The sequence below is a fragment of the Hallella absiana genome, assembly GCF_025457485.1.
Lineage (GTDB): Bacteria > Bacteroidota > Bacteroidia > Bacteroidales > Bacteroidaceae > Prevotella > Prevotella absiana.
Genome location: NZ_JAMXSP010000012.1, coordinates 1 through 89897 on the forward strand (window position 1 = coordinate 1; position 89897 = coordinate 89897).

Below are 89897 nucleotides of genomic sequence, written 5' to 3' on the forward strand. Positions count from 1 at the left end.
CCGCTACAAATGTAACAATAATAAATGAAATGACAAAACATAATAAGTTAAATATAAACTGATTTATAGATAATTGGCTTTGCAGCTTGCGTTATCGCTACAAATTAATCGAAAATTCAGATAAAAATATCTTGTATGTCATTTCCTTTTTCAAGACAACATGCAATCTTGTCAAGAATCAGTTAGAGTTAGGGAACTGACGAAAGTCATCTGCTATCATTTCCTTAGAGATAAAGACAAGAGTTACTCGTCTTTTGAGATATGTATGACAGTTTATGCCATATAAGATAAGAGCAGAGCGACAAATACTGTGCTCTGCTCCCTATATATCTGATTGAATGAAGTCGTTTACTTCTTCAGTTTGCTTTTGTAGGCTTTGTTCAGTCCGGCTACCACCTCGTTGGTGATGTCATAGGCTTTGTCGGCATAGAGCACGTTGTCGCCCTGCTTGGCAAAGATCATACCATACTTCTTATCCTTGTTGTAGATGGCCAGATAGTGCTGCAGTGAGTCATGCAGAGCCTTGTTGTATTTGTTGGTCTCCTCCTGGAACTCACCGCTCAGTCGCTGGTTGAGCTGCTGCAGGTCATTGCTCTGCTTCTGCAGTCCGGCCTGTATAGCCTCAGCCTGCTCGCGCGTGTAGGCGTTCTGCTGTACCTTTTGCTGGAAGTTGGCAGCGGCGGCCTGCAGTTGCTGCTGCTTGCCGGCGAGCGTCTTCTGGATGTTGTTGCCCTTCTGCTCGAGGATCTTGCTGTACTCCTTGCAGAACTGATACTGCGTCATGATGGAGTCTACCTCCACGAAAGCAATCTTGGAACTTGCGGCTTTCGTTGTTGTCTCAGGAGCCTTGTCGTCCATCTGAGGCTTGCTTTTGTCGCAGCTGACGAGCGTGAGAGCTGACATAGCCATCACGGCCAGCGTGCGTAATGCGTTTGTAGTTTTCATTGTCTTGTATTCTGTTTTGTTTTTAATTTCCGATAGCGTGCTGATCACATTGCCTGCGACTTCATGCGAGCCTCCCGGTCTTGGTCGATGACGCAATGAATGCCCTGCTTGCGAAGGGCGGCATTGTCGTGGATGTGCTGCGACTGAAACGAGCCGTTCTTCTTCAAGATGACGCGCACGCACAGCAGGATCATGGCAATAGCAATTATTAACACCGTGCAGAGTAATGTTTCTATCATTTTTTGTAATTTTGCAGTGCTTGCTTGCACAATTATAAGTGCAAAGATAGCACAATAAAGGCAAATGACAAAGAAAAAACACATAAACCTTATTAAAAAACGAACATCATGGCAGAATTGAAACCAGCTCGCGTGTTCGAGCAATTCGCAAAGATCAACCACATACCCCGCCCCTCGAAACACGAGGAACAAATGATCGCCTTCCTGAAGAAGTTTGGCGAGGATCACGGTTTGGAGACACTGGTCGACGAGACCGGCAACGTGCTGATCCGCAAACCGGCTACCAAAGGCTATGAGAACCGTCCTACCACGATACTGCAAAGCCACATGGATATGGTCTGCGACAAACTCGTGGATGTAGACTTCGACTTCCATAAAGACGCTATCCAGACTTACGTCGACGGAGAGTGGCTTCACGCCAAAGGCACTACCTTAGGCGCTGACGACGGTATCGGCGACGCTATCGAGTTGGCCATCCTCGACTCCGACGACATCGAGCACGGCCCGCTGGAGTGTGTGTTCACCGTCGACGAGGAGACAAGTCTCGGCGGTGCCATCGGCATGAAACCCGGTTTCATGACCGGTAAGTATCTCGTCAACCTCGACTCTGAGGAGGAAGGCCAGATCTTCATCTCCTGCGCCGGTGGTATGTCGACAAAGGCTACCTTCCGTTTCCAGCGCGAGGATGCACCTAAGGGCTACTTCTTCTTCGAAGGCAGTCTCAAAGGCCTCAAAGGCGGACACTCCGGCGACGACATCGAGAAGAAACGCGCCAATGCCATCAAGATCCTGGCCCGCTTCCTCTATATGGAGCAGAGCAAGACCGACCTCAGACTGGCACAGTGGAACTCCGGCAAGATGCACAATGCCATCCCGCGCGACGGCAAGATTGTCTTCGCCGTTCCCGCTGACAAGAAAGAAGAGGTAAAGGCCGACTGGAACATCTTCTCCAAGGATGTTGAGGACGAGTTCCACGTTACGGATGTCAACATGGTATGGAGCCTGCAGAGTGCAGAGGCGCAGAAGGTGCTGCCCAAAGAGGTCAGCCGCAAACTGATTGCCGGACTTCAGGCTCTGGACAATGGCGTCTTCGCCATCTGCCAGGATCCGGCCCTGAACGATATGGTAGAGACTTCCAGCAATGTTGCCAGTGTGCATACCACCGACGACAGCGTCGTCTTCGTTGCCAGCCATCGCTCCAATGTAACAAGCAACCTTCGCAACATGGCCAACACGGTGCGTGCCGCCTTTGAACTGGCCGGTGCGGAAGTGGAGCAGGGCAGCGGCTATCCCGCGTGGAAGATGAACCCCAACTCCAAGATGGTGAAAGTGGCTGTCGATGCTTACAAGAAACTCTTCCACAAGGATCCTGTGGTTCGTGGCATTCATGCCGGTCTGGAGTGCGGTTTGTTCTCAGAGAAATATCCTGAGCTCGACATGGTCAGCTTCGGTCCTACGCTCCGCCACGTCCATACGCCCGACGAGTGCCTCCACATCCCCACGGTACAGATGGTGTGGGATCATCTGCTCGAAATTCTGAAGAATATTCCCGAGGAATAATCTATGATCAGAACGTTGAAAACGACTTTGCTGCCTCTCGTGACACTGGCCTTCCTGCTTGCGGGCTGTGGCGAGCGTCACGAGGCGCGCAGTATGGCTCAGGACTTCATGGAGGAACACATGCCCATGCAGGACTATGAGGTCGTGCGCTGGTCACGTCTCGACTCCACGTTCTTTGTCACGCCCGTGGCTTTGAAGGCGATGCATGCCGAGGCAGAGCGTTCGAAGATCGTCAATCATCGGGTCAGCTATCAGGGCTATACGCCCAAGCTCCTGTTCATGCACGGCTGGTTTGCTCACGACCGCGACACTGTCTCCCGCACGTTCTACTTCGACGACAAGCTCCAGGGCATTGTGGGAGTGAAACGAAACTGATGACCTGCTGTCAAGACGGTATGTTTTTTTTATGCTCAATGCCCCGTCGCATCGTAACATACACGTGCCGATGCGTCGGGGCATTTGGCGTTTGATGGGTAAAAAAGGCTTGCAACCTTAGCGTATGAGAATGTGAGAGAAGCGAAAAACTGATGGCTCAAATGAAACAAATTGAAGCAGAAACTTGTAGAAATGATGTCTTTTTATTAAATTTGTACCTAAAATACTCAAAAAGATAATTTCTAACTTAAAATCGTATTGATTATGAACATGGTTTCCGCTTTCAAGAAAGTTGTTTTTCACAACTATTGCAATTTCAACGGCCGTGCGCGTCGTCCCGAGTACTGGTGGTTTGTTCTTGACTCTTTTATCATTGGTATTGTGCTTGCTGCCATTAACGAGTGGGCGGTGTCGTCAGGTGATTTCGTTACCATCTTGTTGACGAGTATCTTCTACTATGGCATCTCGTTGGCACTGTTTCTGCCGAGTTTCGGAGTAACTTGGCGTCGCCTCCACGACATAGGTAAGGGCGGACAGTGGTACTGGATCTGCCTCATCCCCATCATTGGCTTCATTTGGCTCATCGTGCTGCTTTGCCAACCGAGCGAGCCGCAGGAGAACCGCTTTGGCCCTGAGGTAGAAGAAGAATGAGCATAAGCAAAAAACACAGCCCCGGAATCACTTCCAAGGCTGTGCTATCTTAATTGTGAAAAATCTAAAGATAAATTGAGCGACTCTCCGCTCAAAGTGTTATCACAATCTTAAAACCTAATAACTAAAAACCTAAATCTATTACTAACCTAAACAATCTATTAACCTTTTGACACTGCAAAATTACTAAGTTCTCTGCATTCCCACAATTTATTTTCCTCATAAAAATCGAATTTTATTGTTTAATTGATTTGCGTCAATTGTTGTGTGCGATAACAAATATATGAAGTGTTATTTTTGTTTAACAGCCCATCAATTAGTCTCTCGAAGATTTGGAGATAACCACAAAAACTCCTAACTTTGTCTATAGAAAAGAAAGAAAAAGACACGTCATAGTATGACGTGTATCATAAGCAATAAGAAATTTTGATTTGTTTTAGTAGATTAGTTTTTAAGTAGTTTGTTTTTTGGGAATCGGTTGTCGTGAGACACCCGATTTTTTTTTGTCTATTTTGTCTGAGCTTTAATGAAATTTACTTCCTGTGTGAGGTATGGCGATCCGTCGGGTCGCAGGATGTCGTGGAACCACACGTCGGGTTCGCTACCGTCGGGGTGTGGATCGCCCCAGGCATAGCGTGTGTTGGTCTTACCGGTGACCAGTCCCCAGTTGATGGCAATCACACGGTGGCGTTTGAGCAGTGGCATGATGGTGCGGAAGAAACTGCCTTGCGTGCGCGCCATATACTCGGTGCAAGCCAAAGGACGACCAAGGGCTTGAAGCTTCTTGATCTCCTGCTCATGGCGGATGGAATCGTGGTAATCATGATACGAGATGATGTCGGAATTGCTCAACTGAAAGTCGTTGAGTGGCTTGAAATCATCGGTCTCGCGCCAGATGCCGGCGGTCAGCGGCTGCGAGGGTTGGCATTGGCGGGCCCAAATGAACACATTGCGCAGCAGGGATAGCGACGTAGTGCCATGATGGCTGTTGCCCGGCTCATTATAGAGGTCCCACATGAGCACACGGCTGTCGTGGCCGAAGGTCGTGAGAATATCCTGAACGTAGCGTTTCAGTTGTGGATAGAGCTTAGTGGTGTCTAACCGCAAATCGCAGGAGGGATCCTGTACCCACTGGCTGTTGTGAACGCCTGTGAGAGGCTGAGGCTGTGGGCCATAGGCAGAGATCGCATTCCAACAGTCGTCAAAGAAGACAAACATCGGCTTGATGCCATGAGAAGCGCAGACAGAGAGAAAGTCATCCATCCGTGTCTTTAATCCTTGAGAATCGTGGGCATAGACGATGCTGCTGAGAAACACGCGCAGGGTCTTGAAGCCCAACTGCTCGGCCCAGCCCAGTTCCTTGTCGATGGTGGCATGGTCGTAGGTTTCCTCGCTCCACATCTCTATCTGATTATCAGCGTTGGCGGGGATATAATCGCAACCAGCCATCCAAGGGTATTGCGCATACCACTTGTTGGCTTTCTCTGCCGTCCATCGTCCGGCAATCGTCTCAGCGAACATAGTTGGAAAACTAAGAAACAAACAAACGATAATCAGTAATAAACGTAGTCTTTTCATAATGTAGGGAGCCTTTGCTTTATTTGTTTTCCCCCTTCTGTACCATTTTCCCTCTATTCTTTCTTTATTCCATCTCAATCTCACCCGAGCCGAAACAGCGGTGGTGCTGCTCGTCGTAGACCACGCAGAACTGTCCGGGAGCCACACCATGGATCTTCTTGTCGGCATGGATGATGTAGCGACCTTCTCCGGCGTGCTCCACCGAGCCGGTGAGATATTCCGGTGTATGGCGGATCTTAAACGTCACGCGTGGCTGATCCACTTCGGTGGTAAGGAAATGGAAGTCGTGGATTGTGAAGTCTTGTTTGTAGGCTGTCTGCGGGTCATAGCCGTGGCTGACATAGAGGATATTCTTTGCCACGTCTTTCTTGACGACAAACCACGGTCCGCCACCGAGTCCCAGTCCTTTGCGCTGTCCGATGGTGTGGAACCACAGTCCGCGGTGCTCGCCGATGCGCTTTCCCGTCTCCCATTCGATGATGTCGCCGGGCTGCTCGCCGAGATAACGGCGGACATATTCGTTGTAGTCGATATTACCGAGGAAACAGATGCCCTGCGAGTCCTTGCGCTTGGCATTGATGAGATGCTCACGCTCAGCAATCTCGCGCACCTCGTCCTTGACGAAGTGGCCGATGGGGAAGATAGCCTTTTGCAGTTGCCAGTTGTAGATCTGTGCCAGGAAGTCGGTCTGATCCTTCACGGGGTCGGGACTGGTGGTGAGCCACTTGCGCCCGTCGATCCACTCGGTTTGCGCATAGTGGCCTGTGGCGATGAGGTCGTAGTCGTGGCCCATCTTCTCGTCGAAGGCCCCGAACTTGATGAGCCGGTTGCACATCACGTCGGGATTGGGCGTGAAGCCCGCCTTCACCTTTTCCATGGTGTAGCGTGTCACCTGGCTCCAGTATTCCTTATGGCAGTCCACCACTTGCAGGCGGCAGTGGAACCGGGCAGCCACAGCGGTAGCCATCTCCAAGTCCTCCTCGGAGTTGCAGTCCCACTCCTCCTTTTCCTCGGGACCAATCTTGATGTAGAAACAGTCGGGGTGCAGGCCCATCCGGGCGAGCTCGTAGACGACAACAGAGCTGTCTACGCCCCCGGAGAGCAGCACGGCGATGCGCTTATCACGAATATCTTCTATTTTCAGCATGATGGTTGTTGACGGTTATTTCGTCTCGCACTCGCAGAGATCGACGAACTTACCCTTGGCCTTGCGCTCCTCGATGAGCTGGTGGAGTTTGCGCTTGCGGTTGGGTGCGATCCACTTGCGGGCGAAGATGTTGGGGATGGCCACGCCCATGGCGATGACGATGATGACGAGTGAGCCGTTGATGGCGTTGTGTGTGGCAAAGGTCACCTCGCCCACGATACCCTGCATGTCGATGAGTCCGTAGAGGCCTCGATACATCAGCACACCGGGGATCATAGGAATGACAGCAGGAATGGTGATGACCTGATGAGGTGTATGGAGCTTGTGCACCATCTTGATGTTGATGACAGAGATGAGTGCAGAGCCCACCAGCGAACCAATCATCAGACCTTGTCCCAAACCTATGTTGTTGTTGGCAGGACCGAGGTTGACGAAGTTGCGCGAGCAGACAGCGATGATAGCTCCGCAGGCTATCCAGGGCATAAGACGTTTAGGGGTGTTGTAGATAGTGGCGAAGCCCATACCCGAGATGGCGGCGGCAATGGCGTAGGAGATAAAGCTGTTGTGCGGAATCATACTCAGATCCTTGACAAAGTTGTCCTGACCGCAGACTTTAATAGCCAGCGCAATACCGAAGCTCATCGCCATGACCATGAGCATAGTGTTTGTGGCTCGGATAAGGCCGTTCTCGATATGGTTGTCGAGCATGTCGTTGACAAAGTTGATCAGTGGCACTCCCGGCACGATATACAGCGCGCAGGCCATAAAGGGATGGTAAGGCGTGTCGGAGTGAAGCACTGTAGCGAGCCACTCAGGTAGATGCGCGGCAACGGCAGGGGTAGAGAGGAATGTGGTGAGCCAGGCGATGAGCGTGGAGACAAAGGCGGCCACACCAATATTGAAATAGCTGTTGGAGCCTTTCTTGTTGAGCCACATACGCAGGCGGTTGCCAAGGATGGCAGCAAGGGAAGCGTAGAAGAAAGCGGTCCAGTCGCAACCGAACTGCACGCAGAAGCCACCGCAGGCAAAACCGGCACAGATAGCGATCATCCACTCGCTGTAGTAGTGGGGACCGTGCGCAATCTTCTCCAGTTCCTCGCTGTACTTGTCGAGCGAGTAGTCTTCTTTGATGGCACGCCACGAGAGCTTGCTGATCTCCTGGATGGCGTAGAAGTTGATGGCGTGCTTGTCGCACCGGCGCATCTTGGAGTAAGAGTGTGTCTCGTCGCTGAGGTTCACCTGCAGCATGTAGTAGTCCATCTCGACATGCAGGTTCTCCTTTGGCAATCCGAGAAAAGCCGCCGTGCGCTCCATGTTGCGCTTGACACGGCTGGTGTCGGCACTGCTGTCCATCAAAATCTCACCGGTACGCAACAGCAAGTCGAGCTTGCGGGTTAACTCCTTTGTCGACGTACTGTTTTCTGTAGTGTTCCCTTCCATGAATACTGTCTTAATAAATGATTGGTAACCTATTGACTAAACAAAAATGTAATATCGAGTGCAAAGTTACTCATTTTTTATGAGATATTATCATTTTCTCTTGTTCGTCAACGTACTTTTTCATAACTTTGCTATAAAGTAAACCAATCATTGAGAATAATGGAGCAGATTAAGAATTCACAACTCACTGTGGAAATTGCTGATCACGGCGCAGAACTGGTCAGCGTGAAGGATGCGCAAGGTAAGGAATATCTGTGGCAGGCCGATCCCAAATACTGGGGTCGTCATTCGCCGATACTCTTCCCCATTGTGGGCAGCTTGTGGAATGGTGTCTATCATGTGTGCGGCAAGGATTATCCTTTGTCGCGCCACGGCTTTGCGCGCGACATGGATTTCCATCTGATTGCCAAGGGCGACGAGCAGGTGGTCTTTGCCCTGCACGACTCGGCAGAGACGCTGAAGAAGTATCCTTTCCATTTCAATCTTGCTGTGAGCTATCGGCTGAAGGACAATCAGCTGCATGTGGTGTGGCACGTGGAGAATACCGACGACAAGACCATCTGGTTTCAAGTGGGTGGGCATCCGGCCTTCAATGTGCCTGACATGAAGCAGGGAGAGGCGCTTCACGGTCGTCTGCGCTTCGACAATGCGGAGCCCATCCGTCGCTTCCTGGCAGAGCAAGGCTGCTTGGACCGCGCTCGCCACGAGGAGGTGAAGACCGAAAACGGTGTGTGGGCCTTTGACACGCAAAGCTTCGACAACGATGCCCTGGTGTTTGATCATAGTCAGATCAGAAAGATAGAACTGTTGGATGCTGAGGGTAAGGCTGCGGTGACCGTTCAGACCAAGGCTCCGGCACTCGGCATTTGGAGTCCGAGCGGTAAAGACGCGCCCTTCATCTGTATTGAGCCGTGGTATGGCGTGACCGATGTCGATGGCTTCGATGGAGAGTTGCGCGACAAGTATCTCGTCAACCAGCTGCTGCCGGGATCGAGCTTTATGAGCGAATATGTGATTACAATCGGATAGTTGCGTCAGCAGACCGACTTTCTATAATCAGGTGGGTTACATCAGCGGGCTGACAACTCGGAGGATGCTTTCCCACAGCCGGCTGAAAAAACTCTGATGTTCCACCTCTCTCACCTCATCGATCAGCAGACTGTTGGCTTGGTCGTTGAGAAATACCTCTTTCATGCGCAGTGCCATCTCGCGGTCATAGAAGAAGATGTTTGACTCGAAGTCGTGTTCAAAGCTTCGGAAGTCCACGTTGGTGCTGCCGCATGTGCAGAGGTTGTCGTCGCAGACCATGAGTTTGGAGTGGTTGAATCCGGCTTTGTAGAGATAGACTTTCACACTGGCTTCCAGCGTCTCCATGACATAGGAGATGGAGGATCGGTCGACGATGCGTGAGTCACTTTTCAAGGGGATCATCAGTCTGACGTCGACACCGGCGAGTGCCGCGGTGCGCATGGCAAAGAGAATGGGCTCTGTGGGGAGAAAGTAAGGACTCTCCATATAGACGTAGTGTTTAGCCTCGAGCAGCACGCGCACGTAGCCCTGCATGATGTCGGGCCAGGGAGAGATGGGACTGCTGGTGACCACTTGTGCGAGGCAATCGTTGGAGATACGCATGTCGAGTTCGGGATAGTATTTACGGTCCGTGACCAGCGTTCTGTCGACAAAATACCAGTCGACGAGAAAAGCGCGTTGAATGGCATAGACGGCACCGCCGGTCACCTTGAGGTGTGTGTCTCGCCAAGCGAGTTTGCCGGTGCCTTTGACATAGCGTGTGGCGAAGTTCATGCCACCGATGAATCCTACCTTCCCATCGATGATCACCAGTTTTCGGTGGTTGCGGTAGTTGACTTTAGAGGTGAAAGCGGGGAACTTCACGGGCATGAAAGCGTGGACGTCAATACCGGCGTTGCGCATGCGCTCATAGAAGCTGCCATGCACCTTCCAGCACGCTACGTCGTCGTAGATGACGCGCACTTCCACTCCTTCCTTGGCTTTGTCGATGAGAGCATCAGCGATGAGGTTGCCCAGAGCATCGTCGGCAAAGATGAAGATGTCGATATGTATATGGTCGCGGGCCTTGCTGATCTCGTGGAGCAGGGAAGGGAAAAACTCATAACCGCTGGTATAGATCTCCACCTCATTGTCTTTAAAAGGCAGAGCCATGCTCTGGTTTTTAAAGAGCGACATCAGCGGACGATAGGTTTCGGGGATGCGCAGGTCGCGCTGCTCGGCAAACTCCAGCATAGCGCGCTTGGTCAGTTGGTCAAGCGACCGCTGGCTGATCATCCTTTCCTTGCGCGTGTTTTGTCCAAAGAAGAAATAGAGGATGATGCCCAGCAGAGGGATGAACCATAGCACCAACAGCCATGCCATGGTCTTGGACGGCTGCCGGTTGTCCATCAACACCTTGAGCATGACGATCAACACGATCAAGGTGTAACCTACTACTCCTAACCAGTGAAGAATGAGCATTTATGAATGTTGAGTGTTGAATGTTGAGTGATGAATTATGCAATCCCCACCATCTTATGTGTTTGCAGTGATAGTTGCCAGCGAGGGTGCTGTTTGATATATTCAATGCACTGATGCACGATGCGCTGATTCTGCTCACGGTCTCCGGTATCGCAGGGCTGGAGATAATAGTACTGCGCTTTGATGCCGAAGCCACAGGGGGGCTCCTTGCCGTCAAAGACCACCTTCAACTCACTGCATTGCTCCACTATCGGTTGGATCTTGGGCGAGACTGTCAGCCAGTCCAATCCTGCAGGTGGTTGGTGGGTGCCATTGCTCTCCATGGCCACTCGATAGCCGAGTTGGTGGAGACGGCCGACAAGCTCATCGTCGGCTTGCAGTGAAGGCTCTCCACCCGTGAGGATGCACCACAGAGCCACGCCCGTGGACTTTGGCGAAGGAAAGTCGGCTAAATGCCGCACGATGTCGTCGAGCGTCATCAAGGTATATTCCGTGAAATCGGTGTCACAAAACGAGCAGTGGAGGTTGCAGCCGCTGAAACGGATGAAAACCGCCGCCTGCCCCGTGTTGCGTCCTTCGCCTTGCAGACTATAGAAGATCTCGTTGATCCGATACTCCTTCATATAATAGCTTCCTTAATCTTTTTCTCCTTATTATATTTATCTTTCCTCCTCATCTTTCTCGTACCACGCGATGTTGTTGTCGCTTTCCTGGACCACAGCTTTATAGCAGTTGGGCACTTCGTCGACAATCCATCGTGCAATATTCTCGGCGGTGGGGTTGAAGGGCAGCACCTTGTTGATGTCCTGATGGTCGAGACGGCCGTGGATGAGTTGCTTGATTTGTCCAAAATCAGCTACCATGCCATTCTCGTTGAGCTCCCGTGCTTTACAGTAGACGGTGACATGCCAGTTGTGGCCATGTGGCTGCGTGCATTTGCTGCTGTAAGTCAGTGTGAGATGATGGCTGGCTGAGATTTCAAAGCTCTTTTGTATATAGTACATATTGTCTTAATGATGTTGTGAGTCAGCAGGGTGGTCCTTGCTGTGTGTTGTCGTATGTTGTTTATTTACCTTTGTTTTTCTGTATGTAAGCCAACTCTTGCAGTGCGAAGTCGCTGCTGTCGGGCTCGTCGAGCATTTGCTTGAGGAGCTTTTCTGCGGCATCATAGTCTTTCATCTCCACGAGGAGATAAGCTTTACGGCGTTTGAGGAAGCTGATGAATGTTTTTTCGGATTGCTGTTCTTCAGTATAGTCCTCTTCGTCATCGCCATCTCTATTCACCATGGGGGGGACGATTTCCGATAGCAATCTGTCGATGAATCTCATTGCGTTGCCGTCGTGCGAGTTGACCAGGCAGTTGATATACATCTCTGTGTAGCTGATGCGACGCGTGCTGATCAATGGCTGCAAGTAGTATATTCCTTCTTTGTATCGTCCCAGGCATGTATAGCAAGTACCAAGGTAATAGCTGACCTCGAAATATTTGCCGAGCTCCTGAGGTGCCATGTCTCCGCTTGCTTTTGCCAATTCCTGATATACCGGCTCCAGCCTTCTAATGGCCTCGTAGTATCGTTTCTCGTTGATGAGATCCTTGCTTTCGAAGAGGAGCTGTCTGAGCTGTGGCGACTGCAAGTACAGAAGTAGTTTCTCGTCTTTGTCGAGTTGGTCCGTGCTTCCTTTCTGCTGTTTGGCCATTGCCTCTTTCCAGATGTAGTTGAATTTCTCCTGGATATTTTTCTTACCCTTTAGGTCATAGCCGAGCAGGAGACTTGTGGCCACTTTCTGGTGGTCGTTGCTTTCCACGGGGAGATCCGGCGTTAATGGGGTGGGGATGAGGCATAGCGTGACCCGGTAGTATATGGTGTCGGTCGACTGTCCTTCATCCTCTACGTCAATGATCAGCTGCTGACGGATAGAGGGCTCGGCAGGATTGACGAAGCTGAGCCGCAGCATGGCAAAAGAGTTGCTGACTTTTTCGTCTTTGATGACCGACTGATGAATGGGGTAGGAGAGAATCTCATCGGCGCTGTCGTGATGCTCGACTTGATCGCCCCGGTAAATATCCAGACTGACGGGTTGCAGGGAGGAGAGTCCCAGCGCGGCCGTGAGAAGGTGACCGAGGCTAAACTCTGAGCCTTCCTGCTCATGCCAGTTAGGGCCTTCGCTTTGGTGCATCATCTCCTGCTCGCGTATGAGGAAGAGCTCGTGTTGCCACTCTGCTCCCTGTTTCTCCACGTCATAGTTGCTGATATGCTTGGTGGAGGGCTTCAGCTCGCTGTATTGTTGGACAAACAGCGCCTGCCAATAGAAGATGTTGCTGAGCTCTTTGCGCAGGTTGTCGGTGGCATCGTCGTCGTGGAGAGTGAGTGTGTCGATGATATGCAGGTCCACTTTTCCCGTTTTCTCATTGACGGTGTAGACGATGCGGCAGCTCTCGGCATTGAGGTTGCATTGGTTGCAGAGGCTGCGCACGGGTTCGAGATAGCTGACCGGCGTGTCGAAGAAGTAGAAAAAGAAAAGTCGGATGCAGACAGAATCTTTCTCCAATCTCACGCGGAAGTGACCGCTCTGATAGTCAAAACGAGCCACCAAATCGTCGTGGTCTTTCTCCCAGAGAGCTTGTGTGTTGAGTGCTTTGAGTGCTTTGTCGAGACGCTTCTTGTTGAGCTCTTGCGCATGGTCGGGCTTCAACCTGGTCTTCTCACCTCTATGTTCCAAGAAGTTGATGAGCAGGGTGACTCCCGCAGTGATCGCGCATATTGCACAAAGCTCTAAAAGAAATATAATCCACGTCATTCAATTACTTTTTTGATTTTACAAATATAAGCAATATTTGTGAAACCCAAAAGGAAACGGTCATCTTTTTTATTTCCGCGTACTGTTTTCCTTATGATTTGTGCATTTCGTTGGCCTGTGAGGGTGAGGATCGTCTTCGCCCTTGTGTTTTCATCTTTTCTGCTGTCATTTCTTTTTCGCAGCTTCCACGGCGGGCTGATACTCTTCGATTCTCGACACGAGTGTGTCTTTATCTTTTGTCCACAGTGCAATGCGCACGATATTTCCTATGTCCGTCGATCCTGATCTCTTGATGTGTCTTGTGCGGCCCATCGTGAGTGTGTCGCGTCGGCTGGGATAGCTGATGAGTTGCAGACTCTTCTGATCAGTGGCCGGTCCCACATAGAAGATGTCGGCGCTGTCTTTGATATTTTTCATTTTGGCGGCCTGCTTGCGGTGCAGGGCTGCGGTGTCGATGGGCTCGAAGACCTTGGCGGCCACGGTGTCGCCGAGCTCTTCCTTGGGAGCCATACGGCAGGAGGTGGTCATCAGCGAGAAGGCGAAGACGGGCATGCAGAGGTAAAGGATCTTTCTCATAGGGCTTTGTCAGCGTTGTTGTTGATACTGAGTTTTGCCAGTCCGCCTTCAGAAGTCTCTTTGTAGAGCGAGGGCAGGTCGTGGCCGGTTTGTCGCATGGCCTCTACTACCTTGTCGAAGCTGACGCGATGCTTGCCGTCGCTGAACGAGGCATAGAGGTTGGCGTCGAGGGCGCGTGTGGCGGCGAAGGCGTTGCGCTCGATGCAGGGGATCTGCACCAGTCCGCAAACGGGATCACAGGTCATGCCCAGGTGATGTTCCAATCCCATTTCGGCGGCATACTCTATTTGTGCGGGACTGCCGCCAAAGAGCTGGCAGGCAGCTGCCGAGGCCATGGCGCAGGCTACGCCGACCTCGCCCTGGCAGCCCACGTCGGCACCGGAGATGCTGGCATTTTCCTTGACGATGTTTCCCACCAGTCCGGCTGTGGCGAGGGCGTGGAGGATGCGGTTCTCAGAAAAGTCGTGGCCTTGCCACAGATGGTAGAGCACGCCGGGGATGACACCGCAGGCGCCGCAGGTGGGAGCTGTGACAATGGTGCCGCCGCTGGCGTTTTCCTCGCTGGCGGCCAGTGCGTAGGCGTAGACCAGCGCCCGCGTCTGCAAGCTCTGCTTATAGCCCTGTGCCTTGACATAATAGGTAGGAGCCTTGCGCTGAAGGTTCAGCGGGCCGGGCAGTCGTCCGTCGTGTTTGATGCCGCGCTCCACGGCTGCTTTCATGGCCTCCCATACTTCATGGAGATAGTCCCAGATGCTGTCGTTCTCCCACTCCTTGACATATTCCCAGTAGGCGCGTCCTGTGTCGTCGCACCAGTGCTGGATGTCGACCAGATGGGTGAGTGGATAGATATTCTGTGAGTCGGGAAGGATGCCGGTGGGGTGGTCGCCCTCTGACAGTGCTCCGCCGCCGATGGAATAGACGATCCAAGGCGATGAGGCACGGCCGTCGTCAGATGACTTTTGCGGCTCCTGAGTGTCGAGCACTTCAAATTTCATGGCATTGGGGTGAAAGGGGAGGAAGACGTCGGGCTTCCAGATGATCTCCACCACGCCCTGCGCTTCGAGCACCTCTTTGATAGCCACGTCGGTCATGTGGCCTTTGCCGGTGGCGGCGAGCGAGCCGAAGAGCGTCACTCGGAAGGCCTCTGCCTCAGGGTGCTGTTTCAGATAGAGTTGTGCTGCTTTCTGCGGGCCCATGGTGTGGCTCGAAGAGGGTCCTTTGCCGATGCGGTATATCTCTCGTAATGATTTCATAAGCTCATAAATATGCCGCAAAGTTACACATAATATTTGAAAGAGAGCGACTTTTCGATGTTTTATCAGATAAAAGTAGTATCATGTTTGGGTAAAGGCGGGCAAAGTTATCTGTGAATCCACAAAAACAAAACCGCCGCATGGCTGTGCACTGGATGCAGCGGCCATGCGGCGGACATGATTATATAGATTTGTGGTCGAGCCAATGGCTCAACCTTATAGTTGCTCAAGCCATACGAAAAAGGCTCAACCACGAAACTGCTTGGTTCATGCTGATTACTCAGCCACGAAGTTGCTCAGGTCTTCGGCCTTGAAGTTCATGATGTAGGCATGACTGCCCACGCACTCTTCCTCAGCCATGCGCACGAAGACGTTGGCACTCTTGGCAAACTCCTCGGGCACGTTGGTTGCGTCGCGCAGGAGCAGCAGCGAGAGGATGATGTCACCGGTCATGTTGTACATGCGGCGTGCGAGGAAGTCGTGCTCATCCTGGTTCTCGTCGGCCTTGACCTTCTCGACAGCCTCCTCGTAGAGGTCCACGAGCTTGGCCACGCGGTCACGGAGCGGTTTCATGCAGTCGCAGACATCCTCGGCGAGCATCTCGCGCATGATGCCGAGATAGGTGCCGTTGGTGATGTAGCGCACGGCGGCGACCACCTGCAGCTGAGTAGTACCCTCATAGATGGAGAAGATGCGGGCATCGCGCAGCAGGCGCTGAGCCTTGTACTCCATGATGAATCCGGAACCACCGTGGACGCTGACGCAGTCGTAGGCGTTTTGGTTGGCATATTCCGATGTCATACCTTTGCCCAGCGGTGTGAAGGCATCGGCCAGGCGGCTGTATTTCTTCATCTCTTTGCGCTCATCGGGAGTGAGCTTACGCTCGCGCGAGATGTCCTCAAGCGTCTTGTAGATGTCGACGTAGCGTGCCGTCTGATAGAGCACGGCGCGTGAAGCGTCGATCTTGGCCTTCATGCGAGAGAGCATGTCGTAGACGGCGGGGAAGGTGATGATCTTCTTGCCGAACTGTGCGCGCTCCTTGGCGTATGCCAGTGCCTGGTCATAGGCTTCCTGCTCGAGTCCGACGCTCTGTGCGGCAATACCCAGTCGGGCACCGTTCATCAGGCTCATCACATATTTGATCAGACCCAGCTTGCGGTCGCCGCAAAGCTCAGCCTTGGCATTCTTGTAGACGAGCTCGCAGGTAGGAGAACCGTGGATGCCGAGCTTATTCTCGATGTGGCGCACGTCCACGCCGCCGTCACGCTTGTCGTAGATAAACATCGACAGACCTCGTCCGTCGCGTGTGCCTTCTTCAGAGCGAGCCAGTACCAAGTGGATGTCGGAGTCACCGTTGGTGATGAATCGCTTCACACCGTTAAGGCGCCATGTGCCGTCGGCATCTTGTGTAGCCTTGAGCATGACACGCTGCAGGTCAGAACCGGCGTCGGGCTCGGTGAGGTCCATGGACATGGTCTCGCCTTGGCAGATGCGGGGGATATACTTAGCCTGCTGCTCGGGTGTGCCGAACTCATAGAGCGTGTCGATGCAGCTCTGCAGGCTCCACACGTTTTGGAAGCCGGAGTCTGCGGCAGACACCATCTCAGAGAGCATGGAGAAGACCGTGATGGGCAGGTTCAGACCACCGAAGCGGCGCGGCATGGAGACGCCCCACAGGCCAGCCTTGCGGGTAGCGTCGAGGTTTTCGTAAGTCTTGCTGGCATAGACCATGCGGTTGTTTTCGAGGTGTGGTCCTTCCTGGTCCACGCTTTCCGAGTTGGGCTCGATGATGGTCTTGGCTACGTCGTCTGTGATGGCCAGGATGCGCTTATAGTTCTCGATGGCGTCGTCGTAGTTGACGGGAGCATCCTCGAACTGGTCTTTGTCGGCGAAGTTTCTTTCTTTCAGCTCAACGATTCTCTTCATGAGAGGATTGTTGAGGTAATATTCTAATTTCTTTACGTCTACCATGATTACTTGGTGTTCTGCTTGTAATACTTAATGAGTTTGGGAACCACCTCTTCCACCGTGCCTGTGATGACATAGTCAGCGATGGCGTTGATGGGGGCATCGGGATCGCTGTTGACCGAGATGATGATGCCGGCGTCCTGCATGCCGGCGATGTGCTGGATCTGACCGGAGATGCCGCAGGCGATGTAAACCTTTGGATGCACGGTGACACCAGTCTGGCCGATCTGTCGGTCGTGGTCTACCCATCCGGCATCGACGGCGGCGCGACTGGCACCTACCTCTCCGTGGAGTTCCTTGGCGAGTTCAAAGAGCATGTCGAAGCCTTCCTTTGAGCCCATGCCGTAGCCGCCGGCCACGACGATCGGAGCACTCTTGAGATTATTCTTGGCGGCCTCCACGTGGCGGTCGATGACCTGCACGGCGTATGAGGTGGGAGAGACGTAGTCCTTGGGATCGGGATAGACCACCTCGCCCTTTGCTTTACCCTCATACAGAGCCTTCTGCATTACGCCGGAGCGCACGGTAGCCATCTGTGGACGATGGTCGGGGTTGACAATGGTGGCCACGATGTTTCCACCGAAAGCGGGGCGGATGGCGTGGAGCATACCGGTGTAGTGCTTGCCGCTCTTCTTGTCGTCGTAGTCGCCGATCTCCAGCTGGGTGCAGTCGGCTGTCAGTCCGGAGGTCAGGGCTGCTGACACGCGGGGGCCGAGGTCGCGTCCGATGACGGTAGCACCCATGAGGGCGATCTGTGGCTTCTGCTCCTGGAAGAGCTTCACCACGATGTCGGTATGGGGAGCCGAGGTGTATGGGAAGAGTCCCTCACCGTCGAACACATAGAGCTTGTCCACGCCATAGGGCAGCAGCTGATCCTCGACCTTGCCCTTGATGCCGGTGCCGGCCACGATGGCCTCTAGGTCGACACCTAACTGATTGGCCAATTTACGACCTTTGGTAAGAAGTTCCTGAGAGACCTCCTGTACGGTGGTGCCCTCTACTTCGCAATATACAAATACGTTGTTCATATCCTGATTAGCCAATAATGTTTTTGTCCAACAATTCTTTCACGAGTCCCTCGATGTCAGCGTCGGAGCTGGTGAGGGTCTTGCTCTCCTTAGCCTGGAAGACGATGCTCTTCACGGCGCTCACCTTGGTGGGTGATCCGGCGAGTCCGCACTGCTCGTAGTCGGCACCGCAGTCGGCGATGCTCCACTGTCCGAGTGTCAGGTAGGGGCGTGTCTCGTAGAGGTTGCTCCAGGGCTCGTCGCCCTTGCGCTCCATGGGGCAGGTAGCGTATTTGTATTTCATCACGCGCTTGGCGTTGCAGGGGCGTGCGGGAGCGGCGGAGCCGTTGACGGTGATCACCACGGGCAGTGGGGCCACCACAGTCTCCACGCCACCGTCGATATGGCGGCGGATTGTAGCCTTGCCGTCCTCGATCTTGAGCACTTCCTCGGCGTAGGTCACCTGGTTGAGGCCGAGCTTCTGAGCGACCTGGGGACCCACCTGGGCTGTGTCGCCGTCGATGGCCTGGCGACCGCCGAGCACGATGTCGACGTGTCCGACTTCCTTGTCGATCTTCTCAATGGCCTTGGACAGGAAATAAGAGGTGGCGAGAGTATCGGCACCCGCACTCTTGCGGTCAGTGAGCAACCAGCCGCAGTCGGCGCCACGGTAGAGTCCCTGGCGGATGATCTCTCCGGCACGTGGAGGACCCATAGTGACGATGCCCACCTTGACGTTCTCCGGGTCAAGATCCTTGATGCGGAGAGCCTGCTCCAGGGCGTTCAAGTCTTCAGGATTGAAGATGGCGGGCAGGGCGGCGCGGTTGACCGTTCCTTCTGCGGTCATGGCATCCTTGCCCACGTTTCTTGTGTCTGGCACTTGCTTGGCAAGTACTACAATGTTCAATTTCATATTTATAACTAAATTTGTAATGTTTCCGAAACAACGGGGCAAAATTACTAATATTTTACTTCTTGACCAAACGAAATGCATAAAAACAGCCTGCAACCTGCACATTTTGTAGGTATTTGTGCACAACATGTCTTCTTCTTCCTCTCTGTATCTTCTCTTTAGGGTGGGAAAAGGAGGGTAGGGGGCTTCTGCCACTCAACGTAACACCGTAACGCCGTAACACCGTAACGTTTATAGCTATCCGATGTCGGAAGGCAAGATAATGTAAGAAGAAACAGAAAAGTCAAGAACTATATAAAATATTGACTATTAATAATATAATTAATATAATAATATGTAATAATATAATATATTTTACTCTATAGTCTCATTTTCTGCCATTTCCCAAGCCGCATGTCGGAATCGACCTTTTGTTACGGTGTTACGGTGTTACGGTGTTACGGATGAGAGAGGGGGTAGGAGTTTCGTCCTGCCAAACAATATGTTTGCTTTGAGCGAATAATAATTACACCCCTCGCAAACCATAAATTCAGAAAAATGAGGTTTATCGTTTGTTGTTAACAGATCTTAACCGCAATAGACCGTCCAAATTTGGAAACGGTGCGAATGTGTAGTACCTTTGCATCTGAACTCTTAAGAGACCTGGAAGATGATTGTCAACTGGTCATCTCCATCCTCGCTGCCATCGCAACGACGTTCGGAATGACGAGTTGCATGTGACCGCTCGCCGCCCTTACTTGGTGATCTTCGCTATCCACTCAAAGAGCTCGTTGAGGGCGTAGTCACCACTGTGAGGGCGGTTCCATGCCAAGAGGAAGTTGACATCCTTGCCTTCGTTTTCCAACTTCGTTGCGAGGTTGAGGGCCACGGGGAAGGCCGTGTCGCGGTCGATGGAACCATGACGGATATACCAGTGCGGGGCAACGGTGACACCCTGCTGACCGATCTGCTCCATGGGGTTGAGCAGATATTCCTCTTCCTTGACCTTGGCAGACACTGTCTTGCCGTTCTTGGAAGCGGAATAGTCGGTGAAGTTGGCAGGCGTGTTGTTCACATCGCCGAACTCGTCGTTCTCGCCACTGGCCTCATTGCCTGCCACGCCGAGAGCGTCGAAGGCAGGAGCCGACTTCTTAGCAGCAGAGGCACTCAGGGCCATCACTGCTGCCAGCGCTGAAACGATTAACTTTTGCATACGTTGTTTGTTATGTTATGAATCTAATATACTTCCCCCGAAATTCATAACTGGATTTACATGCGCGTGTTGGCAACACTCGTTATATTTCCGAAGGAGAAGTGGTGCAAAAGTAACAATTATTTTCCCTATGGCAAGAAAGCAGTAACTATCTTTAATGAAATTATGGCCTATTAACGAAAGGAAATTTTATTCAGTCGTATTCTTTTTCCGACCAAAACAAATAAAACCCTTGCTGTGATGCAAGGGCTGCGCCCATTGTTTCTTCTCCGGATCCGGCTTGCTCCGAAGCAAGCTTCGGCAAGCCGGATCCGGAGAAGAAACAGCCTTCGTTCCTCAGGCTTGCATCACAGCAAGAAAAACCTTAAAAACAGGCTCGCGCGGTGACTGACTTTTGCTGGTTTGGGGATGGAATAGTCAGAATACAAAGAGACGCTTAGTATTGGGATCGTAGTAGTATTTCTCACATTGATCTTTAACTGGCGCAAAGTTATAAAGAATACCAATACGGTAATTTGTTAGGCGCAGATAATTCCACAGTTGCTGACGCTGCTCTGTGCCAATCTCTGTAATGGCCTTGCATTCAATGATTACGTGATTGTCAACAAGAAAATCCAATCTATGTTCGTGAGGAATCTGACGTCCATGGAAGTTGGCATAGAATCGGAACTCAGCTTGAAAAGGAATACTCGCATCCTCAAAAGCTATCTTTAGTGCATCCTGGTACATGTATTCATTCAGCCAAGGGCCCATCTCTCTATGTACCTCCTGACAGCATCCCAAAATAGGATACACGTAATGCTTAAGCTTTATAAGCAGTTCCTGCTCAATAGGTTCTTTGCCAAATTGTAAATTCATAATATGTCGTTTTAGCCTATTTATTAAGAAAACTGAATAGAGTCTGAAATATTATGCGTATCGCGCTAAATATAATTGCTAACTTCTAACATTCACCGCGCGAGCCTGTTTTTATAAGGTTTTTCTTGCTGTGATGCAAGCCTGAGGAACGAAGGCTGTTTCTTCTCCGGCCCCAGCTTGCCGAAGCTTGCTTCGGAGCAAGCCGGAGCCGGAGAAGAAACAATGGGCGCAGCCCTTGCACCACAGCAAGGGTTTTATTTGTTTTAGTTAGAAAAGACTATTCAACTGGATAAATATGGGTGACGCATTTACGAAGTCATGATTTTTGGTGGAATCCCGGGACATCGCTCTCGGGATTTCATCATTTTTAGGTATTGTGCGTTTCCGTCATTGTGGCTACCTTTGCAGCCGACAAACGGGATGGCCCGTTGTTGTAAAAAGATTGGTTGACGGAAACGGATAAGGAGACCCAGCCTTTATACTTTGTGTAACGGCGTAAAACCATTGGATGATCATATCCACCTTATTGTACCACAGAAGAATACCATATCTTATATCGTGACATGATGTAAAAAATGTCGGACATAAGAAATGATATTGAATGGATATGATAAAGAAAAAATTATTACTCTTAGGGATTACTGTGTCCATGCTCCTGCTGTCGGCAGACGTGGCGGCACAGCATCCGCACGACGGCCATTACCGGCCGGACACGACAGCGCTGAAACGCACGCAGCGCTTGGGTGAGGTCGTAGTGCGCGGCAAATATGTCGACCGCGTCAACAAGTCGGCCTACAATGCTGTCGCCATCGACACCCGTAAGTTGCGCAACACCAACCTCGACCTGGCCCATGCCCTCGACCGTGTGGCGGGAATCAAGATCAGAGAAGAGGGCGGCGTAGGGTCAGCCGTCCAGCTCAACCTCAACGGCTTCACCGGACAGCATGTCAAGGTGTTCCTCGACGGCATGCCGATGGACAACTCCAATACCAGCTTCGGACTGAACAACATCCCTGCGGGTTTTGCCTCGCAGCTGCAGGTGTATAAAGGTGTGGTGCCCGTCGACTTCGGCGGCGATGCCATCGGCGGCGTCATCAACATCGTCACCGACCACAGTCCACGCACCTACGTCGATGCCAGTTACAGCTATGGTTCGTTCAACACCCATCGCAGCAACATCGCCCTCGGATGGACCGGCAAGCGTGGGCTCGTGGTCCGATTCAATGCGTATCAGAACTATTCCGACAACGACTATAAGGTGAAGACGCAGTGGACCGACCTCTCCAACTCCACCATCAGCAATGAGGAAGGATGGTTCCGACGCTTCCACGACCGCTACCACAACGAGGCAGTGGTGCTCCAGGCGGGACTGGTGAATAAGTCGTGGGCGAACAAACTGCTCTTCGGCTTGCAGTATACCCACGAATATGCGCAGGTGCAGAATGCCAACCTGATGAAGATCGTCTTCGGCGGGAAGCTGCGCAAGAACTGGGGGCTCACGCCGAGCCTGCTCTATGAGAAGCGCAACCTCTTCACACAGGGGCTCAACCTGCGTCTCTCAGCCCGTTACGACTATACCACGACGAACAACGTCGATACGCTCAGCCGCACCTACAGCTGGACGGGACAGTGGATCCCCAAAGCGTCGCAGGGCGAGGGTGCCACTTCGCTCGCTGAGTTCACGGGAAAGACGCTCACTGCCGTGGCCAACCTCACCTATCGCATCGGCGACCAACATTTCTTTACGCTCAACGAGACTTATATCAACTTCCACCGGCACACCACCGATAACTCCGCTAATCGCGCCATGACATCCGCGGCGACCTTCATGCGCCGCATCAACATCAAGGACATCACGGGGCTGAGCTATCAGTTCATTCCCAACACCGAGTGGAACGCCACTGCCTTCGTGAAATACTACGATACCCATGTGACGGGTCCTGTCAATGTCTCCCAGACCACGCGCGCCCAGTATGAGGAGCAGCAGCGCCACAGTCAGGCCCTCGGCTTCGGTGCCGCCGGCACATGGACACCCTGGCGCGACCTACAGGTGAAGTTGAGCTATGAGCGCGCACTGCGGCTGCCCAGTGAGCGGGAGCTCTTCGGCGACGGCGACTATGAGGAGGGCGACGCCGTGCTCATGCCGGAGAAGAGCAACAACGTGAATCTCAACTTCAACTATGAGCACACCTTTGCCGATGCCCACACTATTGTGGCAGAGCTCGGACTCAACTACCGCAATATCCAGGACTACATCATCCGAACCATCAACGCCAAGGGAGTGGCTGTGAGCACCAACCACGGCCATGTGCTCGGCGAGGGCTTCGACGCGGCTGTACATTATCTCTATAAGGACATCTTCACCATCGGCGGCAACTACTCTATGCAGAACATGCGCAACCGTGAGCGCTACAACGCTAACGGAGCCCTCAGCGTGACCTTCAACAACCGTGTGCCCAACCTGCCCTACGCCTTCGGCAATATGGATGCCAGCTACACGCTGAAGCATGTCTTCGGAAAATACAACAAGCTCACCATCGGCTACGACATGCGCTATGTGCACCGTTTCTATCGCTCGTGGTCAGGAGACGGCGCCAAGCTCTACGTGCCCGAGCAGTACAGCCACGACGCCAATCTCACATATTCCATCTATGGCGGACGGTACAACATCTCGATAGAGGCCAACAACTTCACCAACAGTCTGCTCTACGACAACTACAGTCTGCAGAAGCCTGGCCGCAACTTCGCCATCAAGTTCCGCTATTCGTTGAGCAAATAAATAACAACGAAAATATTTTTATTAACGACTTGAAATAGAAAAAGATATGAAAGCATTATTATCAAAGGGATTGTATGGAGGAGCGTTCGTGCTGTTCTTGTTGTCACTGCCCTTGTTCACAGCGTGCAGCAGCGACGACAGTGCCGAGAGCACCAATGGAGAAAGTGGCGGCATCGCAACCGGAGCCGCCACGTCGGGCCACTTCTTCCTCGACGCCGCTGCCGACGACGGCACTGAGTATATCCTTCAGAACACCTCGGTCACCGACGGCGATCTGAACATCAGCAGCAACATCAAGGAGCTGCCCACCTCGCCCTATACATGGGCGTTCAAGGACAGCTATGCCGTGGGCGTGTCGTATCAGCAGCAGTATGCCGGATTGGGCTACTGCGTGAAGCTCACCGACGAGACCAAGCCCTTTGAGCAGATCGGACAGTTCCAGGTCAACGACCGTTTCACGACCTATGGCTTCATCGACGATATGTTTGTCACCTCGGTATCCGGTCAGACCCGGGGCGACCGCACCGACATCGCCGTCTTCGACTTCTGGTCGCTCGACGACAGTGGCGTGAAACTACTCAGAAGTAAGTCACGCTACACCACCGACATCGCCGGTGAGGGTCAGCAAGCCACCTTCTCGGGAATCGTAGACAACGGCGATGGCACCTTCCTCACCGCCATGATCAAGTCGGATCACAAAGACGACGGCAGCAACGCTCAGGGCGGCAGCATCGGCACCGTGAAATATCCCGACAGCTGCTGGGTCGTGAAGATGGACACAGCGCTCAACATCAAGGCCGTTTATGGCGACAACCGCATCAGCTACGCCTGCGGACAGTTCCGCTCGCAGACCCTCAACTCCATCTATAAAGCCGACGACGGCAACGTCTATGTCTTCAGCAACAGCTATGAGTCGACGACCACCCTGCCAGCGGGGGCATTGCGCATCAAGAAAGGCGCTGACGGCTTCGACAAGGACTACTATTTCAACATCCAGTCGGAGCTCGGCGGTTATAAGTTCCGCCGCGTGTGGCCCATTACGGGCAGTAAGTTCCTCTTAGAGCTCTACGATGACAAGACACCGACCTCTACGGGCGCCGCACGCCACTATGCTGTCATCGATATGGAGACGAAGAGCCACGTCGATGTCACCGGTCTCCCCGACAAGCTCAACATCACTTCGGGACAGACCACGGGCGACGTGCCGATGGTGCACGACGGTAAGATCTTTATCCCCATCACCCAGCGCGGAGGCTACGCGGCGCTCTACAATGTCGATCCCAACACGGGAGTGGCCACTAAGGGCATCACCGTCACCGGAGCAGCCACCATCCGCAGCGTAGGATACTTGAAGTAAGAACTTTATTTATTACCATAAATTCTAATTAATAAAAGATGAAAAAAAGAAACGTATTCTTCATGGCTGCACTGACAGCATTGTCAGCCACATTCACTGCGTGCAGCGACAATGATGACAGTAGCGCTTCAAACGGTGAGGCTACGATCAACCCGTCAGAAGTAAGTTTCATCGTGGCTTCCAATGATGCTACGAAGAGTCTCAAGGGCGGTACGCGTATGAAAGTCTATACCAATGTAGAGAAGACTTGGACCGACGAGAAGGTCTATGGCGACAGCACCAATACTGACGTGGTCTACAGCCCCGATGGTTTCACACAGGCTAAATACAACTCTCAGGCCGGCTTCTTCACGGGCTTCATCTATCGTCAGGGTTCTGTCGACGAGGCTAAGGGCGGTATAGGTGCCGGAAAGATGGGGACACGCATCTATCAGCTCGTCAACGGAAAACTCATCGAGAAGGGTAAGAACATCGTTACCAACTTCGGCAATGTGGGTGTCTTCGGCAACTACTCCTATGGCGCACTGAACAGCGATATGGGTGTCAACTATTTCACGGCTGCCGGTGCCATGACTTCCTGGACGGCTCCCGACCTGACGAAGTTTGCCGTAGACGGCACAGCCCCTGCCATCTCTGACATCCTCGACTTAGGCAACAACCGCTTAGCCATCACACTCTATTATTCCAACCGCGACTCTGCCGCTGTGGTCTTCTCCGACTATAGCTTCTCCACAGTCAGCGCTCCTGTCTTCGACAGCCGCATCGGTGGCATCTATGGCGCCTGGCGTTCTGCCCGCTATGCTATGGGCGGCGTAGCCGACGACGGCACGGCTTATGTGTTCTGCGGCACCAGCGCAGACGGTTCCAAGGTCGGTGCCCTGCGCATCAAAAAAGGTGCAACGAGCTTCGATCCCGACTATAAGTTCGACATCTACACCGCCAGTGAGGGCTACCGCTTCCGCAAAGCTTATCCTATCAGCGGCAGCAAGTTCCTGCTCGAGTTCTATGTCGATAAGGATGCTTACAGCAATATGAGCACCTCCGGTAAACTCGCCATCGCTGACATGGACACCAAGACCCTCACATGGGTAACGGGTGTGCCCGCCGCTTCTGACATGGGCAACTACTCCATCGGCTACGGTGACGGCTACGACGGCTACTTCTATCTTCCTATCAACCCCGCTGAGGCATCTACCACTGGTGGTGGCGGCAGCTGGCATCATGCCAAGGCCACGCGCGCTGCATCGTCAGTTCTGCCGACCATCTACAAGATAAATGCAACGACAGGTGTGGCAACAGCCTTCATGACGCTCGACAAGAACGAGTCGGTGAAGGTCATCAGCATCGTCAAAAAATAATCGGCTATGAATTATTTCATTCATTCAATATCATGTGCTGTCGTCCTCACGGCACTGGCAGCTCAGACTGCCTTTGCCGGGGACGGCTTTACCAACGACAGTGCGGCAGTGATGAACAACATCCTCACACGCACCAGTATCCGTAAGTTCCAACAGCGTCCGGTGGAGAAAGCCAAGGTGCTCGCCCTGCTCAAGGCGGGTATGGCGGCTCCTACAGCCCGCGACCTGCGACCCTGGCATTTTGTGGTTCTCAGCGACACCGCCGACATCCACGCTTATGCATCCACGATGAAGCATCATGGTGAGATGATCGCACAGTCGCCCGTGGTCATCTACGCTTGTGGCGACACCACGCGTATGATGGAGGGGCAGGCCCGCGACTTCTGGGTGGAAGATGTCTCGTGCGCTTCGGAGAACATGCTCTTGGCTGCCCATGCCATGGGGCTCGGTGCCGTCTGGACAAGTGTCTACCCGGAGATGCGAAAGGTCAACGGCGTGAGCAAAGCCCTGGGGCTGCCCGGCAATCTCGTGCCGCTGAATTGCATCCTCGTCGGCTACCCTGATGAGGCTCCGGAACCCAAAGATAAATGGGATGAGAGCAACATCACGTGGTGGAAGGCCAATAAATAAAATTCTGTAGAGGGTGTATCATAATTAAGTTTTATGGTGCATCCTCTTTTCTTTTACAATGATAGTCGTAAAATTAGGATTAGGCCGACTTTTTAGTTAAAATTCCATTTTTCGCTGTTTCTAGAGTCGTCAGGACCGCAAGGAGGCAGAAATAGGCCGTATTAGCGGCTCCAAAAGGCTTTCCCTTGCCTTTTTTTATTGATTTTCGAGCACATTTTCTTTATGTTGAAAGCAATTGCAAAGAAAGCAAAATCCATCTTGACCTTGTCCATACCGAAGTGCCTGAAGCGTTTGTAGTTCATGTCGTATTTCATCTGTCCGAAGACGGCCTCTGGCTCTATGCATCTTTTCCCCCTATATTTTATTTCTTCTTCCGAAGTAAGTCTTTCCGCGGCCTGCTTTCTGTATTTGGCAAGACGGTGGTTGACCTCGATGATCCTGTTGCCCTTGATTGAGTGGGTTTGAAGCTGCATTCTTGCGGGGTCGAAGCTATGTTCTTGCGGGGTCGAAGCTATGTTCCCAATGTTGTAACGCTATAGAAAAAGATCGTTCGCTACGCAGGGAATGATTAAAATCTACGCAGCGAACAATCATTTGTAAGGCAGTAAAAACAAGCGTTGAAAATCTTGCTGAATTTCTGTATAAACGTTTGTTGCAATATCTTTGTCAAGACGTTGAGGAAAAAGGATAATTTGTTTGGGATTGTAATCCCGAAAGTGTACTTTTGCCATGTAATTCGTTTTATACCACAAAGATACTAAATTTTTGTGATATGACAAAGCCCCGGCTTGTGAAAGTCGAGGCTTTGTTTTAAAAAATAATACGAAAAAGAGGATGAACCAGAATTTTGATACACCCTCTAACTTTTTGTCGTAAATTCCCAGCCATCCCAATTTCACGTTTATTTTAAATTTGCCAGCGTCTTCTCTTCTTTTATTCGGATAAATTGCCTAAATTTGCAAGCAAAGACTTTCATGCGCTATGGTATACTATCCGATAGGAATACAGACTTTTGAGAAGATCCGCAAGGGCGGATTCCTCTACGTCGACAAAACGAAATATGTCTATGACGTCTGCCATCCGGGGCAGTTCGTCTTTCTGTCGCGTCCCCGCCGCTTTGGTAAGTCTCTGCTGACGAGCACCTTTGACGCTTATTTCTCCGGAAGGAAGGAGCTGTTCAAAGGGCTGGCGATAGAGAAGCTCGAGACGGAGTGGAAACACTATCCCGTGCTCCACTTCTCTTTGGCTTCTGCCAAGCGGGGTACCGTGGAGGACCTCGACAGTCTGATACAATACCAGTTGGGGTCCGCGGAAGAGGAATACGGCATTGAGAATCGTGACAGTCTCAACATCACGATACGCTTCCGACGACTCGTCGAGGATATCTATAGGAAGACCGGCACACAGGTTGTGGTGCTCATCGATGAATACGACGCACCGTTGCTCACCGTGCTCCACGACAGCGACAAGCTGGAGCCGATGCGCACGGAACTGCAGTCGTTCTATTCACCGCTCAAGGACCTCGACCCGTACCTCCGCTTCGTCTTCATCACCGGTATCTCCAAGTTCTCGCAGCTCAGCATCTTCTCACAAATCGACAACCTTAAGAATATCTCCATGAACCCCAAATATGCTTCGATATGCGGTATTACGGAGCGGGAGATGATGGACAACTTCCAAGAGGGCATCGATGAGCTTGGCAAGGCAAACGACATGACCAAAGACGAGGTGCTGGCAAAACTGAAACTCAAATACGACGGTTATCATTTCGCGTATCACTCTGAGGGTGTGTACAATCCTTTCAGTCTGCTCTCCGCCATGGATGACTCCGCCTTCAACAACTACTGGTTCTCCACCGGTACGCCGACGTTCTTAGTCAAGATGATGAAGCGGTTCCATACCGACCTTACAAAATTGGATGGCAGTGAGGCAGGCGCCGACGATTTCGACGCTCCTACCGAGAACATGCACTCCGTGCTGCCGTTGTTCTATCAGAGCGGTTATCTCACGATCAAAGGCTACGACCCCATATTGTCCAACTATACTCTCGGCTACCCCAACGAGGAGGTGAAGGTGGGACTGATGCACGCGCTGCTGCCGTTCTATGTCGTCAAAGATCCTGTAGAGGCACGCACTGCCGCTGGCAAGATGTACCTTGCCTTGCGGAAGGACGACATCGATGAGGCACTCGAGGCTGCCCGCGCTTTCTTTGCCAGCATTCCCTATCAGGAGGGAACATTGCAGGATGCGCCCACTTCAGAGGGTCATTTCACCGCCATGCTCTACGTGATGTTCTCCTTCCTCAATGTCTATGTCTATACCCAGGTGCGCACAGCAAAGGGCAGGATGGACATTCTGATGAAGACCGACACCACCATCTACGTCATGGAACTGAAGCTCGACGGCACTGTGGAGGAAGCGCTCAAGCAGATCGACGACAAGGGCTATGCCATCCCCTACGAGGCCGACGGACGCCACATCGTCAAGGTCGGCATCCGCTTCTCTTCCGAGGAGCGCACGATCACGGCGTGGAAGATAGTGGCATAGGATGCTCTTCCATGGGTTCTGGTAGGAACCTGACTTTTGAAATCAGTCGAAATAGCTCCAGCGGTTTGTCTTCCGTTATAAAAAGACTTCTTAGGAGATAAATATAAAGAAAATAGTATGAATCGACTGAAATCATTTCTTCGCCCCTATCGCTCATTGACGCCCGATGGTGGAATCTCTTTCACGTTAGTGATCGTCCTTTCCGTTGTGGCGGCTTTTATGGCCGCCAACATTTATTATATCAGCCTCTGCTTGATGTTATCCGGCAGGAGATGCACACCAGTGAGGTGGCAGCCAACTTTGTTACGGTGGTGGCACAGGTTGGGTATGCCTTGGCTTTGTTTTTTGTTATACCCTTAGGCGATTTCATGACCATCTACTTCATCTTCGGTGCCATGGGCACCATGCTGTCGGGATTAGCCTGGAACTGGATGGGATGGACTGGGGTGTCTGCCATAGGACTGGCTTTCGCCATGACTTCAATAGTCATCACAATGATTGGAAAAAGGCATTAGCGTTGATTACTCCATCATGGCGATGCGTTTTGATTATTGGACGCTGACACTTGGATGGATGATGGACGAGTCAAACGAATCAGTATCTTTGATGCCTGTATAGAGCATTAGCTCAGACAGTTGCTCGTTCATCTGACGGATTTTTCTCACCACGCCCTCCGTTCCTTCCTTGAGGAGTGGAGCGAGTATGCCGCGGCCCACCGCAACAGCATCGGCACCAAGGGCTAAGGCTTTATATGCATCGTAGCCCGTGTCGATACCACAATCGCAGAAAATCATCATGCCGCTGCCTTGCAAGGCATCTTTTATCCGTGGAAGCACGGCTGTGGGAGGAATACCGAAAGGTATGCGTCCATGATGGTGCGACACCAGCACCGCCTTGCATCCGGCATTCCTTGCCTTCAGCGCATCGCTGACCGACAGCACGCCCTTGGCTACGAAGGGCACGCGGGCAGCCTCGACATAAGTCTTGAGGTCGGCAAGGGTGACGGGACCGAGAGGCTGACCGTCCACAACATCGTATCCGCCATTTTTATTGGCAATATGATCGATGTCGACACCTACGGCTATAGCACCATGCTTCACGGCAAAGTCTATTTGCTCAAGAATGATGTCGTGATCGGCGAATGGCTTGATGATGCGAACAGTAGGTGCATCTACCGCTGCAATTCCGGCATATTCCTCGTCAGGCTCCATGCCAACCCAGTTGAGCAATCCTAGTTGTTTGGCGGCAAGAGCATACTCCTCCATGGGCTTGCGACCATTCTTCCCAACCTTGTTGAGATGTGAGAAGGCGGGCATCATAATGGGTGATGAGAACTCTCTACCGAAGATACGTGTAGTTAGGCACGGTTTCACAGAGTCTATGACACGCATCTCTACTAACAGACTGTCAAGGTATCTGCGGTTGATGACATTGGCATCGTCGGCCTTACCGCTTGTCACTGGAATAAGGCCTTCGGGGCCCGGCCACGGGTTGTTTTTCTTATTCTCCATTTCTTGTTTGTGTTTAATAACCGAAACAATACCTATCAAGTTGTTGAAAGGATATTAAGGTTCATGAATTTATATTTCTTTGTTAGCGAAGTTAGGGAAAATAATTCTAATAGGCGGAATAATCCGTATTATTTTAAGGTTCTTATCTAATAATAATAATGATATTATCGTTAATTAACGCTATACAATAAAACGTCAGCAGCCCTATAGTAAGCATGGTAAGAGGCAATGACTTGAGCCTCTACGTGCATTGACAGGGCTGCTGGTGAGGACAGTTCTGAAAGTCTGGTTGTATAACTATGATTATCTTTATTCTTTTCCCAATTCCTTTCTCATGGCTCTGCCGATGGCGTTCCAGTAGGGCAGTCGCTTGAGGGTGCTGCGTACCGGCTGCACATGCCAGAGCATGAGCAAGAGCATGAAGGCACAGCCTATCAGACAGGTGACGCCATAGAGCTGTTTGATGGCCATGAGCATGCTGTCGAACACGGTGAAGGGCAGACCGCTGACGAGGTTGTCGGCGACATGGCGGCGCAGTGAGAAGCCATAGAGACCGCCGCCGATGGCACTGACCAGTCCGTTTCTCACGAAACCGGCGATCGTCAGTCCCATGAAGAAATGCTGGAAAGGCATGAGCTCCTCCAAGTAGAGCGTCAGCGTGGTGAAGAAGATGGCGTAGCCGAATGTGCGGATGAAGGTGGGGAAGATGAGGCGCTCGAAATTCAGGGTCGGTGTGATGTAGAAATACATGCAGACCTGATACACTAACAGAAAGCCGAAACCGATGGTCAACAGGCGCGTGTAGGGCAGCCGGAGCATTTTCATCCACCACAGACAGAAAAGGCATCCCGTCATGCTGCCTATGATGGCCACGATGTTCTGTATGGACAACGTCATCATGCCCCAGTGCATGATGGCACCTGTGTAGACGCTCTCCAAGGATGTTGATGTGGAGTTCATCAGATCTGCCACGCCAAACATGAACAGGATCGGCCACAACGTCTTGTATTTGAAGGCTCTGTAGTCGAGATAGGCATGATGGATGTGGCGCATGCGCTGTAGGGCAAAATAGAAAGTGACGATGACAGCTCCCAAGACGTTGAGCCATAGCTCACTGTCCCACCAGTTGTAATGCTCCCCATAGTTGAACAGCCATATCAGCTCCAAGAGGAAAGCTGACCACAAGGCCAGTCCGAGCCAGTCGATGGAGATGAAAGGCAGCGGCTTCATGAAGCGGAACGGCTGTGTGCAGGTGTACATGAACAGCAGCACGAGCAGGAGCACGCCGACGATAAACCATTGGGCAGCCTGCCACGACCCACAGTAATAGGTGAGCTGCTGCGACATCCATGAACCTGCGCTCATGTCGCCCAACACAACGATATAGAGCAGAGGGAAGAAGATCTCGAAGTCGCGCTTGGGCGTCATCCACAACTGGATATTGCTGAAGACCTCGAAGGTAGCCATCAGCTTGAAGAAGCAACAGCAATAGGACAACAAGCACATCAAAGGCAGCGTGAGCACTACGTCGGTAAAGTTGACCAATGCCAGCGTGAGGAGGATACAGATGATCATTCCCGATACGGCGAACAGTTCTAACTGCCGGTTGGTGTATCGGAATTTCAGCCGGAAGAGGATGGGGAAAGGCATGGCCACGCCCACCACACCGCAGAGGAAGATGAAAGACACATCTTCCCGCATAATCCCCAAGTCGCCCACCATCTGCTGCATGGAGCCCATATAGACGGTATTCACCATCTGGAAGATGACGGCACACAGCAGGTACAGCCAGGGCTGGACCTTTTTGGGGATGAAAGGTTTTATCATGGGCATCGCGAACGGACGCCCGATCATTGGATCTGCCATCAGTATTAATAATGTACTTCTGTTTCTACATTCAGTCCACTGAGCAGTTTTCGGATGTCAGCGGCTTTGTTGTCACGAGTCAGTTCGATACGCACGGGCACGCGCTGCTCAACCTTGACGAAGTTTCCCGTGGCATTGTCTACGGGTTGTCCCGCATAGGCGGCACCACTGGCGGCACTGATGCTCTTCACTTTTCCGTTGAAGGTCACACCGGGTACGGCATCGCAGGTGAAGGTGACAGCCTCGCCGTTGCTCACATGCTTCATCTGTGACTCACGGTAGTTGGCGATGACCCACACCTCGGCGTCGTCGACGACACGCGTCAAAAGCTGTCCGGGCTGCACGAGCTGTCCGACATAGATGTCTTTCCTGCCCACATATCCGTCGCAGGGCGCCGTGATGACTGTATAAGAGAGGTTGAGGCGTGCCAGGTTCAGCTGAGCATCGGCGACACTCTCTCCGGCGCGGCTCTGTCCGAGTCGGTAACGCTGCTCCCCTGCGACCCCTGCCGTTGCCGTACGGCTTGCCGAAGCCTGCGTGAGCCGGGCACGGGCAGCCATCCACCGGCTGTGCGCCTGCTCATAGCGGGTCTTGGCATTGTCGTATTGCTGTTGCGTGACGGCACCACGGCTGAGGAGGGCCGCAAAGCGGTTGAAGTCTTTCTTGGCATTGTCCATGTCTTCCTTTGCCTCACTGATACCTGCCGAGGCAACCTCCATGCCGGCAGCGGCCACGTTGACATTGTTGCCGGTGGTTCTGATGCCCGCGCTCACCGCACCGCTGCCCTGACGGGAACCTTTCAGTCCGGCCTCAGCCTGTGCCAATGCCAAACGGAACTCAGCGTCCTCGATGATGACCAGGGTGTCGCCTTTCTTCACATGCTGAAACTCCTGGAAGCGTATCTCTTTGATGAATCCCTGCACGCGTGTGTTCACCGGAGAGATGTTGCGATAGGTCATTGCGTTGTCGGTGTAGACGACATCACCCAAGTGGATGAAACGTGCACACACATAGAGGGCACCGAAGATGAGCAGTGCGATGACCAATAGATTATACGACCGTAAAATTTGCTTTCTCTTATTCATGTCTGATTTTTCTCTTGATGTGATTCTTTTTCCGTTCCTCAGGAACGAAGGTGTACCGGATTTACAGTTCGCCGGCGACGTATTTCATTTTATAATAATTGTATGCGATATTGATTTTGGCATCCACCTCTCGCAGCTGTGCATCGAGCAGAGTGTTGCTGGCATCTATCATATCAGTGATAAGTGCCAGCTGGTTGAGGTATCTGTCATTCACTACCTGGTAGTTCTCCTGAGCCAGTTCCACATTCTTCCTTTCCGTGTTGTGCTCCACGAAGCTCTGGAGATATTCGGTGTAGGCGGCCTGTACCTGATTGTTGAGTTGTTCGCGCGTCACTTCCTTCTGCAACACAGCCTGTTGCGTGGCGAGTCGGGCCTGATGCAGCTTCTTGTCGCTCTTGAAGAGTGAAGAGAGCGAATAGGTCACGCCGACACCGATATACCAGGTGTTGAGGTTCTTGTTGATAGGAGGCAGCTCGAAGGTGACGGGGCCGTCGAATCCTTCATGAGCCACCACGGCTATCTTCGGCAGCATCTCGCTGCGTGTCAACTTCTCCTGTTTGCGTGCCATGTCGATACCCAGGTCGCTGAGCTGCAGAAGTGGCGAGGATGATGCTGCCTGCTGCTGCCAGCGGTCTTCCCCCGCTTTCTCGTAAGCACTGTTGGCAACGTTGTCTGTGGGTACGATGGAGTCGTTGACACTGATGTTCAGCGTGTTGCACAACTGATGATTGGCTATGGCGCGATAATTGGCTATCTTTGTCAGTTGCAACTGCAAGGTCTGCAACTGCAACTGATAGCGGGTGACATCGTTCTTCAATGCCACTCCTTGCCGCTGTCGGTCCTCGATGTTGGCGATGAGACGTTGGGTGAGAGCAATATTGCTTTTCACTACCTGCTCGCGATTGGCGAGTTTCTGCAATTCTAAATACTGTCCTATGGCAGCGAAGCGGAGGTTCTGGCGCTGCACGGCTTTCTGGGTCTCCGCCTGCTTGACACCTAACGCAGCGAGCTCGATCCCGGTGTCGATGGCTCCGCCGGCATAGATGACCTGCTGTGCATCGAGGGCGAAGTTGTTGCCGAAGTGAGGTGACGAGAGTCCGTGGACGTTGGTAAAGTCACGGTCGGTAAGGAGCGCATTACCGATATAGCTCGCCGAGAGTGAAGTATTGATGTCCGGCAACCGTTGGGCACGGGCACTCTCCCAACCTTTCTTGGCTGTGGAGACAGCAGCATCGTTAGCTTTCATGGAGCGGTTTTCAGTATCAAGAATACCAAACATGTCATGGATGCTCAGTCGGTGGGCTTTTTGCGCCGGGGCGCAGAGTGCTGAGGCAAGTGCTATGGTGAGCAATGCCTGTTTTGTTTTTATCATTTTTCGTCTATTCATTTGTATTCATCCTGAATTCTTCTACTCAAAGTAGTGCGCAACAGATAAACGCGTTGGAATCAAGTGATTTTCCAAGGTGGAGGAAGGTCCTCTTCTGGTTTGCGAGTGCAAAGGTAGGGACATTTTGCGAACTATAGTTCACGAAAAAAGCGACGAAAGCATTCATTTCAGGAACAAAGGTGCAAAAAAGCGCATCTTTGTTCGTAACTTTGCAAGCATGAATAACAAGAAATGCCAGTTGAAAGAGGTGACCGCCTCTTCTTTTTCCAATGAGCCACAGATCTTAGGCTATGGGGAGTTATTATTATGTGACAGAGGCTGGGCGAGGGTGCGGATTGAATTCTCGCAGTGGACCATTCATGCGGGGGAGACCATAACATTCTTTCCTACGGATATTGTGCAGATAGAAGATGTGTCGGAAGAATTTCATGGCATAGCGCTGGTCTATAGCGACGATATGCTGCGGATGGCGAGTCTGCATATAGAAGAGAGCGTCTATTTCTCTTTGAGAAACGACAGACTTTGCCGGGAGAGGCAGATTGTAGCAGACGTCATCAGCCCCATGCTCACCATCCTGCAGCATTTCTTCTCCACTGACGGCTGTCGCGTGACTGATGAGATCGTCGCCCTGCAGCTGAAGAGCTTCTTTTTGGGTTTCTCCGATTTCCTCCGGCAGCATCCTGAACTGCGCCACCCCGATGTTGACTCGCAGCGAACCGATGAGCTCTTTGCCAGGTTTATGAACATCCTCGAGCATGACTTCATGGAATCGAAAGATGTTCAATACTATGCCGACCGGCTCTGCATCACCCGCAAGTATCTTGCCGTCATCGTAAAGCGGAAGACGGGCAAGACACCGAAGATGATGATCAACGAATATGTCATCACCCGACTGAAGCTACGTCTGCGAAATACCAATGACAGTATCCGCCAGATAGCCACCACTTTCCATTTTCCTGATGACAGCCTGATGATACGCTACTTCAAAGCACATACAGGGATGACGCCCGTTCAATATCGAAGGAACATGCAGATCCGTTAGGCTTTTGTGCAACAGGCTTCACCTGCTGCCTCTCTCACCAATCGTTTGCCTAACTCATAGGCTGCTTCCATGTCTTTAGGAAACTGTGTAGCGCGCACTTCTGCCTTGTGGCGCTCGTCAATCATAGCGGCATCGTAGCGGCTGTAGTTATTAAACTGGTAGGTATCGTAGCTCCGCAGAATCTCTGTAGGACCGAAGACACCCAACTCGTTGGCGTTGGTATCCATCAGATACTGGTAGTTCATCTTTTGGTAGATCGCATCATTCGGACAGTTCATCGTGTAGATGGTGGCCGTATGGATCTTTTTCAGTACTGTGGGCTTGCTGTAGTCGGAATAGTTCACCGTAGGGAAGATGATCCGTTCCATGAATGCGCGAAGCAAAGCAGTGGGGTAACCGCAATAGTTGGGTGATCCGCACACCAGCACATCAGCTTCGACTGCTTTCTGAAGGATGGGCAGCAGGTCGTCTTTGAAAGAGCATACGCCCTTCTTCCCACCTTTCACCTTACAGGCGAAGCAACTCATGCATCCTTTGATATTGAGTTTGCGGTCATAGAGGTTGACCCACTCCACTTCTGCTCCGGCTTCTTCGGCTCCTTCCATAGCCCGCTGCAACAGTTTGGCTGTGTTGCCGTTCTTGCGGGAACTTCCGTTGATAAACAATGCTTTCATAATGTTCTTGTAATAAAATTATGTAGTTATATGTAGTATGGCATGAATTTACTATATTGCTCTCCCTTACAAATTTACAAGTTTTTTTCGTCTCCAGCGGAATTCCCCTTCCTTTTGGTTCTTGTTTAACTTCTATTTACTCTTCGGTGGCAGACTGTAACTATTCTGCAGGCAAGTAGGAGGCACGGCGTCTCGACGCACTCCTACTTGCCTGCTGAATAGTTATAGCGGATCAGAAATAGCCTGATATGCAAAATAGGTTGTAATAACCTTGATCAAGGTAATTGCAGTCTAAAAAGAATCTGCTAACTTTGCAACCGGAAAAAGTAATAAGCAAAACAACAATAGAAAAACATTTAGAGTATTTGGTTATGTATATAGAAAAGGTCAACAGTCCTCAGGACATCAAGGGATTAAATATCAATGAACTGAATGTGCTCGCCGATGAGATTCGTACCGGCGTGCTCAACCGGGTCAGCAATCATGGTGGTCATGTAGGCCCCAATCTTGGTTTCACCGAGGCTACGGTGGCTATGCATTATGTCTTTGACGCCCCACGGGACAAGTTTGTCTTTGACGTTTCCCATCAGGTCTATCCTCATAAGATGCTTACCGGCCGTAAGGATGGCTTTCTCAAGGTGGATGACATGAATGCCATTTCCGGCTATTCCTCTCCACGGGAGAATTCGGAGTATGATCTCTTTGAGGTAGGACATACGTCGACTTCTGTGGCGTTGGCTTCCGGACTTCAGGCTGCGCGTGATCTCCTGGGTGAAAAATACAACATTGTAGTGGTTCTTGGCGACGGTTCGCTCTCAGGAGGCGAAGCCTTCGAAGGACTCAATGTGGCGGCAGAGGCAGGAACCAACTTCATTGTGCTCTTCAATGACAACGGGATGTCCATCGCCGAGAACCATGGCGGTATGTACAAGAGTTTGGCAGCACTGCGTGAGAGCAACGGCGAGAACAGCAACAATATCTTCCGCGCGTTAGGTTTCGATTACATGTATGTGGAAGCGGGCAACGATATTGAGAAGCTCGTTGAGGCTTTCCGCAAGGTCAAGGACATCAACCATCCCATCGTCGTTCATCTGCATACCGAGAAGGGTCACGGCTATCAACCCGCTGTGGAAGACAAAGAGGCCTGGCACTGGAGTGTGCCCTTCGACTTGAAGACCGGAAAGCCGAAAAACGTCGGCGGTGGTGAAAACTTCAGCGACCTGCTCGGGCAGTACTTCGTGAAGAAAGCTGAGCTCGACGACAAACTTCTCGTTGTTCAGAGTGCCGTACCAGCCATGAGTGGCCTGTCGAAGGAGCGTCGCGAGGCACTGGGCAAGCACTATGTCGACGTGGGCATTGCGGAGGAGGAAGCTGTGGCGCTCATCTCGGGTGCTGCCAAGGCGGGGGCGCATCCTGTCTGGGGCACACCGGCAACCTTCATGCAGCGTACCTACGACCAGCTGTGTCAGGATTTGGCTGTGAATGGCAATCCGGCGGTTATTAACGTTTTAGGGGCAAGCATTTACGGTATGAACGACTTCACACACATCTGCTTCTTCGACATACCCATGTTCTCGCATATCCCCAATTTAGTGTATTTAGCACCGACCACGTGGGAAGAGTTTATTGCCATGGAGGACTGGGCGATAGCGCAGGACAAGTACAGTGTGGCGCTTCGCGTACCGTGTGCTGTGGTTCATAGCAATGAGGAGTATCCGACAGACTACAGTCAACTGAACAAGTTCCAAGTGACCTATCGGGGCAGTAAGGTTGCGGTGATTGCCGTTGGCGGATTCTATCAAAAGGGCGAGGCTGTGCTCAAGCTGTTGGCCGACGAAGGCATCAACGCCACCCTCATCAACCCACGCTACCTGACGGGTGTCGACGAGCAGCTGCTCGATGAGCTCAAGCGTGACCATCAGCTGATTGTAACTCTCGAGGATGGCAGTTTGGACGGTGGCTTTGGTGAGCGCATCGCCCGTTACTATGGTCCCACGGACATGAAGGTGCTCAACTTTGGTGTGAAGAAAGCGCTCTACGACCGTTACGATGTCAATGATCTGCTTCGTGACAATCACCTCACAGAGACACAGATCGTGGCTGATATCAAAACTGTATTGGCATAAACACCATGGCATGATAAATTATAAGGATTTATGTTCTTATAATTTAAGAATTTTGCTTAAATTTGCAAGCAAAGACTTTCATGCGCTATGGTATACTATCCGATAGGAATACAGACTTTTGAGAAGATCCGCAAGGGCGGATTCCTCTATGTCGACAAAACGAAATATGTCTATGACGTCTGCCACCCGGGGCAGTTCGTCTTTCTGTCGCGTCCGCGCCGCTTCGGCAAGTCGCTGCTGACGAGCACCTTTGACGCTTATTTCTCCGGAAGGAAGGAGCTGTTCAAAGGACTGGCTATAGAAAAGCTTGAGACGGAGTGGAAGCACTATCCAGTGCTCCACTTCGACCTCAGCGACATCAAGAAAGGTACTGCCGAGGAATGTGAGCTCAACCTCCACTCGCAGCTGGAGGATTTTGAGAGGACGTATGGTTGCGAGAAAGCCTCCGACGACCTCACGATACGGTTCCGCGAACTGGTGAAGAACATCTCCCGGAAGACGGAATCGCAGGTCGTCGTTCTCATCGATGAGTACGATGCGCCGTTGCTCACCGTGCTCCACGACAGCGAACGGCTCGAGCCTATGCGCACCTTGCTGCAGTCGTTCTATTCACCCCTGAAGAAGCTGGATCAATACCTCCGCTTCGTCTTTATTACCGGTATCTCAAAGTTCTCGCAGCTCAGCATCTTCTCACAAATCAACAACCTCAAAAACATCTCCATGAACCCCAAATATGCTTCGATATGCGGTATTACGGAGCGGGAGATGATGGACAACTTCCAAGAAGGCATCGACGAGCTTGGCAAGGCAAACAACCTGACCAAAGACGAGGTGCTGGCAAAACTGAAACTCAAATACGACGGTTACCATTTCGCGTATCACTCTGAAGGCGTATACAATCCTTTCAGTCTGCTCTCCGCCATGGATGACTCGGCCTTCAACAACTACTGGTTCTCCACCGGTACGCCGACGTTCTTAGTAAAGATGCTGAAGCGGTTCCATACCGACCTTACAAAATTGGATGGCAGTGAGGCAGGCGCCGACGACTTCGATGCTCCTACCGAGAACATGCACTCCGTGCTGCCGCTGTTCTACCAGAGCGGCTACCTCACGATCAAAGCCTACGACCCTATACTGTCCAACTATACCCTCGGCTACCCCAACGAGGAGGTGAAGGTGGGACTGATGCATGCGCTACTGCCGTTCTATGTCGTCAAAGATCCTGTTGAGGCACGCACCGCCGCGGGTAAGATGTACCTTGCCCTGAGGAAGGACGACATCGATGAGGCACTCGAGGCTGCCCGCGCTTTCTTTGCCAGCATTCCCTATCAGGAGGGTACGTTGCAGGACGCGCCCACGTCAGAGGGCCATTTCACGGCTATGCTCTACGTGATGTTCTCTTTCCTCAATGTCTATGTCTATACCCAGGTGCGCACGGCAAAGGGCAGGATGGACATCCTGATGAAGACCGACACCACGATCTACGTCATGGAGCTGAAACTCGACGGCACCGTGGAGGAAGCTCTGCGGCAGATCGACGACAAGGGCTATGCCATCCCCTACGAGGCCGATGGCCGTCGCATCGTCAAGGTCGGCATCCGCTTCTCTTCCGAGGAGCGCACGATCACGGAGTGGAAGATAGCGTGAATGAGTATCTCTTGTGGCAAATTCAATATTTCATAAGACCGAAAAATGACAGAGAAGAAAGGACTGGTTCTTGAAGGAGGGGCTTTACGCGGATTATTCACGGCGGGCGTGATGGATGTCATGATGGAGAATGGCCTTGAGTTTGATGGGCTCATTGGCGTATCGGCAGGTGCCGCTTTCGGCTGCAACTACAAAAGCCGGCAGCCGGGACGTGTCATTCGTTACAACAAACGCTACGCCCACGACTGGCGATATTGCAGTGTGAAGTCGCTGCTCAAGACGGGTGACCTCTTCGGAGCCGAATTTGCCTATCACATGTTGCCCGATGAGCTGGACAAGTTCGATGTAGCGACTTTCGACCGTCATCCCATGGAGTTTTATGCGGTCTGCACCGATGTCCTGACGGGTGAGCCCGTCTACAAACGTCTGATGCATCATGGCTATGCGATGAATGAGTGGATACGGGCTTCTGCCTCTATGCCATTGGCTTCGAAGGTCGTAGCGGTAGAAGGTCATCAGCTCCTTGACGGCGGCATCGCCGACTCTATCCCGCTGAGATTCTTTGAGCAACAAGGATATAACAAGAATGTAGTGGTCTTGACGCAGCCCAAGGGATATGTCAAGAAGCCCAATCCGCTGATGCCGCTTATCCGACTTCAGCTTCACCGTTATCCAAAGTTTCTCAAGGCGACAGCAGAAAGGCACATCATGTACAATGAAGAGACGAAATATGTCGCCCGGCAGGAAAAGGAAGGAAAGGCGTTTGTCATTCGGCCGCACTCGATATTGCCCATCAAGCATATCACGCATGACCCGGAGCTGATGCAAGAAGTGTATGAAGCTGGGCGTAGCGTCATGCTTTCAAGGTTAACAGAGTTGAAGTCTTTCCTGAGCGAATCATGAAGTCTCCATTGCCCGTGCTTTGTCTTGGAACGCTTGGGATCTGAGCTTTCCCGAAATTTAAGCAGAAGCCTTTCAGACACATTTTGATTATCATTTGCTATTTCCTTATCCTTATCCGAATATGAAGTTGAGGATAAAGATGACGCTGAGCACGAGCAGGGTGGCGTTGAGATCCTGCCATTTTCTGACACACAGCTTCATGGCCACATAGCTGAGGATACCCAGGCAGATGCCGTCGGCGATGCTATAGCAGAGCACCATAGTGATCATCGTGATGAAAGCCGGGAACGACTCGTCGATCGTCGAGAGGTCCATCCGCTTCACATTGTCGAGCATCAGCACGCCAACCATCACCAGCGCACCGCTCGTGGCAGCACCGGGGATAAGCATAAACACCGGAGAGAGGAAGAGCGAGATGAGGAACAGCATACCCACGGTGAAACTCGTCAAGCCACTGCGGCCTCCTTCGGCGATTCCAGAGGCACTCTCGACGTAGGTTGTGATCGTGCTCGTGCCCAGCAGCGAGCCGATGGTCGTGCCCAGCGCGTCGCTCATCATCGCCTCGTTGACATGAGGAATAGTGCCGTCGGACTTCACGATGTTGGTCTTGTAGGCCAGTCCCACGAGTGTTCCCACGGTGTCGAAGATATTGACCAGCAGCAGCGACACCACCACCATCACCGTACGGAACGACAGCAGACCATCAAACTGAAACTTGCAGAAGACGGGCGAGAGGCTTTGAGGCATGGACACCGGCAGCCAGTGCTGCGGCACCTCGGTTACTCCCATGGGGATGCCCACCAAAGTGGTGATGATGATACCGAAGAAGAGCGAGCCCTTGACATTGCGCGCCATGAGCACGCCACTCACCAAGATGGCTACGATGCCAAGGATAGCCGTTGGTGTGAACTTCCCAAGAGATACGAAAGTGTTGGGATTATTGACAACGATCCCAGCGTTTTTCAGTCCGATGAAAGCGATGAACATGCCGATACCCACCGAGATGGCGTAGCGCAGATTGGTGGGGATGGCGTACAGGATATATTCCCGTACATGGATGAACGTGATCAGCAGAAAAGCCACACCCTCGATGAGCGAGATGGCCAGTGCCTGCTGCCACGTATAGCCCAGTGCCTGGCACAGCGTAAAAGCGAAGAAGGCGTTCAGTCCCATGCTCGGTGCTTGGGCAAAGGGCAGCTTGGCAAGAAAGGCCAGGAGCAGCGTGGCTAACGCTGAGGCCAGTGCCGTGCTGGTGAACAGTGCCGCGCGGTCCATGCCGGTATTGCTCAGCACAGTAGGATTCACGGCAAGGACATAGCACATCGTCAGAAACGTGGTGGCACCGGCGATGAGCTCAGTGCGCACACTCATGGTTTTGGAGTCAAAACCTAACCAATGATACAATTGCATATAAATCAAATATAACTCTCAACTTTCAACTTTCAACTCTCAACTCTCAACTTTTAATTCTCAACTGATAGCACGCCACGGCCATGGCGGCTGCGACATTGAGCGAGTCGATGCCGCGCGCCATGGGTATGCGCACCACATCGTCAGCGCCGTCGATGACATCATTCGGCAGTCCGTCGCCCTCGGTGCCCATGATCAGTGCCAGTCGGGTATGGGCGGCCAGGCGGGGATCATCGAGCAGAATGGAGTCGTGGCGCAGAGCCAGGGCCACGGTGTGGAAGCCCCGCTGGCGAAGATCCTTGAGGGGGTCGTCGACCCACGTCCAGGGGATCAGAAAGGTGGTGCCCATCGACACGCGTATGCTTCGGCGGTTGAAGGCGTCGCAGCTGTCGTGGGTGAGCAATATGCCATCCATGCCGAGTGCCGCCGCGGAGCGAAACATCGCCCCGATATTCGTCGTGTCGCACACGCCGTCGATGACCACCAGTCGGCGCGACTGTGCGCAGAGGTCGTCGAGCGTGGGCAGCGTGGGGCGTCGCATGGCGCAGAGCACGCCACGCGTGAGCGTGTAGCCCGTCATGTCGGCCAGCAGCTCGCGTGGACCCGTGTAGATGGGGATGTCGCCCAAGCGTGCCACGATGTCGGCAGCGTCGCCGCTCAGGTGTCGTTCCTCGCACAGCAGGGCCACGGGCTGGAGCCCTGCACCCAGCGCGGTGCGGATGACTTTAGGGCTCTCCACGACCACGAGGGCTTCGGCGGGATGCAGACGGTTGCGAAGCTGCGCCTCGGTGAGTTTCCAAAACACCTCAGTGCCCGAGGTGTCCTTATGGGTGATGTGTATGACCGGCATAAGTCTGCTATATTGTCAGGAGGTTCAGGCAAAGATGAAAACGAGTATCTGTAAAGTGATGATACGTAAGAACATCGCAAAGGGATAGACCGTGGAGTATCCCACTGCTGCTGAGTCGGTGTCGCTGCGCTCACCCACGAAGCTCAGGGCGGGCGGATTGGTGTTGCATCCGGCCAGCACGCCCATCAAGGTGAAGAAGTTGATGTGGAAGCAATAGCGGCCGATTATTCCACCGAGCAGCACAGGGATCATGGTGATGAGGAAGCCGTAGAAGATCCAAATCAATCCCGAATAGCTCTCTATCGTAGCCACGAAGGTGCGGCCCGTAGCCAGTCCCACGCATGCCAGGAAGATACAGAATCCCACTTCGCGCAGCATGAGGTTGGCCGAGATGGTGTTGTAGGTCACCAAGTTGTATTTTGGTCCGAAATAGCCCATGAGGATGGCGATGATGAAGGGTCCGCCCGTGAGTCCCAGTCTCAGATTCTCGGAGATGCCGGGGATGAAGAAGGGCACGTTGGCCAGCAGGCAGCCGAGGAAGATGCCGAGGAAGATAGGAATCAGGTTGGGTGCGTTGAGTCGCTTGAGCGAGTTGCCCATGACCTTCTCGGCATGGCTCACGGCAAGTTCAGAACCCACAACGGTGACGCGGTCGCCCATCTGTAGTTTCAAGTGCGGCGTGGCCACGAGATCCACGCCCGAGCGGTTGACCCGGGTGATGTTGGCCCCGAGGCTGGAGCGGAGCTGCAGCTGGGCGATGGTCTTGCCGTTGAGTTCCGACTTGGTGATAAGGATCCGTCGCGAGATGAGCGAGTCGCTGAACTGCTTCCAGTCAAACGCCACCTTCTCGCCCATGAGCGCGCAGATAGGCTCCTCGTCCTGCGGGTGGGCGACTACAAGGATCACGTCGCCGTCGTTGAGAATGGTGTCGCCCTTGACAAGCTCGTGGTGGTTGTTGTCCTCGGGGCGGTAGATGCGGGAGATCATGAAGTCGCGCTTGAGGAAATGGTGCACCTCGCGCACAGGCTTTCCATCGATCATTTTATTGTTGATCTTCACCGAGAAGGTGTTCAGCGTGATCTTTTCGAGGTATCCGGTACCGCGCCGGGCATCCTTCTCCTCGGCCTTCATGTCGATGCGGAGCACATAGCGCAGGATGACCATGGCGGCGATGACGCCGAGCACACCGATGGGGTAAGCGACCGAGTAGCCCGTGGCTATCGACGGATTGTCCACCACATGGTGCAGGTCGCTGAACGCCTGCTGGGCCGCACCCAAGGCGGGGGTGTTGGTCACGGCGCCGGAGGCCACGCCGGCAAGCGTGGCGAAGGGCGTGCCGGTGATGAAGTAGATGGCCAGCAGCGTCACCACGCCGATGCCGACGATGATGGCCACCAGTCCGTTGAGCACGCGGCCGCCGCCACGAAACGAGGCGAAGAAGCCCGGACCTACCTCCAGGCCGATGGAGTAGACAAAGAGCACCAGGCCAAACTCCATCAGAAAATGCAGCAGGTGCTCATCGAGCATCATGTTGAAGTGGCCCATTACCAGTCCCGCAAACAATATCCATGACACGCCGAGCGAGATGCCGTGAACCTTTACCTTGCTCAGTGCCAGGCCTATGGTGAGCACCAGCGAGAGGATAAACAGGGAGTGAGCCACTCCACCACCCCAAAACTCGGGGAATCCCCAAAACAGTTTGTTGATTACTTCCATGCTTTATATTTATATTGATAATGATTTCCGTCCCGAAAATAGCATTTTTGTCGCCCCGCGGCGGCTTTCCATGTGCAAAGTTACAGATTCTTAATTAGTTAAGGAAACATAAATGGGAAAAATTTTCAAGAACCCACAAAAAAAAAGACCAGCTTCCCAGCCAGTCCTTTTATACACATACAAAAACATTATGCTTTATAATTATAGCGAACAAGATTTATGTCTGTCACGCGCCGGCAGCCCCACAATGGCCCCGGCGGCATTTACGCTCGCAATAGCGCTCACACTGCGCACAGAGGTCGTAGCCCAGCATGGCACCGAGGATGAAGTCCTCTTCGGGCGTGAGACGGCTGAGTGGCTTGTCGACGATCATCCTCACGGCATCGAGGCACTCGCGGCGTCCGAAATAGAGATTCAGACAGCCATTTGGCAGGTTCCTGTTGACGAGCCATAAATCACTACGGTTGGTTTCATATCATTGAGATTTTACGTTGATGTTTTGCTTTCGTTTTACAGTTGCAAAATTACGAAGATTGCCGCAACGCCGCAATACCTAAAAAACATGATTTAAACATACCTATAACAAAGGATCCGCCTCCCGGCACTACCGGAAGACGGACGAGAAAAATCAGTATCGCGGCGGTCACCATCCCATGCAGCTGGTCAGACCGAAGGTCGTGGCGATGGCGCTGAGGATGGAGATAATCATGTTGATGATCAGCTTCCAGGTTTCTTTCTTGTTTTCGGTACTCATAATAAATTGTTTTTAAAGGGCTCCCCGCCATTCTATGGGTGGAATGGCAAAATTATTTAGCGTTAGAATAGCGGAGAGCCAAAAATTAATAGTTTGATTTTCTTCCCGGTCTGCGGCAGTTATCCGCTTATCCTCTACGCGTCGTCACCACCCTTTCCGCCTGTAGAAGGCACGTTTCCGCTTGTTCCTGAACTCTTGTTATCACCTTCCTCGGCTTTTTCCCCACGATTGTACTGACCAGCCTCTTGCACCCTTGCGGCAGCAGTCAGTTCGGCACGTGTGAAGTCGCCGCATGGGCGCGCGCGAAGATGCGCAGAGAGGACGTTGGTCGCAACATTGAAATCATTCAAATTCTCTGCGCCCTTTGTCTTAAGTCCAGCGGAGAAGATGGCGAGGTTGGGGATCTTCACGGCGTTGCCGTCGAGGACGAGCTCGCGGATGCAGTTCACCATGTCGGTCAGCACGCCGTAGATGGCACCCTTGGAGTATGGGGTGTTGTGGTTGGCCATGTGCTCGGCGAGGTGCTCGAGGTCGATGGTTTGGTTGACGGTGGCACGGGCGAACCACTTTCCGTAGGCCTTGTTGCCCTTGGACTTGTTTTGATAGACTTTGTAGTGTAGCATAAGCAATAAGATTTAAAAGTTTCTGATGCAAAGTTACTACACAATCGCCCCGTTTCCAAATCCGGGGCTTCTATTGTGGTTAAAATCTGTTAACAACAAACGATAAACCTCATTTTTCTGAATTTATGGTTTGCGAGGGACGTAATTATTATTCGTTCACTGTATATATATCGTTTGGCAAGAGGAGACTCCTAACTCCTAATTCCCACATGCGTAACAGCGTAACAGCGTAACAGCGTAACAGCGTAACAAAAGGCCGTTTTTGACATGCGGCACGGAAAATGGCAGAAAATGAGACTATAGAGTAAAAATATATTATATTATTATATACTATAATATTATTTAATATATTAATAATTAGTATATTATATCAATTATATATTTCTTATTATTATTTTATAATCATAATGTTTCCGACATGCGATAGCTATAAATGTTACGGTGTTACGGTGTTACGGTGTTACGGATGAGGGAGGGAAGAAAAAGGGTAGGGGAGTTGGAGAGTTCGGAAAAGGTTGTATATTTGCAAGTCGAAAGTAAGAATGCTGATGAAAGCATTATGCGAGCAAAGTCGGGGGAAGCGTAACAGCGTAACAGCGTAACAGCGTAACAAAAGGCCGTTTCTGACATGCGGCACGGAAAATGGCAGAAAATGAGACTATAGAGTAAAAATATATTATATTATTATATATTATAATATTAATTATATTATTAATAATCAATATTTTATATTAATAACATGTTTGGTATATTGTATTTACTTTTTTCCTTTCAGCCGACATCGGATAGCTATAAACGTTACGGTGTTACGCTGTTACGGTGTTACGGTGAGCGGCGGATGGAAGGAGGGAAAAGAAAAAGTGGGTAACCGTGGTTCGTGGGAAAAGACGTGGCAGTGGCATTAGGGTATAAGGATACTGTGAATGCTCTGAAAGCACATGTCGATGAGGAAGATAAAGCTGGGTGGCAAATCACCACCCCAAGAAAATCCTAACGTCGCAAAACGCGACTTTAGAAAAATTAAACATTCCGAACAGAGGGCTTACCATCATCAACGAGTCTGGTCTCTACTCTCTCGTTCTCTGCTCCAAGCTCCCGCAGGCGAAGGTCTTCAAGCACTGGGCCACCGCTGAGGTGCTGCCCTCCATCTGTTGCCACCGAGCCTATGCTACGGCACCGACGTTGGGAGGGAGGGCGTCACCCAGCACTCTTACCGTATGCTGTCCCGTGTGTGGGGGGCTTCACTCGTTGTCTATGAGCTTGTTGACGACGGCCTTTGCGCGGAGATACATCAGTCGCTCGTCCTCGTCTTTGACCGGCTTGGTAGTTTTCAATTTATCCATCAGTCGTTTGGCAAATGCCGTGATATGCTGCTGATGGCGTTGGCGGATGCCGAAGTAGCATTGCAGCTCGTAGGCAGCTCTTGCGGGCAACGTGTCCTGCATAAGCGCGGCGAGCTCGAGATGGTACTTGGCGCGGTATTCCTCTTTCCGCTGCATCGTGACAGCCATGCTGTAGAGGGCAATCTTCTCGCTCGGATTGTAGATGAGTTTTGCGAGCTCAGCATAGAGATAGCTGTCGTGATGGCGGCGGAGTAGCTTCTTGTAAGTGTCCACAGCCTCTTTTTTCTTGCCAAAGAGCGTGTGCATTTGTGCCAGATGGCGAAGGTTTTCCTTGTAATATGGAGATTTCTTCAGTGCTGTGCGGAAAAGGTCGGCGATGGTGTCGACATACTTTGTGTCGCGCTGAGGCAGGTTTTTCAGCAGATGGTTCACAACCTGCTGGCCGAGTGAGGGCACGGAATGGCCTTGGGCAATATAGGGCTGCCAGTCTGCTTCGGTCATCCGGTTGAAGAAGGGCATGAAGTAGACGAGGTTGAAGTTGTCGATATTCTTGTCGAGTGTCAGTGCCGCGTTGACAATGGCTCGGTTGCCCATGAGCAGTCGGTCTTGGATATGGGGATAGAGCTGTGTGAGCTGATAAAGCAGCTTGCGGGCCTCGTCGATCCGCTTCTCCCGGACGCGCATCTTAAACAAGTCGTTGGTGCACCAAAACATACAGAGGTTGGTGTGTGGGCCTTGGTGGATGGCATAGATTTGCAGGATGGCGCGGTAAGCCTCTTCGGTGCGCCCCTCCCTTCTGAGTTCAAAAATGTCTCTGACTTCCATAGGTTTTTACAGTGTGGTTGTTAAGGTTTAAATTGTTAGATTCTGTTGCGTTATTTCATGTGTATTTTATATTCGTCTTTTGCCCAGATGATGTTGCCGTAGAGATCGTAGTAGTGGTCTTGTGCCATCCATTGCTGGTGTTTGGGCGTCGCGTTGGGGTTGAGGCATCGTGAAGCCCTTTATCAGGCTGCCGGCGAAAGATAATACTCGGTGACGGTTAAATGTCATAAGAAAAAGATCCAGAGGCGACGGATCGCCCCTGGACGGATAGTAAGGATCTAAAACAGAAATTAGTAAGCGAAGAGCGGATACTGCTTCATCGTGTCGTTGACTTTCTCGCGCACGCGCCTGATGACCTGTTCGTTTTCGGGGTCTTTGAGCACTTCGTCGATGAGGTCGGCAATGAGGTGCATCATGTCTTCCTTGGCGCCACGGGTGGTCATGGCGGCGGTGCCCAAGCGGATGCCTGATGTCTGGAAGGCGCTGCGCTCATCGTAGGGTACCTCGTTTTTGTTGACGGTGATGTCGGCGGCCACGAGTGCGTTCTCAGCCACTTTGCCCGTGAGATCGGGATATTTCTGACGCAGGTCGAGGAGCATGGAGTGATTGTCGGTACCGCCGCTGACGATGCTGAATCCGTGGTCGATGAGATCCTGGGCGAGCACGGCGGCGTTTTTCTTCACCTGTGTGGCGTATTCTTTCCACGACGGGCGCAGGTTTTCACCGAAGCCGACAGCCTTGGCGGCGATGACGTGCTCCAGCGGTCCGCCCTGATTGCCGGGGAAGACAGCGGAGTTGAGCAGCTGACTCATCTTTTTCAGCTCGCCTTTCTTGTTGCGCTTGCCAAAGGGATTGTCGAAGTCCTTGCCCATGAGGATTACACCACCACGGGGACCACGCAGCGTCTTGTGCGTCGTCGTGGTGACGATATGAGCGTATTTCACGGGGTTGTTGAGCAGTCCGGCAGCGATGAGTCCGGCAGGGTGAGCCATGTCGATCATGAGCAGTGCCCCTACCTCGTCGGCGATCTTGCGCATGCGCTCGTAGTCCCACTCACGGCTATAGGCCGAGCCACCGCCGATGATCAGCTTGGGTTTGTATTGCAGTGCGAGCTTCTCCATGTTGTCGTAGTCCACGCGTCCTGTTTCGCGGTTGAGCGTGTATCCGATGTGGTTGTAGAGGATGCCGGAGGTGTTGACGCTGCTGCCATGTGAGAGGTGTCCGCCCTGGTCGAGATCAAGGCCCATGAAGGTGTCGCCCGGCTTGAGCACGGCGAGCAGCACAGCTTGGTTGGCCTGTGCACCGGAGTGAGGCTGTACATTGGCAAACTCTGCGCCGAAGAGTTTCTTGACGCGCTCGATGGCGAGGGTTTCTACCTGGTCCACCACTTGGCATCCGCCATAGTAGCGTTTGCCGGGGAGTCCCTCAGCATATTTGTTGGTCAGATAACTGCCCATAGCCTGCATCACCTCGTCGCTGACGAAGTTTTCTGATGCAATCAGTTCCATGCCTCTGAGCTGACGCTGGTGCTCCTGCTCGATGAGGTCGAAAATCTCTTGATCTCTTTCCATAGTGTGAAGTTAATAATATGATTTATACAAGTTCTGCTTATACGAGTTCTACGTGGTTGATGTCTTGCTCTTTGTCGCAATAGTGGCATTTCACGATACCTTTTTCTTTGTCGATGACGGTGAAGAAGGTGTCCATGGGCTCGTTGTTGGTGATGCACTTGGGGTTGTTGCACTTGATGATGCCGTGGATCTCATTGGGTGTGACGACCATTTTCTTTTCCACCACCTCGTAGTCTTTGATGATGTTGAGCACCACGTTGGGCGCGATGACCGACAGTCGGCTGATTTCCTCGTCGGTAAAATATTTATTGGTGATCTTGATAATGCCTTTTTTTCCGAGCCGTTTCGAGGGCAGGTTGTAGCCGATGAGTGTGGGCACGTCGATATCGGTCAGATGCAGCAGACGCGCCACCTCATAGGTTTTCTCTGAAGGTATATGGTCGATGACAGTGCCGTTTTCGATGGCGGCGACTTGCAATTCTTTCTTTCCCATGATAAAAACTATGATGATCTGATAATACTGTGATAATGAATGTGATGATGTTTTGGGTTAAAACGGCGATTCAATGATGGTCTTGTCGTTTTTCACATCATCGAGGGTGATCCCCAGACAATAGCAGAAGATGGCTTCGCGGGCGTAGAGTCCGTTTTGGGCCTGCTGGATGTAGTAAGCGTGCGGGTTGCTGTCGACGTCGTAGGCAATCTCGTTGACGCGTGGCAGCGGGTGCATGATCTTCATGTTGGGCTTTGCTTTGGCGAGCATGCTGTTGCGGAGGATATAGACGTTTTTCACACGCTCATACTCCATCAGGTCGGAGAAGCGCTCTTTCTGCACGCGGGTCATATAGAGGATGTCGGCGTCGGCAATCTCTTCCTCGTTGAAGGCGGTGTGCTCATGAAACTCGATGTCGTGTGCCTTGCAATAGAGCTTATATTCCTGCGGCATGGCGAGCTCCTTGGGCGCGATGAAGTGAAACACGGGGTGGAAATGGCGCATGGCGGTGATGAGGGAGTGGACGGTGCGGCCGTATTTCAGATCTCCCACGAGATAGATGTTGAGGTTCTCCAGCGTGCCCTGTGTCTTGTAGATAGAGTAGAGGTCGAGCAGGCACTGTGAGGGGTGCATGTGTGCGCCGTCGCCGGCGTTGACGATAGGGATGGGAGCCACCTCGCTGGCATACTGTGCCGCGCCCTCGATGTAGTGGCGCATGGCGATGATGTCGGCATAGTTGCTCACCATCAGGATGGTGTCCTTGAGGGTCTCGCCTTTAGTGGTGCTGGAAGTCTTGGCGTCGGAGAAGCCAATGACACGTGCGCCTAATCGGTTGGCTGCCGTCTGGAAACTGAGTTGCGTGCGCGTGGATGGCTCAAAAAACAATGTTGCGACGACCTTGCCTTTCAACAGCTCACGGTTGGGATGTTTCTCGAATTCCTTGGCCATGGCGAGCAGATACATAATCTTCTCTTTGGAGAGGTCTGCAATCGTCACAAAATTATGTTTGTCCATATTATTTTGATTGATGGGTTATTTTCGACTGCTAAGTTACTGATAATTTTCCATATAGTGGTGCTGTTTGAAAGAAAAATTGTATTTTTGCAAAAGAAATAATAAATATTCTGATGCGAAGGACTTTTATAAAAACACTGTGGGTATGTCTCATGTCATTGATTGGCATTGGGTTCCTCCTCTTTTTCCTCATTTGGTTTGGGGTGATTGGCTATTCGCCTGATATAGAAAACCTGCAGAACCCGATCAACAAAACGGCGTCGCAGATCTATTCGGCCGACGGCAAGATCATCGGCACTTACAATGCCGACAAGGCCAACCGCATACCTGTGCCTTATTCCAAGCTCTCGCCCTATTTGGTCAAGGCGCTGGTGGCTACGGAGGATGAGCGGTTCTATGAGCATTCCGGCATCGACTTCATCGCCTTGGGGCGAGCCATCGTCAAGCGCGGGCTGATGGGGCAGACAAGTGCCGGTGGCGGCAGTACGATCACGCAGCAGCTTGCCAAACAGCTCTATTCCGACCCTGCGCAGTCAACTACGCAGCGACTGTTGCAAAAACCCATCGAGTGGGTCACGGCCATCAAGCTCGAGCGCAACTTCACCAAGGAAGAGATCATCTCTCTATATCTCAACTATTTCGACTTCCTCCACGGTGCTGTGGGCATCAAGACAGCTTCCAACACCTATTTCAATAAGGAGCCAAAGGATCTTACCCTCGACGAGGCGGCACTGCTCATCGGTTTGTGCAAGAATCCCTCGCTGTTCAATCCTGTACGCTATCCCGAGCGCGCCAAGCAACGCCGCAATGTGGTGTTGGGTCAGATGCTCAAGGCGGGATATCTGTCAAGAACTGAGTATGAGGAGAATGCGGCTCAGCCCATCGTGCTCCGCTTCCATCGGGCTGACCATAAGGATGGCACGGCTGTCTATTTCCGTGAATTCCTCAGACAATACATGATGATGGATGCACCGAAGAAAGCCGACTACCCGTCGTGGAACAAGCGGCAGTATGTCATCGACTCCATCGCTTTCGCCACGGACCCACTCTGTGGATGGTGCAAGAAACACACCAAGAAGGACGGTTCTTTCTACAATGTATATACTGATGGCTTGAAGATCTTCACCACCATCGACTCGCGGATGCAGCGCTATGCCGAGGAGAGCGTCTATGGCCATGTGGCGCAGTTCCTGCAGCCGGCCTTCAACGCTGAGAACCGTAAGAAACCCAATGCGCCCTTCACCAGTGAACTGACCCCGGAACAAGTGCGGCAAATCATCGGACGGTCGATCCGGCAGAGTGAGCGCTACCGCAATATGAGGGAAGCGGGAGCCTCGCCCGAGGAGATCGACAAGGCTTTCCATACGCCTACCGACATGACGGTGTTTACCTATCATGGCGACATTGACACGGTGATGACCCCCTTGGACTCCATCCGGTATTACAAGTCGTTCCTCCGTGCCGGATTCATGAGCATGGACCCGCATACGGGGCAGGTCAAGGCTTATGTCGGAGGTATGGATTTCGAGCACTTCCAGTACGATATGGTCATGGGCGGACGTCGTCAGGTGGGATCCACCATCAAGCCTTTCCTCTATTCACTGGCTATGGAGAATGGCTTCTCACCCTGCGATCTCGCACCCAACGTGCAGCGCACTTATATGGTGGCCGGCCAGCCGTGGACACCACGCAACGCCAACCACAATCGCTACGGTCAGATGGTGACGCTCAAGTGGGGACTCGCTCAGTCCAACAACTGGATCTCGGCTTATCTGATGAGTAAACTCAACCCCAACCAGTTTGTCACCATTCTCCATAAGTTTGGTATCAACAATCCCGATATCTATCCTTCCATGTCGCTTTGTCTCGGACCCTGTGAGGTGTCGGTGGGCGAAATGGTGAGTGCCTACACTACCTTTGCCAATAACGGCATCAGAGTGGCTCCGCTCTTTGTCACCCGCATCGAGGACAACGAGGGAAATGTGGTGGCTGAATTCCATCCCCGGATGAGTGAAGTGATCAGTTCGGAAAGTGCCAACAAAATGCTCGTGGAGCTCATGGCTGTCGTTGACGAGGGTACGGCAGGTCGACTGCGGTATAAATACAATATCCCCGGTGAGATTGGCGGCAAGACGGGTACCACCAACCGCAACTCTGATGCCTGGTTCATGGGCTTCACGCCGCAGCTTGTCAGCGGCGTATGGGTTGGAGGTGAGGACCGCGACATCCACTTCGACTCCATGCGCATGGGGCAGGGTGCTACGATGGCTTTGCCTATCTGGGCTTATTTCATGAAGAAGGTCTATCGCGATCCCTCATTGCCTTATAAGCCTACGGCGACATTTGAGATTCCCGAAGGCTTCAATCCTTGTGCCAAAGACGACGACGGCGGGCTCGGCATAGAAGAAGTCTACGAATAGCAGAGACTTGTCGTCTCTCTTACTAATAAACTATAACTAATAACATCTAAACGTATGCGAAAATTTGCCCGCATTTTGGGTCTGCTTTTCAGGATGGTGTAGACGGTAACTTTGATTGCAACAACGGTTCCGACAAGATCAGCGTTACATGGTGTCGCTTCCGCTATCTTATCAAGCCTTGGGCTGGTGGCTCGGGCGGCTCCGACAAGCACTGCTTCTCAGATCTTTGGGGTGGCAGCGACAAGAATGTCAGCAAGGATGGCGGCAAGTTGAATACTACTTTTGCCAACTGCTGGTGGGACGAGGGTTGCATAGAGCGTATGCCACGCGTCAGATTTGGAAAGATTCATATTGTGAACTGCCTTTATTCGAGTAGTGTAGCTTCCTATTGTGTTGGTGCTGCCTACAGAAGTAATATATATGTAGAGAACACAGCATTCACAAGTTCTGCCGCTCAAAAGAACCCGTGGGCCGTGAAGGCAACCTCGTCAGGCTATAAGGATTATAATATCACGCTGAAAGGTTGTTACGGAGCATCTGATGCGCAGAGCCGTTCCGGCAATGAGGCTTTCTTCAATCCCTACTCCTATTATAAATACACACCGTATGCAGCAAACCTTGTCGGGAGTGTTGTGCCGGCCGGAGCAGGTGCAACCCTTTCTATTTCTGTTGGCGGATGGCCTAAGACATCATCGGCCAAACAGAACGTTGTTGACATGGAAACAAGAACGGACGAAACCACGACAACAGCTATTGAGAATATAAATGCTAATGAGAGCAGTGCTGTAGTCACATCCGTCAGGTATTACTCTGTTGACGGTTTGGAGCTTCCGACAATGAGAAAAGGTCTCAACATCGTGCGTACTACTTTCGCCGACGGAACGGTAAAGACGTCGAAGGTTTTCCGTAGATAGAGACTATATTTTTTTATTGGTTGCCGAGCAGACTTCTGCTTCCGTATGGCATCGATTTAGACAGGAAGACATAAAAGACATATTTTAAAGACAGCGTAAATGCTCAGCGAAAGATTTCTGTGGCTACAACAAATTACAGTCATTTCGTCAGTCTCTGACTGACATATTGACCATTGTTGTCAGGTTAATTGTTTAGGTATATACTTTGTAATAAGCAGAGTGAAGTTCGGAAGTCCGAAAGGATGGAAGAGCTCCAAAGAACTGAATAAAAACAATTAATACGATAATTAGGAGGTATGTCTTATGTTACTTGCTAAAAGAAATGATAACAATTGGATGTCAAACTTCTTTAATGACTTCTTCGACACGGATATGATGCCGCGCATGAACGCTACCGCTCCTGCTGTGAACGTCAAGGAGTCTGACAAAGGCTATGTGATGGAGATTGCCGCTCCGGGATTGAAGAAAGAGTATTGCCGCGTAAGCCTTGACAAGGACGGTAACCTCAACCTTAAGATTGAGGACAAGTTCGAGCACAAGGAGGAAGACAAGGCCGAGGACAAGAAAGAACACTATCTGCGCCGCGAGTTCAACTACAGCAACTATGAGCAGACTTACGTGCTGCCCGAGGATGTGGACAAGGAGAAGATCAGCGCCAAGGTCGAGAACGGCATCCTCACGATCGACCTGCCCAAGATGAGCAAGGAGGCTGAGAAAGAGGAAAACAAGAGCATCGAAGTGAAGTAATCCATATAGCTCATCTCTCTTACATAAATTCATAATATTTCCCTCTCGTCTCAAAGCGATACGTCGCCGAGAGGCGGGAGGGATTTTTTTTCGTCATGGGGGCATCTAGGTCAAGGGACAGCGACGCTGCCAATCTTTTTTCCTTTTAACGCACCATCTTCGATGGTATTAAGAATATAACCGAATATCGAGAATATGTTTTCTTGATATTCGGTTATATTCTTTATTCCGCGTGGCGGAGCGTTAACTCTAAAACAACTCATAGGTTTTATCTCTTGCGTCTTTGCGAGAGGGTATATTTGAGTGGTACGCTCTGTGCTCTCTCGCGGCGTAGCCGTCTTTGTGTTCTCTGTGTGAGTTAAGACGCTTATGATTTTGTGGCTCGGATTTATGATTTTCTGGCAATTAGCATTTATTAAGTGGCTGATATTATGGTAGTACTGATTCTTTTTCGTAACTTTGCGGATATGAAGAGACTGTTGCACATATTTCCGGCGTTGGTGTTCTCATTGCTGATCGTGGCGATGAGTGCAGGACTGAGCGTGGAAGTGTGCATGCACTCGGGCCGTGCCGAGGTGGCGCAGATCGCCGAGGCACAGGGCAACCACGACTGCCATGGCATGAAAGGCTGCATGGTGGTGAAGACCATCAAGCTGGCACCGAGCTCGCTGGCCGAGAGCCATCTCTTCGACTTCTCGCAGCACTGGGTGACGGTCGTGCCTACCACGGGGCTGCTCTCTCTCGCACATTCATTCATCCTCATACATGCGCCCAGCGCATATATCCCCACATGGTGCTCGCCTCCGCGGGAGTACCTGCACCATTTGCGTGTGCTCAGACTTTGAATCTTCATTGACGCAGTAGCTATATATAATAAGGTGTATATGGCCACAAAAGAAAGGAGTATCGTTTATTTTGCAGTCAATGAATCATTCAAAGGAAATTCATCAATGAATAAGAATATTTTGCTTGCCGGCATGATGGGAATGCTGGCACAACCCTCTTTTGCCCAAAAAGCACCCGTCCAGAACACTGATTCCACAGCTACCAGTGCCCTTGACAGCGTAGGCATCATGCCCGACCAGACGCTTCACGAGGTGCAGGTGGTCAGCCGCAAGCCCGGCATGATGCGCATGAAGGGTGCCATGAACGGACAGATCATCTCTCAGGACGAGCTCTTCAAAGCTGCCTGCTGCAACCTCGGCGAGAGTTTCACCACCAACCCTTCGGTCGACGTGAGCTATAACGACGCCGCCACAGGTGCCAAGCAGATCAAGCTGCTCGGACTCAGTGGCAAATACGTGCAGATGCTCACCGAGAACCTCCCCAACTTCCGTGGTGCCGCAATACCCTATTCCCTGGGCTATGTGCCCGGCACGTGGATGAAAAGCATACAGGTGAGCAAGGGCAATGCCAGCGTGAAGAACGGCTACGAGGCCATGACCGGACAGATCAACGTGGAGTATCTCAAGCCCGAGGACGACGAGAATGTGCACGTCAACCTCTATGGCAACACCATGAGCCGCATCGAGGCCAACGCTGACGGCAACGTGCATCTTGCTAAAGGACTGAGCACCGAGATCCTCGGACACTATGAGGACAATCTCAAGGAGCATGACAGCAACAAGGACGGATTCATGGACGACCCGCAGACACGGCAGTTCAACTTGCAGAACCGCTGGTATGGCAAGACGGGCAACTATATTTTCCACGGTGGCCTCTCGCTTTTGGACGAGAAGCGGGAGAGCGGACAGACCAACCACGAGGGAGTGCTCAGCCATCAGACCGAGCCGCTCTACCGCATCGACCTCAACACCCACCGCTACGAAGGCTATATGAAGCACGCCTTCATCCTCGACCCCAGCCACGGCACAAACATCGCCTGGATGTCATCCGCCTCGATGCACGAGATGGATGCCACCTACGGTCGCAAGGCTTACGACGTCAACGAGAAAAACGTCTACTCGCAACTGATGTTCGAGACCAACTTCACTCCTGAGCACAACCTCGCAGTCGGTGCCTCGCTGAACCACGACTATGTGGGTCAGACCTACCTCGGCCAGCGGCTCAACGAGAAGGAGAATGTCGTCGGCGGCTATGCCCAGTACACCTACAACCTCCACGAGCGTCTCGTGGCCATGGCGGGCATCCGCGTCGACCACAGCTCGGAATACGGTACCTTCGTCACGCCCCGCTTTCATGTGAAGTGGCAGGTCAACGACCTGTGGAGCCTGCGCGCCTCTGCCGGTAAGGGCTATCGCACGGTGCACGCCCTGGCCGAGAACAACTATCTCATGGCCAGCGGCCGCCAACTCGTCATCGACAAGCTCGACCAGGAAAGCGCATGGAACTACGGACTGAGCACAGCACTGAACATCCCACTCGGCCGTCAGACACTGAAGCTTAATGCTGAGTACTACTATACTCGCTTCGGCAATCAGGCCGTCATCGATTATGACACTGATCCATCGCAGATCCATATCGGCAATCTGCACGGCAAGTCCTACTCCCACACCTTCCAGATCGACGCCACCTATGACCTCTTCCGGGGCATGACCATGACAGCAGCCTACCGCTACAACGACGTGAAGACGACCTATGGTGGTGAGTTGATGCGTCAGCCGCTGACCAACCGCTACAAGGGACTGCTCACGGCCTCGTACAAGACACCGCTCGGCCTCTGGCAGTTCGACGCAACCTTCGCCCTCAACGGCGGTGGCCGCCTGCCCAAGGCTTACACCCTTGCCGACGGCACGTCTTCTTGGAAAGAAAGCTACCCCGCCTATGGACAACTCAACGCGCAGGTCACCCGTACTTTCCGCCACTTCTCTGTCTATGTGGGTGGTGAGAACCTCACGAACTATAAGCAGAAAAATCCGATCATCGATGCCGCGCATCCGTGGAGCAGCACCTTCGATCCTACACTCGTGTGGGGACCCATGCAGGGTGCAAGAGGATATATCGGCATACGCTATAATTTGAAGTAAGAGAACATGTATCCTAAGGCCAAGGCTCCTTCGAGGAGCTTTGGCTGTTGTCAATAATTGTAATTATCAATCAAATCAATCATTTTAATCAGAAAGCGATATGAAGAAGTTATTCTTTGCTATGATGCTGGCAGCCATGAGTACTGCCGCCAACGCTAAGAGCGCCACCGACACGCTCGTCGTCACCACCACACCGCAGATGCACTGCGCCAACTGCGAGAACAAGATCAAGAACGGACTGCGCTTTGAGAAGGGTGTCAAGGACATTCTTACCAGCGTGGAGAACCAAACCGTGACCATCGTCTACAACCCTGCCAAGACCGACAGAAAGAAGCTCGAGGCCGCCTTCCCGAAATTCGGCTATAAAGCCCGTGAACTGAAGAAGGGTGAGAAGGTGGAGCGCGACATGAACGAGCAGTGCGACAACATGTAAATGCATTAAAAACAATTTATTTGATAAAGAACAATAGTTATGGATAAAGATTTTCTTCGCAACAACGACCTTGGTCTGCTGTTGCTGCGTCTGACAGTGGGAGGCCTGATGCTCTTCCACGGTGTTCACAAGCTCATCTATGGCGTCTCTGCCATTGAGGGCATGTTGGCAGGCATGGGCCTCCCCGGCTTCATCGCCTATTTCTCTTTGGCAGCCGAGTTGCTTGCCTCTGTGCTCATCGTGCTGGGTGCGTGGACGCGCGTGGCTTCCGTGGTGATGGTGGGCAACATGGTCGTAGCCATCCTCATGGCTCATCTGTCCGTCATCTTCTCCGTGGATCCGATGACCGGTGGCTGGGCGATTGAGTTGCCGATGCTCTACCTTCTCGGTGCCGCCGTGCTTTGCTTCACCGGTGGTGGCAAGTATGCGCTGACCAAGGGGCATGTGACCGATTAACGGCATTATCAGGTTTTCTTACAAAACCTCTTCATCCTGACTGTTCATTCTACGTCGTGAAGGCTGGCTTTCGGGGGGATTTTACCTCGTCGAAAGTGGCATCTTTGATAGAAATCACTGAGATGACACGATGAAACAACTGAGATGACACGAAGAAACAAGTGAGATGATGAGGTGAAACAAGTGAGATGATGCGCAAAAACCACTGAGATGACAAGACAAAACCACTGAGATGAGTGCTTGAAAAGGCGTTTCTCTTTTCAAGAAAGCAGAGGCTTTGCTATAAGTGGTTGATAGTTAGTAGATTATAGAAAATGCTCTGAAAATCGCGAAATTCGGAGCAGAAGAGGACTTGATTCAGAAAAACGTCACCACAGAGACGGAAAAATGTCAATTTCTTCAACAGATATTGCTTTTTCCACTCTGTGGTGACGTTTCTTTTTGATACCTTGTGCAAACATAAATGCTTGGTCAATGCACGGCAATGTATGTAAGAATAATAACGTATATATCCAAACAGGTTATAAGTAGTGTACCTCTTTACGAGCTAATACAAGTAATTTATAGCGTATGGCAAGACGAATAAATGATTCTGCTGTCAAAGAAGACTGCTTGATAGGAATGCCACCAATAACTTTTTCCCCTTTGTATTTTATAGTAATCCCTGCATGTGATTTAAATTTTTCACTCGGATAAGCTACGACATCAAAAATTGTGTCGTCGTCGGACAAAGCTCTTGTTTCCCCTACATTTAGAGTGGAATATGCTATTGCTGTTCTATTTCGTCTGTTAGGAACAAGTTTCATCTCTTCTTTCCATGAAGGAATAGAGGTTCGTAATACAGAAAGATAGTCTTCTGATATATGGCTACGGAGTTCAAATGCCGCAGGCAACAGCGTTCCATTGTGTATCATTTTGGGTGAGAATAGTATTCTCGCTACATCTTCTCTATTTTCAATCATGGTTGATGGCTTTGATGGCTTTGAGTAATCTGCTTGTTGACAATTTTATATGATCTTCTCCTTTGAGTCCAGAGTCGGCCAAAATAAAGTATGAAAACTCCTTTTCTGCCAAATTGATTTGGGCTTGGCGCTTTGAGTTCTCAAGGATCATTGTACCATTTTTCTCTGGGAAAATGTTCCAATCTTTTAGATCGTCTTCGTTACTCTTTTCAAGAAGATGTTTAAAGGACTTGATAACTATAGGGCTAAGGGGAGCTGCAGACTCGTCGTCCCATCCTTTTTTATAGGACTCATAGCCTGCTAAATCTTTCAGAAGGCGTTGTGCCGTTGGAGATATAGCAGGTGTAGTCGTCTTCAAGGCTATGCTTTTTACTCCTTGAATGGATCTCATTACTTTTTTCAGGCTTGGAAGTATAGACTTGTCCTCTATTTGTATTACCAGTTCTGTCATCGTCTGTGTTTTTTTCTGCAAATATACGAGTTTTACGCTATATCTGCAAACGAAAAGGGCGAAAAGCATCAGGATCTGATGCTTTTCGCCCTTATGGTTGTATCGCCGGTGACTTTACTTCACGGCGATGCTGATGGTTTGTCTGATGCCGCTTGCCGTGCTGACCTTCACCGTGATGGTTCCCGGCTTGTGTCCGCTTCTGACAGTGGCTACGAGCATGCCGTGGAAGAGATGCATGTGAGGTTCGGTGAAACGCTCCAGCGAGGTAGCGTCGCCATTGCAGATGCCTTGGAATGTTCCAGCCCCCGAGACCTCGACGTGGATGTCATCGGCAGCGTCGGGACAGAGGTTGCCGTCTTTGTCGGTCAGTGCCACTGTGATGTAGCTCAGATCGTTGCCGTCGGCAAGGAGCGTGTCTTTGTCAGCAGTGAGACGGAGTGCTGCGGGATCACCAGCGGTGCGCACGGTTTCCTCCCCGGCGGCTTTTCCGTTTTTGTCATAGACGACCACCTTGAGCTCACCGGGCTCGTAGACCACGCTGTCCCACATCAGACGGTAGCGCGAGAGGAGGCTGTCGGTGATCTCCTTGCCCATCTTCTCGACGAGCTTCCCAGCGGTTGCCGACACCGACATGCGTCCCGTCTTATGGCGTCTGCCCTGGCTCTTGCCGTTGACGAAGAGCTCAGCCTCGTCGTAGTCGGTGTAGCACATCACCGGTGTCACCTTGCCTTCGCGTCCCGGCCAAGTCCAGTGGGGCAGCAGATGGACGGTGTGGTCGCGGTGGTTCCATACCGAGCGGTAGAGATAGTAGCGGTCCTTGGGCAGTCCGGCGAGGTCGCAGATGCCGAAATAGCTGCTGCGCGACGGCCAGTAGGTGTCGTAGGGCGTGGGCTCGCCGAGATAGTCAAAGCCCGTCCAGACAAACTGCCCGATGGTGTAGTCCTTGTCGTCCTGAGCCATGAAGTCGCTCTCGGGCAGGTTGCTCCAAGAACAGTACTCGGTGTCGTAGCTCGAGCATTGTCCGTCGGGGTAAACATTCTTGTCCGATACGGTCACGGGGAACTTATACACGCCACGGCTGCTTACTGTAGAGGCCGTCTCGCTGCCAAGGAGAAAGCCTTGGGGCAGTTTCGAGATGTTGCGGTCATATTTATACACGCGGTAGTTAAATCCCGGGATGTCCATCACTTGTGCGAAGCCTGACTTCAGCGCGTCCTCGGCACGGTCCATGCCTTGTGTGACCTGTCGGGTAGGGTCGAGGCGATGGCAGATGTCCTGCAGACGTCGTGCGATGGCGACGCCCTCCTGGCTCCACTGTTCCGGTATCTCGTTGCCGATGGAGTACATCACCAGCGAGGGATGGTTGCGGTGGTTGCGTACGAGGTGCTCGATGTCCTTGTCGGCCCATTGGTCGAAGAAGCGGGCGTAGCCGTTCTTGCACTTAGGATAGCGCCACATGTCGAAGCTCTCGGCCATGACCATCATGCCCAGCGAGTCGTAGACCTCCATCTGCATTGTCGACGGCATGTTGTGGGACGTGCGGATGGCGTCGCAGCCCATGTCTTTGAGAATCTTCACCTGGCGGATGAGCGCCGCCTTGTTGACAGCGGTGCCGATCGGTCCGAGGTCGTGGTGGAGGCATACGCCTTGGAACTTACGGCTCACGCCGTTGAGCTGGAAGCCATGCTCACGCGAGAAGGCGATGGTGCGGATGCCTGTCTTCATCGTGCGGCTGTCCACGACGGTGGCGTGTCGGCCTTGCCCTTTGACGAGTTCGATCCTGACCTGGTAGAGTGCCGGTGTCTCCGGAGACCACAGTTGTGGGCGGGCTACCCGGAGGCGCAGACCGACCTTTCCGTCGTTGCCCACCTTGCCATTGGCTGTTGCCACCACTTTTCCGTCGGGTGCGTAGAGCTGTATCCGCTCACAGAGCTGCTCGCCCTGTCCACCCTTGACATTGTCGCTGTAGACCAGTGTAGCCTCGTTGGCGTCAGCCTTCTCGGTATAGAGGAAGCACTGCCATGGGTCGAGAAACGCCTTGCCGGTGAGGATAAGGCTGACAGGGCGGTAGAGCCCTCCGCCCGGGTACCATCGACTGCTCTCCTCGCGATTGTTGAGGCTGACGACGACCTCGTTGCTGCGTCCCTTCATCATATAAGGAGTGATGTCGATGCGGAAGGCGTTGTAGCCATAGGCCCACCATCCTGCCAGTTTGCCATTGACATAGACGTGTGGCTCGCTCATGGCACCGTCGAACTGGAGGTAGGCGTGGGTGGCACGCTTCGGTACGGACAGCGTGCAGCGGTAGAAGCCTCGGCCTATCCAGGGCAGTGCGCCCGAGCGTCCCGACTTTTCGCTTTTCTCCTTCTCGCCGTTTTGAGTGATAGCCACATACTGCAAGTCCCATTTCTTGTCAAAGGGGCCGCTGATAGCCCAGTCGTGGGGAATGGAGACGGATTGCCAGTGGAGGCTGTCGCGCGAGAAAAGCCAGCCTTGTTGCAAGTTGACTTCCTGGTGCTGACTCAAGACACGGCTCTTGGCGAGTGCCGATGCAGGCGCGGTGGCCAGCAAAGACAAAAAGAGGATGGTGAATGGTTTCATCTGTATCGTTTATTTAAGTATGTTACTTCATTTGAAGGCATCGAGAGCCTTGGTCGGTTTTCCACTGTTGTCGAAAGCTCCTTTGGCATATTGCTTCCATCCGTTGTAGCATTCAGGCTCCCAGTAGAAGACACCCTCGCAGGCCGGCACCTTTTTCGCCCCGTCGACGAGATGCCTGAGGCAGGGCTCAGCCTGCTCCGAGTTCCAGTCCATGCCTACCTCGCTGATGACGATATCGGTGCCATAGCGTTGCTTCAGCTTGTCGATGTTGGCGAGGCAGTCGGCTACTTCCGTGGTCCAGTCACTGTCGTCGGGATAGAGACTCATGCCGATGACATCCCACTTGCCTCCGGCGGCTTTCAGTCCGTCGAAGAGCCAAGTGAACTTACCGAGCTTGTTGCCCTGGTCCACGTGCACGATGACCTTGGACTTGGGATACACCTCTTTGGCGGCATCGTAGCCCGCATTGACCAATTGGGCGAAGTTGGCGAAGTTGCCGTCGGAGACTTTACCCATCGGCCAAAGCATTCCCGTAGTGGTCTCGTTGCCCACTTGCACCCATTCCACGCTGTCGATGCCAGCCTTTTTCAGCGCTTCCAGCACGGTCCTGGTATGGTTGGCTACGGCTTGCTTCATCTCCTCCAGTGTGTAGTTTTTCCAGGCTTCCGGAATGTTTTGCTTGCTGGGATCAGCCCAGGAGTCGGAATAGTGGAAGTCGATCATCAGCCTCATGCCGAGGTTGTGGGCACGGACGGCTTTGGCGACCACGTCTTGCTGCCCGCACCATCCGTCGGCTGGATCCACCCAGACACGCAGTCGGATGGCGTTCATGCCTAAGGACCGCAGGATCTTCATGCAGTCATTCTTGCGTCCCGTAGCGTCGTAGAAGGCAATGTCGTTGGCCTCCATCTCGGTGAGCCAACTCACGTCGGCACCCTTGGCAAAGCCACTCATGTCGTAGGTCTTGGCGGTCTGTGCCCCCACCGTGTTGTCGTCGCTGCATGCCGAGAGCGAGACGGCAAACAGACTGAGCAGTGCGGCAGCAGCCGCTTTCAGGATATTCATCTTTTTCATGTGTTCCTTATTTATATATGTTGATGATTGAGGATTTATTATCTTACGGTGTGAAAAAACTATTTGCTGTAGCTCCACGACATCGTGTTGAGGTCGGCAGTGACGGTCAGCACGGTTCCCGACTCAAAATCATCCTTGAACCAGATGCTCCAGGCGTCCTCGGCAGAAGAGAGCGTGAACAGGTTGCTGGGGTCAGAGCCGTACCAGATGTTGTTCTCTATATCGACAAGTTTAAAGTTTTCCCACTGCGTGGCTTTATAGGTGCCGGTATACACGCCCTTGGTTTCAGTCTGATTGAGGGTGGCAAGCAGCGTGCTGCCATCTTTGGAATACATCGAGAGGGTAGCGGGCAGTGGCGTCTGAGGCTTTTCGTCGGTTTTTTTCTCACCCTCCACTACAGAGAAGTGGAACTGCGCGTCGGCGGGCTGAATGGCGAGTGTCACGGTGTATGTGCCGCCCTTGGCGAGCGTGGTGTCAGCGAGGGCGAGGCTGATGTCCTTGGAACTCGATGTGCGAGTCGTTGTGTTGTACTCCTTTGCGTCGGCCTGTGCGGTCAGTCGGGTGTTGTCGTCCACCTTCATCACGGCGCTCCACGAGTCAGTCGAGCTGTCGTAGGTCATGTCCATACCGTTTACCTTCATGGTCATGATATTGGCAGCGCTCCAGGTCTTGCTCTTCGTGTCCACGGTGACATACCAGTCGCCCTTGCCGTCGGCAAACCAGCAGTTCCACGCGTCGGAGGCGTCAGAGAGTTCAAACTCGTGTCCGGCGACACCATAGTTGCCCCACATCGTGCCGTCCTTTTCCTGGAACCAGCAGTTGAGCCATGCCGTGGCTTTCATGTATCCGGTGTAGATGCCGTTTTCCGAGGGTGAGAACAGTTGAGCGATGACATCGGTCTTGTCCTTGTTGAGCACGTCGACGCTGTTCATGTGTATGGTAAAGGGCGTGACCATCACCTTGCACACATTGCTGTAGGCAGGAGACATGTTGTCGCCCTCTTTCGACATGACGCGGAAGTAGAGCGGAGACTGCGCGTCGGGTGTCAGTCCGAGTCCTTTGGCCAGACTGTTCAGGTCGTCGCCGGTGTAGGCTTTGGATAGATTGGTCACTGTGGTTTGTGCGCAGTTTTCGAAATTCTCGTTGGCCGAGACTTGCAGATAAGTCTTCAGCAGTCCGTCGGCAGCAGTCTTGGTGGAGTCGGATGTCAGCAGGTCGGGATTTTTCCATGCCAGCGACAACACGATCTTTGCTTTGTTGGCGGTAGAGAGTGCTACCCCGTCGGTGGAGGCCACCAGCGAAGAGGCACCGAAGCCGTTGAGGAAGATAAGGTCACCGTCCTTGTTGCAACTGCATAGGCTGGCAATGACGGCCGCCACGATGATGAAACGATATAATAGTTTGTTCATGGTGCTTGTTGATCAATAGTTTTCGTTATACAGGTTGGGATTTGCAGTCAGGTCGGTGGTCGGTATGGGGTAGATGTTGTACTTGTTGTCTACGGCCATGCCCTCCTTGGTACCGCCCTTCCACTGCCAGAGATATTTCGACGTGGTGAAGGCACCGAAGCGGATGAGGTCTGTGCGGCGCTGGCATTCGAGATAGAGTTCACGTGCGCGCTCGTCGAGCAGGAAGTCGGTGGTGAGCTCGTTGACCTTGATGTTGCCGCTGTTGTTGCCAAAGGCACGCCGGCGCAGAGCGTTGACATAGTCGAGTGCCTGGTTGAGCGATCCGCCTTGTCCACCGCGAACGACAGCCTCGGCATACATCAGGTAGACGTCGGCCAGACGGAAAAGCGGAAAATCGGTGTTCACGCCACCGTCGGCTGTGTTGGAGGCTTGCTGCCCGTCATCAGTCATGTTGGTCCACTTGATGGGGAAGTAGCCCTGAGTCTGATCGTCGATTTTTTCGAGATACTGGCTTTGTCCCTTGGTGAAGAACATGAAGCGGTTGTCGCCGTCGGCAAACTTCGAGGTTAGTTCGCCACGAGAGCGGAACATGCCCCAGGCTTTTGTCACGCCGTAGTCGGCAGGGTTGAGGTCGGCCGAGGTGTTGCCGAGTTCACCGCAGATGATATAAGTGGTGGTGCCCCACGTCACGGTGTGCTTGGCGTCGACGGGCAGTGCGAAGATGATCTCGTCGGTGCGCTTGTCGTTGTCGGCGTTGAAGAGCTGTGCATAGTCGCTGTGGAGGGTATAGCCCTGGTCGATGGCATTGTTGCAGGCTTGGATACACTCAGTGTATTTCTGTTTGCCCGTGTAGACCTCGGCATTGAGATAGAGACGGGCGAGCAGCGTGTAGGCGGCTCCCTGCGAAGCACGTCCGTAAGGACATTCGCTGGCCGGGTAGAGGTCGGTCACGCAGTCCTTCAGTTCACTTTCGATATAGTCGAAGGTCTGCTGCGGCTCGTAGCGCGGAGGCGTGAAGCTGCCCACGGGATCGTTTTCCGTCACGAAGGGAATGTAGCGGAAGAGGTCGAGGGCATGGTAATAGAACAGCGCACGCATGAAGCGGGCCTCGGCACGATAGTGCCGCAGGTTGTCCTGGTCAGTGCCGGTGGCAGCAGCTACCGTCTCCGGTGAGCAATGACGCAGAAACTCGTTGCACAGCGCGATGTTGTAGTAGATGCGGTAATACATATCCGCCACCCACGGGTCGTTGGCATCCCAGGAGAGATAGGTCAGGTCGCCCGTCTTGTCGCCCGACAGCCAGGTAGAGGCCACCTCGTCGGTGCCGTCCTCCTGCAGGTTGAAGAGGTCACGCATGTAGTCTTGTCCCTCGTTGCTGGAGAGATCGGCATTGTCACCGCCCTTGCCCTGTCCGGTGGTGGTCATCGAAGTGTAGATCTTGCCGAGCACGGCGCGATAGTTTTCTGTGGTGTTGTAGACCTCTTTTGAAGTGGTCTCGGTGTGAGGGAACTGGTCGAGGCTTTCTGTGCACGCCGAGAGCGAGACCGTCAGAGCGCCGGCCAGAAGTATGTGGTTGATAATAGATGTTCTTTTCATGGTTGAGAGTGTTTAGAATTGTAGTCCGATGCTGAGCGAATAGGTTCTTGGACGTGGGTAGAAGCTGCTGTCCATGCCGTTGGGCACCTCGGGGTCGACACCGTCGTAGTTGGTGATGGTGAACACGTTCTGCACGAGTGCCGAGACGGTCAGGTCGGCGATCCAGCGGTTGAGTCTGCCGAAGTCATAGCTCAGCGAGAGATTGTCCATCTTCACAAACGAGGCATTCTCGACATAATAGTCAGAGAGATGCTGGCGCGTCTGGAATCCTGTGGCGAGATAGCTGCGGTTGAGGTTGTTGAGCTGGTAGGCGTTGTAGCTCACGGTCTCCCAGGCGCCGGTGTTCATGGCCATGCCGTTGTAGACATAGTTGCCGATGTTGGCGCGCAGTGAGGTGCTCAGTGTCAGCGAGCGCCAGCGCAGCGAGGTGCTCAGTCCCATCATCACGTCGGGAGCCGGCGACTTATAGCGGTAGCGGTCTTCAGAGTTGATGACGCCGTCGCCGTTGAGGTCAGCATACGCACCTTCGATCGGTTTGCCCGTGGCAGGGTCGTAGAGCTGATGATAGAGATAGAACATATAGGGCTCGTAGCCCTCGGAGAGCACTTGGAACTGATAGGAGTCGATGCTCGGTCCGACGAGCACGTTGGTAGCCTGCGAGCCCTTGACGAGCGAGAGGTTCTTGACCTTCATCTGTTCCCATGTGATGTTGTAGCTCAGGTTCCATTGCCAGTCCTTGGTCTGTATGGGTGTGACGTTGAGCGAAGCTTCCAGTCCGTGGGAGTCGACGTTGCCCACATTGGTCAGAATGCTCTTGGCGAAGTTGGTACCGGCGGCAGAGGGCACAGTGGCGAGCAAGTCTTCGGTTTTGCGTGTGTAGTAGTCCAGGCTGCCGGTGATGCGGTTGCCAAGGAATCCGAAGTCCAGACCGAAGTCCCATGACTTTGTTGTCTCCCATTTCAGGTTTGAGACGTATGCCTCGGGGCGATAGGTGAGGATATACTCGCCGTTCATCATCGCCTCGGCACCGGCGACGCTTTGTGTGTAGACCGGCAGATAGTTGTAGTTGCCGATGCCGTCCTGCTGTCCTGTGACACCATAGCTGGCGCGCAGTTTCAGGTTGCTGAGGACCTTGCTGTCCTTGAGCCATTTCTCCTGAGTCATCGTCCATCCGAGTGCTACCGAGGGGAAGGTACCCCAGCGGTTGTCGCCGGAAAAGCGTGAAGTGCCGTCGCGGCGGAGAGTTGCTGTGAGCAGGTAGCGACTGTCGAAGGAATAGTTCAGACGGCCATAGTAAGATTTCAGCACATGGCGGTAGTCGCTGGCCTTGACGGTAGAGAGATCGTCGCCATTGGCGTTGCGTGTGACATACATCGGTGTGGTGCTCTTCCAGTACTGATAGTCGTATCCAGCAGTCACCTCCACGTTGCTTCGTGCGGGTTCAAAGTAGTGGCTGTAGTTGGCGTAGAGCGTCATCAGCTGGTTGGTGTTTTTCTGAGGGCCATAGCCGTAGTCCAGTCCCAGCGTGGAGAAGTTCGAGGCTGCCGTGGTGGGCACATATACTGTGCCTTCGCCTCGGGCGATGTCAGTGCCCACGGTGGCATGGAGTTTCACGTCGGGGAAGAAATGGAGCTTGTAGTCCACGTCAAAGCTGCCGATGAGGCGCTTCACCGTGGAGCGCGAGTCATATTGGTCGACCAGTCCGCGTGGGTTGCACACGCCGCCGTTGACAGGAACGCCCGAGGCATCCAGTGCCTCATTGTATCCGCCATAAGTGGTATTGTCGGCGTAGACAGGCAGGGTGGGGTTGAAGGTGGCGGCGGCCCAGATGGCACTGCCGTTGTAGAAGCTGTTCTTATTATAAGTACCCTTGACGTTGAGTGTGAGCTTCAGATGGTCTTGGAAAAAAGAGGGGTTGAGCACCACGTTGCCGGTCCATCGCTTGGCGTTGTCCTTGCGCACGAGTCCGTCCTGACTGTAGAATCCTGTAGACACACGGAAGGGCAGGAAGCCCGCAGTGCCCGAGAGGCTCAGATTGTTGTCGGTGCCGAAGGCGGTGCGATAGACTTGGTTGTTCCAGTCGGTATTGTCGTTGCCAAGCAAAGCCCGCTGTGCGGCGGAGCCTTGGGTGTTGATGGTATTGACAAACTCGTCGCGGCTCATCATGTCGATCATGCGCGTACGGGTCTGCAAGCTGTTGGTGGTGCTGAAATTGACGCGCAGCTTTCCTTTGGCACCTTTTTTCGTGGTGATGATGATGACACCATTGGATGCACGCGAACCATAGATGGCCGTGGAGGAAGCGTCTTTGAGTACAGTCATGCTCTCGATGTCGTTTGGGTTGATCAGGCTCAGGAAGTTGCTGCCGTTGCCCGATATGCCGCCTTGCTCCAAGGGTATGCCGTCGAGGACGATGAGCGGGTCGTTGCTGGCGTTGAGCGAGGCACCGCCACGGATGCGGATTGTGGAGCCCGCGGTAGCCGAACCGCTGTTTGACATGATCTGCACACCGGCTACCTTGCCGTTGATGAGTTGCTCCGGGCTGCTCACCAGTCCCTTGTTGAAGTCCTTGGACTGTACGGTAGACACCGAACCGGTCAGGTCGCTGCGCCGTGTGGTACCATAGCCCACGACGACCACCTCATTGAGGTTGCGCTGTGTGCTGTGCAACTTGATCACGAGCGTACCATTAGTGATACTTACCTCCTGGGTGTCGTAGCCGAGATACGAGACGCTTAACTTGCGGGATGGGCCATTGACGTTCATCTTGAAATTACCGTCCATGTCGGTGACGGTACCGTCTTTACTGCCTTCCACCATGATGGTGGCACCCATGAGCGGACTGCCGTCATCAGCATCGACCACGCTACCCGTGATGGTCTTTCCCTGACTCCACACGCTAAGCGGAAGCGTCAGCATACAACCCGTCAATGACACATAGAGCCATTTGGGCAATGTCTTGTTGTTGTTCTTCATTTAGGTTCTGATTAAAATGTTATTAGTGTTTCAATGTCTTCGTGCTGCAAAGTTAGGCTTCTCAGCTTAGTGAAGGGATGTTATTTTGGACAAATGAGGGTAGAAATTGGACAACCATGCTGTTTTTCCTTGTCTTTTTTGTACTTTTGCAACTATCTAATAACTTAGCTTATGCCAGATCTTCAATTCAAGAGGCACTACACCTTATTATATATATATGTAGCCGTCGTGTTGCTGACGGTATTGGGTTCACTGCCTATTGTAGCCCAACCACTGCGTTTCAACAATTATGCCTTACCCGACGCGTCGACCGTCCTTGCTGTTGAGCAGGACGGGCAGGGAATCGTCTGGCTGGGCACAGAGCGCGGACTCTATAGTTTTGACGGTTACCAGTGCTATCCCCGCTACCGTGCGCATACGTTTTCCGAGAGCCGTGTGCATTGTATCCTACGTATTGGACAGCGGCTCTATCTCGGAGCCGACGATGGTTTGCTCGTCTATGACATCCGGCGCAATGCTTATGAGCGTGTGGCGAAGTCGCCCAAGGACATTAGGGCTCTGCTGTCCGTGGGACAGCGAATGTATATCGGTGCCTCGTCGGGTCTCTTTGTCTATGACCATCATGGCGTGAGCCGTGTCAAGGGCATCGCCTCCGCCGTCTACTCGTTGTTGGCAGACGGGGGCACTGTGATGGTCGGTACGCTTGACGGTCTCTATACCCTTCGTGGCCGTGTGGGGCGCGTCCTGCTCAGGTCAGGTCGTCAACCTCTTGTCAACGCCATGATACGCGACAGCCGCCGGAAGTGTGTATGGTTGGGTACGGAGGGAGCACTCTATGCCTTTAGGCAAGGACATGTCGTGGAGGAAAAGGCACTTCGCGGCAATTCGGTAAAAGCCTTCTCCCTGAAAGCAGACGGTACCCTCTTCATCGGTACTGACAACGGGCTTTATGCCTATCGTGCCGAGAATGATGTCACACGCTATGGTCACGATGCACGCGTTCCGTCGACGATCGCCAACAACATCGTCTGGACACTCTTTCGCGACCGATGGGATAATCTCTGGCTGGGCACCGATAACGGTCTCTCGCTGTTGGCCGAAAACAGTTTTTTCCAATGGGTGCCCATCAGTGACATCACGAATAGTGGAGACGGCAATAGACTGCATGCTTTCTTTCAAGATCGTGAAGGATATAACTGGGCAGGTGGTACCGACGGCATTCTGCGCTTCCGTACGCAGGGCGACGGTTACAGCCACGTGGTCTGGTATCGGCAGGGCGACGCTGCCTATTCACTCTCTCACAACCGAGTGAGGAAAATCTATCAGGATGCCGACGGCACACTGTGGGTGGCTACCGACCACGGCATCAACTGCTATGATCCCGCTACCGGACAGTTCCGCAACTTCATCGTGGCTGATCCATCGGGCAAGTACACGACGACATGGGCCTACGACATCGTGATGGACCGGCAACATAGATTGTGGATAGCGTCGTACATGGGTGGTATCTTCATCATTTCCAAGCAGAAGCTCTTGGCCTCCGGCGGCTCTTGCGTGGCTGACCACCATCTGTCAACCGCTGACGGATTGCCGAGTATACATGTCGGACAACTGGCTATCGGCAACGGGAATAATATTTGGGCACTCTTCTATGACAAAGGCTTGGCGTGTGTGCCTCACGGACAGGGTAAGGCTATCCCTGTGAAGACCGGCAGAACCTATAATTTCATCGCCACTGACGTGCGTGGGCAACTGTGGGCCGGATATGACGGTGGTGTGGACATCTTTGCTTCACCGGCGCAGGCTCCGCGTACGATCAACTTTCACGACGATGGTCCCGAGGGGCGCGTGTCGACGATCTGTCCGGTTGGCGACCGCATGTGGGTCATCACCGGCAATGTTTGCCGCATCATCGGCAACAAGGGCGATAACGTCAACTATCGTCTGCCTTCAGCCGATGTGCTTGCCGCAAACTACAGTACCCGCGACGGTATGGTCTGTCTGGCTGGCAGCGATGGCTTTTATCGCGTCGATGCTGCCAGTCTGACAAGATTCTCGGTACAAGAACCGGTTTCGCTGGCAGCACTCTACGTCAATGGCCGGCTCTACAATCCTTCTGGCTGCAATCTGTCCTATGCCCGCAGCGTCACGCTGAGCCACCGTGAGAGTACCGTGGCGTTTTGTTTGACAGACATTCCTTTTGCCGACCACCCCTCGGCACTCTATGTCTATCGCCTTGAAGGACACGACAAGGGATGGACAGCATTGGATTCCGAGAATGGACACATTGCCTACAACGGACTGCCATACGGCGATTATCGCTTGGAAGTAAGAACGCTTGACGGCAATGGTCGTCCTGCCGACGAAGTCTATGGCTTCGACGTTCATATCCTGCCGCCTTGGTATCTCAGTATGTGGGCAAAGGCAGTGTATGCCCTGCTCTTCGTGGTACTGTGTTGCTGGGGGTGGAACTTCTGGCGTGTACGCCAGCGTCTGCGTCAGGAACAACGCGAGAAGGCAAAGATATTGGAGCAGGTTCACACCAAGGCTGCGTTTTACTCTCAGTTGGCCCAGCGCCTTAACCACCATCTGCGCACACTGATGGCTACGGCCAACACGATGCTCGCAACAGGCAACGCTAAGTCAACAGGAGTGACGAAGACACGACATGAGTGGGACATCGTAAGAAAGGAGTCCGGGCAGTTGGCCACGCTCGTATATCGGAAGCTGAATGTCGATGACGGACAAGACACCTCCCCGGCAGACCCACCGGTGTCTGTCGATACGGTGGCTTATCTGAGACTACTGACAGAAGACAGCAAGGAAAAGGCACACGGACGAAAGTTCAATGTGGCATTTACCACCAATACCGACGCGCTTATTGCCGAGGTGGACATCATCAGTTGGCACCATCTGTTTGGCTCGCTTATGGACTATCTCATCGACGGTTCGCATCCGCAGGCAACAGTGACCGTGGCTGTGAATGCTGACATGGTGGGGCAGCAAGTCAGCTATGTACTCACCAGCACGGACTTGCCACTCACGCCGGAACAGCGGATCACTCTGCTACAATCGCTTACGCCGCTGAGTGATGTGAGGAGAGAAGTGGAGCTGGGACGAGGCACCATCGACGTAACGTCCGAGGACACGGCACTGAGCTTTCGGCTGACATTCGGCATCAAGCGTGATATGGCCAAGCCTACTGCCGGCCAGGCGCAGGACAGCACGGAGAAGAGTGCCGACGAGCGCTTGCTGAACGAGGTTTTTGAAACGATAGAGAAGAATATATCAGACTCAGACTTTAACGTCACACGACTGCAGGAGACTGTTGGCATCGGCAGCAAACAGCTCTACCGAAAGGTGAAGCTCATGACGGGTATGACACCTGTGGAGCTGATTCGCAGTCTGCGCATGCGTCGTGCCGCCTCTCTGCTCAAGGAGGGACAGTTCTCTGTGTCGGAGGTGATGTATATGGTAGGCTTTTCTGATTCTGGCTATTTCTCGAAATGCTTCCAAAAAGCTTTCGGTGTGACCCCAGCCAAATACAAACCATAAAAAAAGCCCATGCCGCGGTGGCATGGGGCTATATGCTTGTATAGATATGTTTAGAACTTGATGAAATGGAGGCGGAGCGTGCCGTCGTTGAGGATGAGCTTGCCGCCGGTAAGCTTTTCCACGGTGAAGTCCTCCTCAAGGGCATTGAAGCCAAAGGGCTTGAGACCGTCGGGCGATGTCAGCAGAGGGTCGCCATTTCCGCGGTCATTGACTCTTGCGTCGAAGATTTTGAGGTGGCCGTTGGCATGGTTGAACTGAAAGATGTATCCACTCCCATTGTCTATGTTGTTGAGCATCATGATCGTGCCTTGAACCGCCATGAACAGGCTTTGGTGATGGAGGTCTGTCTGTCCGCCGGTGGCCAGCGTGTCGATGTTGGTGAGTTTCCAGTAGCCGTCGAGTTTCCCGTTGTGGGAGGTTTCCAGGAGATCACCGCAGGAGGCCATGAAAAGGATGACGGCGAACAGCGGGAGGAATATCTTGAGATGTTTTGTCATATCCGTATTTTCTTTCTTTATACCTTATATATATATGTCTATCAGATGGAGCCGTCTGTCATTACAAGTTGAAGATGCCAGACTTTGAGACGGTGAGCTGTGCGCCTCTGTTGTGTCCGAGAATAAATCCGAAGTCCATGCCGTAGGCAGCCTTGATGTTCCACTGGTGGGGCAGGGCATACTGTGCTTCCACCATGAAGCTGACGTTGTGGTGCTTTTTGGTGTAAGGACGCGCATACGTGCCGAGTCCTTCCTGCCAAGAGGCAAGCACACGATAGGCGAGTGCGTCGGTGGGCTGGCCGTCAAATCCCAGGTGGAACGCGGTGAAGCGGTTGTCCTCAATGGTGAGCGTGCCGTCGTGGTTGTAGATAGGAGAGCGGTAGAGCGGATTGCCCATCACCTGTCCCCAATGCTGCCATCCGGGGAAGATATAATGGTTATAGAAGTTGTCAGTACCGCAGATGTGCTCGGGGCGTCCGATGGTATGGTCGTGATAGAGCGGTCCGCTCTGGTATTTGGTATAGAGATATTCCACGACGATGTCTTTCAGCCACGTGCCGTTGTGCAGGTTGAGTTCAGCACCGAGCATCCAGTCCTTGAGGTCGTAGAGAAAGTAGTGGTGGCGCTTTTTCACGTTCCACTCGTCTCCGCTGCCATAGCCGTCGTAGTCGAGTTGCAGCATGGAAGAGTGGTCGTCGAAGTATTTGTCGGCATAGACGCCAAGTTTCCAGCTGTCGGCCTGGTAGTTGAAACGGGCTACCCATGCCCCGAGGATGTCGCCTTCCTCGTTTTGATAGTCAGAGCCTATCTCCGGCGTATCGGCACCGCCGGGAACAAACGCCCTGAGATAATCTTTCAGTTTGGTGCCATTGTGGATTGCATTTACCTTTCCGTTTCCGGCAGGGTGATAAGCTGTGCCTCCAAAGATCGTAGCCATCTCAAGGCCCAGCTCCAATGACCAGGGACAGAAGCGGTCGGGATTGCCGATCATCAGATAGCCGGCCTTGGTGTGCAGGAGCACGTCGTCGGCATATTTCGATTGTTTCTGGGTGAAGTCATGCTGCCAGTTCTGGTCGGTCAACCGCCCGTAGGCAATGTGTCCTTTGAGATGAAGCCAGCGATTGGCAAAGGGCAGCGTCCAGTATTGTGGCAGAGCCAGCCGCACTTGCGGTACCGGCCGAGCGTTGATGCCTAAAGCCTGAGAGCCAGAACTGAGGGCATTGTTTTTCAGTTCCATCGGCCATTCCTTGGCACCCACGGTGAGTGTGCCGTGGAGCCAACGCAGTTCGGCAAAGGCCTGCTGAACGACGACGTGGCTGGTGTAGTGAACGGGTGCCACCAGGTCGAGACCATAGCCGAGTGCCCAACGTCTGGCAGAGTCGGTGTTCAGCGGTCTGATGGCCTGCATGCGCAGATAGCCGTTGTTCTCTTCGAGTGAAGAAAGACCATATTTGTTGGCGTTGAGCCAAAGAGGTGTCTTGTCGTTGGACACGGAGCCTTGCATCTCCACTTTGTAGTGGATGTCTTTGCCGGGTTGCCACTTTCCTGGATCAGCGCCTTCCTGCCATGCATACTGGGCAGAGACAGCACTGGTGAGGCAGAGAGCGGTGAAGGAAAGAAGGATTCTTTTCGTCATTTTTTGCCTGTGATCGTTAATTCTTTTGCAAAGATACGGCTTTTTAGGGATTTTCCTCTCCACGATAGGGGAAAACCTCTCTTGAGTCTTTTCTTTTTTATTAATTTTGCAACGTGAAGAAGAGGAAAGAGCTGTTTAGACGCTCTGCCCTCTGTCTCTGAGAAATGTTGAACAATAAAAAGAAAAAGATATGAAAAAGTTAGTTTTGACTCTTGTCGCCCTCTTGGTTATGGCTGTGCAGGCATCGGCCATGAGTTATGAGCAGGCACGTCAGCAGGCTTTGTTCCTGACCGACAAGATGGCTTACGAACTCAATCTCACGGATGCGCAGTATGAGGCTGCCTACGAGATCAACCTCGATTACCTGATGAGTATCAACACGTATGACGATCTCTATGGTGTCTATTGGCGTCAACGCAATCTCGACTTGAGCTATGTGCTTCTCGACTGGCAGTACCGTACCTATGTCGACGCAGCCTATTTCTATCGCCCGCTTTACTGGGACGGCGGGTACTGGCACTTCAGCATCTATGCGCGCTATCCGCATCGTGATTATTTCTTTTTCGGTCGGCCGAGTATCTACGTTACTTACTATGGTGGTCACAGCTGGCGGATGAATGGCGGACGCAGCTGGTACTATGGTCGTCGCTTCGACGGACCGCGCCGCGGAGATGGTGGACGCTATATGGGAATGCGCGATGGATTTGACCGCGGTGACTTTGGCAGGGGCACACGCTTCGACGGCAGAGACTTGGGTGATCGTGGTAACGGAAACCGTAGCTTTGGCAATGGCACACGTTTCGGCGGCAACAACGGCAACCGTAGCTTCGGTGGCGGCAGCCGTACCTACAGTGTGTCGAGTGCCCCCTCAGGCTATGACCCACAACGCGACCGCACACGCTCGTTTGGAGCCCGTGAGAGCAGTACACGTACTACCGTGACACAGCCGAGCCGCTCGTTTGGTGGAAGCACCACGACGGGAGAGCCCAGCCGTACGTTCTCTGCTCCGAGCCGTTCGTTCGGTACACGCAGCAGCGAGTCCACCCGTTCATTTGGCAGCAGTGCTCCCAGCCGTTCGTTTGGCAGCAGCACTCCGAGCCGCACTTTCGGTAGTGGCAGCAGCGCTCCGGCACGCTCCTTCGGTGGCAGCAGTTCATCAGCGCGCTCCTTTGGTGGCGGCAGTAGTGCTCCTACACGTTCCTTCGGTGGCGGTGGCGGCTTTGGCGGCGGTCACAGCTCTGGCGGCGGCGGTCACTTTGGAAATGGAAGATAGAAATCAATAGATATAAGATACAGTATTAAGTGTCGTATTTTGGATAACATTTTGCCCGTTCTCCTGTCCTGGGAGAGCGGGCTTTTTGGTAAGGGGCTGCTGCACAGCAGCAGCGAACGGAACACAAGGAAAGGACGGCTGCACAGCAGCAAACCAATGGGGCTTTTACAAGACGAGCTTGCGGACTTCGGCGTTGGTCATCTTCTGAATCTCGTTCATCGGTTTGCCAAAGTAGATGCTTTGGATGGCTTTGTTGACGATGCCGTGGCCGACAGCCAGCACGGTTTGGTTGGGGAAGGTGGCTTTCAACCATGCGATGAATTGCTTGGCACGGCTCTTGAGGCTTTCAAGGCTCTCGATGTCGTCGGGCCATTGTTTCACGGCTTGCAGGTCGGGGATGAACTTCCCCGTGAAGCTGCCCCAGTCGCGCTCACGGAGCAGGGGTGTGGTGATGACGGGCTTGCCATGTGGCTCAGCAATGATCTCGCATGTCTGGATGGCACGGTGGAGGTCGCTGGCTACGAAGGTGTCGATGTGTACGTCTTTCATCCGGTCGCGTACTGCACGGGCCTGTTCTTTGCCAGTGTCGTTGAGTTCACCGGGAGTTTGTCCTTGAAGGATTTGTGCTTTGTTGGCCACGGTCTCGCCATGGCGTACTAATAATAATGTGGTCATATCCTGATTGAATCTATATTTTTTTAAAACTCATATCTTGTTATCGTTATCGTTTCCGTTTTTTTCCTTATCTTTGCAAAAGAGAAACAAAAGGAGATAACATCATGAAAAGATTTCCCAAGTCCATCCTGCGCGCCTGCTGCGCTATTGCCGGAGGAGTGGTGCTGGTGCAGTATCGTGAGCAAGCCGTGATGTGGATCACGGTGGGTATTGGCATTGTGTTTTTTATATCGGCAGTCATCAGCTTCATTGACTATCTGGCTTTGCGCAAAAACAGTGAAGAGCAAGTGGAGCTCTACGACGCTCAGGGTCGCAAGCTGGGGCAGCGCCGCCAGCGTCGTTTCCCCGTTGTCGCAGTGGGCTGTGGCATATTGGGCAGCGTGATGGCACTCAGCCCGGGCACTTTCGTCGGTGGACTGATGTTTGTTTTAGCAGCTCTGCTGATTGCCGGCGGAGCTTATCAGCTGTTCAGCCTCTCGCTGGCTACCCGCTTTGCCCGTGTTGGTTTGGTATGGTGGGTACTGCCTGTTGTCATTCTGCTTGTGGGTATGGTGGCTTTGATAAAGCCGAGCGCAATAGCCTCCGCGCCATTACTGATTATCGGGTGGTGCATGATGGTCTATGGCGTGGTGGATCTCATCGATGCCCTGAAGATCCGTCGCTGTAAAAAGCAGTTCGACAAGGCGGAAGAGATCTCGTCTGTACGAGGGGATGCAGAGCAGACATCGGGTGATGCGGCAGGACAAGCCAATGACACGGTGTCAGAGGACGGGCCTACCGTATAGCGTATTTTTCTTATTTCTTGGGTACAAGTCCCTCGATGTAGTTGCAGAGGATGCCGATGCCCTTGACATTCTCACCTCCCTGCGGGATGATGAGATCGGCATAGCGCTTGGTTGGTTCGATAAACTGCTCGTGCATGGGCTTGAGGACTTTGAGATACCGGTCCACGACCATGGACACCGTACGTCCGCGGTCGATGGTGTCGCGCTGGATGTTGCGGATGAGGCGCTCGTCGGAGTCGCAGTCTACAAAGACTTTTAAGTCCATCATATCACGGAGAGTCTTGTTGAGTAGTGTCATGATACCCTCAATGATGATGACAGGCTTGGGGTCTACGTGGATGGTTTCCGGCAGTCGGTTGCTGAGGATATAGCTGTAGGTGGGCTGCTCGATGGCGTGACCATGGCGCAACTCGTTGACCTGCTTGATAAGCAACTTCCAGTCGAAGGCATCGGGGTGGTCAAAGTTGATGGCAGAGCGCTCCTCCTGGGTCATGCCCGTTGTGTCGTTGTAGTAAGAGTCGAGCGGTACCACGGTGACATAGTGTGGTGGCAGCATTTCTACGATTTTCTTCACCACGGTGGTCTTGCCAGAACCAGTGCCACCGGCAATGCCGATGATGGTGACTTTCTTATTTTTGTTTTCCATATTGCTTGTATTTTCTTGTGGATACTATTTTTCTACTCTTGGAGCTATTTCAGTCCTATCTCTTGAAACATCCGGTCGTAGTATTCTGCTTTCTTTTCCACCTTCATCGGGTAGGCGCGTGAAGAACTGGGTTCTCGGTAGAGCCGGATCGTACGTGACTCAAAGGTGAAGTCGAGATGGTCCCCCATCTTCATTTTGCGGGCATCGATATGATAGTGGTCGGTGAAGAGTGTGGTGGCAACCTGTCCGGCAGCTATCACAGCCTTGCATTCCGGCAGAGAGCGCAACATGCCGTCGAGGTCGGCCTGCTCCACCACCTCCAGGTCTTTGTCGGAGGCAGTGCCCTTGGTGCGGCGGATGCGCAGACAAGTGTCGAAGATGGCCACGCCACGGTCAAGAAGGAAGTCTTTGAGTTCTTGCAGCCGATAGGTCTTGTGGTCAGTGTCTACAAACCGCAGCTTGTCGCCAAAGAAGCAAAGGCCGAAGATACGCCACATGTCGTTGGTGTAGTTGGGGTAGTACCATTCCATGCACCAACGCTTGGGTGCAGGAGGGAAGGTGCCAAGCATCAGCAGCTTGGCATTCTTCGGAAGAAATGGCTCAAAAGGATGAAGCTCAATCATGGTTGAATGATGGGTTGGGATGAGGGCAGTAGCGGGACGGCGCACAACGCCGTCATACCGAACGGATCCTCGGTTCTATTCTCTTCTTTTTACTTTGCCTCCTTTACCAAGTATACGCACACGGGCAGGTGGTCAGAGAAGCCGTCGAGCCATACACCACCAGCGGTGGTACGCTTGGGTTCACCCTTGTACTTACCTTCTGCCTGGAAGAGATAGGGCATGCGCTGAATCTCGCATTTCAGATATTTTAGAGTTTTAAAGTCGTGCGTGCCCTTCTTGTCAAGCAAGGAGGGACTGAGGAGGATCTGGTCGAAGAGATTCCAGGCTCCCTGATAGCGCAGTGTGCCGGTACCTTGTTTGGTCAGAATGTTGTACCAAGGATTATACATGTCATCGCTTCCAACCTTGCTGATGTCCTCCTTGCCCCCAAGTACCTCATACATGCTCTTGTTGGTCGGGTCGTCGTTCATGTCGCCCATGATAAAGACCTTGGCGTTTTTGTCGAGTCGGAGCAGCGAGTCCTTAACAGCTTTTGCCTGAGCGGCACCGACTTCCCGGTAGTAAGATCCATTGAAGCGGCTGGGGAGGTGGCAGACGATGAAGCTCACAGGTTCGCCGGCCAGCGTGCCGCTTACGGTGAGGAAGCCGCGCGTGGTGAAGCCCGAGTCTTGTTTCGCCGTGGGAATGTAAGGTACGAGTTTGACAGTCTTCACTTGGAACATTTGGGGATTGTAGAGTAAGGCGCAGTCAATGCCGCGCTTGTCGGGACCCTCGACGTGGCAATACTGGTAGCCACGTTTTTTCAGTTCCGGCTGTGCACAGAGATCTGTGAGCACCTTGGCGTTTTCCACCTCTGCCATGCCAATGACCGAGCAGCCTACGCCGGGCAGCATGGTCGTGCCCATTTCGCTCAACGCGCGTGCCATGTTGTGGAGCTTATGGCTGTATTTCAGTCCGTTCCAGCGATAAGAACCTTCTGGCAGAAAGTCGTAGTCGCGTTTGCCCTCGTCGTGACAAGTGTCGAACAAGTTTTCTTGGTTGTAGAAGCCTACCGCATAGACGGCGTATCTCTTTTGTGCTGATGTCGCAAGGCACAGCAGCAGAAAACAAGCAAATGCTAAAAGATGTCTCTTCATTGTCGTAAAAAACATGTATGAAATATTGTGCTGCAAATATCGCAATTTATTTTGAGATAATAGACCTTTTCTTAGAATTTTAACAAGGGAAATCGTAAACTCTCCATTTATTTTGGTAATTTTGCACATATTATCAATAGTATTATAACAACTGACAATTATGCAAAAACAGCTTATCTTAGCCGTGATGGCCATGAGCTATGCTCCGCTGGCATTTGCGCAGAGCGATTCGACCAACGTCGGTGAGGCTGCGTTCACCTTCACAGAAGCACAGTTGGGTGAGGACGAGAACATGGGGCAGAATGTCTCCATTGTCTCTTCTGGCTCGAATGTGTATGCCTCGGAGGTGGGGTATTTGTTCTCGCCGATGAGGTTCCGTTATCGGGCGCTCAACCAGAAGTACAACGAGATGTATATCAATGGTGCGCCGGTCAACGATATGGAGACGGGACAATTCCGCTACTCACTCGTCGGCGGCCTCAACCAACAGACACGCAGCATGGAGGCGGCACTGCCTTTCGAGTCGAACAACTTTGCGTACACGGGTATTGCTGGATCGAACAACTACAACTTCCGTCCGGCTGCCATGGCCACAGGACAGCGCATCACGCTCTCGGCGGCCAACCGTAACTATGTACTTCGTGGCATGTACACCTATAATAGTGGTCTGACCGACAAGGGATGGGCTTACTCTGCCAACATCACCTATCGCTGGGCCAATCCGGGATATGTCAAGGGTACATCGTACAATGCGCTTTCTTATTTCTTTGGTGTACAAAAGCTCCTTACCGGTGGTCATAGCCTGGCCTTCTCGACATGGGGCAACCCCACTGAGCGTGGTACGCAGGGGGCATCCACTGATGAGATGTACTGGCTCGCCAACGACAACCAATACAACCCATACTGGGGCTGGCAGGACGGCAAGAAACGAAACAGCCGCATAGTGCGCGACTTCGCTCCTTCAGCCATCTTCACTTGGGATTGGAACATCAACAATAATAATAAGCTGACGACTTCGCTTTTTGGAAAGTACAGCATCTATTCCAGTACGAAGCTCAACTACAATAACTCTGAAAACCCGCAGCCCGACTACTACAAGCGATTGCCGAGCAACTTCTACGATGTGTGGAACAGCAGTAACGTGCAAAACACAGAGTTTGCGCTGGCTGATTGGGAGAATACCCGTGACTATCTGTCAAGCAGTGAGCGCAACAGGCAGATCAACTTCGATGAGCTGATCTATGCCAACCGCCAGGCGGCTGCCAACGGGCAGGATGCGCTCTACTATATCCAGAAGCGCCATAACAACGAGCTGAACCTTACGCTGTCCACTTCGCTGACCACCAATCTGACGAAGAACAGCACGTGGACCAACGGAATCTTCGCCGCTCATAACGTCAACTACCATTATCAGACAATGGATGATCTGCTTGGTGCCACTTCGTATCACAATACCAATAACTACGCGCTTGGTACGTTTGCAGAAGGCTCCGACCAGTTGCAATACGATCTCAACCATCCCAATGCTGTTGTCGGCGAGGGAGATAAGTTCGGTTATGACTACACCATCCTCACCAACCGTGTACAGGGCTGGACAAGCTATACCGAGGACTTCGGCATTGTGCATTATATGGTTGCCGGTCGCCTGGGCTACCAGAGCATGCAGCGCAACGGCAAGATGCGCAACGGACTCTTTGCCAACAACTCTTACGGTAAGAGCGGTACCGCCAACTTCGTGGAGGGTGGCGTCAAAGCCAGTGGCAATTTCAACCTTGGCGGCGGTCATACGCTCACACTTGGCATGGGTTATGACAGCAAGGCACCGCAGGCTTCAGTAGCTTTCGTGGCTCCGGAAATGAACAATGACTTCGTCGCTGGGTTGCACAACGAGCACGTCTTCTCCTCAGAGATTGGTTATCAGTTCCTCACCAGCTGGTTGCACGCCAACATCAGCGGTTACTACAACCACATCACACACGCTACGGAGTGGACTTGCTTCTACTTCGACGACATCAACAGCTTCTCCTACAACTCGTTGAATGGATTGAAGAAAGACTACTACGGCGTGGAAGCAGGACTCGACTTCAAGCTCACCTCTGCCTTCAACCTCAAGCTCCTTGGTACCATCAGCGATGCCAAGAACGTGAGCAATGCACAGGTCGTCTATCTCAACTCCACGCAGGGTACTTATAACCAAGATGTGGCATTGGTGAAGAATATGCGTGAGAACGGCACACCACTCACTGCCACGAGCATCAAACTGAGCTATCATCAGGGTGGCTGGTTCATAGACCTGGCCGGTAACTGGTATGACCGTATCTACCTGAGCTATTCACCGTACTATCGCTATCAGAGCTATCTGAAGAACTCGAAAGATTTCGATGAGGCTAATAATCTGATAGTCCCGTCACAAAATAAGGGTCACGGCGGTTGGATGATGGACGGTTCTATTGGCCGCAGCATCTATCTGAAGCATGGCAGCCTAAGCATCAACCTCATGGTGACCAACATCCTCAACAATACCCATTTAGTGACCGGCGGCTATGAGCAGAGCCGTTCTGACAACTCGCGAATCTATCGCTTCTCGAAGAACCCGAAGAAGTACTATGCCTACGGTACCAACGGCATGTTGAACATCGCATATAAGTTCTAATTGCAGACTCAATTCATTACAGACATGAAAAACAAGATATTTTATCGGTTGGGCTTTCTGGCCTGCATTCTGGCTCTGACCCTCACGTCCTGCCAGGGCGACTACGATGAGCCGGTGAAGACCGCTGACGAGGCCGGTATCGGCAACAGCAGCATCAGCGAGACCAATGTAGTGACCATCGCCCAGCTGAAAGAGACATACAAGAAGTATATCACCACAAGCTACAGCTATAAGAAGGTGGAGGAGCCTATGGAGATAAAAGGCTATGTCACCGGCAACGACGTGCAAGGCAACCTCTACAACGAGCTCGTCATTGATGACGGTACTGGTGCGATCACCATTGGTGTATCACAGGGCGGTCTCTATGGACTCTTCCCCGTTGGAGCCGAAGTGATCATTGAACTCAACGGACTCAGTGTGGGCAACTATGGCTTGCATCCGCAGATTGGTACTCCTTATACGAGTGACAAAGGCCAGAACTCTATCGGACGTATGAGCCGTGCTGTGTGGAACCACCACTTCCGCCTGACGGGCAAGAGCCAGACGATCGCGCCCATCGATTTCAACAACAGTTGGAAGCCTGCGTCCGACGGACTGACCTACAGCGGTAAGCTCGTCACCATGAAGAATGTGAGCTTCAAGGGGGCTGATGGTAAGAAGACATTTGCCAACGCCAGTGCCGGATCAGGCTCTGTGAGCGTCTACTTCAATGAATATCCTACCACGACGATGGTCTACACCAGCAACTATGCCGACTTCGCCAGCAATCCACTGCCACAGGGCAAGGTCAACGTCACGGGTATTCTCAAACGCTACAACAATTCTTGGGAACTTATCATTCGCAGCCTCGACGATATCGAGGCAGTCAAGTAAACACACCTTATTATATATATAACACAGAACAACAATGAAAAAGTTATTATCATATCTCTTTGCGCTGGCCGCCGTCGCTTTTGCATTCACCTCTTGCGAGGACGTGCCTATGCCGTATGACTACCCGACAAACAATGGCGGTGGTTCGAGCGAGACAACAGAAGTAGAACCGGCAGGTACTGGTACGGCAGCCGATCCGTATAATGTGGCCGGTGTGCTCAAGGCCATCAAGGGTTTGGGCGATGGTGAGTACACGCCTGTAGTCTATGTCAAGGGTAAGATCAAGAACATCAAGAGTGTGGAGACCGAGAAGTTTGGCAATGCCAGTTACTACATCACCGACAATGGCTCCAACGAAGTCTATATCTTCCAGAGCTATTATCTTGGCAATGTGAAGTTCAAGGCCGAGGATCAGATCAAGGAGGGTGACGAGGTCATTGTCTGTGGACGCTTCTACAACTACAATGGCAATACGCCTGAGACAGAGGGCAAAGGTAAGTCATATATCTATTCGCTCAACGGAAAGATAGCAGGGGAAGGCGGTTCTTCAACTATTGAGCCTAAGGGCGAAGGAACTGAGGCTTCTCCTTACAATGTTGCAGCGGCGTACAAGGTCCTTTCGACTATGGCGGACAACGTAACATCGGATTCTGTTTACATTTCAGGTATTGTCGTCTCTGCATCATTTTCAGAGAAACATAGTAGCAACACTTATTATATTTCCGATGATGGTACAAATGATAATGAACTTGAAGTCTATGGAGGTCGGTATTTCTTTGGTCAAAAATTCACTTCGGATAGTCAACTGAAGGCCGGTGATAAGGTTGTAGTGAAGGGGCAATTAATTAATTATGTAGGTAGTAAAGGACAGAAAACCCCGGAAGTGACAAATGGAAGTAGAATTATCTCTATCAATGGTAAGACTTCTGGAAGCTCTGAAGGTGGTAATACTGGCGAAGTAGCAGGTGATGTTACTATGAAAGCCTCAGAAATGGGCTTTACAGCAAAAGGTATCGCTACGAAGGCAACAATGAGTGATGGAACAGTGTTGACTTTCTCGAAAGGAGAAGGAAGTAATGATCCTGTCTATTATGATGGTAATTATGCAAGTGTACGACTTTATGCAAAGAATACTTTGACAATTTCTTCTAAAAAGAAGATAGCGAAGATTGTAATTACCACAACGGCCAAGAATGGCACTACTTTGTATAATGGAAATGATGAAGCGTATGCCGAGTACGGTTCAAAGAAAGTCTCTATCAAGAAGGATAACGAAACACAGGTTTCATTTACAGGCTTAAATGGTGAGACCATTGTCATTGTAAATGATTACTCTACTAATAAGGGTGGTGTTCAGCTCCGTATAAGCAGTATCACTATTACTTATGCTGATTAATCTGACTAAGATAGATATTAAAGCCCTGCACTGCTCCTTGCGGTTTGCGGGGCTTTTTCTTGCTACATTGTTTTTACGGCTTGTTTCCTTGTGAACGAAATTCCTTCTATCCATGAAAAATAATCAGCTAAAAATTTGCTTTTGTGAGATAAACTTATTATTTTTGTATATCTAAAATGTAATAGTATGACAACGTTGCAATTAAACCAAGAACTTCTTCGACAGGTTGGCAATATTTCCAATGATGACAACCTGTTGAGAAAAGTCATTGGCTATATTAAATCCTTGACTTCTGCAAAAAAAACTCCAAAGGCGGATAAAGCATCAATGTTGCAGGATATATTATCCATGTCTAAACCTTGCCCAATGTCAGATGAGGAAATAAATGAAGAGGTCGAGAAGGGAAGGCAAGCATTCTATGATGGGAGGGTTGGAAAAGATGAAGATAATCATTGATACCAATCTATGGATAAGTTTTCTACTAAAGGGAAAAGTCTATAAAGATCTTTTAGAAATACTTGCGAGTGAAAAGACACATTGATTTCATCTCAGCTTTCTATTAATGAATTTACTTCTGTAGCGACGAGGCCTAAATTCAAAAGATATATCTCAGAAAAACAGATTAATTCTGTAATTGGCTTCATTTTGCAAAACTCACAAATATATTCTTTGCGAAATATCCCCTCACGTTGTAGGGATCCAAAAGATGACTACCTTTTAGAATTGGCAGTTGTCTCAGATGCTAATTTCTTACTGACTGGTGACGATGATCTCCTCTCAATGCGAAGCATTGGGAAGTGCAAAATCATTAGTGTCTCAGAATGCAAATTGTATTTGACAACGGCATGAAACAAGCAACGGTCATACTTCGGAATCTTTCTATCGGCTATCGCAGTGGGCATGACGTGCATACAGTGATGGCCGACATCAGTGCCCGGCTCTTTGCCGGTGAGGTCACCTGCCTGTTAGGTGTCAACGGCGTGGGCAAGTCCACGCTGCTGCGTACACTCTCCGGCTTCCAACCGCCGATAGCAGGCGGCGTGGAGATCAGCGGCAAGGACATCAAGGACTATGGCAGTCATGAGATGGCACAGACTATTGGAGTGGTGCTTACCGACAAGCCCGACGTGAGCAATATGACAGTGGAGGAAATCGTGGGCATGGGACGATCGCCCTATACTGGTTTCTGGGGACGGCTCAGTGACGACGATCATCGCATTGTGGACGAAGCCATGGACATGGTTGGCGTCACGTCGTTGGCTCCGCGCATGATCCAGACGCTCAGCGACGGTGAACGGCAGAAGGTGATGATTGCCAAGGCACTCGCGCAGCAGACACCAGTCATCTTCCTCGATGAGCCGACGGCCTTTCTCGACTTCCCCAGCAAGGTGGAGGTGATGCAACTCCTGCACCGTATCTCTCGAGAAGCCGGAAAGACTATCTTCCTTTCAACGCACGACGTAGACCTTGCCTTGCAGACTGCCGATAAGCTGTGGTTGCTCGACCGGGATAATGGTCTGAGTGTAGGTACACCGGAAGACTTGTCGCTCAACGGACAGATGGCATCGTTCTTTGCACATAAAGGTATAGCCTTCGACGCTGAGAATGGTTTGTTCCGTATTGACAATGCTACTCAGCGCGATATACACATGGATGGCAAACATGGCGTGAGCTATCTGATGGTGCGCAAGGCGTTGGCTCGCAATGGCATCCATGGCAGCAGACATGTCGACTCAAAAGACAGTATCGAGGTGCTGGATGAAGGCTATCGTTACCATTATGATGGAACGGACAGGCAAGTGAAGACTATCGGTGAATTATTGGATTTGATAGAAGGCTTTACACCTTATTCTTATTAAAGCGACTCATGATCAGTCGTCCGCTAAGGCTAAGGACCAGTACGATGAGGGTAAGCACTACGGCAGCGGCATAGGCACGATCTTGCACGGACTGCTGCGGAGCGGTGAGCTGATAGAAGACGCAGAGAGGCAGGGTGGCTGCCTGTTGCGAGAGTGATGTAGGGATATGGTCTGAGAATCCGGCGGTGAACATCACACCGGCGCAGTCGCCGATGGCCCGCCCGATGCTCAGCAAGGTAGCCGTGGCGATGGCTGGTGCTATCTGTCGGAGCACAATACCAATGGCTTCTATGCGTGTAGATCCAAGACTGTACGATGATTCAAGCAGTCCGTGTGGAATGTTCTTGGCCACCTCGTCCATGCTGCGGATGAGCATGGGCACAATCATGATGGTCACTACGACAATACCGCCCAAGAGCGAAGCACGCATACCCACCGCCACCATCAACGTAAAGGCAAAGGCACCATAGACGATGCTCGGGATACCGAAGAGTGCATCGAAAGCCAGACGGGCCACTGCCGCAAAGCGCGACGTAGGCTTGAGATAGACATTGAGGTAAAACACGACGGGCAGGGCGATGAGCAAGCCAAGTATGGTCGAGCCGCCAACGATGTAGAGGCTGCCGACAATGGCGTTGAGAAAGCGGGTCAGTTGCAAAAGTCCGTGGATGCCTTAGGGGGAGGGCTAACCAAAATATATTGCCAAGTGGTATACGAAGAAAGGAATAAAGTTTGTACCTTTGCCACATGACAAAGACAAAT

General features: G+C 52.2%; 75 protein-coding genes and 3 pseudogenes. 32 read left to right on the forward strand and 46 right to left on the reverse strand.

Annotation, left to right across the window (positions count from 1 at the left end; genetic code table 11):
- Nucleotides 1-348 precede the first annotated feature (348 nt).
- Both NG346_RS07655 and NG346_RS07660 read right to left on the reverse strand, forming a co-directional pair.
- Nucleotides 349-945, reverse strand: coding sequence for an OmpH family outer membrane protein (locus NG346_RS07655; protein WP_262279953.1), 597 nt, complete (start codon nt 943-945; stop codon nt 349-351).
- A 44-nt stretch (nt 946-989) separates the two neighbouring features.
- Entirely contained in the window at nt 990-1184 is a 195-nt protein-coding gene (locus NG346_RS07660) for a hypothetical protein (protein ID WP_262279952.1), read from the reverse strand.
- A 108-nt stretch (nt 1185-1292) separates the two neighbouring features.
- Between NG346_RS07660 and NG346_RS07665 the strand changes: the two genes are divergently transcribed.
- The 3 genes from NG346_RS07665 to NG346_RS07675 all read left to right on the forward strand — a co-directional run bounded on the left by NG346_RS07665 (nt 1293) and on the right by NG346_RS07675 (nt 3770).
- Complete coding sequence (locus NG346_RS07665; RefSeq protein WP_262279951.1) at nt 1293-2744, forward strand: aminoacyl-histidine dipeptidase; 1452 nt, start codon at nt 1293-1295, stop codon at nt 2742-2744.
- Between the two features lie 3 nt (nt 2745-2747).
- Nucleotides 2748-3119, forward strand: coding sequence for a hypothetical protein (locus tag NG346_RS07670; RefSeq protein ID WP_262279950.1), 372 nt, complete (start codon nt 2748-2750; stop codon nt 3117-3119).
- Between the two features lie 264 nt (nt 3120-3383).
- Nucleotides 3384-3770, forward strand: coding sequence for a DUF805 domain-containing protein (locus NG346_RS07675; protein WP_262279949.1), 387 nt, complete (start codon nt 3384-3386; stop codon nt 3768-3770).
- Nucleotides 3771-4277: 507 nt separating this feature from the next.
- Here NG346_RS07675 and NG346_RS07680 read toward each other — a convergent pair.
- The 3 genes from NG346_RS07680 to NG346_RS07690 form a co-directional block, all read right to left on the reverse strand.
- Complete coding sequence (locus NG346_RS07680) at nt 4278-5291, reverse strand: glycoside hydrolase 5 family protein (RefSeq protein ID WP_262279948.1); 1014 nt, start codon at nt 5289-5291, stop codon at nt 4278-4280.
- A 121-nt stretch (nt 5292-5412) separates the two neighbouring features.
- Nucleotides 5413-6495: a tRNA 2-thiouridine(34) synthase MnmA gene (mnmA, locus tag NG346_RS07685; RefSeq protein ID WP_396266757.1), complete on the reverse strand. Its 1083-nt coding sequence runs from the start codon at nt 6493-6495 to the stop codon at nt 5413-5415.
- A gap of 15 nt (nt 6496-6510) precedes the next feature.
- The gene (locus NG346_RS07690; protein ID WP_262279947.1) at nt 6511-7935 is read right to left on the reverse strand and encodes a threonine/serine exporter family protein; all 1425 of its coding nucleotides are present in this window, start codon (nt 7933-7935) and stop codon (nt 6511-6513) included.
- Nucleotides 7936-8094: 159 nt separating this feature from the next.
- Here NG346_RS07690 and NG346_RS07695 point away from each other — a divergent pair, with 159 nt between their 5' ends.
- Nucleotides 8095-8964, forward strand: coding sequence for an aldose 1-epimerase family protein (locus tag NG346_RS07695; RefSeq protein WP_262279946.1), 870 nt, complete (start codon nt 8095-8097; stop codon nt 8962-8964).
- A 36-nt stretch (nt 8965-9000) separates the two neighbouring features.
- Here the strand turns inward: NG346_RS07695 and cls are convergent, their stop codons facing one another.
- The 9 genes from cls to NG346_RS07740 all read right to left on the reverse strand — a co-directional run bounded on the left by cls (nt 9001) and on the right by NG346_RS07740 (nt 18941).
- Nucleotides 9001-10425 (reverse strand): cardiolipin synthase, encoded by a 1425-nt coding sequence (gene cls / locus NG346_RS07700; RefSeq protein WP_262279945.1) that lies wholly within the window; start codon nt 10423-10425, stop codon nt 9001-9003.
- A 35-nt stretch (nt 10426-10460) separates the two neighbouring features.
- Nucleotides 10461-11048, reverse strand: a complete 588-nt coding sequence (locus NG346_RS07705; protein WP_262279944.1) for a 7-carboxy-7-deazaguanine synthase QueE — start codon at nt 11046-11048, stop codon at nt 10461-10463.
- A 36-nt stretch (nt 11049-11084) separates the two neighbouring features.
- Complete coding sequence (locus NG346_RS07710; RefSeq protein WP_262279943.1) at nt 11085-11429, reverse strand: 6-pyruvoyl trahydropterin synthase family protein; 345 nt, start codon at nt 11427-11429, stop codon at nt 11085-11087.
- Between the two features lie 61 nt (nt 11430-11490).
- Nucleotides 11491-13146 (reverse strand): hypothetical protein, encoded by a 1656-nt coding sequence (locus NG346_RS07715; protein WP_262279942.1) that lies wholly within the window; start codon nt 13144-13146, stop codon nt 11491-11493.
- 243 nt (nt 13147-13389) lie between these two features.
- Nucleotides 13390-13800: a hypothetical protein gene (locus NG346_RS07720; protein ID WP_262279941.1), complete on the reverse strand. Its 411-nt coding sequence runs from the start codon at nt 13798-13800 to the stop codon at nt 13390-13392.
- Entirely contained in the window at nt 13797-15053 is a 1257-nt protein-coding gene (locus NG346_RS07725; RefSeq protein WP_262288549.1) for an L-serine ammonia-lyase, iron-sulfur-dependent, subunit alpha, read from the reverse strand. Before NG346_RS07725 ends, NG346_RS07720 begins: the two co-directional genes overlap by 4 nt.
- 276 nt (nt 15054-15329) lie before the next feature.
- A complete protein-coding gene (locus tag NG346_RS07730; protein WP_262288550.1) occupies nt 15330-17024 on the reverse strand; it encodes an acyl-CoA dehydrogenase family protein in 1695 nt (564 codons plus the stop codon).
- Between the two features lie 2 nt (nt 17025-17026).
- Entirely contained in the window at nt 17027-18049 is a 1023-nt protein-coding gene (locus NG346_RS07735) for an electron transfer flavoprotein subunit alpha/FixB family protein (RefSeq protein WP_262279938.1), read from the reverse strand.
- A gap of 7 nt (nt 18050-18056) precedes the next feature.
- Nucleotides 18057-18941 (reverse strand): electron transfer flavoprotein subunit beta/FixA family protein, encoded by an 885-nt coding sequence (locus NG346_RS07740; protein ID WP_262279937.1) that lies wholly within the window; start codon nt 18939-18941, stop codon nt 18057-18059.
- A gap of 606 nt (nt 18942-19547) precedes the next feature.
- Between NG346_RS07740 and NG346_RS14595 the strand changes: the two genes are divergently transcribed.
- The gene (locus NG346_RS14595; protein WP_396266758.1) at nt 19548-19661 is read left to right on the forward strand and encodes a smalltalk protein; all 114 of its coding nucleotides are present in this window, start codon (nt 19548-19550) and stop codon (nt 19659-19661) included.
- Nucleotides 19662-19674: 13 nt separating this feature from the next.
- On the opposite strand, the gene NG346_RS07745 is transcribed toward NG346_RS14595, so the two are convergent.
- Nucleotides 19675-20133, reverse strand: a complete 459-nt coding sequence (locus tag NG346_RS07745) for a hypothetical protein (RefSeq protein ID WP_262279936.1) — start codon at nt 20131-20133, stop codon at nt 19675-19677.
- Between the two features lie 417 nt (nt 20134-20550).
- The gene (locus tag NG346_RS07750; RefSeq protein ID WP_154535508.1) at nt 20551-20991 is read right to left on the reverse strand and encodes a GxxExxY protein; all 441 of its coding nucleotides are present in this window, start codon (nt 20989-20991) and stop codon (nt 20551-20553) included.
- Nucleotides 20992-21598: 607 nt separating this feature from the next.
- Between NG346_RS07750 and NG346_RS14695 the strand changes: the two genes are divergently transcribed.
- The 4 genes from NG346_RS14695 to NG346_RS07770 are packed head-to-tail and all read left to right on the forward strand — an operon-like array spanning nt 21599 to nt 27115.
- Nucleotides 21599-23770, forward strand: a complete 2172-nt coding sequence (locus NG346_RS14695) for a TonB-dependent receptor (RefSeq protein ID WP_262279935.1) — start codon at nt 21599-21601, stop codon at nt 23768-23770.
- Nucleotides 23771-23816: 46 nt separating this feature from the next.
- Nucleotides 23817-25127 (forward strand): DUF4374 domain-containing protein, encoded by a 1311-nt coding sequence (locus tag NG346_RS07760; RefSeq protein WP_262279934.1) that lies wholly within the window; start codon nt 23817-23819, stop codon nt 25125-25127.
- 38 nt (nt 25128-25165) lie between these two features.
- Nucleotides 25166-26485 carry a DUF4374 domain-containing protein gene (locus NG346_RS07765; RefSeq protein WP_262279933.1) on the forward strand — a complete coding sequence of 440 codons (1320 nt, stop codon included), beginning with the start codon at nt 25166-25168 and terminating at the stop codon, nt 26483-26485.
- A gap of 6 nt (nt 26486-26491) precedes the next feature.
- The gene (locus NG346_RS07770) at nt 26492-27115 is read left to right on the forward strand and encodes a nitroreductase family protein (RefSeq protein ID WP_262279932.1); all 624 of its coding nucleotides are present in this window, start codon (nt 26492-26494) and stop codon (nt 27113-27115) included.
- 161 nt (nt 27116-27276) lie between these two features.
- Here the strand turns inward: NG346_RS07770 and NG346_RS07775 are convergent.
- Nucleotides 27277-27564: pseudogene (locus NG346_RS07775) on the reverse strand (transposase); the annotation flags it as partial.
- Nucleotides 27565-28096: 532 nt separating this feature from the next.
- On the opposite strand from NG346_RS07775, the gene NG346_RS07780 reads away from it, so the two are divergent.
- Complete coding sequence (locus NG346_RS07780; RefSeq protein WP_262279931.1) at nt 28097-29662, forward strand: ATP-binding protein; 1566 nt, start codon at nt 28097-28099, stop codon at nt 29660-29662.
- Between the two features lie 548 nt (nt 29663-30210).
- On the opposite strand, the gene NG346_RS07785 is transcribed toward NG346_RS07780, so the two are convergent.
- The 4 genes from NG346_RS07785 to NG346_RS07800 all read right to left on the reverse strand — a co-directional run bounded on the left by NG346_RS07785 (nt 30211) and on the right by NG346_RS07800 (nt 35496).
- Nucleotides 30211-31173 (reverse strand): alpha-hydroxy-acid oxidizing protein, encoded by a 963-nt coding sequence (locus NG346_RS07785; protein WP_262288551.1) that lies wholly within the window; start codon nt 31171-31173, stop codon nt 30211-30213.
- A gap of 309 nt (nt 31174-31482) precedes the next feature.
- A complete protein-coding gene (locus NG346_RS07790) occupies nt 31483-33039 on the reverse strand; it encodes a hypothetical protein (RefSeq protein ID WP_262288552.1) in 1557 nt (518 codons plus the stop codon).
- A 5-nt stretch (nt 33040-33044) separates the two neighbouring features.
- Nucleotides 33045-34124 carry an HlyD family secretion protein gene (locus NG346_RS07795; RefSeq protein ID WP_262288553.1) on the reverse strand — a complete coding sequence of 360 codons (1080 nt, stop codon included), beginning with the start codon at nt 34122-34124 and terminating at the stop codon, nt 33045-33047.
- Between the two features lie 61 nt (nt 34125-34185).
- Entirely contained in the window at nt 34186-35496 is a 1311-nt protein-coding gene (locus tag NG346_RS07800; protein WP_262288554.1) for a TolC family protein, read from the reverse strand.
- A gap of 232 nt (nt 35497-35728) precedes the next feature.
- Between NG346_RS07800 and NG346_RS07805 the strand changes: the two genes are divergently transcribed.
- Nucleotides 35729-36553 carry a helix-turn-helix domain-containing protein gene (locus NG346_RS07805; RefSeq protein WP_262280682.1) on the forward strand — a complete coding sequence of 275 codons (825 nt, stop codon included), beginning with the start codon at nt 35729-35731 and terminating at the stop codon, nt 36551-36553.
- On the opposite strand, the gene NG346_RS07810 is transcribed toward NG346_RS07805, so the two are convergent.
- Nucleotides 36550-37227, reverse strand: a complete 678-nt coding sequence (locus NG346_RS07810; RefSeq protein ID WP_262288555.1) for a flavodoxin family protein — start codon at nt 37225-37227, stop codon at nt 36550-36552. The two genes, NG346_RS07805 and NG346_RS07810, sit on opposite strands and share 4 nt — an antisense overlap.
- Nucleotides 37228-37598: 371 nt before the next feature.
- Here NG346_RS07810 and NG346_RS07815 point away from each other — a divergent pair, with 371 nt between their 5' ends.
- The 3 genes from NG346_RS07815 (at nt 37599) to NG346_RS07825 (ending at nt 41903) form a co-directional block, all read left to right on the forward strand.
- Nucleotides 37599-39353 carry a 1-deoxy-D-xylulose-5-phosphate synthase gene (locus NG346_RS07815; protein WP_262280681.1) on the forward strand — a complete coding sequence of 585 codons (1755 nt, stop codon included), beginning with the start codon at nt 37599-37601 and terminating at the stop codon, nt 39351-39353.
- A gap of 87 nt (nt 39354-39440) precedes the next feature.
- Nucleotides 39441-41000: an ATP-binding protein gene (locus NG346_RS07820; RefSeq protein WP_262280680.1), complete on the forward strand. Its 1560-nt coding sequence runs from the start codon at nt 39441-39443 to the stop codon at nt 40998-41000.
- A gap of 45 nt (nt 41001-41045) precedes the next feature.
- On the forward strand, nt 41046-41903 hold the full coding sequence (locus tag NG346_RS07825) for a patatin-like phospholipase family protein (protein WP_262280679.1): 858 nt from the start codon (nt 41046-41048) through the stop codon (nt 41901-41903).
- Nucleotides 41904-42014: 111 nt separating this feature from the next.
- Here NG346_RS07825 and NG346_RS07830 read toward each other — a convergent pair whose 3' ends face one another.
- The 6 genes and pseudogenes from NG346_RS07830 to NG346_RS07855 form a co-directional block, all read right to left on the reverse strand.
- On the reverse strand, nt 42015-43313 hold the full coding sequence (locus tag NG346_RS07830) for an NCS2 family permease (protein WP_262280678.1): 1299 nt from the start codon (nt 43311-43313) through the stop codon (nt 42015-42017).
- Nucleotides 43314-43359: 46 nt separating this feature from the next.
- Nucleotides 43360-44163: a TrmH family RNA methyltransferase gene (locus NG346_RS07835; RefSeq protein WP_262288556.1), complete on the reverse strand. Its 804-nt coding sequence runs from the start codon at nt 44161-44163 to the stop codon at nt 43360-43362.
- Between the two features lie 24 nt (nt 44164-44187).
- A complete protein-coding gene (locus NG346_RS07840) occupies nt 44188-45879 on the reverse strand; it encodes a putative transporter (RefSeq protein ID WP_262280676.1) in 1692 nt (563 codons plus the stop codon).
- Between the two features lie 226 nt (nt 45880-46105).
- Nucleotides 46106-46303: pseudogene (locus tag NG346_RS07845) on the reverse strand (DUF2023 family protein); the annotation flags it as partial.
- Between the two features lie 219 nt (nt 46304-46522).
- Entirely contained in the window at nt 46523-46633 is a 111-nt protein-coding gene (locus NG346_RS07850; RefSeq protein WP_262280675.1) for a smalltalk protein, read from the reverse strand.
- Nucleotides 46634-46767: 134 nt separating this feature from the next.
- Nucleotides 46768-47256: an HU family DNA-binding protein gene (locus NG346_RS07855; RefSeq protein WP_262280674.1), complete on the reverse strand. Its 489-nt coding sequence runs from the start codon at nt 47254-47256 to the stop codon at nt 46768-46770.
- 877 nt (nt 47257-48133) lie between these two features.
- Between NG346_RS07855 and NG346_RS07860 the strand changes: the two genes are divergently transcribed.
- Both NG346_RS07860 and NG346_RS14530 read left to right on the forward strand, forming a co-directional pair.
- The gene (locus tag NG346_RS07860; RefSeq protein WP_396266761.1) at nt 48134-48250 is read left to right on the forward strand and encodes a BRO family protein; all 117 of its coding nucleotides are present in this window, start codon (nt 48134-48136) and stop codon (nt 48248-48250) included.
- Nucleotides 48220-48387, forward strand: a pseudogene (locus tag NG346_RS14530) (BRO family protein); the annotation flags it as partial. The gene NG346_RS07860 and the pseudogene NG346_RS14530, both read left to right, overlap by 31 nt.
- Before the next feature lie 110 nt (nt 48388-48497).
- Here the strand turns inward: NG346_RS14530 and NG346_RS07870 are convergent.
- The 4 genes from NG346_RS07870 to pyrB form a co-directional block, all read right to left on the reverse strand.
- Entirely contained in the window at nt 48498-49424 is a 927-nt protein-coding gene (locus tag NG346_RS07870) for a DUF7017 domain-containing protein (RefSeq protein WP_262280673.1), read from the reverse strand.
- Between the two features lie 290 nt (nt 49425-49714).
- On the reverse strand, nt 49715-50995 hold the full coding sequence (glyA, locus tag NG346_RS07875) for a serine hydroxymethyltransferase (RefSeq protein WP_262280672.1): 1281 nt from the start codon (nt 50993-50995) through the stop codon (nt 49715-49717).
- 37 nt (nt 50996-51032) lie between these two features.
- Entirely contained in the window at nt 51033-51488 is a 456-nt protein-coding gene (gene pyrI, locus NG346_RS07880) for an aspartate carbamoyltransferase regulatory subunit (RefSeq protein WP_262280671.1), read from the reverse strand.
- Nucleotides 51489-51545: 57 nt separating this feature from the next.
- On the reverse strand, nt 51546-52502 hold the full coding sequence (pyrB, locus tag NG346_RS07885) for an aspartate carbamoyltransferase (protein ID WP_262280670.1): 957 nt from the start codon (nt 52500-52502) through the stop codon (nt 51546-51548).
- 113 nt (nt 52503-52615) lie between these two features.
- On the opposite strand from pyrB, the gene NG346_RS07890 reads away from it, so the two are divergent.
- The 7 genes from NG346_RS07890 to NG346_RS07920 all read left to right on the forward strand — a co-directional run bounded on the left by NG346_RS07890 (nt 52616) and on the right by NG346_RS07920 (nt 60459).
- Nucleotides 52616-54922, forward strand: coding sequence for a penicillin-binding protein 1A (locus tag NG346_RS07890; protein ID WP_262288557.1), 2307 nt, complete (start codon nt 52616-52618; stop codon nt 54920-54922).
- Nucleotides 54923-55092: 170 nt separating this feature from the next.
- Entirely contained in the window at nt 55093-55836 is a 744-nt protein-coding gene (locus tag NG346_RS07895) for a pectate lyase family protein (protein ID WP_262288580.1), read from the forward strand.
- A gap of 303 nt (nt 55837-56139) precedes the next feature.
- Nucleotides 56140-56583 (forward strand): Hsp20/alpha crystallin family protein, encoded by a 444-nt coding sequence (locus NG346_RS07900; protein WP_396266764.1) that lies wholly within the window; start codon nt 56140-56142, stop codon nt 56581-56583.
- A gap of 467 nt (nt 56584-57050) precedes the next feature.
- Nucleotides 57051-57428, forward strand: coding sequence for a hypothetical protein (locus tag NG346_RS07905; protein WP_262288558.1), 378 nt, complete (start codon nt 57051-57053; stop codon nt 57426-57428).
- Nucleotides 57429-57533: 105 nt separating this feature from the next.
- Nucleotides 57534-59570, forward strand: coding sequence for a TonB-dependent receptor plug domain-containing protein (locus NG346_RS07910; RefSeq protein WP_262288559.1), 2037 nt, complete (start codon nt 57534-57536; stop codon nt 59568-59570).
- Nucleotides 59571-59670: 100 nt separating this feature from the next.
- On the forward strand, nt 59671-60003 hold the full coding sequence (locus NG346_RS07915; RefSeq protein ID WP_262288560.1) for a cation transporter: 333 nt from the start codon (nt 59671-59673) through the stop codon (nt 60001-60003).
- 39 nt (nt 60004-60042) lie between these two features.
- On the forward strand, nt 60043-60459 hold the full coding sequence (locus NG346_RS07920; protein ID WP_262288561.1) for a DoxX family protein: 417 nt from the start codon (nt 60043-60045) through the stop codon (nt 60457-60459).
- A 521-nt stretch (nt 60460-60980) separates the two neighbouring features.
- Here NG346_RS07920 and NG346_RS07925 read toward each other — a convergent pair.
- The 7 genes from NG346_RS07925 to NG346_RS07955 all read right to left on the reverse strand — a co-directional run bounded on the left by NG346_RS07925 (nt 60981) and on the right by NG346_RS07955 (nt 71471).
- The gene (locus NG346_RS07925) at nt 60981-61421 is read right to left on the reverse strand and encodes a hypothetical protein (protein ID WP_262288562.1); all 441 of its coding nucleotides are present in this window, start codon (nt 61419-61421) and stop codon (nt 60981-60983) included.
- Nucleotides 61414-61872, reverse strand: a complete 459-nt coding sequence (locus NG346_RS07930; RefSeq protein ID WP_262288563.1) for a hypothetical protein — start codon at nt 61870-61872, stop codon at nt 61414-61416. Before NG346_RS07930 ends, NG346_RS07925 begins: the two co-directional genes overlap by 8 nt.
- Before the next feature lie 114 nt (nt 61873-61986).
- The gene (locus tag NG346_RS07935; RefSeq protein ID WP_262288564.1) at nt 61987-64473 is read right to left on the reverse strand and encodes a DUF4982 domain-containing protein; all 2487 of its coding nucleotides are present in this window, start codon (nt 64471-64473) and stop codon (nt 61987-61989) included.
- 27 nt (nt 64474-64500) lie between these two features.
- Nucleotides 64501-65547, reverse strand: a complete 1047-nt coding sequence (locus NG346_RS07940) for a glycoside hydrolase family 53 protein (protein WP_262288565.1) — start codon at nt 65545-65547, stop codon at nt 64501-64503.
- Nucleotides 65548-65606: 59 nt separating this feature from the next.
- Nucleotides 65607-66956 carry a DUF5111 domain-containing protein gene (locus tag NG346_RS07945; RefSeq protein WP_262288566.1) on the reverse strand — a complete coding sequence of 450 codons (1350 nt, stop codon included), beginning with the start codon at nt 66954-66956 and terminating at the stop codon, nt 65607-65609.
- Between the two features lie 12 nt (nt 66957-66968).
- Complete coding sequence (locus tag NG346_RS07950; RefSeq protein WP_262280659.1) at nt 66969-68552, reverse strand: RagB/SusD family nutrient uptake outer membrane protein; 1584 nt, start codon at nt 68550-68552, stop codon at nt 66969-66971.
- A gap of 12 nt (nt 68553-68564) precedes the next feature.
- On the reverse strand, nt 68565-71471 hold the full coding sequence (locus NG346_RS07955; protein ID WP_262288581.1) for a SusC/RagA family TonB-linked outer membrane protein: 2907 nt from the start codon (nt 71469-71471) through the stop codon (nt 68565-68567).
- A 228-nt stretch (nt 71472-71699) separates the two neighbouring features.
- On the opposite strand from NG346_RS07955, the gene NG346_RS07960 reads away from it, so the two are divergent.
- Nucleotides 71700-75083 carry a two-component regulator propeller domain-containing protein gene (locus NG346_RS07960; RefSeq protein WP_262288567.1) on the forward strand — a complete coding sequence of 1128 codons (3384 nt, stop codon included), beginning with the start codon at nt 71700-71702 and terminating at the stop codon, nt 75081-75083.
- 50 nt (nt 75084-75133) lie between these two features.
- On the opposite strand, the gene NG346_RS07965 is transcribed toward NG346_RS07960, so the two are convergent.
- Nucleotides 75134-75580 (reverse strand): lipocalin-like domain-containing protein, encoded by a 447-nt coding sequence (locus NG346_RS07965; RefSeq protein WP_262288568.1) that lies wholly within the window; start codon nt 75578-75580, stop codon nt 75134-75136.
- A 61-nt stretch (nt 75581-75641) separates the two neighbouring features.
- Nucleotides 75642-77216: a capsule assembly Wzi family protein gene (locus NG346_RS07970; protein ID WP_262288569.1), complete on the reverse strand. Its 1575-nt coding sequence runs from the start codon at nt 77214-77216 to the stop codon at nt 75642-75644.
- Between the two features lie 190 nt (nt 77217-77406).
- Between NG346_RS07970 and NG346_RS07975 the strand changes: the two genes are divergently transcribed.
- On the forward strand, nt 77407-78489 hold the full coding sequence (locus tag NG346_RS07975) for a hypothetical protein (protein ID WP_262288570.1): 1083 nt from the start codon (nt 77407-77409) through the stop codon (nt 78487-78489).
- Between the two features lie 165 nt (nt 78490-78654).
- Here the strand turns inward: NG346_RS07975 and NG346_RS07980 are convergent, their stop codons facing one another.
- Entirely contained in the window at nt 78655-79164 is a 510-nt protein-coding gene (locus NG346_RS07980) for a histidine phosphatase family protein (RefSeq protein WP_262280654.1), read from the reverse strand.
- 104 nt (nt 79165-79268) lie between these two features.
- Here NG346_RS07980 and NG346_RS07985 point away from each other — a divergent pair, with 104 nt between their 5' ends.
- Nucleotides 79269-79949, forward strand: coding sequence for a DUF308 domain-containing protein (locus tag NG346_RS07985; RefSeq protein ID WP_262288571.1), 681 nt, complete (start codon nt 79269-79271; stop codon nt 79947-79949).
- 10 nt (nt 79950-79959) lie between these two features.
- Here NG346_RS07985 and udk read toward each other — a convergent pair whose 3' ends face one another.
- The 3 genes from udk to NG346_RS08000 all read right to left on the reverse strand — a co-directional run bounded on the left by udk (nt 79960) and on the right by NG346_RS08000 (nt 82354).
- Nucleotides 79960-80595: a uridine kinase gene (gene udk / locus NG346_RS07990; protein ID WP_154533374.1), complete on the reverse strand. Its 636-nt coding sequence runs from the start codon at nt 80593-80595 to the stop codon at nt 79960-79962.
- A gap of 44 nt (nt 80596-80639) precedes the next feature.
- Entirely contained in the window at nt 80640-81218 is a 579-nt protein-coding gene (locus NG346_RS07995; protein WP_262288572.1) for a uracil-DNA glycosylase family protein, read from the reverse strand.
- An 89-nt stretch (nt 81219-81307) separates the two neighbouring features.
- Nucleotides 81308-82354: an endonuclease/exonuclease/phosphatase family protein gene (locus NG346_RS08000; RefSeq protein ID WP_262288573.1), complete on the reverse strand. Its 1047-nt coding sequence runs from the start codon at nt 82352-82354 to the stop codon at nt 81308-81310.
- A gap of 160 nt (nt 82355-82514) precedes the next feature.
- Between NG346_RS08000 and NG346_RS08005 the strand changes: the two genes are divergently transcribed.
- The 6 genes from NG346_RS08005 (at nt 82515) to NG346_RS08025 (ending at nt 89135) form a co-directional block, all read left to right on the forward strand.
- Nucleotides 82515-85007 carry a TonB-dependent receptor gene (locus tag NG346_RS08005; protein ID WP_262288574.1) on the forward strand — a complete coding sequence of 831 codons (2493 nt, stop codon included), beginning with the start codon at nt 82515-82517 and terminating at the stop codon, nt 85005-85007.
- Between the two features lie 24 nt (nt 85008-85031).
- Nucleotides 85032-85880: a DUF5689 domain-containing protein gene (locus tag NG346_RS08010; RefSeq protein WP_262288575.1), complete on the forward strand. Its 849-nt coding sequence runs from the start codon at nt 85032-85034 to the stop codon at nt 85878-85880.
- Nucleotides 85881-85914: 34 nt separating this feature from the next.
- Nucleotides 85915-87276 carry a hypothetical protein gene (locus NG346_RS08015; protein ID WP_262288576.1) on the forward strand — a complete coding sequence of 454 codons (1362 nt, stop codon included), beginning with the start codon at nt 85915-85917 and terminating at the stop codon, nt 87274-87276.
- A gap of 186 nt (nt 87277-87462) precedes the next feature.
- Nucleotides 87463-87732: a hypothetical protein gene (locus tag NG346_RS08020; protein ID WP_262278731.1), complete on the forward strand. Its 270-nt coding sequence runs from the start codon at nt 87463-87465 to the stop codon at nt 87730-87732.
- Between the two features lie 81 nt (nt 87733-87813).
- Nucleotides 87814-88125 carry a putative toxin-antitoxin system toxin component, PIN family gene (locus tag NG346_RS14610; RefSeq protein WP_396266773.1) on the forward strand — a complete coding sequence of 104 codons (312 nt, stop codon included), beginning with the start codon at nt 87814-87816 and terminating at the stop codon, nt 88123-88125.
- Nucleotides 88122-89135 carry an ABC transporter ATP-binding protein gene (locus NG346_RS08025; protein WP_262288577.1) on the forward strand — a complete coding sequence of 338 codons (1014 nt, stop codon included), beginning with the start codon at nt 88122-88124 and terminating at the stop codon, nt 89133-89135. Before NG346_RS14610 ends, NG346_RS08025 begins: the two co-directional genes overlap by 4 nt.
- Here NG346_RS08025 and NG346_RS08030 read toward each other — a convergent pair.
- Complete coding sequence (locus NG346_RS08030; protein WP_262288578.1) at nt 89116-89793, reverse strand: PstA family ABC transporter permease; 678 nt, start codon at nt 89791-89793, stop codon at nt 89116-89118. The two genes, NG346_RS08025 and NG346_RS08030, sit on opposite strands and share 20 nt — an antisense overlap.
- Nucleotides 89794-89897: the final 104 nt, after the last annotated feature.

Coding starts and splice junctions, on each gene's coding strand:
- NG346_RS07655 (WP_262279953.1), bottom strand. CDS start 945: ATGAAAACTACAAACGCATTACGCACGCTGGCCGTGATGGCTATGTCA.
- NG346_RS07660 (WP_262279952.1), bottom strand. CDS start 1,184: ATGATAGAAACATTACTCTGCACGGTGTTAATAATTGCTATTGCCATG.
- NG346_RS07665 (WP_262279951.1), top strand. CDS start 1,293: ATGGCAGAATTGAAACCAGCTCGCGTGTTCGAGCAATTCGCAAAGATC.
- NG346_RS07670 (WP_262279950.1), top strand. CDS start 2,748: ATGATCAGAACGTTGAAAACGACTTTGCTGCCTCTCGTGACACTGGCC.
- NG346_RS07675 (WP_262279949.1), top strand. CDS start 3,384: ATGAACATGGTTTCCGCTTTCAAGAAAGTTGTTTTTCACAACTATTGC.
- NG346_RS07680 (WP_262279948.1), bottom strand. CDS start 5,291: ATGTTCGCTGAGACGATTGCCGGACGATGGACGGCAGAGAAAGCCAAC.
- mnmA (WP_396266757.1), bottom strand. CDS start 6,495: ATGCTGAAAATAGAAGATATTCGTGATAAGCGCATCGCCGTGCTGCTC.
- NG346_RS07690 (WP_262279947.1), bottom strand. CDS start 7,935: ATGGAAGGGAACACTACAGAAAACAGTACGTCGACAAAGGAGTTAACC.
- NG346_RS07695 (WP_262279946.1), top strand. CDS start 8,095: ATGGAGCAGATTAAGAATTCACAACTCACTGTGGAAATTGCTGATCAC.
- cls (WP_262279945.1), bottom strand. CDS start 10,425: ATGCTCATTCTTCACTGGTTAGGAGTAGTAGGTTACACCTTGATCGTG.
- NG346_RS07705 (WP_262279944.1), bottom strand. CDS start 11,048: ATGAAGGAGTATCGGATCAACGAGATCTTCTATAGTCTGCAAGGCGAA.
- NG346_RS07710 (WP_262279943.1), bottom strand. CDS start 11,429: ATGTACTATATACAAAAGAGCTTTGAAATCTCAGCCAGCCATCATCTC.
- NG346_RS07720 (WP_262279941.1), bottom strand. CDS start 13,800: ATGAGAAAGATCCTTTACCTCTGCATGCCCGTCTTCGCCTTCTCGCTG.
- NG346_RS07725 (WP_262288549.1), bottom strand. CDS start 15,053: ATGAAATCATTACGAGAGATATACCGCATCGGCAAAGGACCCTCTTCG.
- NG346_RS07730 (WP_262288550.1), bottom strand. CDS start 17,024: ATGGTAGACGTAAAGAAATTAGAATATTACCTCAACAATCCTCTCATG.
- NG346_RS07735 (WP_262279938.1), bottom strand. CDS start 18,049: ATGAACAACGTATTTGTATATTGCGAAGTAGAGGGCACCACCGTACAG.
- NG346_RS07740 (WP_262279937.1), bottom strand. CDS start 18,941: ATGAAATTGAACATTGTAGTACTTGCCAAGCAAGTGCCAGACACAAGA.
- NG346_RS14595 (WP_396266758.1), top strand. CDS start 19,548: ATGTGTAGTACCTTTGCATCTGAACTCTTAAGAGACCTGGAAGATGAT.
- NG346_RS07745 (WP_262279936.1), bottom strand. CDS start 20,133: ATGCAAAAGTTAATCGTTTCAGCGCTGGCAGCAGTGATGGCCCTGAGT.
- NG346_RS07750 (WP_154535508.1), bottom strand. CDS start 20,991: ATGAATTTACAATTTGGCAAAGAACCTATTGAGCAGGAACTGCTTATA.
- NG346_RS14695 (WP_262279935.1), top strand. CDS start 21,599: ATGATAAAGAAAAAATTATTACTCTTAGGGATTACTGTGTCCATGCTC.
- NG346_RS07760 (WP_262279934.1), top strand. CDS start 23,817: ATGAAAGCATTATTATCAAAGGGATTGTATGGAGGAGCGTTCGTGCTG.
- NG346_RS07765 (WP_262279933.1), top strand. CDS start 25,166: ATGAAAAAAAGAAACGTATTCTTCATGGCTGCACTGACAGCATTGTCA.
- NG346_RS07770 (WP_262279932.1), top strand. CDS start 26,492: ATGAATTATTTCATTCATTCAATATCATGTGCTGTCGTCCTCACGGCA.
- NG346_RS07780 (WP_262279931.1), top strand. CDS start 28,097: ATGGTATACTATCCGATAGGAATACAGACTTTTGAGAAGATCCGCAAG.
- NG346_RS07785 (WP_262288551.1), bottom strand. CDS start 31,173: ATGGAGAATAAGAAAAACAACCCGTGGCCGGGCCCCGAAGGCCTTATT.
- NG346_RS07790 (WP_262288552.1), bottom strand. CDS start 33,039: ATGGCAGATCCAATGATCGGGCGTCCGTTCGCGATGCCCATGATAAAA.
- NG346_RS07795 (WP_262288553.1), bottom strand. CDS start 34,124: ATGAATAAGAGAAAGCAAATTTTACGGTCGTATAATCTATTGGTCATC.
- NG346_RS07800 (WP_262288554.1), bottom strand. CDS start 35,496: ATGATAAAAACAAAACAGGCATTGCTCACCATAGCACTTGCCTCAGCA.
- NG346_RS07805 (WP_262280682.1), top strand. CDS start 35,729: ATGAATAACAAGAAATGCCAGTTGAAAGAGGTGACCGCCTCTTCTTTT.
- NG346_RS07810 (WP_262288555.1), bottom strand. CDS start 37,227: ATGAAAGCATTGTTTATCAACGGAAGTTCCCGCAAGAACGGCAACACA.
- NG346_RS07815 (WP_262280681.1), top strand. CDS start 37,599: ATGTATATAGAAAAGGTCAACAGTCCTCAGGACATCAAGGGATTAAAT.
- NG346_RS07820 (WP_262280680.1), top strand. CDS start 39,441: ATGGTATACTATCCGATAGGAATACAGACTTTTGAGAAGATCCGCAAG.
- NG346_RS07825 (WP_262280679.1), top strand. CDS start 41,046: ATGACAGAGAAGAAAGGACTGGTTCTTGAAGGAGGGGCTTTACGCGGA.
- NG346_RS07830 (WP_262280678.1), bottom strand. CDS start 43,313: ATGCAATTGTATCATTGGTTAGGTTTTGACTCCAAAACCATGAGTGTG.
- NG346_RS07835 (WP_262288556.1), bottom strand. CDS start 44,163: ATGCCGGTCATACACATCACCCATAAGGACACCTCGGGCACTGAGGTG.
- NG346_RS07840 (WP_262280676.1), bottom strand. CDS start 45,879: ATGGAAGTAATCAACAAACTGTTTTGGGGATTCCCCGAGTTTTGGGGT.
- NG346_RS07850 (WP_262280675.1), bottom strand. CDS start 46,633: ATGAGTACCGAAAACAAGAAAGAAACCTGGAAGCTGATCATCAACATG.
- NG346_RS07855 (WP_262280674.1), bottom strand. CDS start 47,256: ATGCTACACTACAAAGTCTATCAAAACAAGTCCAAGGGCAACAAGGCC.
- NG346_RS07870 (WP_262280673.1), bottom strand. CDS start 49,424: ATGGAAGTCAGAGACATTTTTGAACTCAGAAGGGAGGGGCGCACCGAA.
- glyA (WP_262280672.1), bottom strand. CDS start 50,995: ATGGAAAGAGATCAAGAGATTTTCGACCTCATCGAGCAGGAGCACCAG.
- pyrI (WP_262280671.1), bottom strand. CDS start 51,488: ATGGGAAAGAAAGAATTGCAAGTCGCCGCCATCGAAAACGGCACTGTC.
- pyrB (WP_262280670.1), bottom strand. CDS start 52,502: ATGGACAAACATAATTTTGTGACGATTGCAGACCTCTCCAAAGAGAAG.
- NG346_RS07890 (WP_262288557.1), top strand. CDS start 52,616: ATGCGAAGGACTTTTATAAAAACACTGTGGGTATGTCTCATGTCATTG.
- NG346_RS07900 (WP_396266764.1), top strand. CDS start 56,140: ATGTTACTTGCTAAAAGAAATGATAACAATTGGATGTCAAACTTCTTT.
- NG346_RS07905 (WP_262288558.1), top strand. CDS start 57,051: ATGAAGAGACTGTTGCACATATTTCCGGCGTTGGTGTTCTCATTGCTG.
- NG346_RS07910 (WP_262288559.1), top strand. CDS start 57,534: ATGAATAAGAATATTTTGCTTGCCGGCATGATGGGAATGCTGGCACAA.
- NG346_RS07915 (WP_262288560.1), top strand. CDS start 59,671: ATGAAGAAGTTATTCTTTGCTATGATGCTGGCAGCCATGAGTACTGCC.
- NG346_RS07920 (WP_262288561.1), top strand. CDS start 60,043: ATGGATAAAGATTTTCTTCGCAACAACGACCTTGGTCTGCTGTTGCTG.
- NG346_RS07925 (WP_262288562.1), bottom strand. CDS start 61,421: ATGATTGAAAATAGAGAAGATGTAGCGAGAATACTATTCTCACCCAAA.
- NG346_RS07930 (WP_262288563.1), bottom strand. CDS start 61,872: ATGACAGAACTGGTAATACAAATAGAGGACAAGTCTATACTTCCAAGC.
- NG346_RS07935 (WP_262288564.1), bottom strand. CDS start 64,473: ATGAAACCATTCACCATCCTCTTTTTGTCTTTGCTGGCCACCGCGCCT.
- NG346_RS07940 (WP_262288565.1), bottom strand. CDS start 65,547: ATGAAAAAGATGAATATCCTGAAAGCGGCTGCTGCCGCACTGCTCAGT.
- NG346_RS07945 (WP_262288566.1), bottom strand. CDS start 66,956: ATGAACAAACTATTATATCGTTTCATCATCGTGGCGGCCGTCATTGCC.
- NG346_RS07950 (WP_262280659.1), bottom strand. CDS start 68,552: ATGAAAAGAACATCTATTATCAACCACATACTTCTGGCCGGCGCTCTG.
- NG346_RS07955 (WP_262288581.1), bottom strand. CDS start 71,471: ATGCTGACGCTTCCGCTTAGCGTGTGGAGTCAGGGAAAGACCATCACG.
- NG346_RS07960 (WP_262288567.1), top strand. CDS start 71,700: ATGCCAGATCTTCAATTCAAGAGGCACTACACCTTATTATATATATAT.
- NG346_RS07965 (WP_262288568.1), bottom strand. CDS start 75,580: ATGACAAAACATCTCAAGATATTCCTCCCGCTGTTCGCCGTCATCCTT.
- NG346_RS07970 (WP_262288569.1), bottom strand. CDS start 77,216: ATGACGAAAAGAATCCTTCTTTCCTTCACCGCTCTCTGCCTCACCAGT.
- NG346_RS07975 (WP_262288570.1), top strand. CDS start 77,407: ATGAAAAAGTTAGTTTTGACTCTTGTCGCCCTCTTGGTTATGGCTGTG.
- NG346_RS07980 (WP_262280654.1), bottom strand. CDS start 79,164: ATGACCACATTATTATTAGTACGCCATGGCGAGACCGTGGCCAACAAA.
- NG346_RS07985 (WP_262288571.1), top strand. CDS start 79,269: ATGAAAAGATTTCCCAAGTCCATCCTGCGCGCCTGCTGCGCTATTGCC.
- udk (WP_154533374.1), bottom strand. CDS start 80,595: ATGGAAAACAAAAATAAGAAAGTCACCATCATCGGCATTGCCGGTGGC.
- NG346_RS07995 (WP_262288572.1), bottom strand. CDS start 81,218: ATGATTGAGCTTCATCCTTTTGAGCCATTTCTTCCGAAGAATGCCAAG.
- NG346_RS08000 (WP_262288573.1), bottom strand. CDS start 82,354: ATGAAGAGACATCTTTTAGCATTTGCTTGTTTTCTGCTGCTGTGCCTT.
- NG346_RS08005 (WP_262288574.1), top strand. CDS start 82,515: ATGCAAAAACAGCTTATCTTAGCCGTGATGGCCATGAGCTATGCTCCG.
- NG346_RS08010 (WP_262288575.1), top strand. CDS start 85,032: ATGAAAAACAAGATATTTTATCGGTTGGGCTTTCTGGCCTGCATTCTG.
- NG346_RS08015 (WP_262288576.1), top strand. CDS start 85,915: ATGAAAAAGTTATTATCATATCTCTTTGCGCTGGCCGCCGTCGCTTTT.
- NG346_RS08020 (WP_262278731.1), top strand. CDS start 87,463: ATGACAACGTTGCAATTAAACCAAGAACTTCTTCGACAGGTTGGCAAT.
- NG346_RS08025 (WP_262288577.1), top strand. CDS start 88,122: ATGAAACAAGCAACGGTCATACTTCGGAATCTTTCTATCGGCTATCGC.